Origin of the sequence: Bradyrhizobium sp. HKCCYLRH2060 (assembly GCF_051168135.1) — a bacterium.
Lineage (GTDB): Bacteria > Pseudomonadota > Alphaproteobacteria > Rhizobiales > Xanthobacteraceae > Bradyrhizobium.
The window spans coordinates 1-113176 of the sequence record NZ_JBNPUK010000005.1 but is presented as its reverse complement, the minus strand read 5'-3'; the positions used below and the strand labels follow the sequence as shown (position 1 = coordinate 113176).

100 protein-coding genes and 1 tRNA gene (1 of these 101 cut by a window edge) are annotated in these 113176 nt (G+C 66.0%); 49 read left to right on the top strand and 52 right to left on the bottom strand.

Features of this window, described 5'->3' with window-relative positions; genetic code table 11:
- The 5 genes from ACQR10_RS13065 to ACQR10_RS13045 form a co-directional block, all read right to left on the bottom strand.
- Positions 1–869 carry the 5' portion of a homospermidine synthase gene (locus tag ACQR10_RS13065; protein WP_316217193.1) on the bottom strand. Its footprint begins 556 nt before the window's first position, so 869 of the gene's 1425 nt are visible here — the first part of the coding sequence; the start codon lies at positions 867–869; its stop codon lies off the left edge, out of view.
- A gap of 73 nt (positions 870–942) precedes the next feature.
- On the bottom strand, positions 943–1332 hold the full coding sequence (locus ACQR10_RS13060) for a RidA family protein (protein WP_316217192.1): 390 nt from the start codon (positions 1330–1332) through the stop codon (positions 943–945).
- A 245-nt stretch (positions 1333–1577) separates the two neighbouring features.
- The gene (locus tag ACQR10_RS13055; protein ID WP_316217191.1) at positions 1578–2171 is read right to left on the bottom strand and encodes a GNAT family N-acetyltransferase; all 594 of its coding nucleotides are present in this window, start codon (positions 2169–2171) and stop codon (positions 1578–1580) included.
- Between the two features lie 178 nt (positions 2172–2349).
- Positions 2350–3492, bottom strand: coding sequence for a type III PLP-dependent enzyme (locus tag ACQR10_RS13050; protein ID WP_316217190.1), 1143 nt, complete (start codon positions 3490–3492; stop codon positions 2350–2352).
- A 674-nt stretch (positions 3493–4166) separates the two neighbouring features.
- Complete coding sequence (locus ACQR10_RS13045; RefSeq protein ID WP_316217189.1) at positions 4167–4427, bottom strand: hypothetical protein; 261 nt, start codon at positions 4425–4427, stop codon at positions 4167–4169.
- A gap of 132 nt (positions 4428–4559) precedes the next feature.
- On the opposite strand from ACQR10_RS13045, the gene ACQR10_RS13040 reads away from it, so the two are divergent.
- From ACQR10_RS13040 to ACQR10_RS13030, 3 genes are read left to right on the top strand one after another with little or no spacing between them, the layout of a single operon-like run.
- Positions 4560–6641: a M3 family metallopeptidase gene (locus ACQR10_RS13040; RefSeq protein ID WP_434863856.1), complete on the top strand. Its 2082-nt coding sequence runs from the start codon at positions 4560–4562 to the stop codon at positions 6639–6641.
- A gap of 10 nt (positions 6642–6651) precedes the next feature.
- Positions 6652–7287, top strand: a complete 636-nt coding sequence (locus ACQR10_RS13035; protein WP_316179634.1) for a DUF1007 family protein — start codon at positions 6652–6654, stop codon at positions 7285–7287.
- The gene (locus tag ACQR10_RS13030; RefSeq protein WP_316217186.1) at positions 7284–8504 is read left to right on the top strand and encodes a nickel/cobalt transporter; all 1221 of its coding nucleotides are present in this window, start codon (positions 7284–7286) and stop codon (positions 8502–8504) included. The genes ACQR10_RS13035 and ACQR10_RS13030 overlap by 4 nt, the downstream gene beginning before the upstream one ends.
- A 225-nt stretch (positions 8505–8729) precedes the next feature.
- Here ACQR10_RS13030 and shc read toward each other — a convergent pair whose 3' ends face one another.
- Together shc and ACQR10_RS13020 are read right to left on the bottom strand one after the other, a co-directional pair.
- Entirely contained in the window at positions 8730–10820 is a 2091-nt protein-coding gene (gene shc, locus ACQR10_RS13025; protein ID WP_316217228.1) for a squalene--hopene cyclase, read from the bottom strand.
- A gap of 216 nt (positions 10821–11036) precedes the next feature.
- Positions 11037–11444 (bottom strand): MAPEG family protein, encoded by a 408-nt coding sequence (locus tag ACQR10_RS13020; RefSeq protein ID WP_316217185.1) that lies wholly within the window; start codon positions 11442–11444, stop codon positions 11037–11039.
- Positions 11445–11539: 95 nt separating this feature from the next.
- Between ACQR10_RS13020 and hemH the strand changes: the two genes are divergently transcribed.
- The 4 genes from hemH (at position 11540) to ACQR10_RS13000 (ending at position 15604) form a co-directional block, all read left to right on the top strand.
- On the top strand, positions 11540–12622 hold the full coding sequence (gene hemH, locus ACQR10_RS13015) for a ferrochelatase (RefSeq protein ID WP_316217184.1): 1083 nt from the start codon (positions 11540–11542) through the stop codon (positions 12620–12622).
- Positions 12623–12831: 209 nt separating this feature from the next.
- The gene (locus ACQR10_RS13010; protein WP_315801805.1) at positions 12832–13836 is read left to right on the top strand and encodes an SPFH domain-containing protein; all 1005 of its coding nucleotides are present in this window, start codon (positions 12832–12834) and stop codon (positions 13834–13836) included.
- A gap of 16 nt (positions 13837–13852) precedes the next feature.
- Positions 13853–14299 carry an NfeD family protein gene (locus ACQR10_RS13005; RefSeq protein WP_315801806.1) on the top strand — a complete coding sequence of 149 codons (447 nt, stop codon included), beginning with the start codon at positions 13853–13855 and terminating at the stop codon, positions 14297–14299.
- Positions 14300–14446: 147 nt separating this feature from the next.
- A complete protein-coding gene (locus ACQR10_RS13000; protein WP_316216558.1) occupies positions 14447–15604 on the top strand; it encodes an IS481 family transposase in 1158 nt (385 codons plus the stop codon).
- 106 nt (positions 15605–15710) lie between these two features.
- On the opposite strand, the gene ACQR10_RS12995 is transcribed toward ACQR10_RS13000, so the two are convergent.
- Positions 15711–17429: an outer membrane beta-barrel protein gene (locus ACQR10_RS12995; protein WP_316217183.1), complete on the bottom strand. Its 1719-nt coding sequence runs from the start codon at positions 17427–17429 to the stop codon at positions 15711–15713.
- 169 nt (positions 17430–17598) lie between these two features.
- On the opposite strand from ACQR10_RS12995, the gene ACQR10_RS12990 reads away from it, so the two are divergent.
- Genes ACQR10_RS12990 through ACQR10_RS12980 form a run of 3 tightly spaced genes read left to right on the top strand, consistent with a single transcriptional unit; the run spans position 17599 to position 20257 of the window.
- Entirely contained in the window at positions 17599–18600 is a 1002-nt protein-coding gene (locus tag ACQR10_RS12990) for a KpsF/GutQ family sugar-phosphate isomerase (protein WP_316217182.1), read from the top strand.
- Between the two features lie 10 nt (positions 18601–18610).
- Positions 18611–19426 carry an arylamine N-acetyltransferase family protein gene (locus ACQR10_RS12985; RefSeq protein WP_316217181.1) on the top strand — a complete coding sequence of 272 codons (816 nt, stop codon included), beginning with the start codon at positions 18611–18613 and terminating at the stop codon, positions 19424–19426.
- Positions 19427–19441: 15 nt separating this feature from the next.
- Positions 19442–20257: an arylamine N-acetyltransferase family protein gene (locus ACQR10_RS12980; RefSeq protein ID WP_315801810.1), complete on the top strand. Its 816-nt coding sequence runs from the start codon at positions 19442–19444 to the stop codon at positions 20255–20257.
- Between the two features lie 974 nt (positions 20258–21231).
- Here the strand turns inward: ACQR10_RS12980 and ACQR10_RS12975 are convergent.
- Both ACQR10_RS12975 and gltB read right to left on the bottom strand, forming a co-directional pair.
- Positions 21232–22680, bottom strand: coding sequence for a glutamate synthase subunit beta (locus tag ACQR10_RS12975; protein ID WP_316179620.1), 1449 nt, complete (start codon positions 22678–22680; stop codon positions 21232–21234).
- A 195-nt stretch (positions 22681–22875) separates the two neighbouring features.
- Positions 22876–27612, bottom strand: a complete 4737-nt coding sequence (gltB, locus tag ACQR10_RS12970) for a glutamate synthase large subunit (protein WP_316217180.1) — start codon at positions 27610–27612, stop codon at positions 22876–22878.
- Between the two features lie 536 nt (positions 27613–28148).
- Here gltB and ACQR10_RS12965 point away from each other — a divergent pair.
- Positions 28149–29153, top strand: a complete 1005-nt coding sequence (locus ACQR10_RS12965; protein ID WP_316217179.1) for a hypothetical protein — start codon at positions 28149–28151, stop codon at positions 29151–29153.
- 187 nt (positions 29154–29340) lie between these two features.
- On the opposite strand, the gene ACQR10_RS12960 is transcribed toward ACQR10_RS12965, so the two are convergent.
- Positions 29341–30105 (bottom strand): alpha/beta fold hydrolase, encoded by a 765-nt coding sequence (locus tag ACQR10_RS12960; RefSeq protein ID WP_316179614.1) that lies wholly within the window; start codon positions 30103–30105, stop codon positions 29341–29343.
- Between the two features lie 165 nt (positions 30106–30270).
- The gene (locus ACQR10_RS12955; RefSeq protein WP_315801815.1) at positions 30271–30750 is read right to left on the bottom strand and encodes an Hsp20 family protein; all 480 of its coding nucleotides are present in this window, start codon (positions 30748–30750) and stop codon (positions 30271–30273) included.
- A gap of 194 nt (positions 30751–30944) precedes the next feature.
- Between ACQR10_RS12955 and ACQR10_RS12950 the strand changes: the two genes are divergently transcribed.
- Complete coding sequence (locus tag ACQR10_RS12950; protein WP_315801816.1) at positions 30945–31892, top strand: alpha/beta hydrolase; 948 nt, start codon at positions 30945–30947, stop codon at positions 31890–31892.
- A gap of 81 nt (positions 31893–31973) precedes the next feature.
- Positions 31974–32822, top strand: a complete 849-nt coding sequence (locus ACQR10_RS12945) for a tetratricopeptide repeat protein (protein WP_316217178.1) — start codon at positions 31974–31976, stop codon at positions 32820–32822.
- Here ACQR10_RS12945 and ACQR10_RS12940 read toward each other — a convergent pair.
- The gene (locus tag ACQR10_RS12940; RefSeq protein WP_316179610.1) at positions 32812–33522 is read right to left on the bottom strand and encodes a hypothetical protein; all 711 of its coding nucleotides are present in this window, start codon (positions 33520–33522) and stop codon (positions 32812–32814) included. The genes ACQR10_RS12945 and ACQR10_RS12940 overlap by 11 nt on opposite strands.
- A 75-nt stretch (positions 33523–33597) precedes the next feature.
- Complete coding sequence (locus ACQR10_RS12935) at positions 33598–34800, bottom strand: ABC transporter substrate-binding protein (RefSeq protein WP_316217177.1); 1203 nt, start codon at positions 34798–34800, stop codon at positions 33598–33600.
- Between the two features lie 145 nt (positions 34801–34945).
- Between ACQR10_RS12935 and ACQR10_RS12930 the strand changes: the two genes are divergently transcribed.
- Positions 34946–35620 (top strand): GntR family transcriptional regulator, encoded by a 675-nt coding sequence (locus ACQR10_RS12930; protein WP_316217176.1) that lies wholly within the window; start codon positions 34946–34948, stop codon positions 35618–35620.
- Positions 35621–36084: 464 nt separating this feature from the next.
- Positions 36085–36234, top strand: a complete 150-nt coding sequence (locus tag ACQR10_RS12925) for a hypothetical protein (protein ID WP_316179605.1) — start codon at positions 36085–36087, stop codon at positions 36232–36234.
- A gap of 105 nt (positions 36235–36339) precedes the next feature.
- Here the strand turns inward: ACQR10_RS12925 and ACQR10_RS12920 are convergent, their stop codons facing one another.
- Positions 36340–37239 (bottom strand): LysR family transcriptional regulator, encoded by a 900-nt coding sequence (locus ACQR10_RS12920; RefSeq protein WP_316217175.1) that lies wholly within the window; start codon positions 37237–37239, stop codon positions 36340–36342.
- A gap of 113 nt (positions 37240–37352) precedes the next feature.
- On the opposite strand from ACQR10_RS12920, the gene ACQR10_RS12915 reads away from it, so the two are divergent.
- Entirely contained in the window at positions 37353–38942 is a 1590-nt protein-coding gene (locus ACQR10_RS12915) for an NADH-quinone oxidoreductase subunit L (RefSeq protein WP_316179601.1), read from the top strand.
- Between the two features lie 13 nt (positions 38943–38955).
- A complete protein-coding gene (locus ACQR10_RS12910; RefSeq protein WP_316217174.1) occupies positions 38956–41484 on the top strand; it encodes a YbcC family protein in 2529 nt (842 codons plus the stop codon).
- A gap of 46 nt (positions 41485–41530) precedes the next feature.
- On the opposite strand, the gene ACQR10_RS12905 is transcribed toward ACQR10_RS12910, so the two are convergent.
- From ACQR10_RS12905 to ACQR10_RS12895, 3 genes are all read right to left on the bottom strand, one after another.
- Complete coding sequence (locus ACQR10_RS12905) at positions 41531–44335, bottom strand: di-heme-cytochrome C peroxidase (RefSeq protein WP_316217173.1); 2805 nt, start codon at positions 44333–44335, stop codon at positions 41531–41533.
- A 187-nt stretch (positions 44336–44522) separates the two neighbouring features.
- Positions 44523–46316, bottom strand: a complete 1794-nt coding sequence (locus ACQR10_RS12900; RefSeq protein ID WP_315801827.1) for an adenylate/guanylate cyclase domain-containing protein — start codon at positions 46314–46316, stop codon at positions 44523–44525.
- A 114-nt stretch (positions 46317–46430) separates the two neighbouring features.
- Positions 46431–48173: an adenylate/guanylate cyclase domain-containing protein gene (locus ACQR10_RS12895; RefSeq protein WP_316217172.1), complete on the bottom strand. Its 1743-nt coding sequence runs from the start codon at positions 48171–48173 to the stop codon at positions 46431–46433.
- A 181-nt stretch (positions 48174–48354) separates the two neighbouring features.
- On the opposite strand from ACQR10_RS12895, the gene ACQR10_RS12890 reads away from it, so the two are divergent.
- The gene (locus ACQR10_RS12890; RefSeq protein WP_316217171.1) at positions 48355–48996 is read left to right on the top strand and encodes a LysE family translocator; all 642 of its coding nucleotides are present in this window, start codon (positions 48355–48357) and stop codon (positions 48994–48996) included.
- Positions 48997–48998: 2 nt separating this feature from the next.
- Here ACQR10_RS12890 and ACQR10_RS12885 read toward each other — a convergent pair whose 3' ends face one another.
- Positions 48999–49751, bottom strand: coding sequence for a sulfite exporter TauE/SafE family protein (locus tag ACQR10_RS12885; RefSeq protein WP_315801830.1), 753 nt, complete (start codon positions 49749–49751; stop codon positions 48999–49001).
- Positions 49752–49836: 85 nt separating this feature from the next.
- Here ACQR10_RS12885 and ACQR10_RS12880 point away from each other — a divergent pair, with 85 nt between their 5' ends.
- Positions 49837–50727, top strand: a complete 891-nt coding sequence (locus ACQR10_RS12880) for a LysR substrate-binding domain-containing protein (protein ID WP_315737053.1) — start codon at positions 49837–49839, stop codon at positions 50725–50727.
- Between the two features lie 64 nt (positions 50728–50791).
- On the opposite strand, the gene hisN is transcribed toward ACQR10_RS12880, so the two are convergent.
- Together hisN and ACQR10_RS12870 are read right to left on the bottom strand one after the other, a co-directional pair.
- Positions 50792–51577, bottom strand: a complete 786-nt coding sequence (hisN, locus tag ACQR10_RS12875) for a histidinol-phosphatase (protein WP_315801831.1) — start codon at positions 51575–51577, stop codon at positions 50792–50794.
- Positions 51578–52057: 480 nt separating this feature from the next.
- Positions 52058–52942, bottom strand: coding sequence for an N-formylglutamate amidohydrolase (locus ACQR10_RS12870; RefSeq protein WP_434911969.1), 885 nt, complete (start codon positions 52940–52942; stop codon positions 52058–52060).
- A 344-nt stretch (positions 52943–53286) separates the two neighbouring features.
- Between ACQR10_RS12870 and cpdR the strand changes: the two genes are divergently transcribed.
- On the top strand, positions 53287–53646 hold the full coding sequence (cpdR, locus tag ACQR10_RS12865) for a cell cycle two-component system response regulator CpdR (protein WP_006610087.1): 360 nt from the start codon (positions 53287–53289) through the stop codon (positions 53644–53646).
- Positions 53647–53765: 119 nt separating this feature from the next.
- Positions 53766–53840 (top strand) — tRNA-Val (locus ACQR10_RS12860).
- A 1047-nt stretch (positions 53841–54887) separates the two neighbouring features.
- Here the strand turns inward: ACQR10_RS12860 and ACQR10_RS12855 are convergent.
- Complete coding sequence (locus tag ACQR10_RS12855; RefSeq protein WP_315801842.1) at positions 54888–55199, bottom strand: hypothetical protein; 312 nt, start codon at positions 55197–55199, stop codon at positions 54888–54890.
- 3 nt (positions 55200–55202) lie between these two features.
- On the opposite strand from ACQR10_RS12855, the gene ACQR10_RS12850 reads away from it, so the two are divergent.
- On the top strand, positions 55203–55811 hold the full coding sequence (locus tag ACQR10_RS12850; protein ID WP_316179568.1) for an SRPBCC family protein: 609 nt from the start codon (positions 55203–55205) through the stop codon (positions 55809–55811).
- Positions 55812–55916: 105 nt separating this feature from the next.
- Here the strand turns inward: ACQR10_RS12850 and ACQR10_RS12845 are convergent, their stop codons facing one another.
- The 3 genes from ACQR10_RS12845 to ACQR10_RS12835 form a co-directional block, all read right to left on the bottom strand.
- The gene (locus tag ACQR10_RS12845) at positions 55917–56078 is read right to left on the bottom strand and encodes a hypothetical protein (RefSeq protein WP_315801844.1); all 162 of its coding nucleotides are present in this window, start codon (positions 56076–56078) and stop codon (positions 55917–55919) included.
- Positions 56079–56201: 123 nt separating this feature from the next.
- A complete protein-coding gene (locus ACQR10_RS12840; protein WP_315801845.1) occupies positions 56202–56522 on the bottom strand; it encodes a DoxX family protein in 321 nt (106 codons plus the stop codon).
- A gap of 1 nt (position 56523) precedes the next feature.
- Positions 56524–56904: a DUF4267 domain-containing protein gene (locus ACQR10_RS12835; protein ID WP_315801846.1), complete on the bottom strand. Its 381-nt coding sequence runs from the start codon at positions 56902–56904 to the stop codon at positions 56524–56526.
- Between the two features lie 114 nt (positions 56905–57018).
- On the opposite strand from ACQR10_RS12835, the gene ACQR10_RS12830 reads away from it, so the two are divergent.
- On the top strand, positions 57019–57612 hold the full coding sequence (locus ACQR10_RS12830) for a TetR-like C-terminal domain-containing protein (RefSeq protein ID WP_315802160.1): 594 nt from the start codon (positions 57019–57021) through the stop codon (positions 57610–57612).
- 146 nt (positions 57613–57758) lie between these two features.
- Here the strand turns inward: ACQR10_RS12830 and ACQR10_RS12825 are convergent, their stop codons facing one another.
- On the bottom strand, positions 57759–58346 hold the full coding sequence (locus ACQR10_RS12825) for a hypothetical protein (RefSeq protein WP_434911968.1): 588 nt from the start codon (positions 58344–58346) through the stop codon (positions 57759–57761).
- Positions 58347–58689: 343 nt separating this feature from the next.
- On the opposite strand from ACQR10_RS12825, the gene ACQR10_RS12820 reads away from it, so the two are divergent.
- Positions 58690–59589 (top strand): NAD-dependent epimerase/dehydratase family protein, encoded by a 900-nt coding sequence (locus ACQR10_RS12820; protein ID WP_315801848.1) that lies wholly within the window; start codon positions 58690–58692, stop codon positions 59587–59589.
- Positions 59590–59712: 123 nt separating this feature from the next.
- Here ACQR10_RS12820 and ACQR10_RS12815 read toward each other — a convergent pair whose 3' ends face one another.
- The 6 genes from ACQR10_RS12815 to ACQR10_RS12790 all read right to left on the bottom strand — a co-directional run bounded on the left by ACQR10_RS12815 (position 59713) and on the right by ACQR10_RS12790 (position 64857).
- Positions 59713–60492, bottom strand: coding sequence for an ABC transporter permease (locus ACQR10_RS12815; protein WP_315801849.1), 780 nt, complete (start codon positions 60490–60492; stop codon positions 59713–59715).
- A complete protein-coding gene (locus ACQR10_RS12810) occupies positions 60489–61601 on the bottom strand; it encodes an ABC transporter permease (protein WP_315802161.1) in 1113 nt (370 codons plus the stop codon). Before ACQR10_RS12810 ends, ACQR10_RS12815 begins: the two co-directional genes overlap by 4 nt.
- Positions 61602–61636: 35 nt before the next feature.
- Positions 61637–62731: an ABC transporter ATP-binding protein gene (locus tag ACQR10_RS12805; protein WP_315801850.1), complete on the bottom strand. Its 1095-nt coding sequence runs from the start codon at positions 62729–62731 to the stop codon at positions 61637–61639.
- A 97-nt stretch (positions 62732–62828) separates the two neighbouring features.
- On the bottom strand, positions 62829–63830 hold the full coding sequence (locus tag ACQR10_RS12800; RefSeq protein WP_316217227.1) for an ABC transporter substrate-binding protein: 1002 nt from the start codon (positions 63828–63830) through the stop codon (positions 62829–62831).
- A 336-nt stretch (positions 63831–64166) separates the two neighbouring features.
- Positions 64167–64397: a helix-turn-helix domain-containing protein gene (locus tag ACQR10_RS12795; protein WP_315801851.1), complete on the bottom strand. Its 231-nt coding sequence runs from the start codon at positions 64395–64397 to the stop codon at positions 64167–64169.
- Positions 64398–64407: 10 nt separating this feature from the next.
- On the bottom strand, positions 64408–64857 hold the full coding sequence (locus tag ACQR10_RS12790) for a DUF2975 domain-containing protein (RefSeq protein WP_316217169.1): 450 nt from the start codon (positions 64855–64857) through the stop codon (positions 64408–64410).
- A 383-nt stretch (positions 64858–65240) separates the two neighbouring features.
- Between ACQR10_RS12790 and ACQR10_RS12785 the strand changes: the two genes are divergently transcribed.
- A complete protein-coding gene (locus ACQR10_RS12785; protein ID WP_316179560.1) occupies positions 65241–65492 on the top strand; it encodes a hypothetical protein in 252 nt (83 codons plus the stop codon).
- Positions 65493–66096: 604 nt separating this feature from the next.
- Here ACQR10_RS12785 and ACQR10_RS12780 read toward each other — a convergent pair.
- Both ACQR10_RS12780 and ACQR10_RS12775 read right to left on the bottom strand, forming a co-directional pair.
- Positions 66097–69279, bottom strand: a complete 3183-nt coding sequence (locus ACQR10_RS12780) for an efflux RND transporter permease subunit (RefSeq protein ID WP_316217168.1) — start codon at positions 69277–69279, stop codon at positions 66097–66099.
- 279 nt (positions 69280–69558) lie between these two features.
- Positions 69559–70791, bottom strand: coding sequence for an efflux RND transporter periplasmic adaptor subunit (locus ACQR10_RS12775; protein ID WP_316217167.1), 1233 nt, complete (start codon positions 70789–70791; stop codon positions 69559–69561).
- A gap of 190 nt (positions 70792–70981) precedes the next feature.
- Between ACQR10_RS12775 and ACQR10_RS12770 the strand changes: the two genes are divergently transcribed.
- Complete coding sequence (locus tag ACQR10_RS12770) at positions 70982–71584, top strand: TetR/AcrR family transcriptional regulator (protein WP_315801856.1); 603 nt, start codon at positions 70982–70984, stop codon at positions 71582–71584.
- Between the two features lie 222 nt (positions 71585–71806).
- Here the strand turns inward: ACQR10_RS12770 and ACQR10_RS12765 are convergent, their stop codons facing one another.
- Positions 71807–72664 (bottom strand): adenylate/guanylate cyclase domain-containing protein, encoded by an 858-nt coding sequence (locus ACQR10_RS12765; RefSeq protein WP_316217226.1) that lies wholly within the window; start codon positions 72662–72664, stop codon positions 71807–71809.
- 217 nt (positions 72665–72881) lie between these two features.
- Here ACQR10_RS12765 and ACQR10_RS12760 point away from each other — a divergent pair, with 217 nt between their 5' ends.
- Positions 72882–74357, top strand: a complete 1476-nt coding sequence (locus tag ACQR10_RS12760; protein WP_316179554.1) for a M81 family metallopeptidase — start codon at positions 72882–72884, stop codon at positions 74355–74357.
- A 258-nt stretch (positions 74358–74615) separates the two neighbouring features.
- Here ACQR10_RS12760 and ACQR10_RS12755 read toward each other — a convergent pair whose 3' ends face one another.
- The gene (locus ACQR10_RS12755) at positions 74616–76241 is read right to left on the bottom strand and encodes an MFS transporter (RefSeq protein WP_316217166.1); all 1626 of its coding nucleotides are present in this window, start codon (positions 76239–76241) and stop codon (positions 74616–74618) included.
- Positions 76228–77361, bottom strand: a complete 1134-nt coding sequence (locus ACQR10_RS12750; protein WP_315801859.1) for an HlyD family secretion protein — start codon at positions 77359–77361, stop codon at positions 76228–76230. Before ACQR10_RS12750 ends, ACQR10_RS12755 begins: the two co-directional genes overlap by 14 nt.
- 600 nt (positions 77362–77961) lie before the next feature.
- On the opposite strand from ACQR10_RS12750, the gene galE reads away from it, so the two are divergent.
- The gene (gene galE, locus ACQR10_RS12745; RefSeq protein ID WP_316217164.1) at positions 77962–78957 is read left to right on the top strand and encodes a UDP-glucose 4-epimerase GalE; all 996 of its coding nucleotides are present in this window, start codon (positions 77962–77964) and stop codon (positions 78955–78957) included.
- A gap of 38 nt (positions 78958–78995) precedes the next feature.
- Here the strand turns inward: galE and ACQR10_RS12740 are convergent, their stop codons facing one another.
- The 4 genes from ACQR10_RS12740 to ACQR10_RS12725 all read right to left on the bottom strand — a co-directional run bounded on the left by ACQR10_RS12740 (position 78996) and on the right by ACQR10_RS12725 (position 83268).
- The gene (locus ACQR10_RS12740; RefSeq protein WP_315801861.1) at positions 78996–79340 is read right to left on the bottom strand and encodes a hypothetical protein; all 345 of its coding nucleotides are present in this window, start codon (positions 79338–79340) and stop codon (positions 78996–78998) included.
- A gap of 22 nt (positions 79341–79362) precedes the next feature.
- A complete protein-coding gene (trpS, locus tag ACQR10_RS12735) occupies positions 79363–80382 on the bottom strand; it encodes a tryptophan--tRNA ligase (protein WP_316217163.1) in 1020 nt (339 codons plus the stop codon).
- A gap of 252 nt (positions 80383–80634) precedes the next feature.
- Positions 80635–82269, bottom strand: coding sequence for an ABC transporter substrate-binding protein (locus ACQR10_RS12730; RefSeq protein WP_316217162.1), 1635 nt, complete (start codon positions 82267–82269; stop codon positions 80635–80637).
- A gap of 381 nt (positions 82270–82650) precedes the next feature.
- Positions 82651–83268, bottom strand: coding sequence for a TetR/AcrR family transcriptional regulator (locus ACQR10_RS12725; RefSeq protein ID WP_315801864.1), 618 nt, complete (start codon positions 83266–83268; stop codon positions 82651–82653).
- Positions 83269–83371: 103 nt separating this feature from the next.
- On the opposite strand from ACQR10_RS12725, the gene ACQR10_RS12720 reads away from it, so the two are divergent.
- The 4 genes from ACQR10_RS12720 to ACQR10_RS12705 all read left to right on the top strand — a co-directional run bounded on the left by ACQR10_RS12720 (position 83372) and on the right by ACQR10_RS12705 (position 87064).
- Positions 83372–84070, top strand: coding sequence for a PspA/IM30 family protein (locus tag ACQR10_RS12720; protein ID WP_316217161.1), 699 nt, complete (start codon positions 83372–83374; stop codon positions 84068–84070).
- Positions 84071–84126: 56 nt separating this feature from the next.
- Entirely contained in the window at positions 84127–84402 is a 276-nt protein-coding gene (locus ACQR10_RS12715; RefSeq protein WP_315716622.1) for a YiaA/YiaB family inner membrane protein, read from the top strand.
- Positions 84403–84782: 380 nt separating this feature from the next.
- A complete protein-coding gene (locus ACQR10_RS12710; RefSeq protein WP_315802164.1) occupies positions 84783–85787 on the top strand; it encodes a hypothetical protein in 1005 nt (334 codons plus the stop codon).
- The gene (locus ACQR10_RS12705) at positions 85784–87064 is read left to right on the top strand and encodes a hypothetical protein (RefSeq protein ID WP_316217160.1); all 1281 of its coding nucleotides are present in this window, start codon (positions 85784–85786) and stop codon (positions 87062–87064) included. The genes ACQR10_RS12710 and ACQR10_RS12705 overlap by 4 nt, the downstream gene beginning before the upstream one ends.
- Here ACQR10_RS12705 and ACQR10_RS12700 read toward each other — a convergent pair.
- The 3 genes from ACQR10_RS12700 to ACQR10_RS12690 all read right to left on the bottom strand — a co-directional run bounded on the left by ACQR10_RS12700 (position 86985) and on the right by ACQR10_RS12690 (position 90377).
- Positions 86985–88574 (bottom strand): hypothetical protein, encoded by a 1590-nt coding sequence (locus ACQR10_RS12700; protein ID WP_316217159.1) that lies wholly within the window; start codon positions 88572–88574, stop codon positions 86985–86987. The genes ACQR10_RS12705 and ACQR10_RS12700 overlap by 80 nt on opposite strands.
- A 409-nt stretch (positions 88575–88983) precedes the next feature.
- Positions 88984–89835, bottom strand: a complete 852-nt coding sequence (locus ACQR10_RS12695; protein WP_316217158.1) for an SDR family NAD(P)-dependent oxidoreductase — start codon at positions 89833–89835, stop codon at positions 88984–88986.
- A gap of 152 nt (positions 89836–89987) precedes the next feature.
- Positions 89988–90377, bottom strand: coding sequence for a winged helix-turn-helix domain-containing protein (locus ACQR10_RS12690; protein ID WP_316179535.1), 390 nt, complete (start codon positions 90375–90377; stop codon positions 89988–89990).
- Positions 90378–90477: 100 nt separating this feature from the next.
- Between ACQR10_RS12690 and ACQR10_RS12685 the strand changes: the two genes are divergently transcribed.
- The 9 genes from ACQR10_RS12685 (at position 90478) to ACQR10_RS12645 (ending at position 101006) form a co-directional block, all read left to right on the top strand.
- Positions 90478–91602, top strand: coding sequence for an alkene reductase (locus ACQR10_RS12685; RefSeq protein WP_316217157.1), 1125 nt, complete (start codon positions 90478–90480; stop codon positions 91600–91602).
- Positions 91603–91815: 213 nt separating this feature from the next.
- Complete coding sequence (locus ACQR10_RS12680) at positions 91816–93480, top strand: thiamine pyrophosphate-binding protein (RefSeq protein WP_316217156.1); 1665 nt, start codon at positions 91816–91818, stop codon at positions 93478–93480.
- Between the two features lie 834 nt (positions 93481–94314).
- Positions 94315–95697, top strand: a complete 1383-nt coding sequence (locus ACQR10_RS12675) for a M20 family metallopeptidase (RefSeq protein ID WP_316217155.1) — start codon at positions 94315–94317, stop codon at positions 95695–95697.
- Positions 95698–96064: 367 nt separating this feature from the next.
- Positions 96065–96979, top strand: coding sequence for an amino acid ABC transporter substrate-binding protein (locus ACQR10_RS12670; RefSeq protein ID WP_316217154.1), 915 nt, complete (start codon positions 96065–96067; stop codon positions 96977–96979).
- Positions 96980–97177: 198 nt separating this feature from the next.
- The gene (locus tag ACQR10_RS12665; protein WP_316217153.1) at positions 97178–97909 is read left to right on the top strand and encodes an amino acid ABC transporter permease; all 732 of its coding nucleotides are present in this window, start codon (positions 97178–97180) and stop codon (positions 97907–97909) included.
- A gap of 1 nt (position 97910) precedes the next feature.
- Positions 97911–98603: an amino acid ABC transporter permease gene (locus tag ACQR10_RS12660; protein WP_316217152.1), complete on the top strand. Its 693-nt coding sequence runs from the start codon at positions 97911–97913 to the stop codon at positions 98601–98603.
- A gap of 9 nt (positions 98604–98612) precedes the next feature.
- Positions 98613–99344, top strand: coding sequence for an amino acid ABC transporter ATP-binding protein (locus tag ACQR10_RS12655; RefSeq protein ID WP_316217151.1), 732 nt, complete (start codon positions 98613–98615; stop codon positions 99342–99344).
- A 113-nt stretch (positions 99345–99457) separates the two neighbouring features.
- Complete coding sequence (locus ACQR10_RS12650; protein ID WP_315801877.1) at positions 99458–100318, top strand: D-amino-acid transaminase; 861 nt, start codon at positions 99458–99460, stop codon at positions 100316–100318.
- Positions 100319–100415: 97 nt separating this feature from the next.
- Positions 100416–101006 carry a 3-keto-disaccharide hydrolase gene (locus ACQR10_RS12645; RefSeq protein WP_316179524.1) on the top strand — a complete coding sequence of 197 codons (591 nt, stop codon included), beginning with the start codon at positions 100416–100418 and terminating at the stop codon, positions 101004–101006.
- Here ACQR10_RS12645 and ACQR10_RS12640 read toward each other — a convergent pair.
- The 3 genes from ACQR10_RS12640 to ACQR10_RS12630 form a co-directional block, all read right to left on the bottom strand.
- On the bottom strand, positions 100993–101139 hold the full coding sequence (locus ACQR10_RS12640) for a hypothetical protein (RefSeq protein WP_315801879.1): 147 nt from the start codon (positions 101137–101139) through the stop codon (positions 100993–100995). The genes ACQR10_RS12645 and ACQR10_RS12640 overlap by 14 nt on opposite strands.
- Positions 101140–101210: 71 nt before the next feature.
- Positions 101211–101810 carry an NAD(P)H:quinone oxidoreductase gene (gene wrbA / locus ACQR10_RS12635; protein WP_315801880.1) on the bottom strand — a complete coding sequence of 200 codons (600 nt, stop codon included), beginning with the start codon at positions 101808–101810 and terminating at the stop codon, positions 101211–101213.
- Positions 101811–101885: 75 nt separating this feature from the next.
- A complete protein-coding gene (locus ACQR10_RS12630; protein WP_316217150.1) occupies positions 101886–102584 on the bottom strand; it encodes a pirin family protein in 699 nt (232 codons plus the stop codon).
- 130 nt (positions 102585–102714) lie between these two features.
- On the opposite strand from ACQR10_RS12630, the gene ACQR10_RS12625 reads away from it, so the two are divergent.
- Positions 102715–103623: a LysR family transcriptional regulator gene (locus ACQR10_RS12625; RefSeq protein ID WP_316217149.1), complete on the top strand. Its 909-nt coding sequence runs from the start codon at positions 102715–102717 to the stop codon at positions 103621–103623.
- 23 nt (positions 103624–103646) lie between these two features.
- On the opposite strand, the gene ACQR10_RS12620 is transcribed toward ACQR10_RS12625, so the two are convergent.
- The 3 genes from ACQR10_RS12620 to ACQR10_RS12610 form a co-directional block, all read right to left on the bottom strand.
- Positions 103647–104114, bottom strand: coding sequence for a YbaK/EbsC family protein (locus ACQR10_RS12620; protein ID WP_316217148.1), 468 nt, complete (start codon positions 104112–104114; stop codon positions 103647–103649).
- On the bottom strand, positions 104104–104850 hold the full coding sequence (locus ACQR10_RS12615; protein ID WP_316217147.1) for a haloacid dehalogenase type II: 747 nt from the start codon (positions 104848–104850) through the stop codon (positions 104104–104106). Before ACQR10_RS12615 ends, ACQR10_RS12620 begins: the two co-directional genes overlap by 11 nt.
- Before the next feature lie 90 nt (positions 104851–104940).
- Positions 104941–105825: an amidohydrolase family protein gene (locus ACQR10_RS12610; protein ID WP_315801885.1), complete on the bottom strand. Its 885-nt coding sequence runs from the start codon at positions 105823–105825 to the stop codon at positions 104941–104943.
- A 255-nt stretch (positions 105826–106080) separates the two neighbouring features.
- On the opposite strand from ACQR10_RS12610, the gene ykgO reads away from it, so the two are divergent.
- The 3 genes from ykgO (at position 106081) to ACQR10_RS12595 (ending at position 107298) form a co-directional block, all read left to right on the top strand.
- Positions 106081–106206 carry a type B 50S ribosomal protein L36 gene (gene ykgO, locus ACQR10_RS12605; RefSeq protein ID WP_006611362.1) on the top strand — a complete coding sequence of 42 codons (126 nt, stop codon included), beginning with the start codon at positions 106081–106083 and terminating at the stop codon, positions 106204–106206.
- A gap of 108 nt (positions 106207–106314) precedes the next feature.
- A complete protein-coding gene (locus ACQR10_RS12600) occupies positions 106315–106944 on the top strand; it encodes a tetratricopeptide repeat protein (protein ID WP_316217146.1) in 630 nt (209 codons plus the stop codon).
- A gap of 102 nt (positions 106945–107046) precedes the next feature.
- The gene (locus ACQR10_RS12595; protein ID WP_315801887.1) at positions 107047–107298 is read left to right on the top strand and encodes a hypothetical protein; all 252 of its coding nucleotides are present in this window, start codon (positions 107047–107049) and stop codon (positions 107296–107298) included.
- Between the two features lie 20 nt (positions 107299–107318).
- On the opposite strand, the gene ACQR10_RS12590 is transcribed toward ACQR10_RS12595, so the two are convergent.
- On the bottom strand, positions 107319–107501 hold the full coding sequence (locus ACQR10_RS12590; RefSeq protein ID WP_015669379.1) for a hypothetical protein: 183 nt from the start codon (positions 107499–107501) through the stop codon (positions 107319–107321).
- 251 nt (positions 107502–107752) lie between these two features.
- On the opposite strand from ACQR10_RS12590, the gene ACQR10_RS12585 reads away from it, so the two are divergent.
- Positions 107753–108712 carry an alpha/beta fold hydrolase gene (locus tag ACQR10_RS12585; protein ID WP_316217145.1) on the top strand — a complete coding sequence of 320 codons (960 nt, stop codon included), beginning with the start codon at positions 107753–107755 and terminating at the stop codon, positions 108710–108712.
- A gap of 65 nt (positions 108713–108777) precedes the next feature.
- On the opposite strand, the gene cycA is transcribed toward ACQR10_RS12585, so the two are convergent.
- Complete coding sequence (cycA, locus tag ACQR10_RS12580; RefSeq protein ID WP_315801889.1) at positions 108778–109173, bottom strand: cytochrome c-550 CycA; 396 nt, start codon at positions 109171–109173, stop codon at positions 108778–108780.
- A gap of 208 nt (positions 109174–109381) precedes the next feature.
- On the opposite strand from cycA, the gene ACQR10_RS12575 reads away from it, so the two are divergent.
- The 3 genes from ACQR10_RS12575 to ACQR10_RS12565 all read left to right on the top strand — a co-directional run.
- Positions 109382–110875 carry an FAD-linked oxidase C-terminal domain-containing protein gene (locus ACQR10_RS12575; protein ID WP_316217144.1) on the top strand — a complete coding sequence of 498 codons (1494 nt, stop codon included), beginning with the start codon at positions 109382–109384 and terminating at the stop codon, positions 110873–110875.
- A gap of 1088 nt (positions 110876–111963) precedes the next feature.
- Positions 111964–112365, top strand: a complete 402-nt coding sequence (locus ACQR10_RS12570) for a helix-turn-helix domain-containing protein (protein ID WP_315800042.1) — start codon at positions 111964–111966, stop codon at positions 112363–112365.
- Positions 112362–113176 (top strand): IS3 family transposase (locus ACQR10_RS12565; RefSeq protein WP_434848370.1); only part of this gene is annotated, 815 nt, incomplete at its 3' end. The genes ACQR10_RS12570 and ACQR10_RS12565, both read left to right, overlap by 4 nt.

Below are 113176 nucleotides of genomic sequence, written 5' to 3'. Positions count from 1 at the left end.
AAGCCGTATTGCGCGCCCGGGGTCGGGCACCACGATCGGACGCGGGTGTTGGCGCCGGGCTGCAGCAGATAGATCGCGGCACCACAGCCCTCGGTGTGGCAGCGGCCGTTCTCCGGCATCCACTTTTCATGCGTGCCCCAGCCGAGCTCGGCCGGCTGCAGGCCCTCGGACACGAAACCCTCGACCGACCAGGTGTTGACGAACACGTCCATCGGCTTCGGGTTCTTGGAGCGCTGGGTGTCGCGCTCGGCGATGTGCACGCCCTTGACGCCGAGCTTCTGCATCAGCTGCGCCCAGCCCTCGCGGCTCTTCGGCTCGACGATCTCGGTCTTGGTGTCCTTGGCGATGTTCAGCAGCGCCTGCTTGACGAACCAGGAGACCATGCCGGGATTGGCGCCGCAGGTCGAAACGGCGGTGGTGCCGCCCGGGCTCTTGCGGCGCGCCGCCAGCAGCGTCTCGCGCAGCGCGTAGTTGGAGCGCTGCTCGACACCCTTCTGCTTGTCGAAATAGAAGCCGAGCCACGGCTCGACGACGGTGTCGATGTAGAGCGCACCGATCTCGCGGCACATCGTCATGATGTCGACCGAGGAGGTGTCGACCGAGAGATTGACGCAGAAGCCCTGGCCGCCGCCTGCGGTGAGCAGCGGCACCAAGAGCTCGCGATAATTGTCGCGGGTCACGCCCTGCTGGATGAAGCGCACGCCATGCTTCTTCGCCAGCGCGCCATCGTCATGCGGATCGATGATGACGAAGCGGCTCTTGTCGTACTCGAAATGGCGTTCGATCAAAGGCAGAGTGCCCTTGCCGATCGAGCCGAAGCCGATCATCACGATGGGGCCGGTGATCTTCGCGTGGATCTGCGAGCTCATGAATGGTTCTCCGCGAAAGGTGCGTGTGATGGATGGATTCAGGCGGCGCGCGCCTTCAGATGCCTCGCCGCGTTTAGGAGCCGCGGCGCTTGGCGGTAACTTCGATCTCGACCTTCATCTCGGGCTTGAGCAGCGCCGCGACGACCACCATCGTGGCGGCGGGGCGGATGTCGCCGAGGACCTCGCCGCAGACCGCAAAATGCGCGTCGGCGTCGCTGACGTCGGTCAGGTAGTAGGTCGCGCGGACGATATCGGCCATCTCGAACCCGCCCTCCTGCAGGGCGGCCGCGATGGTCTTGAAGCAGTTGCGTGACTGGCTCGTGACATCGGCCGGCATCGTCATCGTGCTGTAGTCATAACCGGTGGTCCCGGCGACGAAGGCGAAGTCGCCATCGACGACGGCGCGGCTGTAGCCGGCGGTCTTCTCGAACGGTGATCCGGTAGAGATCAGGCGGCGGGACATGGCGGACCTCGTGGGGGGATTTTCGGGGGTTAAAGAGCTTTTGCTGCACCTGCGCAACCCCCCGCGGGGCTGCTGCGGCGCCCGTTGCCGGAATGCCTAACGCAGGCGGGTGACGTCGGGTCCGGCGGGCGGGCCGCTGCTCCAGCGCCGGACCATGATGTCGCGAACGATCATGATCCCGAGCAGGATCAGCAGGAGCGTTGGCAACAGCGTTCGCCGCCGCGGCGTGGCCGCCGCCCTGGTCCTCACGCCGCGCACGATATCTGCCGCTCGCGGCGCGAGCGGCGGGCCTTGCGCTCGGCCGCTCCCGTGGCGACGATCATGCCGGTCGCCCCGTGCAGCGCGCCATCGACCAGCTCGAGCCCGAGCAGGCGCTCGCGCGCGAACGCACCAGGCAGCTCCAGCTCGGCGGTCTGCGCGACCGAGAAGCCGAAGCGGGCGTAGTAGGGCGCATCACCGAGCAGGATCACCGCGCCATGGCCGCGCGACGCCGCGATCATCAGCGCGGCATTCATCAGCGCCGCACCGACGCCGAGGCTGCGCGCCTCGGCGGCGACCGCCAGCGGGCCGAGCATCAGCGCGTCGCGTCCGCCGGCGCTGACGTGCCACAGCCGCAGCGTTCCCACGAGGACGCCGCTGCGCGTCGCCGACAAGGCGAGGCCTGCGGCGGGCGCGCGTCCGTCGCGCAGGCGCTGGCAGGTGCGCTCATGGCGATTGTCGCCAAAGCAGGCATCGAGCAGCGTCTCGCGCGCCGGGACGTCGGAGGCACGCTCGGCACGGATCACGAACGGAGCGGCAGTCCGAAGCGGCGCAGTCGAAGGGATGCGAAAAGCGGTCATGGCACGTCAGTCCCCGGCCTGCGCCGCGAGCTATCGCTCGCGCGCAAACACGTGATGTCAGGTTGAAAATGACGGTCTGTCGCTTCCTCCCCCGCTTGCGGGGGAGGGTCGGGGTGGGGAAAACTCCACCCGAAGCTCTGCTCGTCTCACCCGCGCGCGGGTGGCGAGGGCAGCCGGATCAGATGTGATACGTCTTCAGCGGCGGGATGCCGTTGAAGGCCACCGACGCGTAGGTCGAGGTATACGCCCCGGTCCCCTCGATCAGCACCTTGTCGCCGATCGAGAGCGTCACCGGCAGCGGATACGGCAGCTTCTCGTACATCACGTCAGCCGAATCGCAGGTCGGGCCGGCGAGCACGCACGGGGTCATCTCCGCGCCCTCATGCGGCGTGCGGATGGCGTAGCGGATCGACTCGTCCATCGTCTCGGCGAGACCGCCGAACTTGCCGATGTCGAGATAGACCCAGCGCAGCTCGTCCTCGTCGCTCTTCTTCGAGATCAGCACCACTTCCGACTCGATGATCCCGGCATTGCCGACCATGCCGCGGCCCGGCTCGATGATCGTCTCCGGGATCTGGTTGCCGAAATGCTTGCGCAGCGCACGGAAGATCGAGCGGCCGTACTGCACGACCGGCGGCACGTCCTTCAGGTACTTGGTCGGGAAGCCCCCGCCCATGTTGACCATGGTCAGGTTGATGCCGCGCTCGGCGCAGTCACGGAACACCGTCGAGGCCATCGCCAGCGCGCGGTCCCACGCCTTCACCTTGCGCTGCTGCGAGCCGACATGGAACGAGATGCCGCACGGCTCCAGGCCCAGGCGCTTCGCCAGGTCCAGCACTTCGACCGCCATCTCGGGATCACAGCCGAACTTGCGCGACAGCGGCCACTCGGCGCCGGCGCAATCGTACAGGATGCGGCAGAACACCTTCGCGCCCGGCGCGGCGCGCGAGATCTTCTCGACCTCGGCGGCGCAGTCGACGGCGAACAGGCGGATGCCGAGCGCGTAGGCGCGCGCGATGTCCCGCTCCTTCTTGATGGTGTTGCCATAGGAGATGCGGTCCGGCGTCGCACCGGCGGCCAGCGCCATCTCGATCTCGGCGACGGTCGCCGTGTCGAAGGAGGAGCCGAGCGAGGCGAGCAGCGACAGCACTTCCGGCGCCGGGTTGGCCTTGACCGCGTAGAACACGCGGCTGTCCGGCAACGCCCGAGCGAAGCTCATGTAGTTGTCGCGCACGATCTCGAGGTCGACGACGAGACAGGGCTCGTGGTCCAGACCTTCCTCGCGGCGGTTGCGCAGGAATTCCCGGATACGTTCGGTCATAGCACCCTCCAAACGGTCCCAGCGACGAGACCCGTTCAAAATGATCCCGACACGGGTGCCTTGGCGTTGCCGCCCGATGGAAAGGCGACAAAACCTCGAACCCGTAGCCGAATTGTGCTGCCGTGGATTGGTTGGGAATTTCCCGCCCGCACACCTGGCAATGAAGGACAAGCCTTTTCAGTAGCCCGCGCCGGCTTTGGACTGCCGGTAGAGACCAAAAAAGCCCGATCCGTCGTTGCTTTAAGTCGCGTCCCCCGTTGAGAGCGGGGTGCGCCGGTTCGCCTCCGGCTGCCAGTCACGGTTGCAAAAGATGGGGGGACCTTCAGCGGCATCTCTTGAGAGAGATGCTGGGCTCTGGAGCATGACGATCTCGATCATGATGATCTTGACCGCAACGATCCGAGGGCCCCTCGGTTCCTCATCCCTTGGCGGCTGTCCGGCCTCTTGTCCGGATACCTACCGACTGACACACGACCACAGGCACGTGCGAAATTGGGCAGAAGCGGAAATAAGCGTTTTGAATTTCGTTCGCAAGGCATTTTTGGACGCGGGGAAAGATTTCCCTCATCTGTGCTTGCGCGACACACAGAGCGGCGTCGATGTCTGAACGAACGTTAAGCGAGCTTAAACTTTCGTAACGCGTTCACGCTTGCAGGACAGTGTTTTTGCGCTGTTCACGCGCGCTTGGTGAAAGGCTCGATGCGCTGCGCGCCGCGGATGAAGCCGATCATCACGAACACGCCGATCGCGAACAGCACGGCCTGAACGATGTGCGCGCCGCTATCGCCGAGCCCGAACAGAAGCGCCAGCGCCCAGCCGCCGGCGAAGGCCGCACCGAACACTTCGGCACCGATCAGGATCGCCGCCGAGATGACGGTGATCACGGTCGGCCAGGCGATCTGGCGGCCGGCTTTGGAGGTGGTCTCTGCGTTCATGGTCCAGGGTCCTGTTGCGGGCCGCAATCTCTCCGAAAAGGCCCGGCCCTTCAAGGGGAAATGACCCAAAAAGGGCCGGCTCCGTGATATGAGGGGCGCATCGAACTTCCGGGAGAGGACGGACCCCAGCCGATGTCAGACACCACCGCTGTGATCGACGCCCAGACCAACCCGCTGCTCGTGGCCTGGGAGACCCCCCACCAGACACCGCCCTTCGACGCGATCAGGCCCGAGCACTTCCTGCCGGCCTTCGAGCGCGCCTTCGCCGACCATTCCGCCGAAATCACCGCGATCACTCACGATCCGGCCGAGCCCGACTTCGCCAACACCATCACGGCGCTGGAGCGCTCGGGCAAGCTGCTGTCGAAGGTCGCGGCGGTGTTCTACGACCTGGTGTCGGCGCATTCGAACCCGGCGATTCTGGAGATCGACAAGGACGTGTCGCTGCGGATGGCGCGGCACTGGAACCCGATCATGATGAATGCCGTGCTGTTTGGCCGCATCGCGCTGCTCTACGACAACCGCAAGGACCTCAAGCTCACCGGTGAGGAGCAGCGGCTCCTGGAGCGCACCTACACCCGCTTCCGCCGTGCCGGCGCCGGCCTGTCCGATGACGACAAGGTGCGGATGGCCGAGATCAACGAGAAGCTCGCCCAGCTCGGCACCACCTTCAGCCACCACGTGCTCGGCGACGAGCAGGACTGGGTCCTCGAGCTCGGCGAGGACGACCGTGCCGGCCTGTCCGAGAGCTTCGTGGCTGCCGCCAAGGCTGCGGCGGAAGAGCGCGGCATGCCCGGCAAGGCGATCGTGACCCTGTCGCGCTCCTCGGTCGAGCCGTTCCTGCAGAGCTCCGCCCGCCGCGACCTCCGCGAGAAGGTGTTCAAGGCGTTCACCGCGCGCGGCGACAATGGCAATTCCAACGACAACAACGCCGTCATCGGCGAGATCCTGGCGTTGCGCGAGCAGGCCGCCAGGATCATGGGCTTTCCCAACTTCGCCGCCTATCGCCTCGAGGATTCCATGGCGAAGACGCCGGAGGCGGTGCGCGGCCTCCTGGAGCGGGTCTGGAAGCCGGCCCGCGCCAAGGCGCTGGCCGACCGCGACCAGTTGCAGGCGATGATCACGGCGGAGGGCGGCAACTTCAAGCTCGAGGCCTGGGACTGGCGTTACTATGCCGAGAAGCTGCGCCAGGCGAAGGCCAACTTCGACGACGCGGCGATCAAGCCGTATCTTTCGCTCGACAACATGATCGCGGCCGCCTTCGATTGCGCCACGCGGCTGTTCGGCATCACCTTCGCCGAGCGCAAGGACATCCCGGTCTGGCATCCGGACGTCCGGGTGTGGGAGATCAAGGCGGCCGATGGCAGCCACAAGGCGCTGTTCTATGGCGACTACTTTGCGCGCTCGTCGAAGCGCTCCGGCGCCTGGATGACCTCGCTGCGCGACCAGCAGAAGCTCGACGGCGACACCGCGCCCTTGATCATCAACGTCTGCAACTTCGCCAAGGGCGCCGACGGCCAGCCCTCGCTGCTGTCGCCGGACGATGCGCGCACGCTGTTCCACGAGTTCGGCCACGGCCTGCACGGCATCCTGTCCAACGTGACCTATCCGTCGCTGTCGGGCACTGCCGTGTTCACCGACTTCGTCGAGCTGCCGTCGCAGCTCTACGAGCACTGGCAGGAGCGCCCCGAGGTGCTGCAAACCTTCGCGCGTCACTACCAGACCGGCGAGCCGCTGCCGCAGGACCTGCTCGACCGCTTCCTGGCGGCGCGCCGCTTCAACCAGGGCTTTGCCACGGTCGAGTTCGTCTCCTCGGCGCTGATCGACCTCGAGTTCCACACCCAGCCGGCATCGGCTTCGAAGGATGTGCGCGCGTTCGAAAAGGCCGAGATGGAGAAGATCGGCATGCCGCCCGAGATCGCGCTGCGCCACCGGCCGACTCAATTCGGCCATATCTTCTCGGGAGACCACTATGCGGCGGGCTATTACAGCTACATGTGGTCGGAGGTGATGGATGCGGATGCCTTCGGCGCCTTCGAGGAAGCCGGCAACATCTTCGATCCCACCGTCGCCAAGCGGCTTCACGACAACGTCTATTCCTCGGGCGGCTCGCTCGATCCGGAAGCGGCGTATGTCGCGTTCCGGGGCCGCGAGCCCGAGCCCGACGCGCTGCTCCGCCGGCGTGGCCTGCTCGATGTCCCCGCGGCGGCTTGAGGTGAAGGGGATGGCGGTGGTTCGTTTCGTTCTCGGTGCGCTGATGCTCGTGCTCGGCGCGAGCGCGGCGAGCGCCCATCCGCATGTCTGGGTCACCGCGACCAGCGAGCTGCTCTACGCGGCCGACGGTTCGCTGACCGGCGTGCGGCACGCCTGGACCTTCGACGACATGTTCGCGACCTACGCGTTGCAGGGCCTCGAGACCAAGCAGAAGGGCGTCTACACCCGCGAGGAGCTGGCGCCGCTGGCGCAGACCAACGCGGAGTCGCTGAAGGAATATGCCTATTTCACGTTCATCAAGTCCGACGGCCGCAAGCAGAAGCTCGAGGATCCCGTCGACTACTACCTCGAATACAAGGACACCAAGCTGACCTTGCACTTCACTCTGCCGCTGAAGGCGCCGGTGAAGCCCAGGGAGCTTCAGGTCGAGGTGTACGATCCCAGCTATTTCATCGATTTCCAGATGGCGGAGAAGGATCCCGTCAAGCTGGTCAGTGCTCCCGCCGGCTGCAAGTTCGGCCTGGTGAGACCGAGCGACGGCGGCTCCGTCGCGCAGACCATGAACGAACAGACATTCCTGAGCGGCGGGGCGAACGCCAATTTCGGAATGAATTTCGCCAACAAGATCTCAGTGGAATGTCCATGACACCTCGCCCCAGCTCCGCCCGTCCGCTCCTCACCTGCGCTGCGATCCTCGCAGCGCTTCTCGCCGCCGACGCCGCCTCGCATGCGCTGCTCGCCAAGCCGCCATTCGGCGCGCCGGCGGAGCCGCAGGTCGGCGGCATCGTCGGCTGGCTGCTCGCCAAGCAATCGGAGTTCTACCGGCAGATGTCGGGGGCGATCCGCTCGGCCAAGCAAGATGGCTCGGCGGTGTGGTGGCTGCTGGCGATCTCGTTCGCCTACGGCATCTTCCATGCGGCTGGTCCCGGCCACGGCAAGGCCGTGATCGCGTCCTATCTCGTCGCCAACCAGGAGACGGCAAAGCGCGGCATCGTGCTCTCGTTCGCCTCGGGCCTGATGCAGTCGCTGGTCGCGGTCGTCATCGTCGGCATCGGTGCCGTGCTGCTCAACGCCACGGCTGCGAACATGTGCAGCGCCGAGAAGGTGGTGGAGATTGCAAGCTACGGCCTGATCGCGCTGCTCGGCGCACGTCTGGTCTGGGTCAAGGGCGCGGCATTCCTGCGCACGTGGCAGCCGGCGGCGCCGGCACTGGCGCTGGCTGGTGGGCCGGCGGCTGCGGTGGTGCCGTCAGGGCATGATCACGGCCACGCGCATGATCATCAGCATCGCGCGCCTCAAGATCACCATGGGCATGACCACCATCACGGCCACGACCATCATGGACATGATCATCACCACGGTCATGCTCACACGCATGCGGCCGCGGCCCATGGTCACGCCGCTCACGATCACGCCCATCATGATCATGTCCATCACGATCACGTGCATCATGATCACGTCCATGGCGACGATTGCGGCTGCGGCCATTCGCACGGACCCGCGCCGAGCGAGCTCGCCGGCCCCGGCGGCTGGCAGCGCGGCTTCCAGGCGATCTTCGCCGCCGGGATCCGTCCCTGCTCGGGTGCGATCCTGGTGCTGGTGTTCGCCCTGGCGCAGGGCCTGTTCTGGGCCGGCGTCGCCGCCACCCTCGTGATGGGCATGGGCACCGCGATCACCGTCGCCACCATCGCCGTCATCGCGGTCGCCGCCAAGGACATCGCCCGCCGCCTCAGCGCCGGCCGCGACGGCGGCGGCGCCCTGATCATGCGGGGACTGGAGTTCGGCGCGGCCGGGCTGGTGCTGCTGTTCGGTGTCGGCCTGCTGTTCGGCTACATGGCGGCGGAACGCACGACCTGCTTCTGAGCGGACAGCGCCCAGCGACTACGCGTCTGCCCACCACATCCGCCACGGCGTACTGGATGCCCCGCCTGCGCGGGGCATGACAGCGGTGGATGTGGCCCAGATCGCGCAACACCACGAGTGTCGTCCCGGCCTTGAGCCGGGACCCATACTCCGCGGCGGTCGTGAGGCGCGAGCACGTAGTTGCCCGCCTGCCTCAAACCGCTCCCTGTGGTTATGGGTCCCGGCTCAAGGCCGGGACGACAGCGAGGGTGCGGATGCGGTGTTGCCATGCCCCTGCGGCCGCAGCGCGCGGCCGAGCGCCATCAGCGGGAAGTAGTGGCGGTACATGCCGTAGCGGAGCATGAAGGCGCGGGACAGCTCCGGGCCCTGCATCAGCCGCTCCTGCAACGAGGGATCGTTCAGCTTGATGGTCTGGCCGACGCCATAGCCGGGGAAGCCGGTGCCGGTGAACTCCGGCTCGTCCCAGGTGCCGGCGGACTGGCGCTCGACCAGCCACATGCAGCCGCGCTCGATCGCTTCGCTGTCCTGCGGACGGTTGGCGGCGAGCAGCGCCATCAGCGCCCACGCCGTCTGCGACGCCGTGGTGGTGCCGCGGCCGACCGCGCTGACATCCATGTAGGAGGCGCAGCTCTCGCCCCAGCCGCCGTCCGGCTGCTGATGGGCGACGAGCCAGTCGCAGGCGCGGCCGATATAGGGTTGCGTCATGTCCTCGCCGATCGCGGCCAGCGCCGGCAGCACGGCGCCGGTGCCGTAGACGTAGTTGACGCCCCAGCGGCCGAACCATGGACCGCTCGGCTCCTGCTCCCTTCGGATGTAGTCCAGCGCGCGCACCATGGCGGGATGGTTGCGCGAGATGCCGAGCTTGCCGAACGCCTCGACGATATGCGCGGTGACGTCGACCGACGGCGGATCGAGCGCCTCGCCGTAGTCGCAGAACGGAATCTTGGTCAGGATCTGCTGGTTGTTGTCCTTGTCGAACGCGCCCCAGCCGCCGCCGTGGCTCTGCATGCCGATCAGCCAGTCGACGCCGAGCTGAATGGCCTCGTCGATGCCTTTCGCCTTCCACTTGGGGTCATGCCGCAGCGGCGCCAATGCGATCAGCGCCACCGCGGTGTCGTCCGTGTCGGGATAGTAGTTGTTGGCGTATTCGAACGCCCAGCCGCCGGGCTTGACGTGCGGCAGCTTCATCGACCAGTCGCCGGGCACGCGCACCTGGCGCTCCAGTACCCAGTTCACCGCCTTGTCGACGGCTTCCGGATAATCGCCGAGCACGCCGGCATCGTCGAAGGCGAGCAAAGTGAGGATCGTGTCCCACACCGGGCTGTTGGTCGCCTGGATGTAGGTGGCATCGCCAACATCGACCCGCCAGCCGGGATCGTTCAGGGCATCCAGGCCCTTGGCGAGAACGGGGTGATTGAGCGGATAGCCCTCGGCATAGAGCGCCATCAGGCCGTAGATCCAGGGCGGCTGGATACCGCCCCAGGCGCCGTCGAAATCCTGATGGCGGATCATCCATTCCAGCACGCGGCTGGTCGCCGCCGGGCGAAACAGGCCGAGATTGAGCTTGTTGCCGAAGTTCTGGAGGGCGTGCAGCACCTTGTCGGCGCCGCGGAAGAACTTGTCCCAGCCGCCGGCATTGGCCTTGACCGGCAGGTCGTAGTCGAACGCGTTGCGCCCATGCGGAAACAGCGCGTCGAGCCGGTTCTCGGGCGGCAGCGGCCGGCTCGGGCGCCGCGCCGACAGCACGGCGATCGGCATCAGGGTGGCGCGTGCCCATTGCGCGAAATTGTAGATCGAGAACGGAAACCAGAGCGGAAACCAGATCACTTCGGGCGGGATGTTCGGCGTCTTCTCCCACGGCCATTCGCCGATCAGCGCCAGCCAATAGCGCGTGAACACGCGGATGTTGCGCAAGCCGCCCTTGGCCTCGATCCATTCGCGGGCGCGGCGCACCGGCGGCTCATCGTCGCGGAAGCCGAGCGAGCGCAGCGCGGCATAGGCCTCGACGGTCGCGTTGATGTCGCCATTGGGCGCGCCGAAATAAACCTGCCAGGCGCCGTCCGGGCGCTGGCTGTCGAGCAGCGACTGGCCCAGGCGCTTGCGCAGCGGATGGTCCTCGAGCCCCATGAACCACAGCGCCAGGCACCATTGCGCTTCCATGCAGGCGTTGGATTCGGCGCGGCCGACCCAGTGGCCGTCCGGCTTCTGGTTGGCGATCAGCCAGTCCGAAGCCGCCCGCACCGTCGATTGCAGGGCGGTCTGGTAATTTCCCGGGTCGCGCGGCGCGCGCGCGGAAGCCGAGCTGGTCAAAGTCATCATGATCCCTCTGGCGGCCCGATAGCGCCGCTGCAGCCGTCGAATTCACCCCGCCCTATAGGGAATTTCGCCGTCAAATCCAATCAACTGGCCGTACCAGGCTGGATCAAAGCGGAAACGAAAGGCGTACGGACCGAGGTCTTCAGCGCTCGTGGTTAGCACCTCGGCGGGGACAGGGATGTGACACCGCTCACGCGCGGGGGCCGCGGCTTCCGCTCAAACCGGCAGGTAATTGCGCAGCGAAGGCAGGAAGAAGATCGCGACCGTGATCAGGAAGCCGATCGCCCACAGGATCGAGCGCAGCGACGGCCGGTCGCCGACGTAAGTCAGGACGTAGGCGATGCGCACGATCAGGAACAGCACCGACAGCTCGTTGATCAGGTTCTGCGGCGCGCCGCGGAACTCGGCCAGCAGTACCGCCGCCGCAAAGAACGGGAACGCCTCGATGCCGTTCTGGTGGGCGCCCAGCGCCCGCTCGCGGATGCCGCCGGCGTAGAAGGCGGGATCTCGCGGCCGGGCGTTGTCATAGCGCCCGGCGCCGTCGACCTTGATCCATTTCGCAGGCACGATCGTTAAAAGGTAGAGCATTACGCTGGCGAAAATGCACCATTCTGCAATCGTCATGGCTCCTCCAGCCCGATGACATCGGTGAAATGGCCCTTATCTTGACAATGTCGAAACAAGCCGCCAAGCCACGCCCTTCACCAGTCACAGGCATCATGACCGCCGCCATCTCCCTCGACAATGCCAGGCCTGTCGATGCCAAGGCTCTTGATGCCAAGGCTCTTGATGCCAAACCGTTGCCGGCCGCGAGCACGTCACGCGTCGGCGTGCTGCTGGTCAATCTCGGGACGCCGGATACGGCCGACGCCGCCGGCGTGCGGGTGTACCTGAAAGAGTTCCTGTCCGACCGCCGCGTCATCGAGGACCAGGGCCTGCTGTGGAAGATCATCCTCAACGGGATCATCCTCAACGTCCGGCCGCGCAAGAAGGCGAAGGACTACCAGTCGATCTGGAACACCGAGAAGAACGAATCGCCGCTGAAGACGATCACCCGCGCGCAGAGCGAGAAGCTGGCCGCTGCGATCGCCGACCGCAGCCACGTCCTCGTCGACTGGGCGATGCGCTACGGCAATCCGTCGATCAAGGCCGGTGTCGATGGCCTGATGGCCAAAGGCTGTGACCGCATCCTGGTCGTGCCGCTGTATCCGCAATATTCGGCCGCGACCTCGGCCACCGTGTGCGACGAGGCGTTCCGCGTCCTGACCGAGCTGCGGGCGCAGCCGACCATCCGGGTGACGCCGCCCTATTACAACGACGATTTCTACATCGAGGCGCTGGCGGTCTCGATCGAGGACCATCTGAAGACGCTGCCGTACACGCCCGAGCTGATCGTGGCGTCGTTCCACGGCATGCCGAAGGAATATGTCGACAAGGGCGACCCCTATCGCGAGCAGTGCGTCGCCACCACCGAGCTGCTGCGCAAGCGGCTCGGCATGGACGACACCAAGCTGCTGTTGACCTTCCAGTCGCGTTTCGGCTTCTCGGAGTGGCTGCAGCCCTACACCGACAAGACCATCGAGAAGCTCGCCAAGGACGGCGTCAAGCGCATCGCCGTGGTGATGCCCGGCTTCGCCGCCGACTGCCTGGAGACGCTGGAGGAGATCTCCGGCGAGAACTGCGAGATCTTCAAGCACAATGGCGGCGAGGAATTCTCCGCCGTGCCGTGCCTGAACGACAGTGCCCCGGGCATGGAGGTACTGCGGCAGCTCGTGCTGCGCGAGCTGCAGGGTTGGCTGTAACGGGCTGGCTCTGAGCCGGCCCGCCGGCGCTTCTCTGCCTTCGGCTAGGTGAGCCGTGCGGCGGCGCAAGGTTAATGCCGCTGCAACCTTCGAAAATACTTTCCTGAACCGCGCCTAACGAATCCCCGACAAAATCATGCAGCAATCCCTAGATTGTGATGGCTGCAGAGGCTGGTGAGGGGACGACCGTCTCCTCCCTTGGAGGATCCATGAGCGGTTTCGACATTTTCGCCATAGCGCTGGTGCTGCTGGTCATCTTCACGCTGTATTCCGGCGTGAAGACCGTGCCACAGGGGTTCGACTGGACCGTCGAGCGGTTCGGCAAATACACCCGCACCTTGTCGCCGGGCCTCAACATCATCGTGCCCTTCTTCGATCGCATCGGGCGCAAGATCAACATGATGGAGCAGGTGATCGACATCCCCGAGCAGGAGGTCATCACCAAGGACAACGCCACCGTGACGGTCGACGGCGTCGCCTTCTACCAGGTGTTCGACGCCGCCAAGGCGAGCTACGAGGTGTCGAACCTCAACCAGGCGATCGTCACGCTGACCATGACCAACATCCGCTCGGTGATGGGCGCGATGGATCTCGACCAGGTGCTGTCGCATCGCGACGAGATCAACGAGCGGCTGTTGCGCGTCGTCGACGCCGCGGTGTCGCCGTGGGGCCTCAAGGTGAACCGGATCGAGATCAAGGACATCGTGCCGCCGGCCGATCTGGTCGAGGCGATGGGCCGGCAGATGAAGGCCGAGCGCGTCAAGCGCGCCGACATCCTGCAGGCCGAGGGCCAGCGCCAGTCGGAGATTCTGCGCGCGGAAGGTGCGAAGCAGAGCCAGATCCTGCAGGCGGAGGGCCGCCGCGAATCGGCCTTTCTCGATGCCCAGGCGCGCGAGCGCGCGGCCGAAGCCGAGGCCAAGGCGACGCAGATGGTGTCGGACGCGATCGGTAAGGGCGATGTCGCCGCGCTCAACTACTTCATCGCCGACAAATACATCAAGGCGTTCGGCCAGCTCGCCGACTCGCCGAACCAGAAGGTGATCATGCTGCCGCTGGAGGCGACGGGCATGCTGGCCTCGCTCGCCGGCATCGGCGAGATCGCCAAGGCGACGTTCGGCGAGAGCGCGGCTTCGGCCGTGGCCGCCGCGCGCCGCGGCGGTTCGGTGCCGTCGGCGGGGACGCCGCCGGCGCCGCCCGTGCCGCCGCGGACGTAGAGCGAAGGAGGCGATCATGAGCGACATGTTCGTCACGCTCGGCACCTGGAACTGGCTGATCTTCGGCGTCCTGCTGATGGCGCTGGAGCTGCTGGCGCCCGGCATCTTCCTGTTCTGGCTAGGCCTCGCGGCGCTGCTGGTCGGCCTGATCTCGTTCGTCATCGCGCCGGGATGGCAGCTGCAGATCCTGCTGTTCGCGCTGTTCGCGATCGCGGCCGTGCCGCTGTGGCGGCGGCTGGCGCGCGCCAACGCGGCGCCATCGCAGGACAATCCGTTCCTCAACCGCCGCTCGGCCGCGCTGGTCGGCCGCGAGTTCACCCTGGAGAAGCCGATCGTCGGCGGCAACGGCACCGTGCGCATCGACGACACGGTGTGGCGCGTCGCCGGCCCGGACACGCCCGCCGGCAGCCGCGTGCGCATCGTGCAGGCGGACGGCGCACATCTGACGGTGACGGCGGCGTAAGCTCCGGGTGATGTCGCCTGATTGAAGCAACGCTCTCACCACGTCATTGCGAGCGCAGTGTTCAGCCCGGGGACATGGCTGACAGGTGTTCGGAGACATGGTTGACACCTCAAAATTGGCTCGATTCGTCAAGCAAAGGGGCGAGCGATGCCGTGGCGAGAGGTGTCTGTCATGGACCAGCGACGAGAGTTTGTGATGCTTGCCAAGCAGGAGGGAGCCAACCGGCGGCAGCTGTGTCGGCGGTTCGGCATCAGCCCCCAGACCGGCTACAAATGGATCGAGCGGTCTGACGCCGGCGATACGACGCTGGCGGACCGGTCGCGGCGGCCGCATCGAAGTCCGGAGCGCACCGCAGCTGCGACTGAGCAGCAGATTGTCGCGTTGCGCGATGCTCACCCGGCCTGGGGCGCGCGCAAGCTCGCGCATCGTCTCGATCGCGATGGGCAAGCTGTCCCGGCGATCTCCACCGTGCATAACATCCTGCGCCGCTACGATCGGGTGACGGAGCCTGGCGGCACGCCCGGGCAGCCCTACACGCGGTTCGAGAAGGATGCGCCCAATCAGCTGTGGCAGATGGACTTCAAGGGACACAGTGCGCTGGAGAACGGTGTGTCTTGTCATCCGCTCACCGCGCTGGACGATCACTCGCGCTTTTCCTTGTGCCTGGCGGCCTGCGACAATGAGCGCGGCTCTACGGTCAAAGGACATTTGGAGACGACGTTCCGCCGCTATGGACTGCCGGATGCGATGTTCGTCGACAACGGTGGCCCCTGGGGCTTTACTCTCGAAGACCCCTGGACCGCGTTGACGGTCTGGCTGCTGAAGCTCGGCGTTCGAACGATCCATAGCCGGCCCTATCATCCCCAGAGCCGCGGCAAGAACGAACGCTTCCACCGCAGCCTGAAGGCCGAGGTCTTTGCCTTCAAGCGTTACAGGGACCTTCCCGATGTCCAGCGGGCACTCGACGAATGGCGAGCCGTCTACAATCTCGACCGCCCCCATGAGGCTCTCGACTTCAATGTGCCGGCAAGCCGCTATCGGCCCAGCCAACGCACCATGCCGGATCGCCTTCCGACGGTGGACTACGACGAGGGGGAGATCGTCCGTTCCGTGTCGAGCACGAAGGCCTATGTCAGTTTCGAGGGACGGCTCTGGAAAGTCCCTCAAGCCTTTCGCGGTGAGCGACTCGCTATTCGTCCACTCAGACAAGACGGAAAATTCGGAGTTTTCTTTGCCGCTCATCAGATCGCAGCGATCGATTTGCGTGACCCCAAAAGTGTCAACCATGTCCCCGAACAGGTGTAAGCTATGTCTCCGGGCTAAACAGCAGCGAAGCAATCCAGAGTCGTTTCCAAAACCCTGGATTGCTTCGTCGCTGCGCTCCTCGCAATGAGGGAGGAGAGAGCGGGGATCAGTTTTGCAGCCGCACGCCCAGCATCACCACCGTGCCCGACGAACCGGCACCGGCAATGTTGGAGTCCAGCTTGTCATAGCGCAGCGTGCCCTTGACCCAGACGTTGCGCGACATCTTGTAGACGAGGTTGCCTTCGGCCGAATAGGTGCGGTCGCTGCGGCCGTAGCCCTGATAGTCGAGCGTGCCGAAGCTGAACTTGCCGATGCCGGTCAGCCAGCGGCGGAAATCGTGATCGACCTGCACCGTGTAGGTGCGCACCAGCACGCCGGAGGCGCCGGCCACCGTGGTCTCCGCGAGCTGCGTGTCGGAGAGAAAGCGCGCGGTGGTGAGCGGCGTCGCCGACCACACCAGCGAGGCCGTGGTCAGGAAGCCCTGCAGCCGGTTCAGCCGCGGGTCGACATAGCTGCGCGTGGCATAGCCGAGCGAGACCTCGCCGGTCAGCAGCCGGGTGAACTCGAACGAGGTGCCGGCCTTGGCGTAGCCGCCGGATGAATCGCGCTGATAGCCGGACCGATCGATCTTCTCGTCGTGCACGCGGCTGTCGCCCTGGATTTCCGTGAAGGGCTTCAGGCCGGGCATGACCTCATAGGACACCCGGCCGATGCCGCCGAACTGGTTGTAGTTGCGGTCATCGTTCGACGTCATCGTGCCGTCGGTCAGCTTGCTCTGCTGATAGCTGGTGCGATCGGCGGTGGCGCCGGCCGAGACCTGCAGCCGGTTGAAGCGCTGGTCGATGCCTAAGGTGGTGCCGAGCGTGGTGTAGACCGGATAGCGCGACAATCCGGCCTGCACGCTGGGGCTGCCGGGATTGTCGGTCGCCGCGCGCAGGCGGAGCTGGGCGCCGATCGAGGTGTCGCGCGTGATATCGAGGCGGCCGTCGACATGGCCGGTGAAGTCGGGGCGGTCGAGCGTGGTCGGCGCCGAGTTGATGCCGCCGTCCATGACGGCCGGCAGGGTGCTGCCATAGCCGGTGAAGGATCCCCTGAGGTCGGCGACGAGGGCGTGACGCTCCCAGTTCGACACCGCCAGGAATTCCGGCGCGATCACCCAGGCCGGCATGCCGCGCGGCCTGGCGAGGCGGGCCGGGTTGCTGTCATAGCCGGCGGAGAGCTCGACCGCGCCCTTGATCAGGAACGGCCCGGCGTAGTCGCCGACCGCGCCGAACGGGTCGTCGTCGATCCTGAGGCGCTTGCGCGGCGGCTGGCCGGGGACGGTGCCCGCCATCGCGGGCGGCAGCGGCTGCCGGTTGGCGGAGGCCGAGGGCGGCAGGGTCGGGCGCAACTGGCCGGTGAGCTCGCCGGACGGCGGTGTGCCGGGGCCCGGCGCCGGCTTGGGCCGCGCCTGGGCGGGATAGTATTTCGGCTTCTTGCGGGTGCGATTCAGCGAATCATAGCCGACATCGGATGCGCCGCTGGCCGCGGGCACACCGGGCAGGGGGACCAGATTTCGTCGTGCGGCCGAGCTGGCCGGCGCAGGCGTCGCGGGCAGCCCTGGCGTCGGGACGGCATCGGTCAGGCCGCTGACCACGGTCCGCCGCAACGGGGAGTCCTGCGGAGCCAGGAAGCCGTCGCGCACCGGCCGGAACACGTCGATGGTCTGGGAGCGGGCGGCCTCGGGGCCGAGCGCGGCGAGCAGCAGGCATGCGGCGGACGCGCCGCGCCACACCGCGCGCCTTCGCGCGCGCCTCGCGCGGCCGCTGTCAGGCCTCCACCCCACGATGAAAATACTCCAACAAAATCAATTGCGTCGTCGGGACGCCCGCGCCGCCGGCCAACCGCGTCGTTAAGGGAGTAAAAACAAATATGGTTAATGGGCTGTTGATGGCGCCTTGCTGCCTTACCCATGCTAAAGAGCGGCGCCTGACTGTTCAGCCCTGGAAGTCCGCATGCCGAGATCGAAGCCGTTGCCCGACACCGCTCCCGCCAACGCAGATATCCAGTCGGCACTGCGCACGCTCGACGCCGGCAGCAACGGCATTGCCGCGATCTCCGCGGCGCTATCCGGGCCCTTGGGAGGAGCCTTCGCCGCCGCCGTCGAGCTGATCCGCCAAGCCAAGGGCCGGGCGATCCTCACCGGCCTCGGTAAGTCCGGCCACGTCGCCCGCAAGATGGCCGCAACCCTCGCCTCGACCGGCACGCCCGCCTTCTTCGTCCATTCCGCCGAGGCCGGCCATGGCGATCTCGGCATGATCACCTCGGACGACGTCGTCATCGCGCTGTCGTGGTCCGGCGAGCAGCCGGAGATGAAGACGCTGGTCAACTATACCAAGCGCTTCGCCATCCCGCTGATCGCGGTCACCTCCAATGCGCAATCGTCGCTGGGGCAGGCGGCGCGCATCGTGCTGGAGCTGCCGAAGGCGCGCGAGGCCTGTCCGCACAATCTGGCGCCGACCACCTCGACCCTGATGCAGGCCGCGATCGGCGATGCGCTCGCGATCGCGCTGCTCGAAGGCCGCGGCTTCACCGCGCTCGAATTCGCCAACTTCCATCCGGGCGGCAAGCTCGGCGCCATGCTCAAGCACATCTCCGATCTGATGCGCTCGGGCGACGCGGTGCCGCTGAAGCCGCTCGGCACCGGCATGGCCGATGCGCTTGCCGAGATGTCGGCCAAGGGTCTGGGCTGCGTCATCATCGTCGATGCTCGCGGTCACGTCGCAGGCATCATCACCGACGGCGACCTCCGCCGGAAGATGCGTGCCGACCTGCTGTCCGTCTCGGTCGACGAGATCATGACCGCGAACCCGCGCACCGTGCGCCGCGAGGCGCTGGCCTCCGAGGCGCTGGAGATCCTGAACTCCGCCAAGATCACGACCCTGATCGTGACCGACGGCGCCAAGCCGGTCGGCATCCTGCACATGCACGATCTGTTGCGGGCAGGGGTGGCGTGACCTTCCCACCATGACCGACCGTTTCGATCTCGACAGATATCTCGCCCGCATCGGCTATCGCGGCCCGCTGACGCCGACGTTCCAGACGCTCGCCGGATTGCAGGCCGCCCATGTCGATGCCATCGCTTTCGAAGGCATCGATCCGCTGCTCGGCCGGCCCGTGAACATCGATCTCGCCTCGGTCCAGGCCAAGATCGTCGACGGCCGTCGGGGCGGCTATTGCTTCGAGCAGAACGCGCTGTTCAAGGCCGCGCTCGAGGCGATCGGCTTTGCGGTGACGCCGCTCTCGGCGCGGGTGCGCTGGCGGCTCGATGCCGACGCGCCACTGACGCCGCGCACGCACATGATGCTGAAGGTCGACCTGCCGGAGGGGCCGTACATCGCCGATGTCGGTTTCGGCTCCTGCCTGCTCGATACGCCGCTGCAGATGGTTGCCGACATCGAGCAGCCGACCGCGATGGGGACGTTCCGTCTGACGCTCTCCGATGGGCTGTATTGGCTCGCGGCGAGGCAGCCGGCCGGCTGGCGCACGATGTATGTGTTTGATCTGTTGCCGCAGATCCACGCCGACTATGTGCTCGGCAACTGGTTTACCTCGACCAGCCCGTTGACGCCGTTCACCTCGATGCTGATCCTGGAGCGGTTGACCCGCGAGGCGCGCTACAAGCTGGTCAATCGCCGCCTGGTCATCGAGGCGCGCGATGGCGAGGTGAGGAGCGAGCAGATCATCGAAACGCCCGAGACGCTGCGCAGCGTCATCGAGGAGGTGTTCGGGCTGACACCTCCGGTGTCCGTCGATGTGATCTGGGCGCGCATCGAGGGTTGACGGGAAGGCGTTGCGATGGCGGATGAGTTTCAGCTGGAGTCCTATCTCGCCCGCATCGCCTATCGCGGGCCGCTCGCGCCCGACCTGGCGACGCTCGCAGCGCTGCAGGCCGCGCATGTCGACGCGCTGCCGTTCGAGGCGCTCGATCCGCTGATGGGCCGTTCCGTCCATGTCGACCTGCCGTCCGTGCAGCAGAAGCTCGTGCTCGGCCGCCGCGGCGGCTACTGCTTCGAGCAGAACGTGCTGTTCCAGGCCGCGCTGGAAGCGATCGGATTCAAGGTCAACGGCCTGACGGGGCGCGTGCGCTGGCGCTCGGCGCCATCAGATCCGCTCGGGCCGCGCCAGCACATGATGCTGCTCGTCGAGGTCGACGGCCATCCGCATCTCGTCGATGTCGGCTTCGGCATCTGCATGATGGATGCGCCCATCCGTCTCGAGATCGGGCCCGAGCAGCAGACGCCGATGGGGACGTTTCGCATCGGCACGTGGGACGGACTCTACACGGTCAGCGCAAAGCAGCCGGCGGGCTGGCGCATGATGTACGCGTTCGACCTCGCGCCGCAGATCCATGCCGACTACGTGCTCGGCAACTGGTACACCTCGACCAGCCCGAACGTGCCGGCCACGCATACGCTGATGATGGAGCGTGTCGAGCCTCGTGTGCGGCACAAGCTGGTCAGCCGCCGCTATCAGCGGCAGGCGCGCGATGGCGAGGTGATCGAGGAGCGGATCATCGAGACCGCCGGCGAGCTTGGCCGTCTCATCGACGACATCTTCCGTGTGACGCCCCCGGTGCCGGTCGAAGACATCTGGGCGCGGACGTCGAGCTGATCGCGTTGCAGGTTGCACGCGATGTTCTGTGATCGAACGTGCGTTGCGGCCGCGCATGCGAGCACGAGTCGCTGCGGAACTTTTTCGCGTGTCGTGCGGAATTTGACGGGAATGCCGGCCCTCTCATTGTGTTTATGTTAAGAGTCGCACCCTTAGGTTGCGGGAACCGGAGAGGCTCGCGGCTGCCAGCCGTCGAACAATGGGGATCGTCCAGCATGACTGACATCGTGATGCACGCGACGCGATCAATCCTGCCGAGTGTGTCCGAGCAGGGCTGCCCTCACCGAACACGGCCGCATCCTTCCTGACATCGGAGCCGCGCACCGCGGCTCATCCGAGCTGGCCTCACGGCCAGGACGGGTGGGGGCTTCACGGTTGCAACGTCGACCCTGACGCTTCGACGCTCATCCGATCGATCATGAGACCACGGCCTGACCTGCCACTTCAGGCCGAGCGGAGACTCTCGTCGAGGAAGCCCCCATCCCTTTTTTTGTTGTCCGTGCAATGAATGCTGCAAATTGGATTGGAGCTGCAAGCGACGCAATCGGTGCGCTCCCCTCCCCCTTGCGGGGAGGGATCGGGGGTGGGGGTCCCCGAGTCACGTTCGATCTGATGAGAGCTGAATTCTCTATCCGTGAGTAGGGCGCATGCTGAGCTCGATAGTCTCACCGCGTCATTGCGAGCGCAGCGAAGCAATCCAGAGTCGGTTGCGCGGCTCTGGATTGCTTCGTCGCTTTGCTCCTCGGAAGCTCATAGCTGACTTCAGAAGAAGAGGGCGACGAAAGCGGTGACTGCCTTGGGCATGTTCTTCGGCATGTTCTTGGGCATGTTGAAGCGCCGGCGGATCCAACGCTGTTCGGCGCCCGGTGACCCCCACCCCCGACCCCTCCCCGCAAGGGGGAGTGGAGCGCACCGGCGTCGGGGTGGGCAGTCGGGCTAAGGCTGATCTACAGCACGTCCACTACACTCCGCGCTCAGCGCGGCAGCTCGGTCTTGCCCATAAGGAACTTGTCGACGGCCTGGGCGCACAAGCGGCCCTCGCGGATCGCCCAGACCACCAGCGACTGGCCGCGCCGCATGTCGCCGGCGGAGAAGACCTTCGGCAGCGAGGTCTGGTAGTCGGTCAGGTTGGCCTTGACGTTGCCGCGCGGGTCGAGGTCGACGCCAAGGCTCTTGAGCAGACCCTCGTGCACCGGATGCACGAAGCCCATCGCCAGCAGCACGAGGTCGGCTGCGAGCTCGAACTCGGTGCCCGGGATCGGCTTGAACTGGGCGTCGACGCGGACGCAGTGCATCTTCTTGACCGCGCCGTTCTCACCCTCGAACTTCTGCGTCAGCACCGCGAACTCGCGCATCGCGCCCTCGGCCTGGCTCGACGATGTCCGCATCTTCAGCGGCCAGTTCGGCCAGGTCAGCGCCTTGTCCTCGCGCTCCGGCGGGGCCGGCATGATCTCGAGCTGGGTCACGGAGAGCGCGCCCTGGCGCAGCGAGGTGCCGATGCAGTCGCTGCCGGTGTCGCCGCCGCCGATCACGACGACATGCTTGCCGCCGGCGAGGATCTCGGTCGCATTCACCGGCTCGTTGCCGACGCGGCGGTTCTGCTGCGGCAGGAAGTCCATCGCGTAATGAATGCCGGCGAGATCGCGGCCGGGGATCGGCAGGTCGCGCGGGGCTTCCGCGCCGCCGGTCAGCGCCACGGCGTCGTAATCCTTCAGCAGCGTCTTGGCATCGAGGCCATCCTTGCCGCCGACATTGACGCCGTAGTGGAAGACGACGCCTTCGCCTTCCATCTGCGCGATGCGGCGGTCGATGATACCCTTCTCCATCTTGAAGTCGGGAATGCCGTAGCGCAGCAGACCGCCGGCCTTGGCGTGCTTCTCATAGACATGCACCTCGTGTCCGGCGCGCGCCAGCTGCTGCGCGGCTGCGAGACCGGCCGGACCCGCGCCGACGACCGCGACCTTCTTGCCGGTCTTGACGGAGGCCGGCTCCGGCTTCAGCCAGCCATTCTCCCAGGCCTTGTCGACGATGGCGCATTCGATCGTCTTGATGGTCACCGGGTTGTCGTCGATGTTCAAGGTGCACGACGCCTCGCACGGGGCAGGGCAGATGCGGCCGGTGAACTCCGGGAAGTTGTTGGTCGAGTGCAGGTTGCGCGACGCCTCTTCCCAGTTGCCGTTGTAGACGAGGTCGTTCCAGTCCGGGATCTGGTTGTTGACCGGGCAGCCGGTGGTGCCCGGCGCGGCCGAGCCCGTGCCGTGGCAGTAGGGGATGCCGCAATTCATGCAGCGCGCCGCCTGGTCGCGCAGCTCCTTTTCGGAGAGCGGCACCACGAACTCGTTGAAGTTCTTCAGACGCTCGGCAACCGGCGCGTACTTGCGATCGTGCCGCTCGATTTCGAGAAAACCTGTGACCTTGCCCATGACCTACGACGTCCCTGACTGCTCGGGCCTCATGGTTCGAGACGGCGCTTTCGCGCCTCCTCACCATGAGGGTTTGCTCCTACTTCTCCTCACCCTGAGGAGCGGCGTCTTCGCCGCGTCTCGAAGGGTGAGGCCCCGCTCTCGGCCTCATGGTTCGAGACGGCGCTACGCGCCTCCTCACCATGAGGAGAGATATCAAGCCCCGATCGCGATCTTCGGCTCGGCGTCGGCGTTGGCCGCCATTTCCTTCAGGGCGCGGCGGTACTCGACCGGCATCACCTTGCGGAACTTCGGCGCATAGTCCTTCCAGTTCGCCAGGATTTCTGCGGCGCGCTTCGAGCCGGTGGCCTTGGCGTGACGCGAGATCAGGATGTGCAGGCGCTCGATGTCGGACGCCAGCAGGTTCTTGAACACGTCGACCCGGCCATGCGCCTCGAGATCGCCCATCTGGTGATAGGAGGCTTCCGCGATCATCTCCTCCGACAGCACCGGCTCGAGCTCGACCATCGCCATGTTGCAATGCTTGTCGAAGTCGCCGGCCTCGTCGAGCACATAGGCGACGCCGCCGGACATGCCGGCCGCGAAGTTGCGCCCGGTCTTGCCGAGCACGACGACGATGCCGCCGGTCATGTATTCGCAGCAATGATCGCCCGCGCCCTCGACCACGGCGACCGCGCCCGAGTTACGGACCGCGAAGCGCTCGCCGGCGATGCCGCGGAAGAAGCACTCGCCGGAGATGGCGCCGTACATCACGGTGTTGCCGACGATGATCGATTCCTCCGGCACGATGCCGGAGTTGCGTGGCGGCTTGACGATGATGCGGCCGCCCGACAGGCCCTTGCCGACATAGTCGTTGCCTTCGCCTTCGAGCTCGAAGGTGACGCCTTGGGCGAGCCAGGCGCCGAAGGCCTGGCCGGCGGTGCCCTTCAGGCTGACATGGATCGTATCCTGCGGCAGGCCAGCATGGCCGTAGATCTTGGCCACCGCGCCCGAGAGCATCGCACCCGCCGAACGGTCGGTGTTGTTGATCTCGGCCTCGATCTTGACCGGCGCGCCGCGGTCGAGCGCGGGCTTGGCCTGCTCGATCAGCTTGCGGTCGAGCACGGCGTCGAGGTGATGGTCCTGCTTCTCGGCGTGATAGACCTTCTGGCCCGGCTCCGCCTTCTGCTTGACGAACAGCTTGGAGAAGTCGAGGCCCTTGGCCTTCCAATGCGCCACCAGCCTGGACTGGTCGAGCATCTGGGTCTGGCCGACCATCTCGTTGAACGAGCGGTAGCCCAGAGCGGCCATGATCTCGCGGACTTCCTCGGCGACGAAGAAGAAGAAGTTGATGACGTGCTCGGGCTGGCCTGTGAAGCGCTTGCGCAGCACCGGGTCCTGGGTGGCAACGCCCACGGGACAGGTGTTGAGGTGGCACTTGCGCATCATGATGCAACCGGCCGCGATCAACGGCGCGGTGGCGAAGCCGAACTCGTCGGCGCCAAGGAGTGCGCCGATGACGACGTCACGGCCGGTGCGGAAACCGCCGTCGACCTGGACCACGATGCGGCTGCGCAGCCGCTCTCGCACCAGCGTCTGATGCGTCTCGGCAAGGCCGATCTCCCACGGCGATCCCGCATGCTTGATCGAGGTGAGCGGGGAGGCACCGGTGCCGCCCTCGAAGCCCGCGATCGTGACGTGGTCGGCGCGCGCCTTGGCGACGCCGGCCGCAACCGTGCCGACGCCGACCTCCGAGACGAGCTTGACCGAGACCTGACCGTCGGGATTGACGTTCTTCAGGTCGTAGATCAGCTGCGCGAGATCCTCGATCGAGTAGATGTCGTGGTGCGGCGGCGGCGAGATCAGGCCGACGCCGGGCGTCGAGTGGCGCACCTTGGCGATGGTGGCGTCGACCTTGTGGCCGGGCAGCTGACCGCCTTCGCCGGGCTTGGCACCCTGCGCCATCTTGATCTGCATCATGTCGGAGTTGACGAGGTACTCCGTCGTCACGCCGAACCGGCCCGAGGCGACCTGCTTGATCGCCGAGCGCATGGAATCGCCGTTCGGCAGCGGCTTGAAGCGGTCGGCCTCCTCGCCGCCTTCGCCGGTGTTCGACTTGCCGCCGATCCGGTTCATGGCGATCGCGAGCGTCGTATGCGCCTCGCGCGAGATCGAGCCGAAGCTCATCGCGCCCGTGGCGAAGCGCTTGACGATCTCCTTCGCCGGCTCGACCTCGTCGAGCGGAACCGGCTTGCGCTTGTCGTCCTCGGCCGACTTGATCCGGAACAGGCCGCGCAGGGTCAGCAGCCGCTCCGACTGCTCGTTGAGCAGCTTGGCGAACGCCTGGTAGCGCTCCCTGGAGTTGCCGCGCACGGCGTGCTGCAAGGTCGCAACCGACTCTGCCGTCCACGCATGGTCCTCGCCGCGGGTGCGGTAGGCATATTCGCCGCCGACATCGAGCGCGCTCTTGTAGACCAGCGCATCGCCGAACGCGTCGCGGTGACGGCGCGTGGTCTCCTCGGCGATCTCGGCGAGGCCGACGCCCTCGATGCGGGTGTGGGTGCCGGCGAAGAACTTCTGCACGAACTCGGCGCGAAGGCCGACCGCGTCGAAGATCTGCGCGCCGCAGTAGGACTGATAGGTCGAGATGCCCATCTTCGACATGACCTTGAGCAGGCCCTTGCCGATCGACTTGATGTAGCGCTTGACGACCTCGTAGTCGCTCAGCGCGCCCGGCAGCTTGTCCTTGAGCGCGATGATGGTCTCGAAGGCGAGATACGGATTGATCGCCTCGGCGCCATAGCCCGCGAGACACGCGAAGTGATGCACCTCGCGCGGCTCACCCGACTCCACCACGAGGCCGACCGACGTGCGTAGGCCGGTGCGGATCAGGTGATGATGCACGGCGGCGCAGGCGAGCAGCGACGGGATCGGAATCCGGTCGGCCGAGACCATGCGGTCGGACAGGATGATGATGTTGACGCCCTCGCGCACCGCGGCTTCGGCGCGGCCGCAGAGATCGTCGAGCACCTGCTCGAAGCCGGCCGCGCCCAGGCTCGCATCGAAGGTGGTGTCCAGCGTGCGTGAGACGAAGTGGCTGTCGGAGACCTCAGAGATCGAGCGGATCTTCTCCAGGTCCGCATCGGTCAGGATCGGCTGATGCACCTCGAGCCGCTTGGTCGAGGCGACACCCTCGAGGTCGAACAGGTTCGGTCGCGGGCCGATGATCGAGACCAGGCTCATCACCAGCTCCTCGCGGATCGGATCGATCGGCGGGTTGGTGACCTGTGCGAAGTTCTGCTTGAAGTAGGTGAAGAGCAGCTTCGGCTTGTCCGACAGCGCCGAGATCGGCGTGTCGTTGCCCATCGAGCCCGTGGCCTCCTCGCCGGTCGCCGCCATCGGCGTCATCAGGATAGCGATGTCTTCCTGGCTGTAGCCGAACGCCTGCTGCCGGTCCAAGAGCGGCAGGTTGGTGCGCGCACCCGTGGTCGGCGCATCCGGCAGCTTCTCGACCTGGATCTGCGTGCGGCCGAGCCACTCGGTGTAGGGATGGCTGGCGGCGAGCTGCGCCTTGATCTCGTCGTCCGGGATCAGGCGGCCCTGCTCGAGATCGACGAGCAGCATCTTGCCGGGCTGCAGCCGCCACTTGGTGACGATCTGGTCCTCCGGGATCTTCAGCACGCCCATCTCGGACGCCATTACGATGCGGTCGTCCTTGGTGACGAGATAGCGCGCCGGCCGCAGGCCGTTGCGGTCGAGCGTGGCGCCGATCTGGCGGCCGTCGGTGAAGGCGATCGCGGCGGGGCCGTCCCACGGCTCCATCAGCGCGGCATGATATTCGTAGAACGAGCGGCGCTCCTCGCTCATCAGCGGATTGCCGGCCCACGCCTCCGGGATCATCATCATGACCGCGTGCGGCAGCGAGTAGCCGCCCTGCACCAGGAATTCGAGCGCGTTGTCGAAGCAGGCGGTGTCGGACTGGCCCTCGTAAGAAATCGGCCAGAGCCGGCTGATGTCCTTGCCGAACAGCTCCGACGACACCGACGCCTGCCGCGCCGCCATCCAGTTGACGTTGCCGCGCAGGGTGTTGATCTCGCCGTTATGCGCGATCATCCGGTAGGGATGCGCCAGCGACCAGGTCGGGAAGGTGTTGGTCGAGAAGCGCTGGTGCACCAGCGCCAGCGCGCTCTCGAAGTCCGGCTCGTGCAAATCGGCGTAGTACTTGCCGAGCTGGTCGGCCAGGAACATGCCCTTGTAGATCACGGTCCGGCACGACATCGAGCACGGGTAATAGCCCGACATGCCGCGGTCGCGGCGCTGATAGATCGCCTGCGAGATCGACTTTCTGAGGATGTAGAGCTTGCGCTCGAACTCGTCCTCGGTCTTGGCAGCGCCGTTGCGGCCGATGAACACCTGCATGCTGCGCGGCTCGGTCGGCTTGACCGTCACGCCCAGCGAGGAGTTGTCGGTCGGCACGTCGCGCCAGCCGAGCAGCACCAGGCCCTCGTCCTCGATCTGGTCGGCGATGATGCTCTTGATGACGTTCCGCCAGGCCTCGTCGCGCGGCATGAACAGCGAGCCGATGGCGTATTCGCCGGGGGCAGGCAGCGTGAAGCCGAGCTCCTTCGCCTTGCGCGAGAAGAAGGCGTGCGGGATCTGCACCAGGATGCCGGCGCCGTCGCCGAAGCGCGGGTCGGCGCCGACGGCGCCACGATGCTCGAGGTTGCACAGGATGTTCAGCGCGTCGGCGACGATCTGATGCGACTTCTGGCCCTTGATGTTGGCGATGAAGCCGACGCCGCAGGAATCCTTCTCCTGGCTCGGGTCATACAGACCTTCGGCCTCCGGACGCCAGGTGTGCAGCTCGCGGGTGATCTCGGCCGGTTTCTCGTGCGAATCCACAGCCAGCACCGCGCCGCCCAAAATTCCGTGCTCGACCTTCGATCCGCTCATATCCGTCCCCATCAGTTATTGGTCAGGGCCTTCACCACAGTCCGGCGCACCCCGGGCGCTGCGCGGCCCCTCTCCGGAGCCAACGCTCGTCCTTTTTCAGCGAGCCGCATTTGCAGAATTCAGGCCAGCCGCCGGGGGACCATGTCCCCGCTGGACGACCGCGGCCTGTTCATGTCGCAGCGCCCTCAGGCGCCGTAACATCATTGCAAAGTCTCGGTCACCTTTGCAACGAAATTTTAGACAGCATTTCTGTCCTAAACCGCAAGATGCCAAACTTTAACCTATCACACAAGCACTGCGGAGTCCTCGAGTTCGGGCGCCGCAACACGCTCATTCCCCAGCAAATCTTCCGTTTCTGCCGCTGACCGAACGATCCGGCCGGGCCGGCGATCACGCGCCGCGCTCGATTTTGAAACCTAACGCCCCGATCCCGCCCCTTCGCCGACCCAGGACCGCCGGAATCGCGGCAGAACTTCCGCCGCACTTGAGAAGAAGCGAACAGCTTCACGTGCGGGGGCATGCAGGAGCTTTGAACCATGAAGTTGCTAGTTGGAGTCGTCTCAGCCGCGCTGGTCGCGACGTTCGCCGCCGCGCAGGCCGAGCCGCTGCCACCGTCCGGCCTCCACGGGCCCTATACGGCGGTCTCCGATTTCGATGCGCCTTATTCGGACTTGCCGCCGCCGGCCGTCGTGCCAGCGCCACCGCCGCGCTACGGCTACCGGCCGGGGCCTGACTACGGCTATCGCGACGAGCGCTATGCGCCGCCGGCGCCGGTCTACCGGCAAGACAATTACAGAGAGGGCTATCGGCAGGACTATGGCTATGCGCCCGCGTTCCTGCCGGTACATGAGGTCTATGCCATTCTGCGCGACAACGGTTTCTCGCCGCTCGGCGCGCCGCGCCAGCGCGGCAATGTCTGGATCGTGGCGGTGCTCGATCGCCAGGGCGAGGACGGCAAGCTCGTGGTCGATGCCCGCTCCGGCCGCATCATCCGCTTCGTGCCGGCGTTCCAATGGGGCGAGGAGTACGAGCGGATGCGCTATGAGCCCGCCCCGCGCGGTGGCCTCGACCGCCTGCCGCCGCCGAGCGTGATCCGGGCCGATCCGCGCCTGGTGCCGCCGATGCCGGCTGCGCCGCGCGTTGCCACTGCGGTGCCGATCCAGCCGAAGGTGCCGACGCCTGCCGCGCGGCCGAGTGCACCGGCACCGCAGACCGCAGCGCTCAATCCGAAGCCGGCGGACGCACCCAAGGCCCTTCCGCCCAAGCCCGCGGACATCAAGCCGGCCGAGGCCAAGGCTTCGGACGCCAACACCTCTGACGCGAAGCCTTCAGAAGCCAAGCCTTCAGACGCCAAGCCTTCAGACGCCAAGGCTTCAGAGGCCAAGGCTTCAGACGCAAAACCCTCTGAGCCGAAGCCCGTGCAATCGGCCGCGGCTACGGCCACGCCGCAGACGACTGGCTCCGTCGCGGCGCCCGCGGCGAAGCCGGTGCCCCAGATCCTGCCGACGGCAAAGATGCCGGCTGTACAGGGTTTGGAATAGAGGCAGTCAGACGGTCTGCCCGGCCGCTTGCCACCCCCAACGCCGTCATCGCCCGGCTCGACCGGGCGATCCAGTCAACACCGGCATCTCGGTCATTCACGACCGCCGCCGCGGACTGGATGCCCGCTTTCGCGGGCATGACAGGTCGTTTGGAGCAGCCGATGAGACCCCAGCACCATCGGTCGCACTACTCGTGCTGACCGGCGGCCTTCAGGATCAGATCAGCGATCTCCTTCGGATGCGACACCAGCGACAGGTGTCCGGCGTCGAGCTCGATCGTGGTTGCCTTCATGCGGTGGGCCAGGAAGCGCTCGAAATCCGGATCGATGGTCTTGTCCTGCTTCGACACTGCATAGAATGACGGCTTGTCGTGCCATGCCGCCTGGGTGGTGCGGTTGCCGAAGATCGTCGCCGCGGTCGGCCACTGCACCGCATAGAGCTCCTTTGCCGTCGTCGCATCGACGCCGTTGGCGAAGTCCGTCAGGAAGGCGTCCTCGTTGAGCTTGGTCTCGCCGTCATGGTCGACGATGCCGGCGCGCGCCGGCGGCGTCGGATATTGGCCGGCGAGCTTGACGAAATCCTCGCCCGCATCGGGGGCGCGGGCGGCGACATAGACCAGCGCGCTGACCTTCGGATCGGTGCCGACCTCGCTCACGACCGTGCCGCCCCAGGAATGGCCGACCAGCACGGCTGGCCCATCCTGCTCGGCCAGGGCGCGGCGGGTGGCGGCGGCGGAGTCCGCCAGCGAGGTCAGCGGGTTCTGCACGGCCGTGACCTTGAGGCCGGCCGCCTGCAGATAGGGGATGACCTTGGCCCAGCTCGAGCCGTCGGCCCAGGCGCCGTGCACCAGCACGACGTTGTGGACCTTGGGCGGCGGCGCGGGCTGCGCCAGAGCAGGGCCGGCCAATGCCGTCAGGGCGGCGACGAAAGTGAGGGTGCGAACGACGTTCATCGTTGAGGCTCCAGTGGCTCGGGTGAGTGAGGTCATCACTGGCGTCTTCGCTGGCCGGGTGCAGGCCGTTACCGCCCGTCACGATCGTTTGATTGCACTGCAGCAACGCACAAAAAAAACGCCCCGGCTGCCCGGGGCGTTCGCATTCTCAAGTCTGAGTGCCGGTTAAGCGGCGGCCTTCTCGGCCGATCCCTCGATCACCGGCTGCTCGGAGCCTTGCGCGCCGGTCGAGATCGGAATCGAGCGGGGCTTCTTCGCTTCCGGAATCTCGCGTACGAGGTCGACGTGGAGCAGGCCGTTTTCGAGGCTGGCGTTCTTCACCACCACGTGGTCGGCGAGCTGGAACGAGCGCTCGAACGCCCGGGCGGCGATGCCGCGATACAGCACCTCAGCCTTCTTGCCGTTCTCATTGGCGGCCTTCTCGCCCTTGATCGTCAGCGTGTTTTCCTTCGCGACGAGGGAGAGCTCATCCTTGCCAAAGCCGGAGACGGCGACGGTGATGCGGTAGGCGTTCTCACCAGTGCGCTCGATATTGTAGGGCGGATAGCCGGGGGTGGGCTCGGCGGTGGCCTGATCGAGCATCGAGAACAGACGGTCGAAACCGACGGTGGAACGATAGAAGGGGGTGAGGTCGTAGGTACGCATGGTCAAAGTCCTCCATTGAGCGACTATTGGGCAAACCCGCCCGCCATCGGGCCGGGCCGTCGTGCAGCCATCAGAGGCCTGCACGATCTCGATGTAGGGCAGGCGTTTCGACGTTCAAGGGCGTTCGGGACCTGCTCTTTTTGCCGTTCCACCCCTTGATTCCCGCTGCCTTTCACCTATTCGATGGGTGCCTCATGACGCTCGTCTCGATTCCCGCCAATCCCGTTCCCGAAAACGTCACTGCCGGCACCATCAAGACCCCTGATGGCGCCGAGCTGCGCTTTGCGCGCTGGGCGCCGCCGGCCGGGCGCAAGGGCACGGTGTGCGTGTTCACCGGCCGCAGCGAGATGATCGAGAAGTATTTCGAGACGGTGCGCGATCTGCGCGATCGCGGCTTTGCGGTCGCCATCATCGACTGGCGCGGCCAGGGCCATTCGTCGCGGCGCCTGCGCGATTCCCGCAAGGGCTATGTGCGCTCGTTCTCCGACTACGAGACCGACGTGGAGACCTTCGTCACGCAAGTCGTGCTGCCGGACTGTCCGCCGCCTTATTTCGCGCTGGCGCATTCGATGGGCGGCACGGTGCTGCTGCGGCTCGCGCATGCCGGCAAGCGCTGGTTCGATCGCATCGTGCTGTCGGCGCCGATGATCGACCTTCCGGGCAGCCGCACAGCGCTGCCGGCGCGGCTGTTGCTGCGGGCAATGCGCATCGCCGGGCAGGGCGGCCGCTACGTGCCGGGCGGCAACGACGAGATCAGCGGACTGGCGCCATTCGTCAACAATCCGCTGACCTCCGATCCGGTCCGCTATGCCCGCAACGCCGCGATCCTCGAAGAAGATCCGACGCTCGGCATCGCCTCGCCCACGGTCGCCTGGGCCGACGCCGCGTTCTCCGCGATGATGACCTTCCGCGGCATGAGCTATCCGTCGCAGATCCGCCAGCCGATCCTGATGCTGGCGGCCTCCAGCGACACCGTGGTGTCGACGGCTGCGATCGAGGAGTTCGCCTATCATCTGCGCGCCGGCTCGCATCTCGTGATCGCCGGCGCCAAGCACGAGATCCTGCAGGAGCAGGACCGCTACCGCTCGCAGTTCTGGGCCGCGTTCGATGCCTTCGTGCCGGGCACCCCGCTGTTCGGCTGAGCCGTCGCGCCCGTTTGCTGGACACCCCTGGGCGGGCGGGCTAGCTAGGCCCGACGTCCTCCTCGGAGCTTGGCGGCAGACGTGAGTGAACGGCGGAAAAATCAGCAGGCGCAGGCGCTGCAGGAAGCGGTCCACGCGCTCCGTTCGCGGCAATTCGCGCGCGCCGAGCAGATCGCCGCCTCGATCCTGCGCACGGCCAGGACCGATCGCGCGGCGCTGCTCGTTCATTCCCATGCGCTGCTTGGCCAGCACCGCGCGAGCGAGGCGATTGCGCCGCTGGAGAAGGCTGCGCTCCGCGGCAGCGATCCGGAACTCGAGACGCTGCTCGGCGCCGCCTTGTGCGAGTCCAGACGCGCCGCCGACGGCATCGCGCAGCTGCGCAAGACCGCGGCGCGGCGGCCGCCTTTTCTGCCGGCGTTCCAGGAGCTGGCGGGGCGGCTTGCCAAGTCGGGGCAGCTTGGTGAATCCATCGCCGTGATCGAGGAGGCGCTGACGCTGTCACCCGACAGCGTCGACCTCCAGCTCGATCTCGGACGCCTCTCTCTTCAGGCCAATGACCGCGTTCGTGCCCGCACGCACCTGCTGGCGGCGCGCGAGGCCGCGCCGGGACGGCCCGACATCCTGATCGAGCTCGCCTGGGTGCAGTTCCTCGACGGCGACTATGCCGAGGCCGCAGGCACCTACCGCCATGCGCTCGGGCTGCGGCCGGAGGACACGCAGACCCGCGCCAATCTCGCGATGTGTCTCGCCGAGATGGGGGATCGCGATGGCGCCCAGGCTGCGCTGCGCACGGCGGTGCGCGGCCGGCCGCATCTGCTGACCCGCGCGGCCTACACGCTCGCCGTCACCTCGCACGGCCGTTTCTTCTTCCGTCCGAGCGACGCTGCCAGATTCCTGCAGATCGACGGCGCTGCGACAGCTAAGCCCTGAACCGCTTGCGATAGACGCCCGTCTCGCGCTTCAGCGCATCGCGCACCTCGTGGATCTCGGCGATCTCCTCTTCGGTGAAGGCCGAGGTCTGCATCGCCCATGCCTGCCGCTTCACCGGAATGCATTGCGCAACCGGCGTTCCTCTCGGGATCAGGCCACGGAACGCCGTGTCATGCCAGTGCGCCGGGAAGTGCACGAACGAGTCGTGAAAGCGGTCGCTGTCGACCAGTCCGGTCAAGGTGGTGAAGGGCAGGTCGAAGCGGTTGACGGGATGCGTGAACAGCAATGCCCAGCCCTCCGGCGACTCGATCGTCCACAGATTGTGAAACTTGAGCAGGAAGCGGTCGGCCTCGAACAGCGGCGAGCCCGTGACCTGGGCGACGTCGTGAAAGCTGATCGGCGAGCGCGGAAAATCGATCGCACCGCCGGGCGGCAGCTCGTTGTCCCAACTGATGCCGCCGTCCTCGACCGTGAGATCGCAGATCAGCGGAATGAGGAAGCCCGTGGTCATGGCGTCGATGAAGGGCGGGCAGCGCTTGACGGTCTGCTCCTCGGCCTGGTTGAGCGCGCTGAACGCGGTGGCCGGCATCGTCTTGACCCAGTCGGGAACGCCCATCGGCGCCGGCACCGGCTGCGGAATGAGGCCTTCGAGCTCCTTCGGACAGCGGAATTTCAGCGTGAGCGGTTCAGTCTCGGACATCGGCGCCGCGGTTCTCCTGGGGACGACGGCAGATGTCTACGCCTTCGCCGCCGAAAGTCCAACCGGCCGCCGCCGCTACTTGGTCGACAGCACCTCGCCGAACCGCTCCCACTGCTTGCCGGTGAAGCGCATGAACTGCACCTGCTCGACCGGGAGGTGGTCGCTCTCGCTGGTGCTGACCTTGATGCCCGGCAGCAGCATCGGCAGCTCCAGATCCTTGATCGACAGCGCTTGCCGCAAAATGTTCTCGCGCGACAGATCGTTGCCGGCGGCCTTCAGCACGTGCTCCAGCACCATGCCGTTGTTGTAGCCGTTGACGTAGTTGGAATCACGGATGTCGCCGTCGGGCACGTATTTGGCCATGTAGTCGCGCCAGCCCTTGACGCCGGCATCGTCCGCCCAGGCCGGATCGAGCGGGTCCTTCACGTAAGCCGTCGAGATGATGCCGGTGCCGGCCTCGAGGCCGGCCGGCTCCATCACCGACGACATCCACACCGAGACGTTGCTCAGGAACGTCAGCGGGCGCCAGTTGATCTCATGGGTCTTGCGGATCGCCTGCGCGGCGAATTTCGGCGTCGCGGCAATGATCAGCGCATCGGCGCCGGTCGATTTCAGCTTCACGATCTGCGAGTCGATGGTCGGCTCGGTCGACTCGTAGCTTGCGACGGTCACCGCGCTGTCGAAGCGCTCGCCCAGCACGTCCTTCAGCCCGGCGAGATAGTCGCGGCCGAAATCGTCATTCTGCGCGAGAATGGCAAAGGTCGCATCCGGCTTCTTCTGCAGCGCGTAGCGCGCATACATCCGAGCCTCGTTGCGGAACGGCGCCATCACCCCCATCAAGGCCAGCGGAAATTGCTGGGGATCACCGAACTTCGAGGCGCCCGAGGCCACGAACAGCTGCGGCACCTTCTTAGCCGACAGATACTTGGCGATCGCAGTGTTGTGTGCGGTTCCCATGGTCGAGAAGATGAACGACACCTCGTCGCTCTCGACCAGCCGTCGCGTCTGCTCCACGGTCTTGGGCGGCACGTAGCCGTCGTCCAGCGAGATCAGGTTGACCTTGCGACCGTTGATGCCGCCGCGGTCGTTGACCATCTTGAAATAGGCCACCTCGCCTTTGCCGAGGATGCCGAAGGCGGACACCGGCCCGCTATAGGGCATGGTCTGTCCAATGCGGATCTCGCCGGCGGTGACGCCCGGCTGATCCTCCGCCCGCACGGGCGCGACGAGGACGGACGCGACGACGAACAATCCTGCCGCTGCGATGGCGCTTCGCATGGAGACCTCCCTGATGGCCGCGCTGTCGGCGGCGTTTTGGCGCTCAGCATAGGGGGAGGTTGAGGGTCGTGCAATTAAAATATATTTTTTTGATGAAAATGTACTTTCTGGCTCTGCTAGTGTGAATTCCCGCGAAAGTGAGTCGATGTCCGGCAGCGCCACCCAGACCGTCTACGAGCAGTTGCGTGCCAGCCTGCTCGCCGGCCTCTATCGTCCGGAGGAGAAGCTGAAGATCAGCGAGCTCGGATCAGCCTTCTCGGTCAGCACGGGGGCGATCCGCGAGGCGTTGGCGCGGCTCACGGCGGAAGGGCTGGTGACGGCGACGCCGCAGCGCGGCTTCCGCGTGGCGCCGGTCTCGGTGGCCGATCTGCGCGATCTGACCGACATGCGCGTCGAGATCGAGACCAAGTGCCTGCGCCGCGCCATCGCCAACGGTGATCTTGCCTGGGAGACCACGGTCGTTGCCGCGCATCACCGTCTGGCCGCGACGCCGATCGCGGCTCATGACGGCAGCTTCTCGCCGGCCTGGATGCTGGCGCATGCCGATTTCCATGCCGCGTTGGCCCAGGCCTGTGGCAGCGCCTGGATGATGCGGGTGCGTGATCTCCTGTTTGCACACAACGAGCGCTATCTCGATCTCGCCCGCAAGACCGATCGGGGCAACCGCGATGCCGCGCGTGAGCATCGCGAACTGATGGAGGCGGCGCTGGCGCGCGACACCGAGCGCGCTGTGATGCTCATGACGGCGCATCTCGACAAGACCCGGGACACGATCGAGGCGGCGCTGCTCGCAGCGACGGCGATGAACGAGGCGAAGTAGGACCCTATCAGGACGCAGACGGCGAACGTCTTCGACGCGATCCGTCCCTAACCGGATGTCACCAGCCGAATGAATGAGGGTAGCCTGACGGCTGCGGACACTTCATTCGGGGGGCGATGTACTTCCGCTGAGAAGCGTCGAACTAAGCGCGCCGCGCGTAGATGCGATCGCTCGGCGCGACGCGAACCACCATGCCTCGAGCGCGGTCGTAGTCCACCCTTGTCGTCGACATCATCCGTCAAGCGCGAGCTGTTAAGAAAATTCAACCTTTTCGAGCGCCGACGCCTCCCTCGTCCCGATGCATTTGTGAATCCGCCGTCAGTGTTAATCGGGCTTCATGCCGGGCTTGCTGTGCATTCAAGCATGCATTCACCACGCGGCGATCTCTCCAAGTTTGGAAACGTCCCGGTAACGCGCCGTCCCGCTAGTGGCGTCCACTAACGACATTCCTGGAGGAGACATTGATGATTATGAAGATTGCGCGGAAGCTGGTTGGTCCCCATGCGCTCAATTCCGGCTTCGGTCTGGTGACCATGTTCTCATTGACCGGCGTGGTCGCTTCACTCGTGCTGGTCCAGCACGGGGTGAATGTCAGCCCGCCCGCGATGTTCTGATCGAACCGCTGCCGACCCGGCCCCAGTCGGTAGTTGGTCCGCAGGACTCACCCGTCCCGAGGCGGGCTGCCTGCAACCTCTCTCGAGACAAGCTGTCACCGACAGTCATTCGGGCCGTGAACCGGTCTTCCTGGCGCGCGATCCGATCAGCTCGGCGACGAGCGGATTGGCGTAGCGGCGCTGCTGGCTCACGGCAAAGAACTGCTCCTTCAGCGCACTCAGCCGCGCGCGCTCGACGAGCGTGCCGGAGCGCAGCTCGTCGATCACGACGATCGACGGCACCAATGTGACGGTGCCGCTCTCGCGGGCCATCAGGCGCAGCATCGCCATGTCGTCGACCTCGGCGGCGATGATCGGGCGGATCCCGCCCGATCCGACTAGCGCATCGAAGGCCGAGCGCAGCGCGCTGCCTCGGCCGGGCAGGATCACGGGCGTCGTCGCGAGATCCTGCGGAAAGCGGAATCGCGCGGGCCCGGTCGGCTTGCGGCCGACGAGGCTGACGCGCTGTTCGTCGATCAGTGTGTTCTCGAAACTGCTGCGCATGTCCGGCGCTGCCGGATGGTTGGCGAGCACGAGGTCGAGCTTGTGGGAATCGAGCTGCTCCAGGAGCTCGGCGAACTGGCCGGTGCGGATGATCAGCTCAACGTCGACCCGCGCGATCAGCGGCTTCAGGTAGGCGATCTGGAAGTTGCGCGACAGGTTCGCCGCGGCGCCGACCCGCAGCAACTGTCGTCCCGGCCGTAGGCCCGACAGCGTCTCGATCAGCTCATGGCCGGACTTGAACACGCTGCCGGCATAGTCGAGCGCGATGCGCCCGGCCTCGGTGAGCTGCAGAGTGCGGCCGGTGCGCTCGAACAGCTTCTGCCCGAGCTGCGCCTCCAGCGCCTTGATCTGTACCGAGAGAGAGGAGGGCGAGACGTTGAGCCGCTGCGCGGCGCGGCTCATGCTGCCTTCGCTGGCGATGACCCAGAAATAGCGCAGGTGATGGTAGTTCAGGTGCGGCATGGCATCGTTCTATATTTTATAACGATCAGGTTCAATCATTGAAATTTTAAGAAGCATCGTGGGCCGGTAAAGCAGGGGGCAGCCGTCTCATTTGATCAACCTGTCGAGCCGTCATGAACCCGCTCATTCCCTGCCTCGCGGCGCTTGCGCCGCTCACGCTGTGTGTCGCCGCACTTGTGGGCATCCACGCCAGCGCCCGTGACGTTGCTCGCCGCGCGATCCTCGCCGCGGCGATCGCCTTCGGCATCGCGACGGTCGCGAGCCTCGCTGCGGCCGTCGTCGGGGCAGGGCGGACGCCGCTGCTTGGCGGATACGGCCTCGGGCTGTCGCTTCAGCTCGACGCGCTCGGCGCCATCCTCTCGGTTCTCGTCAGCTTCATCGGCATGGTCGTGGTGCGCTACAGCCGCAACTATCTCGACGGCGATCCAGGTCAGGTCCGGTTCACGCGCTGGCTGCTGCTGACCCTCGCCGCGGTGCTGACACTGCTGATCGCGGGCAATCTGGTGCTTCTGCTCGCCGCCTGGGTCGCGACGAGCCTTTCGCTCGGCAAGCTGCTGTTGTTCTACGAGACCCGGCCGGCTGCGATCCGCGCCTCGCGCAAGAAGTTCGTCGCGAGCCGGCTCGGCGACGCCTGCCTCGCACTCGCTGCGCTGCTGCTCTACATCCGGTTCGGCACGCTGGAGATTGCCGGCCTCGTCGCCCACGCCCGGGTGGGCGAGGGGGTTGGCTCTCCGATCGTCACGATTGCAGCGCTCCTGATCGTCGCGACCGCCATGCTGAAATCCGCCCAGCTGCCGCTGCATGGCTGGCTGATCGAGGTGATGGAGACGCCGACGCCGGTGTCGGCGCTGCTGCATGCCGGCATCATCAATGCCGGCGGCTTCCTGGTGCTCAGGCTCAGCGACGTGCTGCTGCTGGCCACGCCCGCGCTCGACGTCCTCGCGATCGTCGGCGGCGCCACCGCGCTGTTCGGCTCGCTGGTGATGCTGACGCAGACCTCGGTGAAGGTGCAACTGGCCTATTCGACGGTGGCGCAGATGGGCTTCATGCTGCTGCAATGCGGGCTCGGCGCCTTCTCCGCGGCGCTGCTGCACATCGTGGCGCACTCGCTCTACAAGGCGCATGCCTTCCTGTCCTCGGGCAGCATCATCGATCTTGCCCGGGCGTCCTGGACACCGAGCCCCGGCGGCCAGCCGCACGCGGCACGGCTGATCCTGGCGCTGGTCGCCGTGATCGGGCTCGCGCTGCTCACCGGGTTCGCCTTCGGCATGACCTTGCGCACCAACCCGGCGCAGATCGCACTCGGCTCGGTGCTGCTGATGGGGCTCGTTCACCTGATGGCCAACGCCATCGACGAGCGGCCGAACGCCTTCGTCGTCGCTCGCGCCGCGGTCACCGCGGCCGGTGTCGCGATCGTCTACTTCGCGCTGCAGGCCGCGATGGCCTGGCTGGTCGGGGGCAGCATCCCGGCTGCACGGCCGGTCGACGGCATCGTGCCGATGCTGATCGCGGCCGCCGTCGTCGTGTCGTTCGCGGCCGTCACCGTGTTCCAGAACCAGATGATGCGCCGCGCCGACGCGCCGTTCTGGATCGCGGCCTACGTCCACCTGCGCAACGGCCTCTATCTCAACACGCTCGCCAACCGTCTCGTGCTGACCTTAGGGCCGAGGCATTCGACCGCACGTCTCCCGTCCAACCAGTGATCCGAGATCTCCGATGACCCAGGCCGCCCTCGCCATGTCCATGGCCGATCCGCTCGACACCCCCGCCGATGCCGGGCTCATGGCCCGCATCGACAGCGCCTGTCAGCGGGTCGCGCCGCTGTGGCCGCTGAAGCACTTCGTCGCGGTCAATCCGTTCCTCGGCTTCACCGGCCAAAGCTTCGCGGCGACCGCCGCCACCTTCGAGCGCGTGGTGCGCACGCGCATGCTGATGCCGCGGGCGTATTACCGGCAGGCGCTCGATGACGGCCGGATCGACGATGCCGCGCTGACGCAGGCTCTCATGTCGCATCCATCCATGGGCCTCGACGTCGAACAGCTCAAGAGCAAGGCTCTTGCCGAGGCCGCGCAGTCGTCGCCGCCCGCCGTGGTCGCGACCGTCGCCGAGGTGCTCGACCGGCTCGCCGAGGGCGACCGCTACGTCTCGCTTGTCGCCTTCATGATCGACGAGATCTCGGCCTTCTGCGCCACCTATTTCGACGAGGGGCAGGCGAGCTGGCCGAGCCCAGTGCGCAAGCTCAAGCCCTACGCGGCCTGGCGCAAATTCGCGGCCTACGATCGCAATCCCGAGGCGATGGGCCTTGCCGGATTCCGGAAAGCCGTCGCGGAGCTGCCCGCCGATCCGGTGCAGGCGATCGGCCTGATCGTGGATCGGCTGGGAATCCCAGCTCGGGCCGTCGAGGACTATCTGGTGCGGGCGCTGTTCGATCTCGGCGGCTGGTCGGCCTATGCGCGCTATATCGGCTGGAACGCGCAGCTCGACGGCGGGCGAGACGATACTCTGCTGGAACTGCTGGCCATTCGGCTCGCCTGGGGCTTTGCGCTGTTCCAGGCACGGACCGACGAGGCGTTCAAGAAGGCCTGGGCGCAGGCGATGGCCGAGGCGGCCAAGCTGCCGGCCGACCACCGGCTCGAGGAGACGCCCGAGCTTGCGATCGATCTCATTCTGCATGAAGCCTACGAGATCGGGTTCCGCGAGAGGCTCGTCGCGAAGCTCGCCACCCATGGTGCGCAGCGATCGATCACGCAGCTGCCGGCCCGGCCGCTGGTCCAGGCCGCGTTCTGCATCGACGTGCGCTCGGAGATCTTCCGCCGCGCGCTGGAGACCGCCTATCCGGAAGCCGAGACCATCGGCTTCGCCGGTTTCTTCGGCTTCCCGATCGAATACGTGCCGATTGGCCACACCAGAGGCGGCGCGCAGTGCCCGGTGCTGCTGAAGCCCGCCTTCATCGTCTGCGAGGCCGTCAAGGGCGCCGACGATGTCGAGGAGGCTGAGGTGCTTGGCCTGCGTCTGCTGCGGCGGCGCGCCGCCAAGGCATGGAAGTCGTTCAAGGTCTCGGCCGTGTCGTCGTTCTCCTTCGTGGAGGCTGCGGGCCTCGGCTTCGCCGCCAAGATCGCGACCGATAGCGCCGGCGTCACACGGCCGGTGCCGTCGCCGGTCGTAGATGGTCTCGATCCGGAGGTCGCCTCGCGGGTGATGCCGCAACTGACGCCCGGCGAGCTCGGCGGGCGCGTGACCGGCTTCGACGACGTGCAGCGCGTCGCGATGGCGGAGGCGGTGCTGAAGGCGATGTCGCTGACCGGGCCGTTCGCGCGGCTCGTGCTACTGGCCGGCCACGGCAGCACGACGGTCAACAATCCGCACGCCTCCGGGCTCGATTGCGGCGCCTGCGGCGGTCACACGGGCGAAGCCAACGCGCGTGTCGCGGCAGCCGTGCTCAACGACCGGCGCGTCCGCGAGGGCCTCCGTGCCAAGGACATCGACATTCCCGCCGACTGCTGGTTCATCGGCGCGCTGCACGACACCACCACCGATGCGGTCACGCTGTTCGATGAGGACGACGTTCCGGCGGCGCTCGCGCAGGACCTCGCGCGGCTGAGGGCGCGGCTGACCGAGGCCGGACGGCTAGCGCGGCTCGAGCGCAGCGCGCTGCTCGGCATCCGCGACGCCTCGGACGTCGACAATGCGGTCGTCGCGCGCACCCGCGACTGGTCGCAGGTGCGGCCCGAATGGGGGCTCGCCGGCAACGCCGCCTTCATCGCCGCGCCGCGCAGCTTCACCCGCGGGCTTGACCTCGGCGGCCGCGTCTTCCTGCACTCCTACGAGGCGGGGCACGACGAGGGCCATCGGACGCTCGAACTGATCATGACGGCGCCGATGGTGGTCGCGAGCTGGATCAATCTGCAGTACTACGGCTCGACCGTGAACAATGCCGCCTTCGGCAGCGGCAACAAGGTGCTGCACAACATCGTCGGGCAACTCGGCGTGCTCGAGGGCAATGCCGGCGATCTCCGGGTCGGACTGCCCTGGCAGTCGGTGCATGACGGCACCCGCTTCATCCACGAGCCGGTTCGCCTGAACGTGTTCATCGCTGCGCCGGAGAGTGCGATGGACGAGATCATGCAACGCCACCAGGGCGTCCGCGATCTCGTCGCCAATGGCTGGGTGATGCTGCATTCGCTGAGCGAGCAGGGCACGACCATCCGGCGGTGCCTACGCCCCGGTCTCTGGAGGGCGGCATGACGCGCTGGCGCGCCTCGCCGTCGGCAAGGCGCGCCGCTTCACATCCTCACAACGTCTTCAGATACTCGATGAGGTCCCAGCGCTCGTCCTCCGAGAAGGCGCCGCCGATGATGCCGTTTGGATAATCCTTGTTGGGCTTCGTCGGGCCTTCGAAGGAATGACCGAGCGTGCTGTTGCCCTTGATGGGCTTGCCGCTCGAATCGCTGGCCATGAACAGCGTCTGTCCGACCTTGCACGCGCTCTCGCCGCCCTTCGGCACGGCGAAGCCGACCGCCTTCGGGTCATAGTCGCGCGCGCCCTGGCAGAACGACGTCGGCCGCTCGGCAGCCGGCGTCAGCAGCCAGTACAGCGATGGCACTGAGCCGTTGTGCAGATAGGGCGCGGTCGCCCAGACGCCGTTGAGCGGGCGGGCGCGATAGCTCTTGCCGGCCGGGTTGGGGCAGTTCCTGCGATCGCCCCACAATGCGGTCCGCTCTGCCTCGGAGAGCTTGCGGTCCTCCATCCATTTGTCACTGGCCTTCTGCACGACGGCCATCAGCGCCAGCGCATAGGGCATGTCCGTGGTCGAGTCCTGCGGCAGGTTGCAACCCTTCAGGTCCTTGGCCGGATCGACCTCGAGAAAGCCTGCCACCTTGACCTTGCGGTTGGCGAGAATGCTCGCCTGTCCAGGGTCGGTCTGCATCGCGTCGACCGGCTTCTGCACGAGGTCGAGGATCGGGCCCTTGGCATTCCAGCCCTTGCTCTCCCAGTCATCGGCCGGCTTGATCTTCCAGAAGCTCTTGTCCGGATAGGTCTTGTCGAACACGGTGTCGGCGACCGGCCCGAGATGGCACTCGACGCAGATCGTTGCATAGAGCTTCCGGCCGCGTTCGACGCGGGCCGGATCGATCTTCCAGGCGTCGTCGCCGGCGAACAGTTTCTCCGGCCATTTCGGCGAGGTCAGCCCGCCGAACGCGGGCGTCGTCGTCGCGAACGGATCGGGACCGCGCAGCATGTTCTCGATGTAGAGCAGATTTTCGATCGCCATCGACGAGCGCCACAGCTTGTCCCGTGCGGTCTCCGGCGAGAGGTTGATCTGTGCAAACACGCCGAGCGCCTCGCCGGCATTGCGGATCAAGGGCTGCGCGATCGAGCCGTCATACTGCGCCCAGGAGAACCACGGCACCGTCCAGATGGGCGGATACGACACCGGCGCGTCGATGGCCTCCTGGTTGCCGAGCATGTTCGGCAGGCCGCTCACGGCCATGTCGAGATAGAACACCTGGTTGCCGATGCGGTTGAGTGCATCGAGCCTGCCGAAGCCTTCCTCGGTCTCGATCTGCTTCTTGGCCTTGATCGTGTCCTTGTAGTTCTTGGCCTGCATGTTGAGCGCGAAGGAGGTCGCGTCCTTCAGCCCCTTCTTCAGGGCGTCGCGATCGGCATCGGTTGCATTGGGCCCAAGCACGCGATCGGCAAAGCGCGAGAAGCGTCCGGGCACGTATTGCGTGAAGATCATCGCAAAACCCATGGCTTCTTCCAGCTTGCGCAGGTCGACCATGCCGGGGCCGCCGTCGAAGCGCACGCTCACGCCTTTGTAGTGAATGCTGCCGGCGTGGCAGGCCGCGCAGGTGAGGCCGATCTTGTCGGATTGCGGCGCACCGGTGGTGGGATCGGCAGCGCCAGTGAGCCGCGCGAAGCCGACCGGCAGGCCGCCTTCATTGCCGGCCGGGGTCGGCTTGAGGCCTGCGGGCAGCGGCGCGGCGGGTTCGGTCTTGGCAGCCGTGGCGGCGTAGCCGAACGGCCGGAGGACGCTTGGGTCGCCGTCGACGCTCTTCGGGCTCGGGATGAAGCCGAAACGTTCGAGATAGGCGCTGTCGGAGATCAGGCCGGGCGCGCCGAACGGCGTCAGATAAGGCTGCTCCATCGCCATGAACCAGGCGTAGGGAATCGGGAAGGTCGCGGTGCCCTGCGTCACGTGGTGAAACCAGTGCCGGTCCTGCGTGCTCCAGCCCTGGTCGAGCCAGTAGGCCGCCTTGGTCGGCTCGGTCTCGGGCAGCGCGGGCGGCACCAGGGCCGCGGCATCGGACGGCAGGATGGAGCGTAGCTTGTCGCTCACCGCGTCCGGCGCTGCCACCCAGAGCAGCAGCAGCGCCAGCGCCGCGGCGACCGCGCCGCCGACGAGCGCCTTGCCGATGCGCCAGACGATGTTCGCGGGCTTGGGTTTGGCCATCAGCCGCGCGGCGATACGCTGCGGCAGGCGACGCTCGACGAACAGCGTGCGGACCTCGGCGACCGAGAGATAGCGGCCATCGCCGTCGCCCTTGCCGAGGATGTTCAGCAGCACCGGCCATTCGCCCTGCATCAGGATCGGGAAGTACCAGCGTGCCTGGTCGCCGTCGCGCGTCAGATTGGCCTTCATGAAGGTCTGGATCTGGGCCGCGTTGAGGCCGCGCTCGGTGCCCCCGTTGGGATCGGGATAGTCGCTGCCAAAGCTTGCGAAGCGGTCGATCTCCTCGGGATGGACCTTGGCCTCGGCGTCGAGGATGCGCGAGCCGCCGCCATGCTTGTCGAGCGGACCGTTGCGCAACTGGTCGAGATCGGCGCCGGACCACAGGCTCTTCAGGAGCCGCAGCGGCGACAGGCCGTTCGCGATCAGCGCCACGCCGAAGGTCTCGATGCCGACGAGCCGCTTCTTGAAGCCGGTCTCGCCGCTTGCCGCCTCGACCCGGTCGCCGATGGTCTTCAGCGGGACGCTGTGGCCGTCGACGAAGCCGCCGGCGACGAGCGCGCGCAGGAAGGGGCACGGGTTGTCGGACGAGACCGGAAGCTGTCCGGGCAGGGCGTCACGGGCGCGGGCGCTGTCTTCTTGCATCGAAGAACATCCTTGGAAAGCACCTGAGTGATGAAAACGAAATCACGCAAACAAACGAAGGCGGCGCCGAATTGCGCCGAGGAACGGGCGGGTCGGCCGCCGTCTGAACGCTACAATGCAATCATGAATGATTGGAGTAACCCGCCCAAGTGTCAACCTCAAGTGTCAACCTCAAGTCGCGATCGCGCTATTCGCCCGCGAATTTGGCCTTGGTGTCCACGAGGGTGAGCTTGGTCAACGGGATGCCGGCCTTGGTGAGGCCGTCGCGATAATGCGCGATGTCAGCAGGATTGCGCCAGCGGATGTTGCTCAGGAGGCGCTCGATCGTCATCCACGGATGCTGGCTCAAAAGCGCCGCGACGGCCTCGCCGGCTTCGACCGAGCGTCCGAGCTGCGCCAGCGCGGCGGCGCGGATCGCGAGGCACTGAAGATGGTTCGGATTCTGATAGTGCGACTCCCGCGCCCAGGACAGCGAGGCGTCGTACTGGCCGAGCATGTAGTGGCTGAACGCGCTCAGCACCGACCATTGATAGCGCGGATCGCTGTTGCCGCGCTGGGCAGCGACCGAGAACAGCTCGATCGCCTGACGGTGCTCGCCGCCGACGAGATGGCAGACGCCAAGCACGCCGCGCGCACCCATGTCATAGGGATTGAGCTGCAGCGCCTTGCGCGCCGCCTCCATCCCGGCCTCGACCCGGCCCTGCATGGCATGGACATAGGCCAGCAGCGAATAGGAGAACGACGAGCGGGAATCGAGCCGGACACCGGCCTCGGCCAGCGCCATTGCCTCGTCCCACAGCTCCCGTGAATTCCTGATCCAGCCGAAATGGATGCCCTGCAGCAGGATGGTGCCGAGATAGGTGTGGGCGATCGCGAGACCTGGGTCGATCCTGATCGCCTCGCGGAACAGCGCGATCGAGCTCTCGTAGTCGGCCTTGGTCGGTTGGTAGTAGTGCGACAGCCCGCGCAGGAAGCGGTCCCACGCCGTGAGGTCGGTCGTCTTGGACCGCACCGGCACCGCGGCCTCGGCGCGGTAGATCTCGGGGATCAGCGCGGTGCACAGGTTGGCGGTGATGTCGTCCTGCACGGCAAACAGGTCGCCGATGTCGCGGTCGTAGCGGCCGGCCCACAGCTGCTCGCCGTTCTCCGGCGCGACCAGCTCGGCGGTGACCCTGATCTTGTCGCCGGAGCGCCGCACCGAGCCCTGGATGAGATAGGTCGCATCGATCTCGCGTGCGATCAGGCGGGCGCTCATGCCGGCATGCTTGAAGGCGAAGGTGGAGTTGCGGCTGAGCACCCGGAAGAACGACTGCAGCGACAGCGCATGGATGAGGTCTTCCGCCAGGCCGTCCGAGAAGTACTCGTCGGTCTCGCCGCTGAGATTGGCGAATGGCAGCACGCCGACGATGGCGGTCCGGTATTGCGCCGGCAGGGCCGTGGCGGACCGCTGCTCGCGTCTCTTCTCCGGCGAGGACGGATCCCAGGTCCAGACGTTGATCGTGTCTTCGATGTTCTTGAAGCGGAACGGCCCGCGGTCGACGAAGGTGACTGTGAGGTGCTTGCTGGCTTCCTGGTAGGCCTTGTGGGAGACGGCAATTCCGCCAGGCGGTGCTGCGGCTTCAAGTCGCACCGCAGTATTGACGCCGTCGCCGAATACCTCGTCCTCATCGAAGATGACGTCGCCCATGTTGAGGCCGAGGCGAAACTGCATCACCCGGTCGGCCGGCAAATGAGCATTGCGCTCGGCCATCAGCTTCTGCACTTCGACCGAGGCCGCGATGGCGCCGACGACGCTCGGAAATTCCAGGAGAAACCCGTCTCCTGTGTATTTCACGATGCGGCCGCCGTGATTGAGGATGATCGGGTGGATGGCGCCGCGATGCGCCTTGAACGCGGCATGGGTTCCCGCCTCGTCGGCGCCCATCATCCGCGAGTAACCGACCACATCGGCACAGACAATCGCGGCCAGCCGTCTCTCCATTCCGTCTTTGCTCCCACACACGGCGATACCACGGCAACAGCGGTCGAATCCAATCAATTTGCGGAAGCAATGTGTAGGCCATGTGGCGGGCCGGCACCATGCGGCCCGATTGGCTCAAACCAGCCCGGCCCTGATCAGTCCGTCGCGGTAGTGATCGATATCCTCCCGGCGTTTCCATCGGATGTTCTTGATGTGGCGGTCGAGCGTCAGCCAGGGATATTGCGCGCGCAGCACGTCGACGGCGTCGCCCGCCTGATCGGTCGCGCCAAGCTGCGCCAGGGTCGCCGCGCGGATCGTCAGCGCCTGCAGATGGTTCGGGTAGAGAAACAGCTCCTCGCGGGCCCAGGACAACGCGGCCTCGTAGCGGCCGAGCAGGTAGTGGCTGTAGGCGTTCAGCGCCGGCCATTGGTAGCGCGGATCGCTGTTGCCGCGCTGGGCCGCGATCGAGAACAGATCGATCGCCTGCTGGTGCTCGCCGTTGACCATATGGCAAAGCCCGAGCACTCCGCGCGCGCCCATGTCGTAGGCATTGAGCTCGGTCGCCTTGCGCGCCGCCTTCATGCCGTCCTCATGGTCGCCCTGCATGGCCTGCACGAAGGCAAGGATCGCATAGGCGAACGACGAGCGCCCGTCGAGCCGCACGCTGTCCAGCGCCAGATTTTTCGCCTCGTCCCAGAGCTCGCGCGAGCCCTTGATCCAGCCGAAATTGATACCCTGCATCAGAATGGTCGCAAGATAAGCGTGGGCGAGCCCGAGAGTGGGATCGAGCGCAATCGCCTGCCGAAACAGCGAGATGGAGATCTCGTAGTCGGCCTTGGTCGGTCGGTAGTAGTGCGACAGACCGCGCAGGAAGCGGTCCCAGGCGGTCGGGTCGGTCGCCGGCGCACGGACCGGAATCGAGGCTTCAACACGATAGATCTCAGGCATCAGCGCCGCGCATAGGCTGGTGGTGATCTCGTCCTGCATCGCGAAGAGATCACCGACGTCGCCGTCGTAGCGACCGGTCCACAATTGAGCGCCGGTCTCGGGCGCGATCAGCTCCGCCGTCACGCGGAGCTTGTGACGAGAGCGCCGCACCGTTCCCTGAATCAGGTAGGTCGCATCGATCTCGCGTGCGATCAGGCGGGGATTGAGGCCGCGGTCCCTGAAGCGAAACGTCGAGGTGCGGCTCAGGACGCGAAAGAACGATTGCAGCGACAGCGCATGGATCAGGTCGTCCGCGAGCCCGTCGGCGAGATACGCGTCGGCGCCGTCGGAGAGGTTGACGAACGGCAGCACGCCGACGATCGCGGAGCGATATTGCGGCGGCAGGCCGGTGACGCTCGTCCCGCTCCGGATCGCCGCGCTACCCGGCTCCCATGTCCACGCCTGCACCGGCTCCTGAAGGTTCTTGAACTGAAAGCTTCCGGCGCTGGTCAGCTTGATGGGCAGTTGCGGGCCGGCCTCCTCATAAGCCTTGGCCGAGACGGCAACACCGCCCGGGACGGCGATCGATTCCAGATTGACGGCGACATTGATGCCGTCGCCGAAGGCCTCGCCGTCATCGACCGTGAACTCACCCTGATGGATTCCCAGCCGGAAGCGCATGTTGCGGTCGGACGGCAGATCGGCGTTGCGCTCCGCCATCAGGGACTGCATCTCGATCCCGAACTGGATGGCGCTGGCGGCGGTGGCGAATTCCAGCAGAAAGCCGTCGCCGGTGTGTTTGACGATGCGGCCGGCGTGGTTGAGGATGATCGGATGGATGGCGCCGCGATGAGCCTTGAAGGCGGCGTGCGTGCCGTCCTCGTCGATACCCATCATGCGCGAATAGCCGGCGACGTCGGCGCAAAGGATGGCGGCGAGGCGTCTTTCCATCACATCGTGCTCCCGCCTCGCGCATACCACGGCCGAGGCGGCCGAATCCAACGCTTTTCCGGAACCCATCGCGGCACCTCGCCATGCGTCCCCGCGCCGGCCTCTGCGGGGCGAGACGGCAATGCCGAGGCCAAGTATGGTTAGATATGGTTAGACCAGTATTGTTAGGAAATGCTCAATCATGCTCGGCATTCACGATCTGCCTTTGTTTCTCGTCTCCGGGCTGCTGCTCAACATCACGCCGGGTCCCGACACCGCCTACATCGTCGGCCGCAGCGCGCAGATGGGCTGGCGCGGCGGGGCCGCTGCCGCCTTCGGCATCAGCACGGGCTGCCTGGTCCACGTGTTCGGAAGCGCGATCGGGTTGTCGGCGCTGCTCACAGCCTCTGCCACGGCCTTCGCTGCGGTGAAATGGGCCGGTGCGGCTTATCTGGTCTATCTCGGCATCACGCAGCTTCTGGCGCGGCGGCCGGACGCCGCCAGGACGAGTGATGCGACGTCGATGCCGGTGGTGACGCTGCACCAGGCGTTCTGGCAGGGCGCGCTCACCAACATCCTCAATCCGAAGGTCGCGATGTTCTTCCTCGCCTTCCTGCCGCAATTCGTCGCAGCCGAGGCGCCGCACAAGGCGATCGCCTTCCTGCTGCTCGGCACGATCTTCATCGTCAACAGCACGATCTGGTGCCTCGGCGTCGCCGTCGTCGCGGCCCGTGCTGCGCGCCGCGTGCGCGGCTCGTCCGCCGCGCTGCTCTGGCTCAACCGCGCGATCGGCGGGCTGCTGATCTATCTCGGGGTCCGGATCGCGATGCTCGAGGCGCGCTGACTTTACCAGAGCAGCTCGATGACCGCCGTGCCGGCGAGATACAGGCCGAGCAGGATCATGGCGATCAGGAACACACGGCGGAACGCCTCGGCCGGCAGTCGGGATCGCGCCGCCTGGCCGGCATACATGCCGAGAAAGGCGCCGGCCATCGCGACCGCGCCGGGCAGGGCGGTGGCCGTGCTGAGCAGGCCGGAGCTCGTCAAGTTGAAGGCCAGCGTGACCGTGGCGACCGTGAAGAACACGCCGAGGGCCTGGACCAACTCGTCCTTCTCGAGCCCGATCGCCTGCATGTACGGTACCGAGGGTACGACCTGCACGCCGGTGGCGGCCGAGATCAGCCCGGTGACGAGCCCGACGATGCCGCCGACCCATTTCTCGTGCGGCGGAGCGACCTTGAAGGCGAGCTTGGTGAGGCCGAGCAGGGCATAGAGCATCAGCAAGACGCCGAGCGCGACGTTGCCCCAGCGGGTCGAGGCATGGCTGAGCGCGCCGGCGTTGAGGCAGATGCCGATCGCGGTGCCCAGCATCAGCGGCCACAGGCGCCTGGCGATATCGCGCAGGTAAGGTCCGGCGAAGGTCTGCCAGATGTTGGTGATCACGGCCGGCACGATGACGATGGCGAGCGCGCGGCCCGGCGGCATGGCGACCGCGAGCAGTCCGACGGAGATGGTCGGCAGGCCGAGGCCGAGCGCGCCCTTGACGAAGCCGGCCAAGGTGAGCGCGAAGGCGATGAAGATGAGGATGGGGTCGATCATGGTTGTCACATTGACCAGACTGCGCCGGCGGCACAATGTGGAGGTTACGGAGCAAGCCTTCGTCCAGGACTGAGGCAGGATGACCATGCGTTTCGATCTGGTCGATCTCAGGCTGTTCATTGCCGTGGCCGAGGCCCGCAGCATCACCGGGGGCGCCGACCGGGCGCATCTGGCGCTGGCCTCGGCGAGCGCGCGGATCAAGGGTCTGGAGGACGCGTTCGGCGTCGAGCTGTTCAAGCGCGGCCGGCGTGGCGTGGATCTCACCGCGGCGGGCGAGAGCCTGCTCGATCACGCCCGCATCATCATGGCCAATGTCGAGGCCATGCAGGGTGAGCTCTCGGGCTTCGCATCCGGCCGTCGCGCCAACGTGCAGCTGCTCGCCAATACGGTCGGCCTCGCCGAGCATCTGCCGAAGGCGCTGGCGGCCTTTCTGCGCGAGCATCCCGACATCAACGTCGATGTCGAGGAGCGCGAGAGCACCGAGATCGCCGAGGCGATCGCGTCCGGCCGGGCGGATCTCGGCTTTGCGGCGGAGCACGCGCTGCCCGAGACGATCGAGCGCTTCGCCTTCGGCGAGGACCGGCTGATCCTGGTGGCCGGACGGCGCAGCCCGTTCGCGGCCCGCCGACAGATCGACTTCAGCGAGACCGCGGGGGAGGATTTCATCGGCCTCACGCAGGGGACGGCGCTCAACGTCCATATCGGCCGGCACGCCGCGCGGCTCGGCATCCGGCAGCACGTGCGGGCCAGGCTGCGCGATTTCGACGCGATCTGCCAGATGGTGGCGGCCGGGATCGGCATTGCCGTGGTGCCCGAAGCGGCGGCGCGACGTTGCGCGCGGTCGATGCCGATCAGCCTCGTCGCGCTGCGCGACGCCTGGGCCGATCGGCGGCTGGTGATCTGCGCCCGCAGCTTCAAGGCGCTGCCGCGTCCCGCGAAACTGCTCGTCGAGCATTTGCGCCGGGCCGCCGCGTGAAGCGCCCGACGACAGGCCGGATGTCCGTTCTGCACGAGGCGGAGCCAGGCCGGTGGAGGCGGGATCAGTCCGCGGCCAGCCGTTTCAGCGCCGCTTCGTGGACGCGCTTGTCGCCGGCGGCGACGATCCGGCCGCCGTTCTGCGCCGGGCCGCCTTCCCAGTTGGTGACGATGCCGCCGGCGCCGTTGATGATCGGGATCAGCGCCGCGATGTCGTAGGGCTTGAGCTCGGTCTCGATGACGAGATCGAGATGGCCCGCGGCCAGCATGCAATAGGAGTAGCAGTCGCCGCCATAGCGCGACAGCCGCGTCTCGGCCTCGACCCGGCTGAAGGTTGCGCGATCGGCCTCGTTCATCAGCAGCGGGCTCGTCGTATAGCACACCGCATCCCCGAGACGCTCGCAGCGCCGCACCGAGAGCCGGCGCTCGCCGCCGCCGTTCTTGTAGTTGGCGGAGCCGTTGTCGCCGGCGAAGCGCTCGCCGATGAAGGGCTGGTGCATCATGCCGAACACCGGCGCGCCCTTGTGCAGCAGCGCGATCAGCGTGCCCCAGGTCGGAAAACCGGCAATGAAGGACTTGGTGCCGTCGATCGGATCGAGCACCCAGACGTAGTCGGCGTCCTCGCGCTCGTTGCCGAATTCCTCGCCGACGATGCCGTGCTGAGGAAAGTTCGCCTTGATCAGGCGGCGCATCACCGCCTCGGCGGCGCGGTCGGCCTCGGTCACCGGGTCGAAATCCTGCCGGCTGCTCTTGTTGTCGACCAGCAGCGAGGTCCGGAAGAACGGCAGGATGGTTTCGCCAGACGCGGTCGCCAGACGACCGATGAAGGCGGAGAAATCGATGACCGTCACAGCGCGTCCTTGGGTGAGGGAATCGGGTGGCAATGAGCCGCTATGCCTAGCTCAAAGCGGTCCGGGGTGCATCCGGATATGGAACACCGGCGTGGCATCATGGATACCGTTTGGTGTCCGGCCGCGCTGACGGGGCGCGATTGAGCCGTCGGAGCCCCTGATGTGAAAGTGAAAGCGAAACCGGCGTCCCTCTCCGATCGTTTGGAATCTCCAATCAAGTCATTGACTTTTATGATGAAAAGCAAAGCTGTTTCGCGCTGAACGCAACCCGGCCTATGTTTTTTTGCATGGAGAAAGGCGGAAAAACCCTTGCGCTTTGTGCAGCGCGATTGCATATTGTTGCGGTGCGGTAGCGCTTCGCGTTATCGCTGCCCTCCTTGGGCGTTTCCTCCCTAGACTTGGGCCGCTTGTCATTCAAGCGGCCCTTTTTTTTGCGCCGGCGCCACCGGCCGGAATCCCTCGGACCGAGGGCGCTGCCCTCTATTCGGCCGCCGCCTGGAAAGGCCCGAGGTCGCCGAGCGGCACCGTCGCCAGCACCTCCGCGAGCACGGCGAGATCGGAAGCGACCTGGGCGAAGCGAGGTCCGCGCTCCCTGCGGCGCTCATCCATGTAGATCGCGCGGTTGAGCTCGATCTGGATCGCATGCAAGCCCGTGGCAGGATTGCCGTAATGCTCGGTGATGAAGCCGCCGGCATAGGGCTTGTTGCGGCCGACCGAATAACCGAGCCGGCCGAGCACGTCCTCGACCAGATCCGGCAGCAGCGACGCGCAGCTCGTGCCGTAGCGGTCGCCGATCACCATGTCGGGCCGGCGCGGCTCGTCGCGCGAGACGCCGACCGACGGCATCGAATGACAGTCGACCAGCACCACGGTGCCGAACTGCTGGTGCACGCGGTTGATCAGCCGGCGCAGCGCGCGGTGATACGGCTTGTACAGCGTCTCGATCCGGTGCAGCGCCTCGTCGGCGCTCAGCCGGTCGCGGTAGATCTCCTGGCCGTCGCCGACCACGCGCGGGATCGTGCCGAGGCCGCCGGCCACCCGCATCGAGCGGGTGTTGGCAAAGCTCGGCAGCCGCCCGGTGAACATTCGCGGATCGAGCTCATAGGGCTCGCGATTGACGTCGACATAGCAGCGGGGGAAATGCACGCGAACGACCGGAAAGCCGCGCGACAGGAGATCGGCGATCAATTCGTCCATGAACGAATCCTCGGACCGCCGCAACGCCGGCAGATCGATTCGCGAGGCCCTCAGGAAATCGTCGGGGTAGGCCGATCCGGAGTGAGGGGAATTGAAGATGATGGGCGCGCGCCATTCGGTCGGCTCCATGATCTCGAACGGCGGCAATTCGCCATCAAAGTCCGTCATCTCTGGGCGCCGTCCCCTTGGTCACGTGCGTCGATGTCACGTCTGTTGATGCGCCGGTATCCTCCGGCCGATTCGCTCTGGACAACGCAGGCACTGCTCTCGCCAACGCGCATCTTCGATAATCCGAGCCGGTCTGCCAAGCGAAAAGCAATGAAAAAGTTCATCCCGCGTTTGGAACAACTCTGAGCTGGCGTGCTGCTCCGGTCGAAGACCGCACCTTCGGCCCTCAAAATGCCTTGCCGATGTCGGATCAAAAGGCACAATCTTTCACCCGAAATTTACCGCCCGTCAGGCTTAGTGGCGGCAACGCTCCGCCTCTCACCCGGACCAGACAACCCCTCGCCATGCACAAAATCCTGCTCGCCGAAGACGACAACGACATGCGCCGCTTCCTGGTCAAGGCATTGGAAAATGCCGGGTTCCAGGTTTCGCCCCACGACAACGGCATGTCGGCCTACCAGCGGCTGCGCGAGGAGCCGTTCGAGATGCTCTTGACCGACATTGTGATGCCGGAGATGGACGGAATCGAGCTGGCGCGCCGCGCCTCCGAGCTCGACCCGGACATCAAGATCATGTTCATCACCGGCTTCGCCGCGGTCGCCTTGAACTCCGATTCGGAGGCGCCCAAGAATGCCAAGGTGCTGTCCAAGCCGGTGCACCTGCGCGAGCTCGTCAGCGAGGTCAACAAGATGCTGGCGGCCTGAGCCGCCGGGGCCGGCGTCGCGAAGTTCAGGATTATTCCCATTTTCGCCTGTTTGCGTCCTTGCCTGCCTGCGTGGGAGCCGATATAGGGACCCCCACCCGACGAGACCTTTTGGGTTTAGGGCACGTAGCTCAGCGGGAGAGCACTACCTTGACATGGTAGGGGTCACAGGTTCGATCCCTGTCGTGCCCACCATCGGCCGGTCCGGCCGGTGACCCAGCTCGGTCTGGTTTTCCGATCGTTGAATATCCTCCCTTGTGAACGCGAGGCGCGCGTGACGATCGCGGGGCGACGCAACCGCGGGCTCCGCCGCCGCCGCGTCGTCGTGACGGCGGCAAGCCGGCTTGAACCGGCCATCCATGACGAGTCTCTTCGGTCAAGTTCTCCGTCATTGCGAGGAGCGTAGCGACGAAGCAATCTAGAGTCGCGCGCGCGACTCTGGATTTCTTCGCTTCGCTCGCAATGACGGCGGTTAGATTGTGATGAGGGCGCTGCGACATGGCTTCGCTGCCTCGCGGCGCATTCTCGCGTCCGAGCTTTGCTGATCGATGTCCCTCTCTTGGAAGAGGGCACGGGGAATGCCGGGCGCTGGCCGCACCCATGGCCCGCCTGCAGAAAAAAAGCAGGCGGCAGTCACCACAGGTTCAGCCGAGATCACCCGGCATTCCCCGCACGATGGTTTTGACGGCTGCTTCGCGATCTCCCCGGTGCGCCGGGCTTTCTGGCCACCGTTGCCCGCGCCGCGCGTGAGCGCCAACGCAAGCGTGACACCAGCGTCGGGGTGTCAGGACCACGCGACTTGACCGTGCGCATCGCCGCCGTTCGTCGGCGTGGAGAACCACGCTGCGACATCGACACGCCCACCGCATCCCGCCTCGACGTTCGTGACGACCGCGAAGCGCCCCTCTTGTGAGACGGGATGGAGAGAGAAGATCATGATTTCTGGAAAAAAGAAACAAAAATCTTCAGGCCGGGAGGGCTGGATAGAGAGATGTGTTTGAACCCGCAGGCGAATGAATTTTTCTGACGGAGGCGTTTTCTTGGAGCGTGGGCTCCGGGTGATGGGCGGATGTGCTGGGCGTACGCGAGTCTCGCAGCAGTGATTTGCCCGTCGGGTCGCGTGCGCTCCTCGCTTTTGCCGATGCGTCGTTTGAAGTTCGTGCCCGGAGAATAGATAGAACCTGGTCCGCCAGCCGAAGCTCGTCACGTGTGCGAAGGTTTCTCAGATCGACGGCGCCTTCATCACCAAGACAGCGAAGAGTCCAGCGGCACGGTGACGAACATGCCGGCTTGGATCTGCCCTTCTGCTATCTCGCCAGCCAGAACAAACAACCGAAGATGCAGGCAGTCGGGGGCCCAGATCACACCCGGCGGCGCCCTTGTAGAAGCTGGGATCGCCGTCGGCAGTCTCGTCGTCGATGGGGTGGGCCGGCCAGAATGATCGGGATCGAATTGGGCGATCGCGTCGGCCGCGATGTCTAAGATCGCGACCAGGGCAGTCGCTTCGTCCAAGGGAGTCTGGATCAGCGGCCGATGTCGTCCCAGGGTGATCATCGTATGGACTCCCGGGTGCTGTTCGTCGGTCGCGTCAAGCGGCAGGCCGCATCATCGGCAACGAGCCTATCCAAAAGCCTGCCGCCGGTACACCATCGGTCCTATCGGATGACGGTTCGAGACGATGCGCAAGGTCAGCAGGGAATGAACATGGACGAGACCCTTTCGATACGGCGCTACATCGCCGCGCCTCGGTCGGCGGTCTATCGAGCGCTGCTCGATCCACGCGCAATTGCAAAATGGAAAGTGCCGGACGGAATGACCTGCGAGGTGCATGCGTTCGACGCCCGTGAAGGCGGCTCGTTGCGGATTTCGCTCACCTATGACGTGCCGACCGGGGCGGGCAAGACGACCGCGCAAACGGACACATATCGCGGTCGCTTTGTGAAGCTCGTCCCGAATGAGCAGGTTGTCGAAGTGGACGAGTTCGAGACCACGGATCCCGCGCTGCGCGGCGAGATGACGATCACCATCACGCTCGCCGACGCGGATGGCGGGACCGAACTTCACGCCACCCACGCTGGACTGCCACGCGCGGTATCGCCGACCGACAACGAGACTGGCTGGCGGATGGCACTCGCGAAACTCGCGGCGCTGGTCGAGGCGCGATAAGCCCGGTTTTCCGCTCATGCCCGAGGCAGACATGCGGATGCCGATCATAAGGACATGCCGTCGACGGCAACCGCTGTTCGCCGAAGCAGAGGAAGAAAAAGCCGCTCAGAAAAAGCCGGGGCTCAGATCTGTTCCGTAGGTCAGCGCCATCGCTGCCACCAGCAATATGGCGGCACCGAGCAGCAAGAGGTGTTTGAGCAACGCGTGTTTGCGACCCTCGGATGTTTCAGAAAATGCCTTATAAAATACCTTGGTCAGAGCCGTCATTTGCGACCTCAATCTCCTCCCGCCCTGAGGTAGGTCAAGACGGGAGGCAGAAGGTTCATCGCAGGACAGGCGCTGACCGACAGCAGGCGCGAGAATCCGGCTCTCCGAACGCCGCGCGATCCTTCAGGGCGCGGCAGCGGCAAGCCCGAGCAGGACGACGAATCCGCCGATCGGCGGCAGGTGCCGGACATCGCGATGGCGCAGAACGGTCACCGCTGCCGCGGCGATGATCGCCGATCCAAGCGCCAGGCCGACGATGCGAGCCTGGGGAAGCGCAATCAGAATGGCGGCGACGATCTCCAGCCCGCCGGTCAGTCTGCCCCACCAGGCGGGGTAGCCCCAACGGGCGAAATCGCGCCGTGTGTCGGCCGTACCGACCGCGTTGAAGACGCCGGCGCCGAAGAAGGCGGCGACCAGCAGCCAGATCGAAACAGCGTGCGCCATCTCAAGACACTCCGGTGACCAGGGGCAGGGCCGCCAGGACCATGATCGCGGCCGTGACGCCGTGCATGCCGAAGGCGCTCGTCTTCGAGCCGTTCGCGGCAAGGATGACCAGCATGTCGCCAACTGGAATGACGGCTTCGACCAGCAGGACGAGGCCAACCGCGCCGGAACTACCCCACATCATCAATGCAAGGACCGCCAGGCCCGAGACGATGTCCCTCACGCCCTTGAGCCGCAGCCACCACGCGACGTTGGCGCCGGTCTCGGGCAGTGGCAGCCCGAAACTGCGCATCGCAGTGAACGGGCGAGCAACGTATTGCACCCCAATCGCGATGATCGCGACCGCCAGCAGCAAGGCAAGCCCAAGCGAAAACCAGTGCATGCGACCCTCCGTTCTAACGGCCGTCGATAACCTAGCAACGCTAGGACAATAATCTAGCGTTGCTAGATCGTCAAGCGGTGGTATGGTGAGTGCTGTCCGGCGGAGGGCGAGAATCTGGGCATCGCAGAGCGAAAGGGCAGGGCGCGCGCCGAGCGCGAGCAGCACATCGTCGCGGCCGCGCGCGCGATCGCGGAGCGCGAGGGATGGGGCGCGGTGACGATCCGGCGCCTGGCCGACGAGATCGAATACAGCCAGCCCGTGCTCTATTCGCATTTCGAGAACAGGGATGCGATCGTGTCCGCGGTTGCCCTCGAGGGCTTCAAGGAGATCACGGCCGCCCTCGAAGACGCGGCGAGGCAAGCGAGCGCTCGCGGCTCTGCGCTCAAGAATGTCGCTGCGGCCTATCTCGGCTTCGCGCTCGGCCGTCCTGCGCTCTACGATGCCATGTTCGTCCTGCCGACCGATCTGCGGTTCGCGGTGGCGGAGACGAGGCCGGAGCTGCGGGCTGCTTTCGATGCGCTGGCCGCGGTCATCGCGCCCTTCTGCAAGGATGCCGCGGTCGTCACCGAGACGTTCTGGGCGGCCCTTCATGGCCTCGCCGCGCTCGAACGGTCAGGACGTATCAGGCCCGCCGCGCGCGACGAACGTATCGCACGTGTCGTGCGGGCGATCGCGGGGGCTGGAAGCCGCGCACCAGCTCGCGGCTGACGCAGTCAATGTGCGTGAGATACGGTCACGCGCTGAGACCAGATGAACATCGCAGGACGCGTGAGAAAGACGTCGGCTCACGAGGTGTCGACCGGAGCACGCGCAGGCCGACAAATGTGCTTCAACTTCAGCTCAGCTGAGGCGGACTAACGGGCGCGCCGCGCTCGCTTCAGCTCGGCGACCTGAAACTTGCCGCCGGCCAAGAGGCTGCTGCAATGCAGCCAGACCTTATTGCGATCCCAGCCTAGGAACGCCTTGGTCTCCGCACAGTCCGCATAGTGCTTGTATCTGAGCGTGTCGCTGCAGGTCGTATCGAAATGTGAGAATTCCTGGCCCGACAGGCTGCATCCGACCCAAGGCGCGTTGCCGGACTTGAAGCTTGTCTCGCAGCCGCCGTTGCAACCAGTGGCAGCTCTCTCCAGCCTGGCGAACCTGGCTTCCACAGAGCCTGGCGCAGCCGGCGGCGATTGCGTGGCCTGGGATGCGGCCTGAGCGACTGGCCGTGCCCGGCGCGACGTCACCGCGCCGGCTGCGTGCTGCGGCCGATAGGGCCGTACAGCCTGCTTGGGTGCATCGACCGTGATATCGGGAAGCGTGGAGCTTTTGGTGGGCTGCGCGACCGCCGGGCTGCAGAACAGCATCGTCGCCAACACAGCAACAAATGACGGCGCGACGACACAAGACGACGATCGCATGACGGCGTCCTTCCAGGGCGGGCCAGCCGCCAGATGCATCTACTTGACTGCCATTAGATACCTATCACGCGTTCGGGAACTTGGCTACTGATAATGAGAAAGATTCTCGCTCGCGGTTGCCGCCAGCATCGTTGCTGATCGCATGCGGACGAGTTGCTCGAGCGTCGGCCCATCAGCGGACCGGCAAGTTTCGGATTGCAATCATCGTTCTGAAATTGTGCGTTATCGATTTTCAATTTTAAATTGATCATTCTTCGACCGCTGTGTTCGTCGGCCAGCGCCGCCCGGCGGCCCGTCAGACCACAGGGAATCGGGTTGGAAGTTCCTATGGAGCGGCTGCGACCGAAGCTGCTAGAACCGGCGCATTCATGAGGACAGAACGATGACAAGCAAACGCGTGGTGTTCACCGGCGGAACAGGCAAGGCGGGCCGGCATGTGCTGCCACATCTGCAGGGCAAGGGCTACGAGCTCCTCAACGTCGATCTCAAGCCGTTCGATCACCCCGGGATCAACACCCTGATCGCGGATCTGACGGACAGCGGCCAGGCCTTCAACGCGCTGACCACGCATTACGGCTTCGGCGGCTTCAACGCCGGCCGGCCGCCACGGGCGCCGGATGCGGTGGTGCATTTCGCCGCGATCCCGCGCGTGCTGATCGAGCCCGACAATGAGACCTTTCGCGTCAACACTGTCAGCACCTACAACGTCATCGAGGCTGCGGCGAAGCTCGGCGTACGCAAGATCATCATCGCCTCCAGCGAGACAACCTATGGAGTCTGCTTCGCCGAGGGCGACAAGGATTTCAGGAGCTTTCCGCTCGAGGAGGACTACGACACCGACCCGATGGACTCCTACGGCCTGTCCAAGGTCGTGAACGAAAAGACCGCGCGAGCCTTCGCCATGCGCTACGGCATCGACATCTACGCACTCCGCATCGGCAATGTCATCGAGCCGCACGAATACGACATGTTCCCGCGTTTCCTCGCCGACCCGCCGTCGCGCAAGCGCAACGCCTGGTCCTATATCGACGCGCGCGACCTCGGCGAGATCGTGCATCTGGCGATCCAGAAGGATGGTCTCGGCTTCCAGGTCTTCAACGCCGTGAATGACACGGTGACGGCCAATATGCCGACGCGCGAATTGCTGCAGCGCTATTGCCCGAAGACTCCGATCACCCGCGACCTCGGCGAGCGCGAGGCGCCGCTGTCGAACAGGAAAGCGCGCGAAGTGCTCGGGTTCAAGGAAGAACATGATTGGCGGAAATATGTGAAGGCGGGATAGCTCATCGAGTAGGGCGGATTAGCGCAGCGTAATCCGCCTTCTTCCGCTTCGGCTGCTGCAATATGGACGGCCATTCGTGCGCGAGGCGGCGGATTACGCTGCGCTAATCCGCCCTACGGAACGTCACGCCATCCGCCGACGGATTACCAGCATCGCGAGTGACAGCACGATGGTGCCGACGATGAACACGGCCGCGGCGGACACGATCGCCGGGCTGATGTTCTCGCGGATGGTGGCGAACATTTGCCGCGCCAGGGTGCGCTGGTTGGGGCCGGCGACGAACAAGGTCAGCACGACCTCGTCGAGCGACGTCGCGAAAGCGAACAGGGCGCCGGAGATGATACCGGGCAGCGCAATCGGAAACGTCACCGTACGCAGCACCACGGCGGGCGAGGCGCCGAGGCTCGCGGCGGCGCGCTCGAGCTGGAGATCGACGCCCTGCAAGGCCGAGGAGACGTTGACGAGCACGAACGGCACGGCGACGACGGTGTGCGCGATGATGACGCCGAGATAGGTGTTGGTGAGCCCGTAGCGCGAAAACATCAGCTGCATGCCGACCCCGAGCACGACCGCCGGCACCACCATCGGCAGCAAGAACACCGTGCGCAGCGTCGAGACCAGCAGCGAGGCGCGTTTGCCGCGCAGGCCGAGCGCGGCCAGCGTGCCGAGCAGCGTTGCGAGGGCTGTGGTCCCCGAGCCGATCAGCAGGCTGTTGACGATCGACAGCCGCCAGGATTCGGCGGTGACCAGCTCGCGAAACCAGCGCGTCGAATAGCCGGGAATGGGATAGTTCAGGAACACGCTGTCGGTCAGCGACAGCGGCAGCACCGCGATCAGCGGCCCGAGCAGGAACACGACGACGGCGATCGCGAACAGCAGCTTGACGACCGGCAGGAGCTTCATGCGTGCTGCTCCTCGGCCGAGGTCAGCCGGATGTAGACGGCATAGAGCAGGATGGTCATCGCCAGCAGGACGAGGCCGAGCGCGCCGGCCATGCCCCAGTTCGCCGCGCCAGTGGCGTAATAGGCGATCACCGAGGAGATCATCTGGTCGTTGGCGCCGCCGATCAGCGCGGGGGTGATGTAGTAGCCCAGCGCGGCCATGAACACGAGCAGCGCGCCGGAGACGACGCCGCGCATCGACAGCGGCAGCAGCACGTGGAGGAAGGCGCGCAGCGGATGCGCGCCGAGCGATGCCGCCGCCGGCATCAGGTTGCGCGGGATCGCGATCAGCACGCTGAAGATCGGCAGCACCATGAACGGCAGCAGCACATGCGTCATGGCGATGACGACGCCGAGCCGGTTGAACATCAGCGGGACCGGACCGGAGGTCAGGCCGAGCCCCCTCAGGGTCGCGTTGATCAGGCCGTTGTCCTGCAGCACGACGTACCAGGCCGCGGTGCGCACCAGGAGCGACGTCCACAGCGGCAGCAGCACGGCGCCGAGCAGCGCCTGCCGGCGCCAGCCTTCCACGGATGCGGCGACCATCGCGTAGGGCAGGCCGATCAGGATGCAGGCCAGCGTCACCAGCGCCGAGGTCACGAAGGTCCGGATCATGATCAGGCGGTTGGCCGAGCTGCCCTCCGGCATCGCGGCGATATCGCCGGCGGCGTCGCGCTCGAGGTCGACCGCGGCGAGCAGGTTCTTGTCGGTCCAGGGCGAGGCGACAGCGTCGGCGATGGTCATCCAATAGGATGTCTCGCTCCAGCGCGAATCGATCGCGGCGAGGTCGGCCGCGCCGTCGCCGCCGAGCGCGCGGCGGGTCTTGCCGAGCAGGCTGCGGAAGCCGGACTGCGCGCTGTTGAGGCGGCGCACGAGATCGCCGAACTGCTCGTCATTGGTCAGCCTGCGGATGTCGTCGACGAACGCGGCCTGCGCCGCTGCAGGAGGCAAGCTGGTGCGGTCCCAGCGCGCCAGCGCCGTGTGGGTGCGGGGCAGGGACTCGGTCGCGACCGGATCGGATACCGCCGACTTCATCATCGTCACCAGCGGCACGACGAAGAACGACAGCATGAACGCCAGCAGCGGCGCGAGCAGCAGAGATGCCGTCAACCGTTGGCGGAGGTCTGGTCGCATGATCCCACCACCCAGACATCCGACGCCGCGAACGATAGCGCGACCTCGCTGCCGACCTCCGCGGCCTGGCCGGCACGGTCGCCCTTGATGATCAGCCGCTGCGCGCCGACCGTGGCGACCAGACGCATGTGATCGCCGAAATACACCGCGTCCATGATGCGCGCGGTCAGGCGGTTTGCGGTTGCGGCCGCATGATCGTTGATCCGGATCGCCTCGGGTCGGATCGAGACCTGCACCTTGCCGCCATCGACGCGATCAGCGCCGGCATGCGCCGAAAGCGTAAGGCCCGAGTCCGTCGTCAGCCGCATCGCCTCGCCGGCCTGCTCAGCCACCTTGCACGACAGCAGGTTGGTCTCGCCGATGAACTCGGCGACGAACGGCGTCCGCGGCAGCTCGTAGATCTCGCGCGGCGTGCCGATCTGCTCGATCCTGCCGTGGTTGAACACGGCGATGCGGTCGGACATCGTCAGCGCCTCGTCCTGGTCGTGGGTGACGAATACGATGGTGAGGCCGAGCCGGCGGTGCAGGTCGCGGATGTCGAGTTGCATCTGCTCGCGCAGCTTCTTGTCGAGCGCGCCGAGCGGCTCGTCCATCAGCACCACCTGCGGCTCGAACACCAGCGCGCGGGCCAGCGCCACGCGTTGCTGCTGGCCGCCGGAGAGCTGCGCCGGCTTGCGCTCCGCCATGGCCGACAGCTTCACCATGTCGAGCACGCGCGCGACCCGCGTGGCGATCTCGGGCTTGGGCGTGCCGCGCATCTTCAGGGGAAACGCGATGTTGTCGCGCACGCTCATGTGCGGGAACAGCGCGTAGTTCTGGAACACCACGCCCATGTTGCGCTTGTGCGGCGGGAGCCCGTCGACCCTGACGCCATTGACCGCGATCGTGCCGCTGGTCGGCTGCTCGAAGCCGGCCAGCATCATCAACAGCGTGGTCTTGCCGGAGCCGGAGGGGCCGAGCAGGGCGACGAACTCGCCGCGGGCGATATCGAGGTCGAGATCGTCGACCACGGTCAGCGCGGCGAAGCGCTTGACCACCTGCCGGAACGAGATGAAGGGGGTATCCATGACGAAGGCTTTCGGCGCGGACCTCGCCGGGACTCATACGAGGCGGGCAGGCGCGCGTCGCGACGATCGCGCGCCCGGTGTGCGGAAGCGGCGGGCCTCAGCGCGCCAGCCAGGCGTTGAAGCGCTTCGACAGCTCTTCCGAATTGTCCGTCCAGAAGCCGACGTCCAGCGCGATCGCCTGCTTCAGGTTTTCGGGGGTCGTCGGCAGCTCCGCGGCGTATTTCTCCGGCACCAGCTTGGCAGCGGCGATGTTCGGCAGGCCGTAGGCGATGTATTCCGGCAGCTTGGCCTGGTTCTCGGCCTGGCTCGCAAAGGCGATGAAGTTCATCGCGGCATCCTTGTTGGGCGAGCTCTTGAGCACGACCCAGCTGTCGACCGCATAGATGCTGCCCGGAAACACGAAGCCGAAATGCTTGCCCTCGGTGCGGTTGATGGCGGTGATGCGGCCGTTATAGACCGAGGTCATCGCTACCTGGCCGGACGACAACAGCTGCAGCGGCTGCGCGCCGGCCTCCCACCACACGATGTCGGCCTTGAGCGCGTCGAGCTTCTTGAAGGCGCGCTCGACGCCCTCTTTGGTCTTCAACACCTTGTAGACGTCGGTCGCCGGCACGCCGTCGGCCATCAGCGCGAACTCGAGCGTGTATTTGGCGCCCTTGCGCAGGCCGCGCTTGCCCGGAAACTTTGCCGTGTCCCAGAAGTCCGCCCAGGTCTTCGGCCCGTCCTTGATCTTATCGCCGTCGAACGCCATTCCGGTCGACCACACGATGGCGCCGACGCCGCAATCGCTGACGCCGGCAGGGATGAAGCCTTTCTTGTCGCCGATCTTGCTCCAGTCGATCTTCTCGTAGATGCCGTCGCTGCAGCCGAGCTCGAGCTCCTCGGCCTCGACCTGCACCGCATCCCAGTTCGGCACCCCGGCCTTCACCTTGGCCTGCAGCACGCCATAGCCGCCGTCCCAGCTCTCGTCGAGCACGGTGGCGCCGAGCTTGGCGGCGAAGGGCTGGAAGTAGATCTTGCGCTGCGCGTCCTGGTAGTTGCCGCCCCAGGACACGACGGTGAGATCACGCGCCTGCGCGGAAACGAGGAGACCTAGCATCGCGGCTGCGGTCACCAGCACCGTCTTCGAGACGGTTGCGGCTGCGCGTCTGACAGGCCGATCCGTCGCGTTCGACACTGTTGCCGTCGTGGAGTTGGTCCGCAGAAAAAGCATGCTCGATGATCCGTCGCGCTTGAAAGGTTCAAAAAAGCTATCGGCTGGACCAAGCCCTGGCAAGCGCGAGTTTTGATCGTCACGTGATGCTATTTTGGCGTTCATGCGCTGCATCAGTGGCGTTGCGGCGAAGCGCTAATGGTGCCGGATCCGCGCGGGAGGGTGCCGTGCGGCGGCCCGTCCGCTTCACCGCAGCGCAGGATCTTGATCGCGGTTGTGGTTTCATCCGATGTCCGTCTCCGTCGACGGCGCTTCCTCATATCTCAGCAGGTCTCCGGGCTGGCAGCCGAGAAACCGGCAGATCCGCTCGAGGGTCTCGAAGCGCACACCCTTCACCTTGCCTTGTTTGAGCAGGGACAGGTTGGCCTCGGTGATCCCGACATATTCGGCCAGGTCTTTGGACTTCACATTGCGTTCCGCGAGCATCACGCCCAGCCGCACTCGGATCGGCATGTCCTGTCCTTCAGACGAATTGCTTGTTTTCGTCGGCGATCTCCAGCGCCTCCGTCATCACCCAGGCGATGACCGCAACCGTCCCTGCGAAAATCAGCGCTATGAGCGTATCCGATCCGACGCTCAGCGCGAGGGTCTTCGCTCCCGCCGGTTGACGGAAACTCAGGACGACGGACAGAGCCGCGCCGGCGAGTGGTTTCAACAGGGCTGATGCCGCGACAGCGATCGCAAACGTCTTCAGCTGTTGGATCGAGTCGCGCGAGAAGATGCGGCCGGCGGCGAAGGCGTCGAAGCAACGACGTCCGCTCAGCAGGCCCCAGATCAGCGTCCCCAGCGGCACCATGGCGATGCCGAACGCGAGGGCCCGCGTGGACCAGTCGATCTCGGTCACCGGCGCATTCGGGATGCCGGCGTGGTTGAACAGCGTGGGCGCGGGCGTCAAGGCCCAATAGAGCGCCATTGCCGCGGCGAGCAGCCCGGATGTGACGAGACAGCTTGCCGCCATCAGTTGGCTGAGCCGGCGAATGCGATTGCTGCGTCCGGAGCGCGCGGCACTCGTGCCGGACATCTCTGCTGTTTGCGTCATGGTCGAATGGCCCCCACGGTTGATTGGTGTCTCGGCAGTGCGCCGAGAGGATCACGATACGATCAAAAATTATCGTTTGACAATAATTTATTTTCGTTCGACAGATGGGGTATTAGCTCAGGAGCCACCTCATGTCTCATTGCCGGGCCAGACTGGCCGTCACTGTCGCCTTCGCGTCCGCTGTTATGACGACTTCTCCATCCAGCGCCGCGCCATCCACCTCTCGCGGCCTTATATCGGTCGCGCAGGTGGTTCAGATGCTGGAGAAGGCGCCGACCGACCGGACGGCCCAGCAGGTTCTCACCGCCTACCTTGCCGGAGTCGGCGAGGCCGCTGGCGCAGTCGCCAGCATGGGGCGCGCGACCTGCCGCACCTCGTTGAACTTGAGCGCGGCGACTGTCGGGCAGGCGCTGAGCTCCGCTGCCGCAGCGCAGGACGCGGCGGAAACGCCGGCAACGCCTTTGATCGTCAGGGACATGCTCGATCGCGCAGGATGCAAGCGCCCATGAGCTGTTCCGGCGCAGCAGCCATCACGCGCCAAAGCCGGTCTTCGCCATAGATGTCGTTACTTCGTGTTTTGCCGCGGCTTCGTTCAAAGGCGCGCGTGCTGGCCATTGATGCGGCGCCAAGGCGCGCCGCTACAGGCCGGCGCCGCAGCCATCGCGCTCCGGGCAGCTCTGCGATAGCGACGGATCACCTGCTGCCGCATTGTCGACGACCAGGCCCACCGCGGGGCGTGAGCTGGCTGTAGCGCTGACCGGGCCGGCGAGACGGCGAAATCCTCCATGTGCTCCGATGCGCTGAAAACCCTCGGCCGTCTTCATCAGCCGGGCTGCCACCATTTGATTCAAAAAATCCATGTTGCAACTCCTTGTGGTCAAATGACCCGGCGGCCTGGTGCGGGACAGGCCGCCGGGTCGGCGCAACGTGCTGGAGTTGGCGTCCTCCATCCCGCTGCGCTGGTCTGTGATCCGTTTCACAGTCCTGTAGAATTGATCGCGAAACGGATCATCTGGGGAGCGTGATGGGGGACGCCGACTGCCATTTGTCTCTACGAATCAAGAGACGATCGCGTTTCCGGGCCCTCGACATCACGCGCGTTCACATTCTTGTTTACTCCGCGGGTTGAGCCGCCACCGTGCCGTGGCCGCCATGCTGGGTGAGCGGCTTCATGCCGGTCAGCGTCCGCAGCAGCACGTAGAACACCGGCGTCAGGAACAGGCCGAACACGGTGACGCCGATCATGCCGGAGAACACCGCCACGCCCATCGCGCGCCGCATCTCGGAACCTGCTCCGGTCGACAGCACCAGCGGCAGCACGCCCATGATGAACGCCATCGACGTCATCAGGATCGGCCGCAACCGCAGACGGCTCGCCTCGATCGCGGCGCGCAGGGGCGTGCGCCCGGCGAATTCGAGCTCGCGCGCGAATTCGACGATCAGGATCGCGTTCTTGGCCGAGAGGCCGACGAGCACGATCAGGCCGATCTGGGTGAAGATGTTGTTGTCGCCCTTCGAGAGGTAGACGCCGAACATCGCCGCCAGCAGCGCCATCGGAACGATCATCAGGATCGCGAGCGGCAAGGTCAGGCTCTCGTACAGCGCGGCCAGCACCAGGAACACCAGCAGGATAGCCAGCGGAAATACCCAGAGTCCGGAGTTGCCGGCGATGAACTCCTGATAGGTCAGGTCGGTCCATTCGAAGGCAAAGCCCGGCGGCAGCACCTCGGCCGCGATCCGCTCGGCCGCCGCCTGCGCCTGGCCCGAGGAGAAGCCGGGCGCCGCTGCCGCGTTGATGTCCGATGACAAGAAGCCGTTGTAGCGGATGGCGCGCTCGGGCCCGGCGCTCTGCCGCACGTTCAGCAGCGCCGACAGCGGCACCATGTCGCCGGAGGCGGAGCGTACCTTGAGCTGGCGGATATCGTCGGCTCGGGCGCGGAACGGTGCGTCGGCCTGCACGCGCACCGAATAGGTGCGGCCGAACTTGTTGAAGTCGTTCACGTAGTAGGAGCCGAGGTAGATCTGCAGGGTGTTGAACACCTCCGTCACGGGCACGCCGAGCTGCAACGCCTTGGTGCGGTCGATGTCGGCGAAGAGTTGCGGCACGTTGACCTGGAAGCTGGAGAATACGCCGGCGATCTCGGGCGACTTCTGCAGGCCCGCCATGAACGCCTTGGTGACGTCGTTGAGCGCCTCGTAGCCGAGGCCGGCGCGGTCCTCGATCTGCAGCTTGAAGCCGCCGATGGTGCCGAGGCCGTTGACCGGCGGTGGCGGGAACATCGCGATGAAGGCGTCCTGGATGCCGGCGTACTTCTTGTTGAGCTCCATCGCCAGCGCGCCGCCCGACAAGGACGGATCCTTGCGCTCGTCGAACGGCTTCAGGGTCGAGAACACGATGCCGGCATTGGAGGAGTTGGTGAAGCCGGAGATCGACAGTCCGGGGAAGGCGACCGAGCTCTCGACGCCGGGCTGCGTCAGCGCGATGTCGCTCATCTTGCGGATCACCTCCTCGGAGCGGTCCAGCGTGGCGCCGTCCGGCAGCCGCGCGAAGCCGACCAGGTACTGCTTGTCCTGGCCCGGCACGAAGCCGCCCGGCACCTGCTTGAACAGCACGGCGGTGGCGCCGACCAGCAGCACGTAGAGCACCATGACGGCGGCCTTGCCGGTGATCACCTTCGACAGGCTGCCGCTGTAGTTATTGGACGCACGGACGAAGGCGCGGTTGAAGCCGCGGAAGAACCAGCCGAGGCTTGTGTCGAGGATGCGGGTGAGGCGATCCTTCGGCTCGTGGTGCCCCTTGAGCAGCAGCGCCGACAGCGCCGGCGACAAGGTCAGCGAGTTGACCGCGGAGATTACGGTGGAGATCGCGATCGTCAGCGCGAACTGCTTGTAGAACTGCCCGGTCAGGCCGGAGATGAAGGCGAGCGGCACGAACACCGCGACCAGCACCAGAGCGATCGCGATGATCGGTCCCGACACCTCGCGCATCGCCTGATAGGTGGCGTCACGCGGCGACAGGCCGCTCTCGATGTTGCGCTCGACGTTCTCGACCACGACGATGGCGTCGTCGACGACGATGCCGATCGCGAGCACCAGGCCGAACAGGCTGAGCGCGTTGATCGAGAAGCCGAACAGATGCATCACCGCGAACGTGCCGACGATCGAGACGGGGACAGCCAGCAGCGGGATGATCGAGGCGCGCCAGGTCTGCAGGAACAGGATCACGACGATCACGACCAGCACGATGGCCTCGAAAAGTGTGTGCACGACGGCCTCGATCGAGGAGCGCACGAACTGCGTCGGGTCATAGACGATGTGGTACTCGACGCCTTCCGGCATCGTCTTCTTGATCTCGGCCATGGTGGCGCGGACGTTGTCCGAGATCTGCAGCGCGTTGGAGCCGGGCGCCTGGAAGATCGGGATCGCCACGGCCTGCTTGTTGTCGAGCAGCGAGCGCAGGCCGTACTCGGAGGCGCCGAGCTCGATGCGGGCGACGTCGCGCAGCCGCGTGACCTCGCCATGCGTGCCGGTCTTGACCACGATGTCGGCGAACTGGTCCTCGTTGGAGAGCCGGCCCTCGGCATTGACCGAGAGCTGCAAATCGAGCCCCTTGACGCTCGGCGATGCGCCGACCACGCCGGCGGCGGCCTCGACGTTTTGCGCCTGGATCGCCTTGACGATGTCAGAAGCGGAGAGGCCGTGCTCGGCCGCCTTCTGCGGATCGACCCAGACCCGCATCGAGTAGTCGCCGGCGCCGAACAGCTGCACGTCGCCCACGCCATCGATGCGTGCCAGCCGGTCCTTGACGTTGAGCACCGCGTAGTTGCGCAGGTACGTCGTATCGTAGCGGCCGTTCGGCGAAATCAGATGCACGACCATGGTGAGGTCGGGCGAGCTCTTCTTGGTGATGACACCGAGCTGGCGCACCACGGCGGGCAGCCGCGGCTCGGCCTGCTGCACGCGGTTCTGCACCAGTTGGGTGGCCTTGTCCGGATCGGTGCCGAGCTTGAAGGTGACCGTGAGCGTCATCGCGCCGTCGGTGGTCGCCTGGCTGCTCATATAGAGCATGTTCTCGACGCCGTTGATCTGCTCCTCGATCGGCGTCGCCACCGTCTCGGCGATCACCTTCGGATTGGCGCCGGGATAGGTCGCGCGCACCACCACCGAGGGCGGCACGACGTCGGGATATTCGGAGATCGGCATGGAGAACAGCGCGATCAAGCCGCCGAGAAAGATCAGCGTCGACAGCACGCCTGCGAAGATCGGCCGATCGATGAAGAATTTGGAGAGGTTCATGGGAGGCCCCGTGGTCGGGAGACTTCAGCGCGTGGCTGACGTTGTTAGTTGTCGGTAGGCTTGTTCAAAGACGCTGAGCGGCGCCAAATAGGATCTCGCTGTCGCCTCACCCTCGGCGTCGTCCCGGCGAACGCCGGGACCCATACCGCGGAAGGCCAGTTGTTGAATAAGACTGCGGGTCATCTTTCTTGGTCGACAAGCACGGCCGGTGGTTATGGGTCCCCGCTTTCGCGGGGACGACAGTTGTGGTTGGCGTTGGCAGACGGGCCTCGATGACGCTCAGCGCTGCGCCAGCTGCTTGTTGTCGGCCCCATCTCTTGCGCCCATCGCTGCCACCTGCGTCTTCAGCAACGCGCCCGGCCGCACCCGCTGAAGGCCGTTGACGACCACGCGCTCGCCGGGCTTGAGGCCGGCGGAGATGATGCGCAGGCCATCGACGCTGCCGCCGAGGCTGACCGTGCGATAGACAGCGCGCTCGTCGTCGCCGACCACCATCACGAATTTCTTGTCCTGGTCGGTGCCGATGGCGCGCTCGTCGAGCAGCACCAGCGATTGCTGCTGCGGCTGGCCCATGCGCACGCGCGCGAACTGGCCGGGGATCAGCCGGCCGTCCTCGTTCTTGAACACGGCGCGGACGCGGATCGTGCCGCTCTGCCCGTTGACCTGATTGTCGATCAACTGGATATGGCCGGATGCCGTGATGCCGCCCGAGGTCGTCATCTCGACCGGGATGCGGTCGAGATTGCCGCGTTTGCCGGAGCCGTCGGCAATCGCCGACAATGCGCGCAACACCAGCTCTTCGGTGGCGTCGAAGCTCGCATAGATCGGGTTGACGGACACCAGCGAGGTCAGCACCGGCGAGGCCGACCCGGCGGCGACGAGGTTGCCGACCGTGACCTCGATCCGGCCGACCCGGCCGTCGACCGGCGCGCGCACCTGCGTGTAGTCGAGATTGAGTTTTGCGGCCTGCAACGCCGCTTCCGCGGCCTTGACGTTGGCAATCGCCTCGCGATTGCCGTTGTCGCGCTGGTCGTAGTCGCGCTTGGTGACGATGGAGTTGCCGACCAGCTGCGCGCCGCGCTCCAGCTCATTGGCGGCGAAGGATGCGCGGGCCCGCGCAGCCTCGAGCTGCGCCTGGGCCCGGTCGACCTCGGCGGCGTAGGGCGCGGGGTCGATCTTGAACAGGACGTCGCCGGCCTTGACCAGCGAGCCCTCGGTGAAATTGGTGCCGAGAATGGCGCCGGCCACCCGCGGCCGGATCTCGACCCGCTCGACCGCCTCGAGCCGGCCGGAGAACTCGTCCCACAGGCTCGCCTGGCGCGGCTCGACGACGACAACCGTCACGGGGACGGCCTGTTCGGGGGCCGCCGCGCGGGCCGCATTCGGCGCGGGACTGAAGTGGAAATATTGGGAGCCGGCGTAGGATCCGGCGGCAATCACCAGGCCGGCGGCGGCGACGGTGCCCAGCCACCGCCTAAGGCGGCCGGAAGAACGAATTTCGGGCGAAGGCATTGGCGCGCTCCAGATTTGTAGTGCTCGCTACAAATGTGGCGCTGGCAACCCGTTCGCAAGAGACTTATGTAACGGACACTACGAAAATAGTAGCCCGACTTTCGGCGACTGCGCCAGATCAAAGAAATCGCGTTCAATAACAACTAGATAAGAATCAGACGGGGCGGAGACGGGAACAGGAGTTTTGCACATGGGCATCGGACGGCCCCGGACTTTCGATCGCGACACCGCGCTGGACCAGGCGATGGAGGTGTTCTGGCGCCATGGCTATGAGGGCGCGACCATCGCCCAGCTCACCGACGCCATGGGCATCAACCCGCCCAGCCTCTATGCCGCGTTCGGCAGCAAGGAAGCCCTGCTCAAGGCTGCGCTCGACCGCTACACGGCGCGACGGGAGGCCTGGATGGACGAGGTGCTGAGCGCGCCGACCGCCCGCGAGGTCACCGCGCGGATGCTGATGGGCGTCGCCGAGAAACAGACCGATCCCTCCAATCCGCCCGGCTGCCTGCTGGTGCAGGGCGGTCTCGCCTGCGGCTCCGGCTCCGCCAACGTGCCGTTCGAGCTCGCGGCCCGCCGTGCGCAGACCGAGGAGCAGCTCCGGCACCGTTTCGAGCGCGCCAAGCGCGAAGGCGATCTGGCCCCGGCCGCGGATCCGGCCGCGCTCGCGCGTTACGTCTCGGCCGTGATCACGGGCATGAGCGTGATGGCCTCCTCCGGCGGCGACCGTGAGGCTCTGGCCCAGGTTGCGGCCGTGGCGATCAGGTCGGTCGAGGAGCAGTCGGTGCGGGCGTAATGCCCGGTCGCGCGGAGCCAAGCCGCCATGCGACATTCTCAAGCTGTCTCCATCTGTGTGTTCGCGAAGCCCCGAGCAGGCGTAGGAGTGACGGCCTGTGAGATCGTAGCAGGATATCGGCGTTTTCCGGACCGTCAGCCCGCAGCCGTTAAAGCGCACCTTCGCGATGCCGGGCTTCGATCTGATTCCGGGCCGAATAGAGCGCTCGCAACCACCAGCCGCTTAGTCCCGGCGCGTCCGACGTCGCTCAATCTTGTCCGAAGGAGGCCTGCTCTGGAGCACCGTCCGCATGATGCCGGCGAACAGCAATGCTGCGGCCGGCCAATGAAACCAGACTCTGTGCAGACCGGTGAAAACATTGATCAGAAGCAGAAAGCCGGAGACCGTGAGGGCCATTGCGAGGGGACGAGGCAGGCTCGCGAAGTGATCCGCGATCGAGGTGATCGACGTGGATCGCGCATCGCCGTCGCGAAAAGGAGGTGGAGCGCTCGAGGCCGCAAACGCGCGCGCATGGAGGGCGCCGTCGTCAACCGGGAGGTCGGGTCGCTGGCCGGAACGGCCGCCGATCGTGACACGATAGCTGGTCACGGGGGCAACATTCTTCAGCGGTGGCTGGCCAAGACAGTCGAAGCCGACAGTCAGTTTGTTGTGCACCTGGTCGTAGACGGGGGCCGAGACCACGATGCCGCCGGGCTCGGCCAGTTCTTGCAGGCGCGCCGCGATATTGACCCCATCGCCGAAGATATCGGAACCATCCACCATCACATCTCCCAGATTGATCCCGATGCGAAACTGCATCTGGTGTCCGTTGGATGGCGTGGGCTTCTGACTGATTTCCTGCTGAATTTCGACGGCACACCGCACGGCCTCGACGACACTGGCGAACTCGGCGATCACGGCATCGCCCCAAGTATTGACGATGCGCCCGTCATGGCGCTCCACCAATCCTGCAATGGCCGTGCGGTAGCGGCGCAGCGTCTCCAGCGTACCGGCTTCGTCGGCTCCCATGAGGCGGGAATAGCCGTGCACATCCGCGCACAGCACTGTCGTCAACCGCCGTTTCAATTTATCGTCCGCCATGTAGCCGATCGTAGCCTCATCGATTGCCAAATGCATCAGGCATCATCCGGCGCAGCGGGATCAGGCCGCGCTGTTTTCCGTCCCATGCGCTGTGCGGCGGTCGCCCTTCGCATGGGTCTCTTGCGCTTCCTGATGAGGTCCGTTTCTTTGTGGGCCTGCATCGCCGGCCGGGCCGGTGCGCGCCTGCCTTTCCTCGCAACCACCGGGTTCAGCCTTCATGCGTGTCTTCTCCGCCGCCCTTGCCACCGAGACCAATACCTTCGCGCCGATGCCCACGGGGCTCGCGACCTTCCATGAGCGCGCCTACTTCCCTGCCGGCCAGCACCCGGACAAGATGCAGATGCATGGCGGGCCACTATGGGCTGCGCGCCAGGTTGGGCCGTCCAAGGGCTGGACGCTGATCGAAGGGCTGGTGGCCGCGGCCGTGCCCAACGGGCTCGTCACCCGCGCCGCGTTCGAAACCCTGCGTGACCAGATCCTTGCCGACCTCAAAGCCGCGCTGCCGGTCGACATGGCGCTGATCGGCCTGCACGGCGCGATGATCGCCGACGGCTATGATGATTGCGAGGGCGAGCTGCTCGCGCGGATACGCGAGATCGTCGGACCCGATGTGGTCGTCGGCGCCACGCTCGACCCCCACGTTCATATGAGCGAGCTGATGGTCAGAAGCGCCGATCTTCTGATCTGCTGGAAGGAATATCCGCACACCGACATTCTCGAGCGCGCGCAGGATCTGGTGAAACACTGCACCGAGATCGCCGAGAAGCGGCTGAAGCTGCAGAAGGCGCTGGTCGACACCGACATGATCGTCACCCTGCACACCACGCGCGAGCCGGTGCGCAGCTTCGTCGACCGCATCACCGCGCTGGAAGGCAAGGACGGTATCGTCTCGATCTCGATCGTTCACGGCTTCGGCTGGGGCGACACGCCGTCCATGGGCACCAAGGTGCTGGTCTATAGCGATGCCGCCGTCGATCCGGACGGTGTCAGGGCGAAGGCGCTGGCACGCCGCCTTGCGGACGAACTGATCGGCATGCGCGAGGCGGTGACCGAGCGCATGCCCGGCGTCGATGCCGCGCTTGACCAGGCATTGGCGACAGACGGCACCATCGTGCTCGGCGATGCCAGCGACAATCCCGGCGGCGGTGCGCCCGGCGATTCCACCTTCATCCTGCGCCGGCTGCTCGACCGCAACATCGGCAATGCCTGCCTCGGTCCACTCTGGGATCCGATCGCGGTGCGCATCGCCTTCGATGCCGGCGTCGGCGCCAAGCTGCCGCTGCGGATCGGCGGCAAGATCGGGCCGCTGTCGGGTGATCCCGTCGATGCGACCTGGGAGATCAAGGCGCTGAAGGAGAACATGGTGATGACGGGCCTCGCCGGCACGCCCGCCAAGCTCGGCGATTGCGCGCTGATCGCGAGCAATGGCGTCGAGGTCGTGATCACGACGTTCCGCTGCCAGGCGTTCGGCACCGACTTCTTCACCCAGCTCGGCTGCGATCCTGCCACGCGCAAGCTCGTCGTGGTGAAATCCGCCCAGCATTTCCGCGCGGCATTTGCGCCGATCGCGGCCGACATCATCATGGTCGATGCGCCCGGCGTGGTCGCGCGCGACGTGACGACGTTGCCCTACAAGAAGATCAAGCGTCCGAAATGGCCGCTCGACGAGTTGCCGCAACCATCGCGCGCATGATGTCCCAGAATGCGACGATCATCGCAGCGACGTTAACGTTCGGAACGCGGCTGAAACGAACCGCGTCCGAATCGCTTGCGAATCAGGGTTTGAAATCTGTTCACGGCTAGATGTCGTATCTCTCCGAGATGGCGCGCAACATGCAGCGCCGGCGATCCTGATCGCGCGGCTCGGCTTTCGCGAGAAGGTTAAAGGCGCAGAGGCGCGCCGGCGTCATTGGAGAGAAAGCTACGACCCCGCATGCGGGGGCGGGCCCGCTCACGTCGTCGACGATCCGAACCGTCGCATCCACGCCGCCCTCAGACTGATCGGTGTCGGCGAGAACGGGCCCGGAGGCGCGCGCGTGATCAGGGCGACCAGCAGGAGCGCGGCGATCGCGAGCCAGAAGCACAGCCAGAACGCGTCGAGATAAGCGAGCACGTTGGCCTCGCGCTGGACCTGCGCGGCCAAGGTCCCGACGGCGCGCGCCTTGGCTTGGCCGCCGCCATGCGCGGCGAAATAGCCGGTCAGCCGTTGCAGCGCGCGCGCGACGTCGAGGTCGCCGCTCTGGATGTTGAGGCCGAGATAGGCCGAATGCACCTGCTCGCGCACCCGCAGCCACGTTCCCATCAGGGCGACGCCGATTTCGGCGCCGCCGAGCCGCATCACCTGGATGTAGGCCGCAAAGGAGGTCGCGCGGGCCGGATCGGAATTCGACAGCGCGAGGATGATGATCGACAGCAAGGTCAGGGCCTGTCCGATCGACTGCAGCACGACGATGACGATGAAATCCTCGCGCGCCCAGGCATGGGTGATCTGGGTGCCGAGCAGATTGGCCGCCGCGAAGGCGCTGAGACCGAGCACGACGACGATGCGGGGATCGAGATGGCGAAGCAGCACGATCGACAGCGGCACCAGCACGATCATCGGCAGCGCGCCGTAGAACAACAGCAGCGAGCCGCTCTGCTCCGGCCGCAACTGCGTGATCGTGGCGAGGAAGTTCGGCACCAGCGACGCGTTCGAGAGGCTGGTCAGCGTGTAGAGCAGGATCACGACCAGCGACAGCCCGATGTTGCGCGAGAACAGCACGTTGAAATGCGCCCATGGCTGCGGGGCGAGCGCCTCGTTGACGAGGAACAGGACGAACAGCACAGCGCCGCCTGATAGCAGCGCCATCACCGTGCCCGATTGCAGCCAGTCGAGCCGGTTGCCCTGGTCGAGCCCGGCATAGATCATCGCCACGGCGCTGCCGAGCAGCAGCATCCCGCCCCAGTCGGCGTTCTCGAGCAGCGTGCGGTTGACCGGCTCGGCCGGGGTGCCGAGATAGACCATCAGCGCCATCAGCGGAGCCAGCACGACGCCCTGCCAGTACAGCCACTGCCAGCCGAGATGCTCGACATAGAAGCCGACCAGCGAGGTCGAGGTATCCAGCGCGAAACCGACCCGGATCGCATAGATCGAGATCGCCGGCAGCCACCAGCGGATCGGCAGGTTGCGGAAGATGATCATGAGCGTGGCCGGCACGAAGGTGCCGAGCAGCATGCCGTGCAGGATCGCGAGCGCGATCAAGGTCGGATAGTCGCGCACGAACGGAATGATCAGCGACAGCACCGCGTAGACCAGGCTGGGAATGCCGAGCACACGGCGCAGGCCGAACACGGTCGCGAGCCACGCCACCGCCGGCGCGATCAAGATCTGCGAGCCGATCGCGGCGGTCGACAGCCATGCGCCCTCGTCGAAGCCGAGCGAGAACGCGCCGCGCAGATCGGGCAAGCCGACCGAGGTCAGCCGGCTGTCGAAATTCGCAAGGAACGAGCCGAGCAGCACCGCCCCGACGGCAAACAGCGGATGCGCCGCCTGGCCGCCGCGCGACAGCGGTCCGCGATCGGTCTCACTTGGTGCCATCGGCCTGGCCGGCGGTGCGGATGTGGGTCTCGACCGACATGCCCGGCAGCAGCCGCGCGAGCAGCGGCTGGTCGCCGTCGAGGGCGATGCGGACCGGAATGCGCTGCACGACCTTGGTGAAGTTGCCGGTGGCATTGTCGGGCGGCAGCAGCGCGAATTGCGAGCCGGAGGCCGGCGCGATCCGCTCGACGCGGCCATGCAGCCTTTGGCCCGGGAACGAGTCCACGGTGACCTCGACCGGCTGGCCGGGCGCGACATGGGTGAGCTGCGTTTCCTTGTAGTTGGCGATGACGAAAACATGCGGCAGCGGCACCACCGCGATCAGGCTGCTGCCGATGTTGACGTAGTCGCCGACCTGCACCTGGCGCTGTCCGACGACGCCGTCGAATGGCGCAGTGATCCTGGTGTAGCCGAGCTTGAGCCGCGCCGCGGCGAGCGCGGCCTTGGCGCCGGCGAGATCGGCGCCGCGCTGCTTCTTGGTGCCGGTGAGCACCTCCAACTGGTGGCGCTGGGCGGCGATCACCGCGCGGCTCGCGCGCACGTCCGCCTGTGCCTTGGCATAGGCGGCCGTTGCCTGTTCCAGCCGCTGCTTGGTCCCTGCCTCGCTCTGCGACAGCGACTGCTGGCGCTCTTCCTCCTGCCTGGCCTGCACCTCGGCCGCGCCGGCCGAGACCTGCTGCGCTTCGGCCTGGGCGATGGTCGCGTATTGCAGCTCGACCTGGTTGCTGAGGTTGTCGAGCGCCGCCTGCGCCGCTTCGACATTGGCCTCGGCCTGCGACACCTGTGCCTCGTAGTCGGCCGGATCGATCTGGACCAGCAGGTCGCCGGCCTTGACCTGCTGGAAATCGCTGACCGCAACCTTCGTCACCTCGCCGGCCACGCGGCTCGAGAGCTGCGTCAGGTCGGCGCGCACATAGGCATCGTTGGTCGACTGGGTCGTTGCGTTGCCGGTCCAGGCGTTCCAGCGCGTGGTCGCGAGCGCCACGAAGGCGAGCGCTGCGATCACCGCAAGCAGCGGAATGCCGAGACGCGCCCAGAGCCCGGGCGCCGCGGCGGAGGAGGGGGGCGGCGTCGATGCAGCGCGCGCCGCCGCGTCGACGTTACCAGGTGTTTCACTCAAGGGAGCCTCCTGCATCGGCCGACGCTGATCAGTCCGACGACTCGTACCCCATTCTGCGCCGCGTGCCACCTGGACTCTGGGTTGTGAGCCATGCGCCGCGGGGCATGGACATCTGCGCGCCGAACGGAACCGGCAGGCGATCGGACCGTGATGAACCAGCTAACAGGCCAGCAGGTTGAGCACAGGCACAGCCTGCGATCGCCGCGCCGGGATAGCGCCAACGACATCGGCGCTGCACTCGCTGCCGCGACCAGCCCGCGCATGATGTCCCAGAATGCGACGTCGCGCGCGCTCACGTTAACGTTCAGAACGCGACTTGAACGAACCGCGTCCGAATCAGCGGCGCAGCCGGGTACGAGGTCTGTTCACGGCTAGATGTCGTGCTGCCATCGCGTGACATCAGCTATTCGGCATCACCTGACCGCCACCGGACGACCGGCCGGGGTGCAAGACCGTTAAGAGCGCGCAGAGCGGCGTGCCGCCAAGCGGTTGTCGGTGACGCCGGCCGGCGCGCTGCCCGGTTGCAGCGGTCGCCGCGCTGGGTCACATTTCGCATCCGCGACTGGGTCCAGCCGTTCGCTGATCAGAAGGCCTTCATGCATGGGTCACAATGGAGCGATCCTGGTTGCCGGAGGCGCCGGCTACATCGGGGCTCATTGCTGCAAGGCCGTTGCCGGGGCCGGCTACGTGCCGATCTGCTACGACAATCTGTCCACCGGCCATCGCCGCTTCGTGCGGTGGGGACCGCTGGTGGTCGGCGACATCGCCGACAGCGCCAGAGTGGCTGACACCATCCGCGCCCACGGGGTCGGCGCGGTCATGCACCTGGCCGGGCCGAGCACGATCGGCGAATCCGTCACCGATCCGGAGGCATACTATCTCAACAACGTCGCCGGCAGCCTGCGCCTGCTGCAGGGCATGCGCGAGGCCGGCTGCGCGCGGCTGGTGTTCTCCTCGACCGGCGCGGTCTATGGCGACGCCGGGCGGGATCCGATTCCCGAGAGCGCCGCGGGATCGGCCCTGAATCCCTACGGCCGCTCGAAATACATGATCGAGCAGATCCTGGCGGACTATCAGGCGGCCTACGGCCTGTCGGCCATCGTGCTGCGCTACTTCAACGCCGGCGGCGCCGACGCGTCAGGCCTGATCGGTGAGCTGCGCGATCCCGAGACGCACCTGATCCCGCGGGCGCTGATGGCGATCCTCGGCCATGTGCCGGACTTCGCGATCTTCGGCACCGACTATGACACACCCGACGGGACCGCCGTGCGCGACTATGTTCACGTCGATGATCTCACGGCAGCCCACATCGCGGCGATGGAGCGTCTGCTGCAGAACGGTTCGGGTGGCACCTACAATCTCGGCACCGGCCGCGGCCATTCGGTGCGCGAGATCGTCGATGCAATCGGCAGGGAGACCGGCGAGCGGATCCCGCTGGTGGTGCGCGCGCGCCGCGCCGGCGATCCACCGGTCCTGGTCGCCGATCCCCGCCTTGCCAGGCAGGAGCTCGGCTTCGCGGCGCATCGGTCCGATCTCGGCACGATCATCCGCTCGGCCTGGAGCTGGCACCAGACCGCGCACCCCAGGATCGCATGAGGCCGATGCCGCGTGTCGGGAGCTTGTCGGGGAAGTTGTTACGCCGCGGCCGGCGGCGTGTGCGCGAATTCGTCCACGAAGCTCATCTCCGCGCGCTCGTCGTCGACCGACCAGCAGCCGATCTCGGAAGCGCCCCGGAAGAAGTGGACGCTGTGGACCGGTGAGCGGAAATCGTCGCCGCGAATGATCTGGAGCAGCGTCTGCGCCACGCGGCGGTGATCGCCGGGGAGCCTGAGGTCGAAGAATGCGTCGCCATAGCCCGGCAGGATGGTGCCGGCCGAATCGCGAACTTCCATGCGCAACTGAGCCATGCTCGCATTCAACGACAGCAACGGTTTCCGCCCGGTAAATGCCGCCGCGCTTTGGTCTCGATCCGGCGGCACATGCGGCCTCATCATTCGAGAGCTATTGCAGCGTGAACAGACCGAGCGCGTCGCGGACATCGCGCAAGGTCGCAGTAGTGAGGGTGCGCGCGAGTTCGGTGCCGCGCCTGACGATGTCGAGAACATGGCTGGGATCGCGCGCCAACGCCGCCCGCCGGTCGCGGATGGGCGCGACCACGGCCTGCAGCACGTCATCGAGTCGCCGCTTCACGATGCTGTCGCCGAGGCCGCCGCGGACATAACGCGCCTTGAGGTCCGCAACAGCCGCAGGATCGTCGTCGAACGCGTCGAGATAGGTGAAGACGACATTGCCCTCGACGCGGCCGGGATCCGCGGCCCTGATGTGGCCGGGATCGGTGAACATGCGGCGGACGGCATCGCGGATCTCGTCCGCCGTGGCGGAGAGCGGAATCGTGTTGCCCTGTGATTTGCTCATCTTGGCCTTGCCGTCCACGCCGGGCAGGCGCCCGACGCTCGGGATCAGCGCGCGTGCCTCGGGCAGCACCTCGCTGCCCGCCTGGCGGTTGATGCGGCGGACGATCTCGTTGGTCTGCTCGATCAGCGGCGCCTGGTCGTCTCCGACCGGCACGATGGTCGCCTTGAAGGCGGTGATGTCGGCCGCCTGCGCGACGGGATAGCAAAGGAAGCCGGCCGGAATATCGCGGCCGAAGCCGCGCGCCTGGATCTCGTCCTTGATGGTCGGGTTGCGCTCGAGCCGCGCTACCGTGACGAAGTTCATGTAGAGCAGCGTGAGATCAGCCAGCGCCGGCAAATGCGATTGCAGGCAGATGGTCGTCATCTCCGGATCGATGCCGACGGCGAGATAGTCGGTCGCGATCTCCAGGACGTTCCGGCTTACCCTGGCCGGATCATGGGCGTGGTCCGTGAGCGCCTGGGCATCGGCCAGCAGCAGGAATTGCCGATGCGTGGATTGCAGCGCGACGCGGTTCCGCAGCGAGCCGACATAGTGGCCGAGGTGCAGGGGGCCGGTGGTTCTGTCGCCGGTCAGGATGACGGGACGGTCTGGCACTGAGGGACGCATTGTGGTTCTCCAGGAGTGAGAACCGCCGCTCGATCGAGCTCTTCGATGCTGTTGATGACAAGAACCGCGTCGCAGGCCGATGAACGGCGGCAACGGGCGATGAAAGACGAGGCCGTGCCGCTCCTAGATGGAGCGCCACCACATGTTCGCGCGCAGGGTCTCGGTCTTGATCATCGGACCGATATGGCCGAAATCGCGGATCGACGCAACCCGCTGACATGCGCCGAGTGCGGCGCGATCCGTCCATTCCGTCTATTCGAGATCGATCGCATGATACTGGCCGGTCTTGTCGAGCTGCGTGCCCCAGACCTTGTGCAGCGCCTGGTGGTCGGAGGGGCCGAAGCTCACCTTCGATCCAACGCCGAGCTCGTAGTTCTGCATCGATTCGAGGACGTCGACCAGCGACTCGGTGTCGACGGCGGGACCAGCGCGCCGCAGCCCTTCGATCAGGACGTTGGCGGTGAGATAGGCTTCCAGGGACGAGTAGTCCGCCGGCTCGCCGGGGAAATATTTGGCGAGCGCCTTCTTGTAGTTCAGGGTGACGGAGGCGTAGCCGTCGACGGCCGGCGTGACCTGGGTGCAGATGACGCCGTCGGCATAGCGCGGGCCGAGCACCATCAGCTCGCTGGCGAGGCCGGTGCTGCCGACGCCCGAGATCGTCGCGTAGGTCATGTCCGGATAGAGGTCGCGGGTCTTCTCGATGAACTTGGCCGCGGCGCGGAAGGTGGCGACCAGCACGACGGCCTTGATCGCATGCTTCTGCCGGCGGAGTTGCGCGATGGCCTCGTCGACATTGACGGTGTTGCGGCTGTAGCTCATGCGGAAGGCGTCGCCCGCGCCGCCGCGCAGCGCGTGCATCGCCTTGCTGACGCCCTCCCACCCCGCGTCGCCATAGGCGTCCTGCTGGGTGAGCACTCCGATCTCCTGCGGTCGCAGCTTGCGGCTCTTGACGAGATAGTTCACCAGCGCATGGGCTTCCTCGGCGTAGCCGGCGCGGTAGTTGAAGACGTAGCGGTCCGGCGGGTCGCGGCGGAGCGAAGGAGCCCCGGTGAAGGCGCCGAAATACAGCGCATGGTGCTCGAGCGCGTAGGGCACCGAGATCAGGGCCGTCGGGCTGCCGTAGTTCTCGACGAAGCCGAACACCTTGTGCTGCTCGTAGAGCTCCTTCATCGCGTTCAGCGTCCGCGTCGGCTCATAGGCATCATCGGCCGTGTAGAGCTTGAGCTGCCGGCCATGCACGCCGCCTTCCTCGTTGGCCTGCGCGAAGGCGAGGTCGATGCCGAGCTTGAGCTGATGGCCCATCTCCCGGGCCGGACCCGAGAACGGCGCCGCCATTCCGAAGCTGATTTCGGTGTCGGTCACGCCCTGGACCGGGGGGCGCGCGCTGGTCGGCGGCGCCGCCGCGGCATTGGCCATCCGCGTGTCGAACTTCGGCGCGCGGTCCTCCTCCCTGAGCGGCATGCTCTGGTCTGGCGTGACCACGGGGAGGGCGCTCGCGAACGCTCCGGTCGGGAAAGCATCCTGGACCGGCGCGACTGTCTGCGCGGCGCGGACCGGCGGCGGGGCGACTGTTGCCGGCGTCGTCACCTCCGCACTGCCGTTGGCGGAGAGCGCAGCGGTCCACCGCGTCGGAAGCCGCATCGCGGCAAAGCCGGCCACGCCAGCGGCGACAGCCACGAGCCCCAGCACGCTCAGCACGCCGAGCAACCGCCGCTCCCGTGGCGGCGGAGGAACCTCCTGCACGCCGTAGCGCGACGCGAATTCAGCGGGCGTGGGCCGGTCGTGCTCGTCGCGCCACGATTGTTCATACATCGGACGCCGGCCGTCGTCGTAGCCGGACGGGAATGGCGGATCGCGGTCGTCATTGGGCGCACGCAAATGTCTCACGATTTCCCCCTTGGCTCGCGCGTCATGGACTCGTTGGAGTTTTCTTCTTGATCGCGCGGCCGTCATACGCTGCAGGTTCTGCCGGCCGGATGAGTGTGGCCATGCGTCGAGATCTGCGCATGTCGCACGACCAGCACTCATCATCGCGTGCTGGTGGCTCGACTGTCCCAGACATGTTGTCTGGAACAAGTCCGAACGTCGACATGATACTGCGAAGCAATGCGGCGGTTGTTTGTTCGCGCCGTCAATTCCGGCTGAACAACGCGAGAGCTGCGCCGGCATGAGGGCAATTAGCTAAGACAACAAGTAGACGTGAAGCAGTCGAGCCTGGTTGTTGGCATCAGGTGCCGACGATGCTGTTCGCCGGCGCCAAGCCTCTCGTCAGTGGCCGGCTTTCTCCTCCGCCACCAGTCCCGTCACCATCGCCTTCACCATGGTCGCGATCTGCGCGCGCAAGGCGGCGAGCGGCACCGCGATCAGCTTCTGCTCGAGCCCGAGCGCGACCATGCCGTGGACGGCCGAGAACAGGCTGCGCGCGGTGACGCTGATGTCGTCGAACGAGCGCTGCGGAAACAACGCCGCCAGCGGCTGGTGGATGTGACGGAACAGGTGCATCTGGTCGGCGATGGCCCAGTCCGGCAGCGGCTTCTCGGGCGCCATGCGATGTTCGAACAGCGCGCGCCAGAGCTCGAGATTGTGGGCGGCGAAGTCGCAATAGGCGATCGCGATGCGCACCAGCGCAGCCTCGGGGCCGGGAGGGCCCGCGCCCTCGGCTGCGGACAGGTTGGCATCGAGCCGCGCCAGGGTGCGTGATCCGACCATCAGCACGAGCTCGTCGACATCGGCGACGAGATTGTAGACCGCGCCATTGGCGACGCCGATCTCCTGGGCGAGATCGCGCGTCTTCAGGCCGGCGAGACCCCGCGTGCGGATCATCCGCTCGGCAGCCTCGATCAGGGCTTCGCGCTGTTTTGCGCGTCTTTCCAGTGTCTTGGACATTGTCGACCAAAATATTGAGCGCCGCTCAAAATAATCCTTGAGCGCCGCTCATGATTGCGCTAGAAGAAATCCTATGAGCGATGCTCATAACAGGGAGTTCACAATGTTCAAGACCGTTCTGACGCTGTTTCGGGGCACCGTGGCCGTCGCGGAGGAGGAGCTGCAGGACCGTACCGCGCTGGTGATCCTGGATCAGCAGCTGCGTGACGCCGCCGCCGCTGTCGAACGCAGCAAGCGCGCGCTGGCGCTGGCCATCGCGCAGGACCAGCAGGAGGGCAAGCGGCTCGAGGCGACCTTGGCGCGGATCACCGATCTCGAGGTGCGCGCCACCGCAGCCCTCGACGGCGGCCGCGAGGATCTGGCCCGCGAGGCGGCGCACGCGATCGCCGGCCTCGAGGCCGAGCGTGACGCGGCGCGGACGGCGCGGGCGCTGTTCGCGACCGAGATCACCAGGCTGAAGAAGCATGTCGTCAACGCCGAGGCGCGCATTGCCGAGCTCGATCGCGGCCGGCGGATCGCGCGCGCCTCCGAGGCCGTGCGCAATCTGCGCCGCGGCGGCATCGAGGCGGCGCGTCCTTACGAGTGCACGCTGCCCGAGGCCGAGGCGACGCTGAAACGGCTGCGCGAGCGGCAGATCGAGGCGCAAGCCGCGGACGAGGCGCTCATGGAGCTCGATGCCGCGACGGGGCCGATCACCACGGCCGAGAAGCTTGCCGAGCAGGGCTTTGGCCCGCGCATCAAGACCACTGCCGACGACGTGCTGGCGCGGCTGAAGGCCGGCCGCACCGCCCCGGCCAACTGAATTTCGTCACCCCCGATCGAACGCATCAACAACCACTGCCATCATAGGAGCCGACCATGAACCAGAACACCCAGCCGCACAGCAGCGCCTTCATCACCTTCTCCTACGCCTCCTTCGCCGCGTCCGCCTTCCTCGTCGCGCTCGGCGTGTTCTTCATGCCGATCGATCTCTGGATGAAGGGCTATCTGACGATGGGCATCGTCATGCTGGTGCAGACCTGCGTCACCCTGACCAAGACCCTGCGCGACCGCCACGAGAGCGGCAAGCTCGTCAACCGCATCGAGGACGCCCGCGCCGAGCGCCTGCTGATGGAGGTGTCGAAGGCGGCGTAAGCCGGCAGTCGCAGCCCCCTTGCTTCCTCGGTCTATGGCATCGATCGTATCGGACGAGATGCATGCGACGCAGAAGCGTTCAATTGGTTACTCCGTCATGCCCGGGCTTGTCCCGGGCATCCACGTTTTTCCGAGGGCGCCGCACGGCGTGGATGGCCGGGACAAGCCCGGCCATGACGGCGGGGAGGCAGGACGTTCATGGAACAAGGCAGGGATGGAGCGGCCCAAGCATGACTGCCATTCAGACTGCGTTTACCTTTGCCGCCGCTCCGCCTCTCATCATGATCGTGCATTAACGGCGTCAGGTTAGGTCAGTCGGATCTGGCCATGATGCTAGGATGCCGGTGACGGCAGGCATGGTCTGGCGGGTGGGTCTACAAGTGAACATCGTCGCAGCAGTGGGGCGTATCCGACGCGGCATCAGCTTCTGGCTGACCGCGCTCGGCCAGGAGGCGATGGACCTGTCGCTCCGAACCCACGCGGAGTTGCGCACGCGCATCGTCGAGAGCCCGGGGACGACCTTGGATGATGCGGCGCTGGCGGCGCTCGTAGCCGATCTCCGCACCATCGCCGGCAAGACGCTGCCGGCCGGCGAGCTCACCTATGGCATTTTTTCAGGCCAGCGCGAGCCGCTCGCGCGCGCCATCATCACCGTGGTGTCGGAGGAGGCGGGCGGCCGGCCGATCGCGTTCAACGCGCTCGCGGTGATGCAGGTCGAGCGCGACGGCGACGCCCAGCAGGTGCTGCATCTCGGACTGGTGATGGTCGACCCGGACGCGCGCGGCAAAGGCCTTTCCGGCGTGCTCTACGGCCTCACCACGCTGCTGCTGTTCATCCGTGACGGCCTGCGGCCGAAATGGATCTCCAACGTTACGCAGGTGCCGGCGGTGGCCGGCATGGTCTGCGAGACCTTCTCCGACGTCTATCCGTCGCCGCTGCCGCAGGCCCGGCCGAGCTTTGCGCATCTTCAGCTCGCGCGCGGCATCATGCGGGCGCATCGGGCGGTTTTCGGCGTCGGCGACGAGGCCGGGTTCGACGAACAGCGCTTCGTCATCACCGACGCCTATACCGGCGGCTCCGACGCGCTCAAGAAGACGTATGACGACGCGCCCAAGCATCGCGACCCCGTCTACAACGGCTTCTGTGCGCGCGAGCTGGACTACGCGAGGGGCGACGATCTGCTGCAGCTCGGCCGGATCGATCTCGCCGCCGCCCGGCGCTATCTGCTGCGCGAGATCCCCTCGGACTCGCTGCCGGCGCTGCTGGCGACCTCGGCCGTGCTGGCGCTGCAGCGGATGATCCTGCCGCTGGTGCACTGGCTCGACGATACCAGGACGTTCGGCACCTTGCGTCCGCGCCGGCCGACCGGCGAGCCCACGCCATGACGGCCGGCATCGTTGCCGACTCCATCGTCAACCTCTGCGGCGCGATCGGCCTCGCGGTGGCCGCCGCCATGCTGCACCGGCGCGATCCCCGGGGACCGCTGACGGCGCGGCTCGTCGTTCTGCTCGGGACGGTCGCCTCGCTGTTCCTGCTGCGCGGCATCGCCTGGTGGATGGACAATGCTTTTCTCGACCGCCTCTCGCTGATTCCGGCGGCGCTGATCCCGCTCGGCGCGCTGGTGGTGACGGAGGGCCTGCTGCGCCGGCACGTGCATCGCATGCTCAAGGCAATTGCCCTTGCCGGCGGCGCGGCTCTCGCGATCGCCGGCGCGCTCGGTCCGGTCGCGTTCGAAAGCCACCACACAATCGTGCTGTCAGCCTTTCAGCTCGCAGGCTTTGCGACCTGCGCCTGGCTGCTGCTTCGCCGCGACCGCGCGAGCCTGCTGGCGTGGGAGAACCGCGCCATCGATCGCGTCGCCTTCGGCGCCATCATGGTCATCCCCTTCATCATCACAGATTTTCGCGTGCTGGCGCCGGGCATGCCGGTGCGGCTCGGCGCATTGGGCGCGCTGCTGGCGGTGACCGCGATCCTGATCGCCGGCGCCAGCGCGGAGACGCAGCGCCAAAGCGGGCTGCTGACAGTGTTGCGGATCCTCGGCGCCGCCTTGCTCGGCGCTGCCGCGGCCGCGCTCTCACCGGAGGTCGACGCGGCGCAACTGATGCGTTTCTGCGCGGTCGCCGTGGCCGGCGTGCTCACGATCGGACTGATCGGGGACGCCTTGCGCGCGGTGCTGCAAGCCCGCGAGCCGGGCGTGCTCGACTCGATCGGGGCGTCGAATGCGGCGACACGCGACGCTCTGATCGCCGAGCTCACGCGCCAGCCGGTCTTCGAGAGCGCACGCCGTTGCCGCGAGGATGAGCTGATTGCCTATGATCCGCCGCTGCTGCGCGACTTTCTCGCGTCGAGCCGGGTGCTGCGCCGGGCCGATGCGCCGTGGCGGCGGGCGGTCGCCGATCCGGCCGTCGAGCGCATGGTGGCGCTGATGGATGCGCGGCATGCGACGCATGTGATCGTGCTGTCGCACCAGCCAGTCGATCTCATCGTGCTCGCGGTCTCCGTGATCTCGGCCGATCCGGCCACGGAAACCGCGCTCGCGCTGGTCAGGCGCCTGCTGGTGCAGGCGCCTGATCCTCAGGACGTCACGCCCACATGTGATGGTGGGCATGCTGATGCTGTGACATGTCCATCATCGGCCCTTCCATCATCGGACCGTCCATGACGAGGGTCGCCGGAGCGGCGCTGGCGGCGGGCGCCGCGCTCGCCAGCATGATCACGTTCGAGGCGGGCGCCGCCGTGATGGCCGCCAGGACGGCGGCGGCGTCGGCACTGTTGCCGCCGCCGGTGGTCGCCAGCACCTGGCCGATCGTGGTGCCGTCGACATTGTAGGCGCCGCCATTGACCGGGATGTTGTTGCCGCCGACATCGGCTGCGTTCTGGTGCATCTGGTCGGCGGCCGCGGCGACCAGCGCCTTGTTGCCGGCCTGAAAGCCTTCGAGAATCTTGGCGATCTCGGCGCCGAGCGTGCTCTGGTCGCCGAGCAGCTCGTTGTCGAAGCGGGCCTGGAAGATGCCGCCCTGCGCCGCGTCGAAATCGGTGACGTCCTTCTTGAACGTCATCAGGTCGGCGGTGACCTTCGCCATCGCGGCGGCGTCGCCGGCATTGACCGCGGCGATGGCGGCTTTGCCGAGCGCGTTCGACTGGGCGATGAACATGGCCCAGAAATCGGTCTGCGCCTGGTTGTCCTGATAGGCCGGCGTCGGATTGAGGAAGTCGCCGAATCCGGTCCAGCCGTTGAGGCCGTTCTGCTGCGCCATGTTGGCGAGATTGGTGTCGCCGGCGACGATGTCGATGATGTCGAGGAAGTCGTCGTTGAGCGCGCGGCCGATGTCGACATTGCCGGCCGCGCCGTTGATGTGGGTGTTGACGAGCGCGAGCTGGTCGATGATGGCGAGCGCGTGCACGCCGGTCAGGCCGCCGAACTGCAGCGGGTTGGCGGCGACCAGCGCATTGAGGCCGGCGATCAGCGCGTCGACATCGTCCTGGATGATGTCGACATTGCTGTCGTTGACGCCGCCGATCAGCCGGTTGGCGGCGTCGTTGAAGATCAGGCCGAGCTCGGCCAGCGTGCCCTTGGCGGCGGTTGCGGCCGTCACGCCCTCGGGCAGCAGCGCCGGCGCCTGCAGGAAGCCGGTGACGCCATCGGCGTTGGTGGCCTTGCCGGCGAGGTTCGGATCGTTGTTGACGACGTTGAGGATGTCGAGATGCGCGTTGCGCAGCGCGGTCTCCGCGGCCGCGATGCTGCCGAACGCGCCGCCGCCGGTCACCGACGCCATCGCGGCATCCTGCGCCACCGTGATGTCGGCGAGGATCTTGTTGACGTTGGTCAGCGTCTGCCCGGTGAACTGGTTGGCGGCAACCATCGCCTTCAGGCCATCCTGAATCACGGTGAGATCGCCGGTGTAGTTGTAGACGCTGCCAAGCCCCTGGCCGCCTTCGTCGACCACGTTCCGCCACAGCCCGCCTTCCAGAAAGCGCGTCGCGTCGTTGAACACCACGCCGAGGTCGGCAAAGCCGAGCGCGGGCGTCGGTGGCGTGGGTGTGGGAGGTGTCGGCGTGGGCGGCATCGGCGCAGGCGCCGGCTGGCAGTGATGATTGTGATGATGATGGTGGTGGTTGTGATGATGGTGATCGTGGTGACTGTCGTGATGGTGACGATGATGGTGCGACATGTCCGACGTACTCCCCAAGGCTGCGCACCACTGCGGATGAGCCGAGGCACGGGGCGCGGCTGACGCGGGTGCGGATGATGCGGGCTATCTGCTGCCCGCTTCGTGGCTGCTTCGCGCAAGGAATGGGGAATGCGTCTGCGTCAGATTGTCGTGCGGCATACGGGGGGCGCTGCCGCACAGCTGCGACATCTCACCGCTTGACGGGTGAGGGGCCGCTTCAAGAGCACGCGACCCGCGGCGATGTCGCGCCACGGCAAATCAGTGAGTTGCAAGAGCGCTCGACCGTCGCGATTCGGTCGATGCTGGACGTTCCGAATGCACGCGGAGCGCCTTGCGACGATCCGACGCGTCCGGCGAAATGATGCTGAGATCCGGAGCAACGACGGGCCGCCGCTCCGATGTGGCCGGATCATGGCGATTTCTTTGCGAAGGCCGCGAATGCGTCGGCGTAGTCGGCATGCCAGCGCGACAGCGGCGGCCGGTTCTCGACGATGTCGCCCGCGGCCCACAGGATGCGCCGCTCGTCCAGCGCGCGCGGCACGTCGTTGTCAGGGCACAGCACGTAGAAGTCGCCGGCCGCGACGCGCTCCAGCATGAAGTCGACCGTCTGCTCCGGCGTCCATGCTGCGGCCGGCTTCTCGACGCGGCCATTGGCGGTCAGCGGCGTGAACACGAAGCCCGGAATGAACAGATGCGCTGTCACCTGGCAGCCGGGCGTGTTGCGCAGCTCATGCTGCAGCGCCTCGGTGAACGCCTTCACGCCGGCCTTGGAAACGTTGTAGGCGGGATCGCCAGGCGGCGTGGTGATGCCCTGCTTGGAGCCGGTGTTGATGATCAGCGCCGCCCGGCCTTGTGCGATCATGCCGGGGGCGAACACCTGCGCGCCATGGATGATGCCCCACAGGTTGACGCCGAGGATGCGCTGCCAATTGTCGTCGGCAAGCATCTTGCTGCCCGGCTGGATGCCGGCATTGTTCATCAGCACGTCGATCGCGCCGAACCGCTGCCGCACCGCCGTTTCGAGCGCGACCACGCTGTCCCGGCTGCTCACATCGACCGTGGCGGTCATGACCGCAGCCTCGCCACGCTTGGTCGCAGCCGCGAGCCTGGCGGCGGCGTCGCGCAGCCGGGCCTCGTCGATATCGGCGATGCAGACGTTCATGCCGCGTTCTGCAAAGCGCATGGCGGCGGCGAGCCCGATGCCGGAGGCGCCTCCGGTGATGACGGCGGTGTGGTCGGCGGACAGAGCAGGGTGAGACACGGCAGGTTCTCCGGCATGACGATGAGATGCTGGTGTATGATGTCCTGGCGCGGCTGCAAGATCATCCCGCTGACGGCAAGACGGGTTTTTTGCGGCTACAACGCGAGGCGCATCAGTCCGGTCACAGATGCATCGTGTCGGCTGGAACCGGCTTACGACGCGGTTCTGGCCGCGCGGGCCTTCCGTGGCTTCTCGATGTCGCTGCGCAGCGCGGCGAGATCCTTCTTCACGGCATTGGCCGCGTCGCGCTCGATGCGCCGGTAACGTTCGACCAGCTGCGCGCCGAACGCCGTCAGCGCCGCGCCACCGCCATTGCGGCCGCCGGTCTGCCGCGCGACCGCGGGCTGCCGGCATACCCGGTTGATCTCGTCGACGAGGTCCCAGGCCCGCTTGTAGGACATGTCCATCGCGCGCCCGGCCGCTGAGATCGAGCCGTGCCGCGCGATGTTCTCCAGAAGCGCGATCTTGCCCGGCCCGATCCGGCTGCCGTCATCGAGATCGATGCGCAGGCTGAGCGAGGGCAGGGCGTTCGCTTTCGGCATGGAGGGTCTGCTCATACTGACGTGGGGCGGACATTGCCACCATCATGTTTTGCGAACAAGATGATGCCAATCGACAATCGCAACGACATCTGGGGACGAAATGCTGCCTGCGCTGTTTTCACCGCTCACGATCGGTCCTTATCACCTCAAGCATCGCGTCGTGATGGCGCCGTTGACCCGCATGCGCGCCGCAAAGGAGACGCTCGCGCCGCGGCCGCTCAACGTCGACTATTATGCGCAGCGCGCCACGCCGGGCGGGCTGATCATCGCCGAGGCCTCGCCGGTCGCGCCGACCGGCACCGGTAGCCCGAACGTGCCGGGCATCTATAGCACGGCGCAGATCGCCGGCTGGAGGCAGGTCGTCGACGCCGTGCATGCCAAGGGCGGATTCATCTTCCTGCAGCTCTGGCATGTCGGCCGCGTCTCGCATTCCTCGTTCCAGCCGGGCGGTGCGCTGCCGGTGGCGCCGTCGGCGATCGCGATCGGCGACGATCTCAAGGCGATGACGGCGGACGGCAGGCCGGCGGCCTACGAGACGCCGCGGGCGCTGGAGTCCGACGAGATCCCCGCGCTCGTCGCGGCTTATGGCCAGGCGGCGCGCAACGCGATCGCGGCGGGCTTCGACGGCGTCGAGGTGCATGGTGCGAACGGCTATCTGATCGAGCAGTTCCTGCAGACCCGCAGCAACCAGCGCACCGACCGCTACGGCGGCTCCATCGAAAACCGCTGCCGCTTCCTGCTCGAGGTGACGGAAGCCGTGATCGCCGCTTGCGGCGCCGACAAGGTCGGCGTGCGGCTGTCGCCCTATGGCATCGCCAACGGCTCCGGCGAAGCCGACCCGATGCCGCTCTACACGCATGCGATCGAGGCGCTGAACAGGCTCGGCATCGCCTATCTGCATCTGATCGAGCCGCGCTCCTCCGGCGCCGGCCGCGCCGACGTCAACTGGCAGAACGTGCCGTCGGCCATCGCTCTGTTCCGGCCGGTGTGGAAGGGCGTGCTGATCGGTGCCGGCGGCTTTACCGGCGAGCCGGCGGAGGCGGCGATCAAGGCGGGCCATGCCGACGCCATCGCCTTCGGTCGCTACTTCATCAGCAATCCGGACCTGCCGGCACGCCTGCAGCACGGCTGGCCCTTGACGCCCTATCACCGACCGACCTTCTACGGCGGCGAGGAGAAGGGCTACACGGACTATCCGGTGTATCAGGAGACAGCCGAGGCGTAGCCTCCGCTCTCTCCACGTCATTGCGAGAAGCGAAGCGTATGATGATCGACGCTCTTCGCTCGTCTCTTTCCACATCGTCATGCCCGGGCTTGTCCCGGGCATCCCCGTCCATCCAAGCGTGCCGACCGACGTGGATGGCCGGGACAAGCCCGGCCATGACGTGGTGAGGGCTTGCACCAACAAACAACACCGCGTCGCCGGAGGAACCGCAACATGAAGAACCGCACCACCGGACGTTCGGCCTTCCTCGCGCTGCTCAAGGACGAGGGCATCACGCATCTGTTCGGCAATCCCGGCACCACCGAATTGCCGGTCATGCATGCGCTGAAGGATCATCCCGATCTCACCTACGTCATGGCGATGCAGGAGAGCCTGGTGGTGGCGATCGCCGACGGCTTCAGCCGCGCCTCGGGACGTCTCGTCGCCTGCAACGTCCACGTCGCTCCGGGTCTCGGCAACGCCATGGGCGCGCTCTACAATGCGCAATTCACCGGCACGCCGATGATCCTCACCGCCGGCCAGCAGGAGCAGGGCCACGGCCTGATGGAGCCATTGCTCTACGGTCCGCTGGTGCGGATGGCCGAGCCGCTGGTGAAATGGGCGGTCGAGGTGACGAGGCTGGAGGACCTGCCGCGCATCATCAGGCGCGCCGCCAAGGTCGCGACCACGCCTCCGACGGGCCCCGTCTTCATCTCGCTGCCCGGTGATATCCTCAATGCCGAAGCCGGCATCGAACTCGGCCGGTCGACGCGGGTCGATGCGCGCGTGCGGCCGACCGCGGACGCGTTGCAGGGGCTGGCGCAGCGCATTCTCAAGGCGCAGCGGCCGGTGATCATCGCCGGCGACGAGATCGTCAAGAGCGATGCGCTGCAGGCCGCCGCGGAGTTCGCCAGCGCGATCGGCGCGCCCGTGCATCAGCAGTCCGCGCCCTATGGCGCGCATTTCCTCTCCGAGCATCCCTGCTACATCGGCTCGCTGTCGCGCGCGCAGAAGCAGGTCCGCGATCTCCTGGCGCCGCATGATCTGCTGATCGTGCTCGGCGCCGATCCGTTGCGGATGTCCGTGCACAGCGAGATCGAGCCGCTGCCGGAGGGACTGCCGATCGTGCAGATCGGCTTGGTCGATTGGGAGCTGGGCAAGAACTTCGGCGCCGAGATCGCGCTGAAAGCCGACGTCCGCGAGACGCTCCTGCAGCTCACGCCGCTGCTGCGCGAGGTGGGCGGTTCGTCCCTGCAAGCTACCGCGCAAGCGCGCATCGCGGAGCTGTCGTCGAAGAACTGGAGTGCGCGGCGCCGGACGCTGACCGCTCAGATCGAGACGGCACGCGACAAAACGCCGATCGATCCCGACTATCTCGCGCTGCAGGTGGCCCAGGCCATGCCGGAGCATGGCATCCTGGTCGACGAGGGGCTGACGTCCGCGCGCTACATGACGGCGCTGTGGCCGTACCGCGACCGCTACAACTATCACGGCCTCGCGTCGGGTGGCATCGGCTGGGGCCTGCCGGCCTCGGTCGGCGTCAGCCTCGCCAATCCCGACCGTCCCGTGGTGTGCTACTCCGGCGACGGCAGTGCGATGTATTCGATCCAGGCGCTGTGGACCGCGGCTCACCACAAGCTGCCGCTCTCCGTCGTCATCGTCAACAATGGCGGCTATCGCATCATCAAGCAGCGGCTGCTGTCGTTCCACGGCGACGACAACTATATCGGCATGGACTTTGTCGATCCGCCGGTGGACTTCGCCGGGCTGGCAAGATCGCTGGGCTGCGAGTCACTGCGCGTCGGCGATCCCAGTGAGTTGAAGTCGGTGCTGTCGGGGGCCTTCCGGCGGCCGGGCACGAAGCTGATCGAGGTGATGGTGAGCAATGCGGTGAATTGAACAGCTTGGCCTGATGGTTCGAGACGCGCCGCACCTCATCCGCGGCGACCTGCTCGCTCGGTCATGACCATCCGGGGGAAGCGGCGCTCCTCACCATGAGGGTGGAGATCTCGCCAGCCATGAGGGTTAGGATTTCGCCACAAGCTCGGTCCTCGTCCTGAGGAGCCCGCCGCAGGCGGGCGTCTCGAAGGAGGCGGCGGGCGGAGAAGCCGCGAGAAAATTCTTTACGAATATCCGAAGATGTGCTTTATTCCCGAAATCCCGCCTCACACGGAGGGGCGCATCGCGATCGTCACGACACGCGAGGTGGGATGCGACGGCTGTCGGCATGCCGCAGCGTGGGGAGACCCGCGCCGACGAACGGCAGGTTGCGGACGTGAAGGCGTGTGGTCCTGGCGCCCCGATGCTGGCGCCAAGTCCGCGGGTGATGATCCCGCAGACGACGGTGGCTATCGAGCCGGACACCGGGGAGAGCGCGCTATAAGCGTGAAAACCGTCGCGCGGGGAATGCCGGATGTTCGGCTGAACCTGTGGTGACTGCCGCCTGCTTTTCTTTCTGCAGGCGGGCCATGGGTGAGGCCTTCACCCGGCATTCCCCGCGCCCTCCGTCTCGTGAGGGTGTTCATGCCAATAGCTCGGGTGCTCGACCGCACCGCGAGAACGAGAGCGCGTAAGTCGGGGACGGCGACAATGCTGCCCGACGCGTCAAGTCCCAGGCATGGCAGTTCCATAATCCGAGACGCATGCGCTGACCCATTGAATTCAAACCCAGCCTCTTTCGCTCCGCCCACGATCCCGATATGACGCCGCCTTCGTTGTGACTGGAAAAGCGCCATGACCAGGATTGATGCAATCGCCCGTGCCCGTCAAAGCCTGACGAGCGGTGACTTCCTGGCCGAGCTCGGCCGCCGGGTCGCCTATCGCACCGAGAGCCTCAATCCCGAGCGCAAGGACGACCTCGCGGCGTATCTGGCCAACGAGCTGACGCCGTCCTTTGCCGCGCTCGGCTTTTCCTCCGAGATCGTGCCCTCGCCGAGCGGCAAGTCGCCGTTCCTGATCGCGACCTACCACGAGAGCGACAGCGCCCCGACGATGCTCAGCTATGGCCACGGCGACACCGTCGACGGCATGGCCGGCGAATGGCGCGACGGGCGCGATCCCTGGGCGGTGACGCCGGACGGCAACCGCCTCTACGGCCGCGGCACGGCCGACAACAAGGGCCAGCACAGCATCAACATGGCGGCGCTGCGCGCGGTGCGCGAGGCCCGCGGCGGCAAGCTCGGCTTCAATGCCAAATTCATCATCGAGATGGGCGAGGAGATCGGCTCGCCCGATCTCGCAGAGGTGGCCGACCGGCATCGCGACGCCTTGAAGGCCGACGTCTTCATCGGCTCGGACGGCCCGCGGCTGTCGACCGCGCGCCCCACCATCTTTCTCGGCTGCCGCGGCGGCATCCGGCTGCATCTCGACGTCAACCTGCGCGAGGGCGGCAATCATTCCGGCAATTGGGGCGGCGTGCTTGCCAATCCCGCGACCATTCTCGCCAACGCCATTTCCACGCTGGTCGACGGCCAGGGCCGCATCAAGCTGGAGTCGCTGAAGCCGCCGCGCCTCACCAACGCCATCCGCGCCATCCTCGCCGACGTGAAGGTCGAGCCGACCGCCGACGAGCCGGCGCTGTCCGACAATTGGGGCGAGGATGGGCTGACGCCGGCGGAGCGGCTCTATGCCTGGAATACGCTCGAGGTGCTGGCGATCTCCTCCGGCAATATCGACAAGCCGGCGAATGCGATCCCGGGCCGCGCCCGTGCCGTGCTGCAGCTGCGTTTCGTCGTCGGCACCAAGGTCGACAGCATCGTGGAGGACGTGAAGAACCACCTCGTTGCGCATGGCTTCCCGATGATCGAGGTCAGCATGACGCAGGGCTTCATGGCCTCGCGCGCCGACATCGACAGTCCCTGGATCAAATGGGCCGCGGATTCCATCAAGATGAGCACCGGCAAGGCGCCCGCCGTGCTGCCGAACTTCGGCGGCTCGCTGCCCAATGACGTGTTTGCCGACGTGTTGAAGATGCCGACCATGTGGGTGCCGCATTCCTATCCGGGCTGCTCGCAGCACGCGCCGGATGAGCACATTCTGCTGGATGTCACGGAGGAGGCGCTCGGCCTGATGGCCGGGCTGTTCTGGGATCTTGGCGAATTGCGGAAGCCGCTGTGAACCGAGAAGGAGGCATGAGCACACATCGCCTGGCATCATTGGTGCTCACCTCCCGCCGCCTGAGCCGGAGTGAGGGGCGTGCCGCGTGCGGGAACCGTCCGCCTGCAACTTTCGTCTGGTCGCGGGGCATGCGAGCTGATCGTAGTTTACCATCCCGACGTTCGGCGCTGCCGTTTCAGCCCGAACGTCTTGTCGAAGGGGACGCGGGACAGGCAATTTGTCGCAAGCGTCCGAGAACTTCCCGCCGCGGGGCGGTCTATGGTGCCCGCGCTCGTCCGGCCGGTGATCGTCCGGGGGCGGGGGCCATTTTGAGTTCGCTGTGGTTTATGCAAGCATCCGGCGATCAGCCGGATTGAGGAGATCAGTTATGAAGCAGCTTCGCCTATTCGGTCTTGCCGTCGCCGCCGCGCTCTGCGCCGGCCAGGTGCAGGCCGAGGACCTGACGGGGACCCTGAAGAACATCAAGGAGACCGGTGCGATCACGCTGGGCGTGCGCGACTCCTCGATCCCGTTCTCCTATCTCGACGACAATCAGAAGCCGATCGGCTTTGCCATCGACATCTGCATGGGCATCGTCGATGCCGTGAAGAAGGAGCTCAAGCTCGACAAGCTCGACGTGAAGCTCAATCCGGTGACGTCGTCGACCCGCATCCCGCTGCTCGCCAACGGCACCATCGATCTGGAATGCGGCTCCACCACCAACAATGCCGAGCGCCAGAAGCAGATCTCCTTCACCAACACCCACTTCCTGACGGCGAGCCGCTACGTCTCGAAGAAGTCGAGCAACATCAACAAGATTGATGATCTGAAGGGCAAGACGGTCGTGTCGACTGCCGGCACCACCAACATCAAGCAGCTCACCGAAGCCAATGCCGCACGCAATCTTGGGATCAACATCATCCCGGCCAAGGATCACGCCGAAGCCTTCCTGATGGTCGAGACCGATCGCGCCGTGGCTTTCGTGATGGACGACATCCTGCTGTCGAGCCTCGTCGCTAGCTCCAAGGATCCGGCCGCCTACGTCATCTCCAAGGATGCGTTCTCCAAGCCGGAGCCCTACGGCATCATGCTCCGCAAGGACGATCCGCAGTTCAAGAAGGTCGTCGATGCCGCGACCGCCAAGATCTACACCAGCGGCGAGGGCGCCAAGCTGTATGACAAGTGGTTCATGCAGAAGATCCCGCCGAAGGGCCTGAACCTGAACACCCCGATGTCGGCCGAGCTGAAGGCCGAGTTCGCCAAGCCGTCGGACTCGCCGGATCCGGACTCGTACAAGCCGTAAGCTGGACACAACTCGCGCGGCGAACTCGCTGCGCTCCCCTCCCCCTTGCGGGGAGGGGTCGGGGGTGGGGGTCTCAGCAAAGACTCTCCGTGTGGACCCCCCACCCCGACCCTCCCCCGCAAGGGGGGAGGGAGCGCACCGTCGCTGGTGGCGACGTTCCGCAATCCGACTGCGAGCCAATCTTCTCAGGACACCCCCGTGAACTACACCTGGAACTGGCACATCTTCCTGGAGCCGAACCCGACCGGGGCCGGCACCTATTTCGACATGCTGCTGGCGGGGTTGAAGGTCACCATCGTGACCTCGCTGTCGGCCTGGGTGATCGCGCTGATCTGCGGCACGATCGTCGGCATCCTGCGCTCGCTGCCCTCGAAGCTCGCGACCTGGATCGGTTTTCTCTACGTCGAATTCTTCCGCAACATGCCGCTGCTGGTGCAGCTGTTCCTGTGGTTCTTCGTGCTGCCGGAGCTCCTGCCGCGCACCGCCGGCCTGTGGCTGAAACAGATGCCGAATGCGCCGTTCTTTACGGCAGCGGTTGGCATCGGGCTGTTCATGTCGGCGCGCGTCGCGGTGCAGCTCGCGGCCGGCATCGGCTCGCTGCCGCGCGGCCAGATGATGGCGGCGACCGCGCTCGGCCTCACCCCATTGCAGGCCTACCGTTACGTGCTGCTGCCGATGGCTTTCCGCATCATCCTGCCGCCGCTGACGTCCGAATTTCTCAACACGGTCAAGAACAGCGCGGTCGCGATCACGATCGGATTGATCGAGCTGACCGGTGCCGCGCGCGCCATGCAGGAATTCTCCTTCCAGGTGTTCGAGGCGTTCAGCGCCGCAACGCTGATGTATCTCGTCATCAACGTCATCGTCGTGATCGGCATGCGCCTCCTGGAGCGCGCGGTGGCGATCCCTGGCTACATCACGGGCAAATGAGATGCTGGCCAATTTCGACTTCGACGTCATCCGCCGCTCGCTGAGCTATCTGTTCATCGACGGCATGACCTTCACGCTGACGCTGACCGCGCTGTCGGCTTTTGGCGGTCTCGTCTTCGGCACGCTGATCGCGCTGATGCGGCTGTCCGGCTATCGCGTGATGGGCTGGATCGCCGGGCTCTACGTCGACTTCATGCGCTCGCTGCCGCTGGTGCTGGTGATCTTCTGGTTCTACTTCCTGGTCCCCTATATCGGGCAGTGGATCACCGGATCGTCGCGGCCGATCAAGGTCGGCGCCTTCGCTTCCTCGCTGATCACCTTCATCATGTTCGAGGCGGCGTATTTCTCCGAGATCATGCGCGCCGGCATCCAGTCGATCTCGCGCGGCCAGCCGGCCGCGGCCTCGGCGCTCGGACTGACCTATGCGCAGACCATGCGCTACGTCGTGCTGCCGCAGGCGTTCCGCAACATGCTGCCGGTGCTGCTGACCCAGACCATCGTGCTGTTCCAGGACACCTCGCTGGTCTACGTGCTCTCGATCCCGGACTTCCTCGGGGCGGCCTCCAAGGTCGCGCAGCGCGACGGCCGGCTGGTCGAGATGTATCTGTTCGCGGCCCTGATCTACTTCACCATCTCCTGCATCGCGTCCTACGGCGTCCGCCGCCTGCAGTCGCGCATCGCCATCATCAGGTAGTCGGCTCCCATGATCGAAATCAGCCACGTCAACAAATGGTACAGCCCGAGCTTCCAGGTGCTGAAGGACTGCACGACATCGGTCGCCAAGGGCGAGGTGGTGGTGGTCTGCGGTCCCTCCGGCTCCGGCAAGTCGACCCTCATCAAATGCGTCAACGCGCTGGAGCCGTTCCAGGACGGCACGATCACGATCGATGGTCTCAAGGTCAATGATCCCAAGACCAACCTGCCGAAGCTGCGCTCGCGCGTCGGCATGGTGTTCCAGCATTTCGAGCTGTTTCCGCATCTGAAGATCATCGAAAATCTCTGCCTCGCCCAGCAGAAGGTGCTGGGGCGCGGCCACGAGGAAGCGACCGCCAAGGGCATGAAGCTGCTGGAGCGCGTCGGGCTGAAGGAGCAGGCGCAGAAATTTCCGGCGCAGCTCTCGGGCGGCCAGCAGCAACGTGTCGCGATCGCGCGTGCGCTCGCCATGGACCCGATCGCTATGCTGTTCGACGAGCCGACCTCGGCGCTCGATCCGGAGATGATCAGCGAGGTGCTCGACGTCATGGTCGATCTCGCCCGCGAGGGCATGACCATGATGGTCGTGACCCACGAGATGGGGTTTGCCAGGAAGGTCGCCCGCCGCGTCATCTTCATGGACCGCGGCGAGATCGTCGAGGACGCCAAGAAGGATGAGTTCTTCGGCCAGCCCCGCAGCGAGCGCGCGCAGCAGTTCTTGTCGAAGATTTTGTCGCACTAGTTAGACCCGTCATTCCGGGTTCGATGCTGCGCATCGCCCCGGAATGACGGCGAGAGAAACGATCGGCGCATGCTAAGGACTATGCGTGCGCTGATGAGAAAGGAGATACCGCCTTGGACCCCATCGCTTACGTCAACGGCGCCTTCGTGCCCCTGTCCGAGGCCAAGGTCTCGGTGCTCGATCGCGGCTTCCTGTTCGCCGACGGCATCTACGAGGTGGCGGCGGTGCTCGACGGCAAGCTGGTCGACAGCGCCTCGCACCTCGCCCGGCTGGAGCGCTCGGTCGGCGAGATCGGGCTGGCGCTGCCGGAGAGCCTGGCGCGAATCGAGGCGCTGCAGAAGGAGCTGGTCGCGCGCAACCGGCTCGACCAGGGCATGGTCTATCTGCAGGTCACGCGGGGCGCTGACAAGGGCCGCGACTTCCCGTTTCCGAAAGGCGACGTCAAGCCGACGCTGGTGATGTTCGTGACCGCCAAGAACATCGTCGATGCACCCTCGGCGACGGCGGGCATCGGCGTCATCACCGTGCCCGACATCCGCTGGGCGCGGCGCGACATCAAGAGCGTCGCGCTGCTGGCGCAGGTGCTGGCGAAGCAGGCGGCTGCGGCCGCCGGCGCTGGAGAGGCCTGGATGGTCGAGGATGGTCACGTGACCGAGGGCGGCTCGTCCTCCGCCTTCATCCTGACCAAGGACGACGTCATCGTCACCAGGCCGAACTCCAACGCGATCCTGCCGGGCTGCACCCGCAAGGCGGTGGTGAAGCTCGCCGAGGAGCGTCAGCTCAAGGTCGAGGAGCGGCTGTTCACCGTGGAGGAGGCGCTCGCGGCGAAGGAGGCCTTCATCACCAGCGCGAGCTCGTTCGTGCAGCCGGTGGTCACGATCGACGGCAAGCCGGTCGGCGACGGCAAGCCTGGCCCGGTCGCGGCGCGGCTGCGCGAGATCTATGTCGATTTTGCGCGCGCGACGGCGGTGTAGTTCGACGAGAGAGCAGATGCAGCATCGAAACCCGTTTGCTTCGTCCGGCGCTTTGCTATCGTGGCGGCGAACCAAACAAAAACGGGGAGGCGTTTCGATGCGGTATCGCTTGTGCGGGCTTGCGGCCGGACTGTTGATTGCGGGCGCGAGCTGGGGGACGGCATTCGCCGATGACGGCTGGGTGACCCTGGTCGACGGTGACAAGAAGGTCGAATTCGCCGAGGTCGGCAAGGCCAATTGGGAGGCGAAGGACGGCGTGCTGATGGCCGACAAGCTCGACGGCAAGGATCCGTCCTATCTGGTCACCAAGGCCAGCTACAAGGATTTCCAGATCAAGGCCGAGTTCTGGGTCGACGACGCCGCCAACAGCGGCATCTTCATCCGTTGCGACCAGTCGGCGAAGATCGACTCCAACATCTGCTACGAGGTCAACATCTTCGACAAGCGGCCCGATCCGAAATACGGCACCGGCGCCATCGTCGACGTGTCCAAGGTCGATCCGATGCCGAAGGCCGGCGGCAAGTGGAACACCTACGAGATCACCGCCAAGGGCACGCGGCTGACCGTGATGCTCAACGGCGAGAAGACCGCCGACGTCGACGACAGCAAGCATGCTGCGGGGCCGATCGCCCTGCAATACGGCTCGGGCGTCGTAAAGTTCAAGAAGGTGCAGATCAAGCCGCTATAGCGGTGCATTCCGGGCAGCGGCGCTGACCGCGGCTCGCGCGGTAAAGGCCCTTGCAGTACCAATGGCGCGCCATCATCTGCAGAGGATGGCGGGCCAGCCTGGCCAGCGTCACCAGTTCGAGCATGGCGGGCATTGCGGACTCCCTCACTTTCTTCCGACGAGATGGGGCGGCGCTTCGGTGACGGAAGTGCCGCCCCAGTCGCGTCAGCCATGCAGCTTCTTTGCGGTCTCGGCGATCACGCGCCCTTGATAGCGCGCCCCCGCCAGCTCGTTCTCGCTCGGCAGCCGGCTGCCGTCGCCGCCAGTGATGGTGGTCGCGCCATAGGGCGAGCCGCCGGTGATCTCGTCGAGCTTCATCTGGCCGGCGAAGCCGTAGTTGAGGCCGACGATGGTCATGCCGAAATGCAAGAGGTTGGTGATGATCGAGAACAGCGTGACCTCCTGGCCGCCATGCTGGGTCGCGGTCGAGGTGAAGGCGCCGCCGACCTTGCCGTTCAGCGCGCCCTTGGCCCAGAGGCCGCCGGCCTGGTCGAGGAAGTTGGCCATCTGCGAGGCCATGCGACCGAAGCGGGTGCCGGTGCCGACGATGATGGCGTCATAGTTGGCGAGCTCCTCGACCTTGGCGATCGGTGCGGCCTGGTCGAGCTTGTAGTGCGAGGCCTTGGCGACGTCGGCGGGCACGAGCTCCGGCACGCGCTTGATGTCGACGGCGGCGCCGGCTTCGCGGGCGCCTTCGGCGACGGCGTTGGCCATCGCTTCGATGTGGCCGTAGGCGGAATAGTAGAGAACGAGAACCTTGGTCATGGAAGTCTCCGTGGGAATGCGAGTGATCGGGGAGGGCGTCCCGGCCGGAGAGCCGACCGGGATCGCGAAACAGACTTAAGCGGCGTCGACCAGCACCAGTTCGGAATCTTCGAGCGCCGTGATCTTCAGCGTGGCCTCGTCGCGGATGGCGGCGCCGTCACGAGCGTTGACGCGGACGCCGTTCACTTCGACGCTTCCGGCGGCAGGCACGAGATAGATGTGCCGGGCCTTGTCGGCGCTGTACTCGGCGGTCTCGCCGGCCTTCAGCGTGGTGCCGAGTACGCGCGCCTTGGCACGGATCGGCAACGCGTCGCCGTCATCTGCGAAGCCGCTCGCCAGTGTGACCAGCTTGCCGGAGCGGTCGGACTTCGGGAACGGCTTGGCGCCCCAGGTCGGCTGGCCGCCATCGGTGGTCGGCTCGATCCAGATCTGGAAGATCCGCGTCGTGGTCGGCTCGAGATTGTACTCGGAGTGGCGGATGCCGCTGCCCGCACTCATCACCTGGACGTCGCCGGCTTCGGTGCGGCCCTTGTTGCCGAGGCTGTCCTGATGGGTGATCGCGCCTTCGCGGACGTAGGTGATGATCTCCATGTTGCGATGGGGATGCGCGGGGAAGCCGGTGTTCGGTGCGATCTCGTCATCGTTCCAGACGCGCAGGGCGCCGTGGCCCATGTGGTTGGGGTCGTAGTAGTTCGCGAACGAGAAATGATGCTTGGCCTTGAGCCAGCCGTGGTCGGCGCCGCCCAGCGCCGCAAAGGGCTTCAGTTCGATCATGGGTCTGCTCCTGTGGTTGCAACGGCCGGCCGGAGCCGCCGTGCTGTTGGGCATTGGAATAAGGGAGCGGCCGGAGTATAGAAATAGAAACTATTGAAACCTATTGTTTCCAAAAACGAGATTCGAGGCGATGGCACGACTTCCGGATTTCGAGGCGATGGCGATCTTCGCCAAGGTCGTCGAGCTGCGCTCCTTCGCCGGCGCCGCGCAGGAACTTAGCCTCTCCAAGGCCTCCGTCTCCAAGGCGGTGAGCCGGCTGGAGGAGCGTCTGGGCACGCGGCTGTTCAACCGCACCTCGCGGCGCCTGGCGCTGACGGACGCCGGCCAGCGCCTGTCCGAGCGCGCCGCGCAACTGCTCGTCGATGGCGAGGCGGCCGAGACCGAGGCGCTCGCGCAGTCGCTGACGCCGCGCGGGCTGGTGCGCTTCGCGGTGCCAATGACGTTCGGCGTCAAGAAGATCGCGCCGCTGCTGCCGGCGTTCCTGGAGCAATATCCGGAGGTCTCGATCGACCTCCACATGAGCGACGCCACCGTCGATTTGATCGGCGAAGGTTTCGATCTCGCACTGCGCATCGCGCGGCTGCCGGACTCCTCGCTGCTCGCGCGCCGGCTCTGCGCCATGCCGCGCTACACGGTGGCGGCGCCGTCCTATCTGAAACGCCACGGCCGGCCGACGCACCCGATGCATCTCGCCGAGCACAAATGCTTCGGCTACGCCTATCTCTCCACGGCCGGCGTTTGGCACTACACCAATGCGGCCGGCGAGCAGGCCAGCGTGCGGCCGGCGGGACAGCTGCGCGTCAACAATGGCGAGGCGCTGTTGCCGGCGGTGCGCGCCGGGCTCGGCATCGCAGACCTGCCGGATTTCATCGTGGGCGACGCGATCGCGTCGGGCGAGGTCGAGGTGGTGCTGAAGGGCTGGAGCCAGCCGGAAGGCGCGATGCACCTGGTGATGCCGCCCGGCGGCCCGCGCCCCGCGCGGGTCGAGGTGCTGACGGAGTTTCTGGTGAAGGAACTGGCGAAGGCGAAGAAGCGATGAGCGCGCCCGCCGATCTCAGCCGATCAGGACTGCACCTCGCAGACGTCGACCCATGCCGCTTCTGTCAGCTCGGCCATGCGATCCGGCGTGATCTTCACCGCGCTGTGGGTCGAGCCCGCCGCGGGCACGACGATGTCGAAGGCCTTCAGTGACAGATCGCAATACACCGGCAGCGGCGACTTCAGCCCGAACGGGCAGACGCCGCCGACCTCGTGCCCCGTGATGTCGGCGACCTCGTCGAGACCCAGCATCTTCGGCTTGCCGCCGAACTGAGCCTTGACCTTCTTGTTGTCCATCCGCGCATGGCCCGCGGCGACGATCAGGATGACGCGGTCGCCGACGCGCAACGACAGCGTCTTGGCGATGCGGGCCGGCTCCACGCCATAGGCTTCCGCCGCGAGCGCCACGGTTGCGGAGCTCTGGCTGGAGACGAGGACGTCGATGTCGGGGGCTTTTTCAGCGAAGAAGGCGCGGACGGATTCAAGGCTCATGCGTGTTGACGATCTCAGGCAATTCGGAGAGCGCAGCAATACGATAATCGGGCGCAAAACCCAACTCGTCCATCTGGGTGCGCAGCGCCTTGAACATCGTGAGCGGGGACACGAGATCGGTCTTGATGCAGGCGGCCGCCATGGCTTCGGGAGTGACGCGCTCGATCCAGGCGACGTTGAGGCCGAAGGCCTTGGCGCCGCAGACGTCCCAGGGATTGGAGGACACGAACAGCACCTCGGCGGGTGCAAGTCCAAGTGTCTCCGCGATCAGCATATACGCTTCGGGACTCGGCTTGAAGATCTTGTGGGCATCGACGCTGATGACCGCATCGAGCATAGCATCGAAGCCGCTGGCCTTCACCAGGCCGTCGAGCATCGCGGGGCTGCCGTTGGAGAGGATCGCGAGCCGGCGGTCCTTCATCGCGGCGAGCGCGGCGCGTGCATCAGGGTAGGGATCGAGATCGAGATATTTGGCGATGATGCGATCGCGTGTGATCGCATCGGCCTGCAGGCCGAGAACGCGCAGCGTATAGAGCAGCGACTCGCGGGTGACGACCGAAAAATCCTCGTAGCGCTGCATCAGCGAGCGCAGCCAGGTGTATTCGAGCTGCTTGATGCGCCAGATCTGGGTGATGATGTCGCCGTGGCCGGGAAAGGCCTGCTCGGTGACCGCCGCCACTGACTGGATATCGTACAGCGTGCCATAGGCGTCGAAGACGATGGCTTTGAACGGCATGGCGCTCACCTGACCACCTTGAACAGGCGCAATGACTAATGGGTCACCGCGCCTGCGTAGACTAGCACGATCCTTGCGGACCGGACGATGTCAGATCCCGAGCAGCCTGCGCGCGTTGGCCTTCAACACCTTCGGCCGGATCTCGTCGCGGATGTCGAGCTTGGCGAAATCGGCGAGCCAACGGTCAGGGGTGATCACCGGCCAGTCCGAGCCGAACAGCATCTTGTCCTGCAGGATCGAGTTGATGTAGCGGACGAGGATCGGCGGGAAGTATTTCGGCGACCAGCCCGAGAGATCGATATAGACGTTCGGCTTGTGGGTCGCGACCGACAGCGCCTCCTCCTGCCAGGGGAAGGAGGGATGGGCCAGGATGATCTTGAGGTCGGGGAAGTCGGCCGCGACGTCGTCCATGTACATCGGGTTGGAATATTTCAGCCGCATCCCCATGCCGCCCGGCATGCCCGAGCCGACGCCGGTCTGGCCGGTGTGGAATAGCGCGATCGCGCCGCCGTCGTTGATCGCCTCATACAGCGGATAGGCCAGCCGGTCGTTGGCGTAGAAACCCTGCATGGTCGGGTGGAACTTGAAGCCGCGAACGCCATACTCCTCGATCAGCTTGCGCGCCTCGCGCACGCCGAGCTTGCCCTTGTGCGGATCGATGCTGACGAAGGGGATCAGCACATCGAGATGGTCGGAGGCGACCTCGAGCATCTCGTAATTGTTGTAGCGGCGGAAGCCGGTCTCGCGCTCGGCGTCGACCGGGAAGATCACGGCGGCGATGTTCTTCGAGCGATAATAGGCCGCCGTCTCCGGCACCGTCGGCGGATGCTTGTGCGGCGACTTGAAGTAGTCGGCCATCTGGGCCTGGAAATCGTCGTAGCCGTCATCCGCATGCATGCCGCAGGGCTCCTCGGCATGGGTATGGATATCGATGGCGACGACGTCGTCGATCTTGGGCAGAGCGAGCTTGGGCATGGGCGTTCCCGGGGGTTGGTTCTTGGCTTTGATAAATTGATTATAGGATATAACGAATTTGGCAATCGCCAAGTTGGATCGAGGGGCCCCGTGCTGGGCCGGTTCTGTTGAAGCCCGGCGCCGCCATGATTGACATCCGGCGGGCCGGTGGTTAGAAACCGGCCAATCCGGGCGGCTTGGTCGCTTGCGGAACTCCCTTTCTATTTGCCACTTCCGGCCTGTCCAACACGGCCTTTCAACGTATCAGGATGTCCCATGAAGGTCCGTAACTCGCTGAAGTCGCTGCGTGGCCGCCACCGTGCCAACCGTCTGGTCCGCCGCAAGGGCCGCGTCTACGTGATCAACAAGGTCCAGCGCCGCTTCAAGGCCCGCCAGGGCTGATCGAACGCGGCTGATCCGGCCATCGTCGCCAGTCCCGCCCGTCCGCTCACAGGCGTTTGACGCCTGTGCTGCTTTGCAGGACGCGCGGACTGCGTCTACACTCGGCGCATGGCAAAGCGAACTTTCCGGGCGGTCCTGCTCGCCGCCGTCGTCATCTCCATACCGCAGCTTGCGCAAGCGCAGGGCGAGCCGCGTGCGGCGCCCAAGCCGAAGCCGCCCGAGGCGCCCGCCAAGCTGCCCAAGGTCGGGGCCGACAAGACCAAGGGCCTCGATTTCCTGTTCGGCGCGCTGAAGGCCGCACCGGACGATATCAGCGCCAAGCACGTCGAGGCGCGGATCTGGGCGATCTGGCTGCAGACCCCCAGCGATACCGTTGCCCTGCTGATGGCGCGCTCCAAGGCCGCGATGGACGCGAAGCAGAACGACGTCGCGCTCAAGCTGCTCGATTCGGTCATCAAGCTCCGGCCCGATTATGTCGAGGCCTGGAACCGCCGCGCCACGATCTATTACCTCCAGAACGATTACGGCCGCTCGCTCGCCGACATCCAGCAGGTCCTGCTGCGCGAGCCGCGGCACTTCGGCGCGCTCGCAGGTCTCGGCATGATCATGCAGGATCTCGGCGAGGAAAAACGGGCGCTGGACGCGTTCCGCAAGGCGCTCGAGGTCAATCCGCATCTGGACAAGGTGCCGGAGCTGGTCAAGACGCTGACCGAAAAGGTCGAAGGCCGCGACATCTGACACCGCACCTGCCGTTAACCACGTCCTGAGCGCCGCTCTTGCTGGCGGGACCGCGCAACCCCACGTGCCTCTTGATCGAGATTTGTCGGCAGGAGAGGCGCAATGACGCGTGCGGTGCTGGCGGCAGCGCTGGTGATCACGGCGGCCACGGCCGCGTGGGCCGAAGACATGTTCTGGGTGGTCGGCAACCGCGCCACCAATCGCTGCGAGATCGTGACCAGCAATCCGGTCGTCACCCCCACCATGGGCGACATCTGGTTCGCGTCCGGCCCCTTTAAGTCGCTGGACGACGCCAAGCTCGCGCGCTCCACGATCAACGCCTGCCCGAACAAGGACATCACAGCCGAGGACTGATCGTCGCCCGGTCGGATCGCTCAGTGGAACGCGGTGCTGCGGCGGTCCGGCAGGCCGTACTGGGCAGCCGCGGCATAAAGCTGCGCGATCTCGGCCTCGAGGTGCTCGTTGACCAGCAGCAGCGCCTTCAGCGCGCCACGGAGATCGCCATTGCAGCTCGCGACGATCTCGTCGATAGCCGTCTCGCTCGAACGAACACTCATCGGTAACCCCCTCCCAAAACACCAAACTAAACTCAGGGCCGGTCATCGTGCTCAGACAACGCAATGACCCGACCGGAAGTAATTCACGGCCATCAGCCGATTGCGAGGAAAAGTCCCGACCATGGTTATAAAATGGCCGACGACGCGGTGATGACAGGATTCCCGGGCGAAACGACGAGACAACGCGGCCGGATCTGCAACTCCCGCGGATCTGCACCGTAACTGTCACTGTGACAGGCAGAAAACTATCAATGATTTCAATGTTCTTGGTGGGCACTTTGGCGCTCCTGGCGGTGCTCACGCGCGCCGGTGTGGCGGTGCTCGAGCGCCGTTACCCGGCGCAAGGGCAGGCCATCAATGTCGAGGGTGCGACGATCAATCTTGTGGATATCGGGCCGCGCGACAGCGAAAAGCCGCCACTGTTGCTGCTCCACGGCGCCAGCTCGAACCTCGAGGCGATGCGCAGGCCGCTCGGCGACCTGCTCGCGCGGCGCCATCGTGTGCTCCTTGTCGACCGTCCCGGCCATGGCTGGAGCCCGCGTCTCAGGCCCGAGGATTCCACGCCCGCCGCTCAGGCCCGCATGCTGGACGAGGCGCTGGCCCGGCTCGGCGTCGGCCAGGTCGTCCTGGTGGTGCATTCCTGGAGCGGCGCGCTCGGCCTGCGCATGGCGCTCGATTTCCCGGACCGGGTCGCGGGCCTCGTGATGCTGGCGCCGGTCGCCTATCCCTGGCGGGGCGGGGTCGGGCGCTACAACGAGGCGGTCACGGCGCCGGTGGTCGGGCCGTTGCTGGCGCATACGATCACGCTGCCGCTCGGCCTGGCGCTGATGGCGCCCGGCGCCCGCGGCGTGTTCGCGCCGCAGGCCATGCCGGACGATTTCGTCGACCGGACCGCGACGCCGCTGCTGCTGCGCCCGCGCGAGTTCATGTCCAATGCGCGCGATCTCGTCACCCTGAAGCAGGCGGTGATCGAGCAGGCGCCGCGCTATGGCGAGATCAAGGTCCCGGTCACCATCGTGGCGGGCGAGGCCGACCGGACGGTCTATACCGACATCCATTCCCGCCCGCTCGCCCAGGTTGTGCCACAGAGCCGGCTGATCGTGCTGCCCGAACTCGGGCACATGGTCCAGAACGCGGTGCCGGAGCTGGTGGCCGGCGAGGTCGACCGCATCGTCGCGGCCGTCGCCCCGGTCGATGCCGCAGCGCCGTGATGTGAAAAAGCCCCGGCGAACGGCCGGGGCTTTGCAGGCGAGGTGACGGGTCGGCCGGCGGCCGCTTACTGCTTCTGCTTGCCGTCCTTGTCGAACGACGACACATAGGCCCAGAGGTTGTTGATCTCGGTCTCGTTCTTGATGCCGGCGAAGGTCATCTTGGTGCCGGGAATCTTGGCCTTCGGATCCTTGATGTATTCTTTGAAGACCGCCTCGTTCCAGGTAATGCCCGAATTCTTGTTGGCTTCCGAATAGTTGTAGTCCGGCGCGCTGCCCGACTTGCGGCCGTCGAGGCCGTTCAGCTCCGGGCCGACCTTGTTCTTCGCGCCCTCGCCGATCGAATGGCAGGGCAGGCACTTGTTGAAGGACGTCTTGCCGGCGGCCGCATCCTGCGCCAGCGCGGCAGACGCCAGCGACGACGAGGCGAGGATGACGAGCGCGCTCAAAGTCATTTTCTTCATGGATCAGGCTCTGTGGGTTACGAGACGAGTTTGCGCGCAGGTTGTGGCATGGCCTCAGGCGAGGCACAAGCGGGGATGCGCTGAGGCAAATCAGCATAATGGCTGAGCTTGTTGCTCTGCCGCAAACTTCGATGCGGATCCGCTGCCTATCCAAACGGTTTCCGTTGTGATTGATAGGCCGGGGCAAAATCGAGGCCGGAGGAACGCGATGGCGATCATGATGCCGGAGGCAGATCAAGCGGTGCTGGCGCGCCGTGGCGAGATCGTTGCTGCACTGCGAGCAATCGTGCCGGGCGAAGGCGTCATCGACAGCGCCGCCGAGATGCTGCCCTACGAGTCCGATGGCTTGATGGCCTATCGACAGCCGCCGATGGTCGTGGTGCTGCCGGAGACCACCGCGCAGGTGTCGCGGGTGCTGAAATATTGCCATGACCAGGGCATCAAGGTGGTTCCGCGCGGCTCGGGAACGTCGCTGTCCGGCGGCGCGCTGCCGCTGGCCGACGGCGTGCTGCTCGGCCTCGGCAAGTTCAAGCGCATCCGCGAGATTGATTTCGACAACCGCGTCGTCGTCACCGAGCCCGGCGTCACCAACCTCGCCATCAGCCAGGCGGTGGCGCACGCCGGCTTCTACTACGCGCCCGATCCGTCGTCGCAGATCGCCTGCTCGATCGGCGGCAATGTCGCGGAGAATTCCGGCGGCGTGCATTGCCTGAAATACGGCATGACCACCAACAACGTGCTCGGCTGCGAGATCGTGCTGATGACCGGCGAGGTGCTGCGTATCGGCGGCAAATGCGCCGAGAATGCCGGCTACGACCTGATGGGGCTGATCACCGGCTCGGAAGGCCTGCTCGGCGTCGTCACCGAGGTGACGGTGCGCATCCTGCAGAAGCCGGAGACGGCGCGCGCGCTGATGGTCGGGTTCGCCGAGGTCGAGGCCGCCGGCGAATGCGTCGCCCGCATCATCGGCGCCGGCATCATCCCCGGCGGCATGGAGATGATGGACAAGCCTGCGATCCACGCCGCCGAGGCCTTCGTCCACGCCGGCTATCCGCTGGATGTCGAGGCGCTGCTGATCATCGAGCTCGACGGCCCCGGCGTCGAGGTCGACGAGCTGATCGGCCGCGTCGAGGCGATCGCCAACGGCTGCGGCTCGACCACCTGCCGCATCTCGACCTCCGAGGCCGAGCGCAATCTGTTCTGGGCCGGCCGCAAGGCGGCGTTTCCCGCCGTCGGCCGCATCTCGCCGGACTACCTCTGCATGGACGGCACCATCCCGCGCGGCGCGCTGCCCAAGGCCCTGGCGCGCATCCGCGAGCTGTCGGAAAAATACCAGCTCGGCTGCGCCAACGTCTTCCACGCCGGCGACGGAAACCTGCATCCGCTGATCCTGTACGACGCCAACAAGCCCGGCGAGATGGAGCGCGCCGAGGCCTTCGGCGCCGACATCCTGCGCTGCTGTGTCGAGCTCGGCGGTGTCCTGACCGGCGAGCACGGCGTGGGAATCGAGAAACGCGACCTGATGCCGGAGATGTTTTCCGAGATCGACCTCAACCAGCAGCAGCGCGTGAAGTGCGCGTTCGACAGCCAGGGCCTGCTCAACCCGGGAAAAGTGTTTCCGACCCTGCATCGCTGCGCCGAGCTGGGACGGATGCATGTGCATGGCGGCAAGCTGGCGTTTCCGGACTTGCCGCGGTTTTGAGGCGGGCGCTGTCGAGCGGAGCTGCGTCATCTGATGCCCGTTCGCACTCGCGGCTTGCGAACGCTGGAGACCCTCATGGTGAGGAGGCGCGCGAGCGCCGTCTCGAACCATGAGGCCACCGTACGGGCCTCGCCCTTCGAGACGCCCGCCTAGCGGCGGGCTCCTCAGGGTGAGGGGCGCAAGTCGCTCCCTCGACATCAACCGTGCAGATCGAAGCCGGCACTCTCGCCCCCTTCCATAAGCAGGCTGCTCACGGTCCATGTGCATGCCGGTTCGAATCTCAACCCTCATGGTGAGGAGGCGCGCAGCGCCGTCTCGAACCATGAGGCCCCACAGCAGACACGACCTCGCGATCCCGCGGCGTTCTCCGCCCGAGTGATGCGATCGACACGCCCTCCAAACCAATCGAGAGGGCGCAGGGAATGCCGGGTGAAGGCCTCACCCATGGCCCGCCTGCGAAAAAAATGCAGGCGGCAGGTACCACAGGTGCAGCCGAACATCCGGCATTCCCTGCGCGGCGGTCTTAACGCTTATACGTGCTCGCCCCGGGGATCGGCTGTCTTGTCCCCGTCGTCGACGCGACGCGCGGAGGCGTCGTCGCCGACTTGGCCTCAGCACCGGGAGGCCAGGCCCACACGATTTCACGTCCGCATCGCGATCGTTCGTCGGCATGACGCGAGGTCACGCTGCGACCCGACACGGCCACCGCATCCCCACCCCACGTATCGTGACGACCGCGCGTACGCCCCTCTCGGCGGGGTAGGATGGGGAGAGTCATACATGATTTCTGTAAAAAAGAAATAGGAAAATTTCGTCGTTTTAGGAGGCCTGCCGCTCCGCTTTGAAATAGCTCGCGAAATGAGTTGTTACGCGCGAGCGATTTTGCTGCGGCCGGCCGTTCTTATGTCGTGAGATCGCTCAAAACGCTTCCTCGCCCGGATGGAGAAGCTGACCGGGCGCGTGCCCAAACCTGCGAAGCGTGGACCGAAAGCGCCGACGCGGAGAGGGCAGGATAAGTTTTGTGGACTGGACTGCACCCCTCAAGTGAGACACGATAATCTCAGTGACAGGCATTCCGAGGATGACCTGTGGCAGCAAGAGGGAAGACCCGTCGGTTTCCGACGGCTTATAAACTGAAGGCGATCAAGCGTGTCGAACGAGGCGAAGGCGTTCTGCCTGTGGCTCGGGACCTTGGGATATCGCGCAAGATCCTTCATGACTGGATCAAGGCCTGGAGGGCGCAAGGGCCGGACGGGTTGAACCGCAAGCCGGGACCGAAGCCTGGTCCCCGGAAGCTCAAATCTGTGGCGACCTATGACGATAAGCGGTCCGCACTGGCACGGGCCAATGCTCGCATTGCCGAGCTCGAAGGGCTGGTCGGCCGTCAGCAGATGGACCTCGATTTTTTTCGGCAAGCCTTGCGCGCACTGGAGCGGCCGGCAGCGCAAGGCAAACCCGTATCCGCATCATCGAAGTCATCAAAAGCATGACCGCGGAGACAGCCGACTCCAGCGCTCATGTGCAGCGCCTCTGCGCTTTGGCAAGGCTGCCTCGAGCGACTTATTACCGGCATCTCAATCGACGTAGCCGCGCCGAAGCCGAGTGCGAGTTGCGCGACCAGCTCCAGCGCATCTGCCTGAAGCATCCGTTCTACGGCTATCGACGGGTGACCGCCGCTCTTCGGCGTCTGGGAATGGTCGTCAATGGCAAGAAAGTCCTGCGCCTCATGCGTCAGGATAATCTTCTCGCGCAGCGCAAGACGCCCTTCCTGAAGCCGCCGACTGCAAGGCCGACTGACGTGATCGTCGTCCCCAACCTGATCCGTGGCCTAGCGCCATCGGCTCCGGATCAGATCTGGGTCGCTGACATCACCTACGTCCATCTCGCCAAGACGTTCGCCTATCTCGCCGTCATTCTCGACGGCTTCTCCCGCAAGGCGGTCGGCTGGGCATTCGACAACACCCTCGACGCCTCCCTCGCGATCGCGGCTCTCGACAAAGCGCTTCAATCTCGGAACCCCAAGCCCGGCAGCCTGATCCACCACTCAGACCGCGGCGTGCAATACTCCTCGATCGCCTATCGGGAGCGGCTGGCCAAGCGCGACATCAAGATCAGCATGAGCAGTCCCGGCAACCCGTTCGACAACGCCAAGGCCGAAAGCTTCATGAAGACGCTCAAGGCCGAGGAGATCAACGGCAAGAGCTTTGCCGACGTCAACGACGCCCGGCGCCGGATCAACAGCTTCATCGCCGAGATCTACAATAAGGAGCGCTTGCATTCGGCCCTCGGCTATCGATCTCC

Excerpts from the sequence above, each read along its gene's own strand:
- ACQR10_RS12820 (WP_315801848.1), top strand. The coding sequence starts at position 58,690 with ATGACAAGCAAACGCGTGGTGTTCACCGGCGGAACAGGCAAGGCGGGC.
- ACQR10_RS13010 (WP_315801805.1), top strand. The coding sequence starts at position 12,832 with ATGAGCGGTTTCGACATTTTCGCCATAGCGCTGGTGCTGCTGGTCATC.
- ACQR10_RS12715 (WP_315716622.1), top strand. The coding sequence starts at position 84,127 with ATGAACCAGAACACCCAGCCGCACAGCAGCGCCTTCATCACCTTCTCC.
- ACQR10_RS12885 (WP_315801830.1), bottom strand. The coding sequence starts at position 49,751 with ATGATCGACCCCATCCTCATCTTCATCGCCTTCGCGCTCACCTTGGCC.
- ACQR10_RS12690 (WP_316179535.1), bottom strand. The coding sequence starts at position 90,377 with ATGCCGAAAGCGAACGCCCTGCCCTCGCTCAGCCTGCGCATCGATCTC.
- ACQR10_RS12685 (WP_316217157.1), top strand. The coding sequence starts at position 90,478 with ATGCTGCCTGCGCTGTTTTCACCGCTCACGATCGGTCCTTATCACCTC.
- ACQR10_RS12840 (WP_315801845.1), bottom strand. The coding sequence starts at position 56,522 with ATGGCGCACGCTGTTTCGATCTGGCTGCTGGTCGCCGCCTTCTTCGGC.
- ACQR10_RS12980 (WP_315801810.1), top strand. The coding sequence starts at position 19,442 with ATGGCGGATGAGTTTCAGCTGGAGTCCTATCTCGCCCGCATCGCCTAT.
- ACQR10_RS12825 (WP_434911968.1), bottom strand. The coding sequence starts at position 58,346 with ATGCATCTGGCGGCTGGCCCGCCCTGGAAGGACGCCGTCATGCGATCG.
- cycA (WP_315801889.1), bottom strand. The coding sequence starts at position 109,173 with ATGAAGAAAATGACTTTGAGCGCGCTCGTCATCCTCGCCTCGTCGTCG.
- ACQR10_RS12965 (WP_316217179.1), top strand. The coding sequence starts at position 28,149 with ATGAAGTTGCTAGTTGGAGTCGTCTCAGCCGCGCTGGTCGCGACGTTC.
- ACQR10_RS12675 (WP_316217155.1), top strand. The coding sequence starts at position 94,315 with ATGACCAGGATTGATGCAATCGCCCGTGCCCGTCAAAGCCTGACGAGC.
- ACQR10_RS12935 (WP_316217177.1), bottom strand. The coding sequence starts at position 34,800 with ATGCGAAGCGCCATCGCAGCGGCAGGATTGTTCGTCGTCGCGTCCGTC.
- shc (WP_316217228.1), bottom strand. The coding sequence starts at position 10,820 with ATGACTTTGACCAGCTCGGCTTCCGCGCGCGCGCCGCGCGACCCGGGA.
- ACQR10_RS13020 (WP_316217185.1), bottom strand. The coding sequence starts at position 11,444 with ATGACGATTGCAGAATGGTGCATTTTCGCCAGCGTAATGCTCTACCTT.
- ACQR10_RS13030 (WP_316217186.1), top strand. The coding sequence starts at position 7,284 with ATGACACCTCGCCCCAGCTCCGCCCGTCCGCTCCTCACCTGCGCTGCG.
- ACQR10_RS12725 (WP_315801864.1), bottom strand. The coding sequence starts at position 83,268 with ATGTCCAAGACACTGGAAAGACGCGCAAAACAGCGCGAAGCCCTGATC.
- ACQR10_RS13060 (WP_316217192.1), bottom strand. The coding sequence starts at position 1,332 with ATGTCCCGCCGCCTGATCTCTACCGGATCACCGTTCGAGAAGACCGCC.
- ykgO (WP_006611362.1), top strand. The coding sequence starts at position 106,081 with ATGAAGGTCCGTAACTCGCTGAAGTCGCTGCGTGGCCGCCACCGTGCC.
- ACQR10_RS12645 (WP_316179524.1), top strand. The coding sequence starts at position 100,416 with ATGCGGTATCGCTTGTGCGGGCTTGCGGCCGGACTGTTGATTGCGGGC.
- ACQR10_RS12855 (WP_315801842.1), bottom strand. The coding sequence starts at position 55,199 with ATGATCACCCTGGGACGACATCGGCCGCTGATCCAGACTCCCTTGGAC.
- ACQR10_RS13050 (WP_316217190.1), bottom strand. The coding sequence starts at position 3,492 with ATGACCGAACGTATCCGGGAATTCCTGCGCAACCGCCGCGAGGAAGGT.
- ACQR10_RS12910 (WP_316217174.1), top strand. The coding sequence starts at position 38,956 with ATGACCCAGGCCGCCCTCGCCATGTCCATGGCCGATCCGCTCGACACC.
- gltB (WP_316217180.1), bottom strand. The coding sequence starts at position 27,612 with ATGAGCGGATCGAAGGTCGAGCACGGAATTTTGGGCGGCGCGGTGCTG.
- ACQR10_RS12800 (WP_316217227.1), bottom strand. The coding sequence starts at position 63,830 with ATGCTAGGTCTCCTCGTTTCCGCGCAGGCGCGTGATCTCACCGTCGTG.
- ACQR10_RS12940 (WP_316179610.1), bottom strand. The coding sequence starts at position 33,522 with ATGTCCGAGACTGAACCGCTCACGCTGAAATTCCGCTGTCCGAAGGAG.
- ACQR10_RS12700 (WP_316217159.1), bottom strand. The coding sequence starts at position 88,574 with ATGTCGCACCATCATCGTCACCATCACGACAGTCACCACGATCACCAT.
- ACQR10_RS12795 (WP_315801851.1), bottom strand. The coding sequence starts at position 64,397 with ATGCCGATCCGAGTGCGGCTGGGCGTGATGCTCGCGGAACGCAATGTG.
- ACQR10_RS12900 (WP_315801827.1), bottom strand. The coding sequence starts at position 46,316 with ATGGAGAGACGGCTGGCCGCGATTGTCTGTGCCGATGTGGTCGGTTAC.
- ACQR10_RS12785 (WP_316179560.1), top strand. The coding sequence starts at position 65,241 with ATGCTGGAGAAGGCGCCGACCGACCGGACGGCCCAGCAGGTTCTCACC.
- cpdR (WP_006610087.1), top strand. The coding sequence starts at position 53,287 with ATGCACAAAATCCTGCTCGCCGAAGACGACAACGACATGCGCCGCTTC.
- ACQR10_RS12835 (WP_315801846.1), bottom strand. The coding sequence starts at position 56,904 with ATGCACTGGTTTTCGCTTGGGCTTGCCTTGCTGCTGGCGGTCGCGATC.
- ACQR10_RS12620 (WP_316217148.1), bottom strand. The coding sequence starts at position 104,114 with ATGAGCCTTGAATCCGTCCGCGCCTTCTTCGCTGAAAAAGCCCCCGAC.
- ACQR10_RS12630 (WP_316217150.1), bottom strand. The coding sequence starts at position 102,584 with ATGATCGAACTGAAGCCCTTTGCGGCGCTGGGCGGCGCCGACCACGGC.
- ACQR10_RS12705 (WP_316217160.1), top strand. The coding sequence starts at position 85,784 with ATGACGGCCGGCATCGTTGCCGACTCCATCGTCAACCTCTGCGGCGCG.
- ACQR10_RS12950 (WP_315801816.1), top strand. The coding sequence starts at position 30,945 with ATGACGCTCGTCTCGATTCCCGCCAATCCCGTTCCCGAAAACGTCACT.
- ACQR10_RS12975 (WP_316179620.1), bottom strand. The coding sequence starts at position 22,680 with ATGGGCAAGGTCACAGGTTTTCTCGAAATCGAGCGGCACGATCGCAAG.
- ACQR10_RS12990 (WP_316217182.1), top strand. The coding sequence starts at position 17,599 with ATGCCGAGATCGAAGCCGTTGCCCGACACCGCTCCCGCCAACGCAGAT.
- ACQR10_RS12905 (WP_316217173.1), bottom strand. The coding sequence starts at position 44,335 with ATGCAAGAAGACAGCGCCCGCGCCCGTGACGCCCTGCCCGGACAGCTT.
- ACQR10_RS12815 (WP_315801849.1), bottom strand. The coding sequence starts at position 60,492 with ATGAAGCTCCTGCCGGTCGTCAAGCTGCTGTTCGCGATCGCCGTCGTC.
- ACQR10_RS12575 (WP_316217144.1), top strand. The coding sequence starts at position 109,382 with ATGGCGATCATGATGCCGGAGGCAGATCAAGCGGTGCTGGCGCGCCGT.
- ACQR10_RS12880 (WP_315737053.1), top strand. The coding sequence starts at position 49,837 with ATGCGTTTCGATCTGGTCGATCTCAGGCTGTTCATTGCCGTGGCCGAG.
- ACQR10_RS12615 (WP_316217147.1), bottom strand. The coding sequence starts at position 104,850 with ATGCCGTTCAAAGCCATCGTCTTCGACGCCTATGGCACGCTGTACGAT.
- ACQR10_RS13000 (WP_316216558.1), top strand. The coding sequence starts at position 14,447 with ATGCCGTGGCGAGAGGTGTCTGTCATGGACCAGCGACGAGAGTTTGTG.
- ACQR10_RS12955 (WP_315801815.1), bottom strand. The coding sequence starts at position 30,750 with ATGCGTACCTACGACCTCACCCCCTTCTATCGTTCCACCGTCGGTTTC.
- ACQR10_RS12770 (WP_315801856.1), top strand. The coding sequence starts at position 70,982 with ATGGGCATCGGACGGCCCCGGACTTTCGATCGCGACACCGCGCTGGAC.
- ACQR10_RS13035 (WP_316179634.1), top strand. The coding sequence starts at position 6,652 with ATGGCGGTGGTTCGTTTCGTTCTCGGTGCGCTGATGCTCGTGCTCGGC.
- ACQR10_RS12780 (WP_316217168.1), bottom strand. The coding sequence starts at position 69,279 with ATGAACCTCTCCAAATTCTTCATCGATCGGCCGATCTTCGCAGGCGTG.
- ACQR10_RS12850 (WP_316179568.1), top strand. The coding sequence starts at position 55,203 with ATGGACTCCCGGGTGCTGTTCGTCGGTCGCGTCAAGCGGCAGGCCGCA.
- ACQR10_RS12925 (WP_316179605.1), top strand. The coding sequence starts at position 36,085 with ATGATTATGAAGATTGCGCGGAAGCTGGTTGGTCCCCATGCGCTCAAT.
- ACQR10_RS12610 (WP_315801885.1), bottom strand. The coding sequence starts at position 105,825 with ATGCCCAAGCTCGCTCTGCCCAAGATCGACGACGTCGTCGCCATCGAT.
- ACQR10_RS13045 (WP_316217189.1), bottom strand. The coding sequence starts at position 4,427 with ATGAACGCAGAGACCACCTCCAAAGCCGGCCGCCAGATCGCCTGGCCG.
- ACQR10_RS12600 (WP_316217146.1), top strand. The coding sequence starts at position 106,315 with ATGGCAAAGCGAACTTTCCGGGCGGTCCTGCTCGCCGCCGTCGTCATC.
- ACQR10_RS12985 (WP_316217181.1), top strand. The coding sequence starts at position 18,611 with ATGACCGACCGTTTCGATCTCGACAGATATCTCGCCCGCATCGGCTAT.
- hemH (WP_316217184.1), top strand. The coding sequence starts at position 11,540 with ATGACCGCCGCCATCTCCCTCGACAATGCCAGGCCTGTCGATGCCAAG.
- galE (WP_316217164.1), top strand. The coding sequence starts at position 77,962 with ATGGGTCACAATGGAGCGATCCTGGTTGCCGGAGGCGCCGGCTACATC.
- ACQR10_RS12720 (WP_316217161.1), top strand. The coding sequence starts at position 83,372 with ATGTTCAAGACCGTTCTGACGCTGTTTCGGGGCACCGTGGCCGTCGCG.
- ACQR10_RS12640 (WP_315801879.1), bottom strand. The coding sequence starts at position 101,139 with ATGCCCGCCATGCTCGAACTGGTGACGCTGGCCAGGCTGGCCCGCCAT.
- ACQR10_RS12870 (WP_434911969.1), bottom strand. The coding sequence starts at position 52,942 with ATGACGGACTTTGATGGCGAATTGCCGCCGTTCGAGATCATGGAGCCG.
- ACQR10_RS12805 (WP_315801850.1), bottom strand. The coding sequence starts at position 62,731 with ATGGATACCCCCTTCATCTCGTTCCGGCAGGTGGTCAAGCGCTTCGCC.
- ACQR10_RS12755 (WP_316217166.1), bottom strand. The coding sequence starts at position 76,241 with ATGGCACCAAGTGAGACCGATCGCGGACCGCTGTCGCGCGGCGGCCAG.
- ACQR10_RS12655 (WP_316217151.1), top strand. The coding sequence starts at position 98,613 with ATGATCGAAATCAGCCACGTCAACAAATGGTACAGCCCGAGCTTCCAG.
- ACQR10_RS12590 (WP_015669379.1), bottom strand. The coding sequence starts at position 107,501 with ATGAGTGTTCGTTCGAGCGAGACGGCTATCGACGAGATCGTCGCGAGC.
- ACQR10_RS12585 (WP_316217145.1), top strand. The coding sequence starts at position 107,753 with ATGATTTCAATGTTCTTGGTGGGCACTTTGGCGCTCCTGGCGGTGCTC.
- ACQR10_RS12915 (WP_316179601.1), top strand. The coding sequence starts at position 37,353 with ATGAACCCGCTCATTCCCTGCCTCGCGGCGCTTGCGCCGCTCACGCTG.
- ACQR10_RS12765 (WP_316217226.1), bottom strand. The coding sequence starts at position 72,664 with ATGGCGGACGATAAATTGAAACGGCGGTTGACGACAGTGCTGTGCGCG.
- ACQR10_RS13055 (WP_316217191.1), bottom strand. The coding sequence starts at position 2,171 with ATGACCGCTTTTCGCATCCCTTCGACTGCGCCGCTTCGGACTGCCGCT.
- ACQR10_RS12890 (WP_316217171.1), top strand. The coding sequence starts at position 48,355 with ATGCTCGGCATTCACGATCTGCCTTTGTTTCTCGTCTCCGGGCTGCTG.
- ACQR10_RS12670 (WP_316217154.1), top strand. The coding sequence starts at position 96,065 with ATGAAGCAGCTTCGCCTATTCGGTCTTGCCGTCGCCGCCGCGCTCTGC.
- ACQR10_RS12810 (WP_315802161.1), bottom strand. The coding sequence starts at position 61,601 with ATGCTGTCGTTCTTCGTCGTGCCGCTGGTGACGATGATGAAGTCGGCG.
- ACQR10_RS12625 (WP_316217149.1), top strand. The coding sequence starts at position 102,715 with ATGGCACGACTTCCGGATTTCGAGGCGATGGCGATCTTCGCCAAGGTC.
- ACQR10_RS12790 (WP_316217169.1), bottom strand. The coding sequence starts at position 64,857 with ATGGCGCTCTATTGGGCCTTGACGCCCGCGCCCACGCTGTTCAACCAC.
- ACQR10_RS12895 (WP_316217172.1), bottom strand. The coding sequence starts at position 48,173 with ATGGAAAGACGCCTCGCCGCCATCCTTTGCGCCGACGTCGCCGGCTAT.
- ACQR10_RS13040 (WP_434863856.1), top strand. The coding sequence starts at position 4,560 with ATGTCAGACACCACCGCTGTGATCGACGCCCAGACCAACCCGCTGCTC.
- ACQR10_RS12660 (WP_316217152.1), top strand. The coding sequence starts at position 97,911 with ATGCTGGCCAATTTCGACTTCGACGTCATCCGCCGCTCGCTGAGCTAT.
- ACQR10_RS12760 (WP_316179554.1), top strand. The coding sequence starts at position 72,882 with ATGCGTGTCTTCTCCGCCGCCCTTGCCACCGAGACCAATACCTTCGCG.
- wrbA (WP_315801880.1), bottom strand. The coding sequence starts at position 101,810 with ATGACCAAGGTTCTCGTTCTCTACTATTCCGCCTACGGCCACATCGAA.
- ACQR10_RS12775 (WP_316217167.1), bottom strand. The coding sequence starts at position 70,791 with ATGCCTTCGCCCGAAATTCGTTCTTCCGGCCGCCTTAGGCGGTGGCTG.
- ACQR10_RS12960 (WP_316179614.1), bottom strand. The coding sequence starts at position 30,105 with ATGAACGTCGTTCGCACCCTCACTTTCGTCGCCGCCCTGACGGCATTG.
- ACQR10_RS13005 (WP_315801806.1), top strand. The coding sequence starts at position 13,853 with ATGAGCGACATGTTCGTCACGCTCGGCACCTGGAACTGGCTGATCTTC.
- ACQR10_RS12680 (WP_316217156.1), top strand. The coding sequence starts at position 91,816 with ATGAAGAACCGCACCACCGGACGTTCGGCCTTCCTCGCGCTGCTCAAG.
- ACQR10_RS12930 (WP_316217176.1), top strand. The coding sequence starts at position 34,946 with ATGTCCGGCAGCGCCACCCAGACCGTCTACGAGCAGTTGCGTGCCAGC.
- trpS (WP_316217163.1), bottom strand. The coding sequence starts at position 80,382 with ATGCGTCCCTCAGTGCCAGACCGTCCCGTCATCCTGACCGGCGACAGA.
- ACQR10_RS12920 (WP_316217175.1), bottom strand. The coding sequence starts at position 37,239 with ATGCCGCACCTGAACTACCATCACCTGCGCTATTTCTGGGTCATCGCC.
- ACQR10_RS12595 (WP_315801887.1), top strand. The coding sequence starts at position 107,047 with ATGACGCGTGCGGTGCTGGCGGCAGCGCTGGTGATCACGGCGGCCACG.
- ACQR10_RS12845 (WP_315801844.1), bottom strand. The coding sequence starts at position 56,078 with ATGACGGCTCTGACCAAGGTATTTTATAAGGCATTTTCTGAAACATCC.